The organism is Arthrobacter sp. Soil_N43, from assembly GCF_057655195.1.
The window spans coordinates 1-107,193 of sequence record NZ_JBDGML010000084.1; the positions used below are offsets into that span (position 1 = coordinate 1).

Genomic DNA, 107,193 nt, shown 5'->3' on the forward strand with positions numbered 1-107,193 from the left:
CAGGGGCGGGCGCCGGCTGCACGGGCGCCGGCTGCACTGGCACCGACGGCACGGGCGCCGACGGCGCGGACTCGGGTCCGCTGCCGCGAACGGAATCGCCGGAAGGCCTGCGGGCGCCGGACTGTGGTTCGTCCACGGGCCAGTCGCTGGTGCTGATCCGGGGAGCGGAGACGGGCTCCCGCTCCGCCGTCGGGCGGGTCTCCGCCGCACCCGATGGCGTTGTGGCGGCAGCAGGTTCAGGGGCTTGGCGGCGCGGCTCCGCCGGGGAAGGCGGCTGCTGCTCAGCGGAAACAGGTTCAGGCGCCGCGGCAGCGCGCGGAACCGATGGCACCGCAGATGGCACCGCAGCTGGTGCTGCAACAGGCGCAGGGGGAACGGGGGCTGCGGAAGCAGCGGCGGCGGCGCCGGCCTCGTTCCCCGCGTAGTTCAGTCTGCGCTCCACACGGTCAATACGTGCCGCGATTCCGCGTTCGCTCTGTTCGGAGCTGGGCAGCAGGATGCGGGCGCACAAGAGCTCGAGATGGAGCCGGGGCGAGGTGGCGCCGGTCATCTCGGTGAGCGCAGTGTTGGTGACGTCCGCTGCGCGGGACAGTTCCGCGGCGCCCAGATTGTGCGACTGGCTCTGCATTCTGGCGATCTGGTCGGCGGGCATGCCGCGGAGAATGGATTGGGCGCTCTCCGGCATGGCCTGGACGATGATGAGGTCACGGAAGCGTTCCAGGAGGTCCTCGACGAAGCGGCGAGGATCGTGCCCGGTCTGGATGACGCGGTCCACTGCCCGGAAGACAGTTGCTGAGTCGGAGGCGGCGATCGCCTCGACCACATCGTCCAGGAGCGAGGCGTGGGTGTATCCGAGGAGCGCAACGGCGAGCTCGTAGTCCAGGCCGTTCGGCCCTGCTCCAGCCATGAGTTGGTCCAGTACGGAGAGCGAATCCCTGACGGAACCGCCACCGGCGCGGATGACCAGGGACAGCACTCCGGGCGCCACCGGGACGTTTTCCTGCTTGCAGAGAAGCTCAAGGTATGCCAAGAGCGGCTCCGGGGGAACGAGCCGGAACGGGTAGTGGTGCGTGCGGGAGCGGATGGTCCCGATCACCTTGTCCGGCTCCGTGGTGGCAAAGATGAACTTGATGTGTTCGGGCGGCTCTTCAACGATTTTCAGCAGGGCGTTGAATCCGGCCGACGTGACCATGTGCGCTTCGTCGATGATGAAGATCTTGTAGCGGTCCCGGACCGGGGCATACGTGGCCCGTTCCCGAAGATCCCGGGCATCGTCAACACCGCCGTGGCTGGCGGCGTCAATCTCGATGACGTCGAGGGATCCTGCGCCGCCGCGGGCCAGTTCAATGCAGCTGGGGCACACGCCGCACGGGGTGTCTGTGGGTCCCTTGGCGCAGTTGAGGCAGCGGGCCAGGATGCGGGCCGACGTGGTCTTGCCGCAGCCGCGCGGACCCGAGAACAGGTAGGCGTGGTTCACACGGTTCTTGCGCAGGGCCGTCAAGAGCGGCTCCGTGACATGTTCCTGCCCGATAACGTCCGCGAACGAGTCGGGGCGGTATCTGCGGTAAAGGGCGGTAGTAACAGTCACAGAGAAAACCCTACCAATCGGGGCTGACATAAAAGACCCCCCATGCACCCGCCAGAGCCCGTCTACCCTTGCTACCTTCCGGTCCTGGGGGAGTTCAACAGGATGACGCCACATGAGGGGCCGTCAGATACTTTACCCGAAGTTTCGGTCTGCCCCGAATCGGCCTGGACAGTCCCGATCACCGGGCTACCGGTGCCCGTTCACCGGCCAGCTCATGAACGCGGGTTCCTCGTAGGGGTGGGCCGCCCGCAGTGCCCGCACAACGGCGTCGAGCACTTCATCGGCAACCACGCACTCCACGCGCAGTTCCGCCACCTGCTCGGGCACGCCCACGGCTCCGACAAACGGACGGGAGCCGCTCAAAGGCGTGAAGCGGCCCGAACCGGTCGATGTGAACGAGCAGTGCGAATAGTCGCCCAGCCGTCCGGCGCCGGCGTCCCCGATCGTGGCCAGCACTGCTTCGGCATGGGACTCGGGGACATAGACGACCAGGGCGTGAAGCTGCGACATGACACCATCCTGCCAGCGGGATGCTGTCATGGCGCCGCTCCCTGGCCTGCCAGACTGTGGGTGAATTGACGGCCAAAACGCTCAATTGGGAGATGCAGGAAAGTTCGGGTATTCTAGTATCTGCTTTTGGTTCAGAAGCAGTTGGAGAATTCGCCTAGCGGCCTATGGCGCACGCCTGGAACGCGTGTTGGGTTAACGCCCTCGGGGGTTCAAATCCCCCATTCTCCGCCACCGGAAACCCGGTTCCGATTCTGTCGGAACCGGGTTTTCCTTTTGCCGGTATCCGGCTACGCCAAGCCCAGCCGCCGGAGCCGCTGCCGTGCGGCACGTTCGCTGGGTCCCATCCGGCCCAGCGCGAGGCGTACGACGGCGAGAGTCACCCTGGTTGCCAATCCCACCGGCAGGGGCAGTGGTCCAAGCCGCGCCTTCCGCAGCCCCAGCATCTCGCGGTACCTCGGCTCGAGGCTGAGCACTGCCCCTGCGAAAAGCACGCGGTATCCGGGCAGCAGCCATGGATGCAGCGGAGGATTGCGGATGAAAGCCACGGTTTCGGCAACCCGTTCATCCGCGCGCAAGGCGCCCGCCGCAAACCAGTCGTTCAGTTCCCGTGCCAGCTCGACTTCACGGAGCGGCGGTGAACTGACCCCCATCAGCCGCGCCGCCTGCGCCCATTCGCGGACGTAGGCGTCGGGGCCGCCAGGAATGGGTCCGCCCCATTTCTTGTGCGCCGTGAGGAATGAATCAGTAAACGTGACGTGCACCCACCGGAGCAGGTCCGGATCGTTCGCCGAATAGTCCCGCGTAGCGCCGCTGCCGTCGACGTATTGTCCGCGGACCGCATCGTGAATCCGCAGCACCGAATCCGTCGCAATGCGGGCATCAGCCGTCGAACCGTAGGTCACTGCATGAATCCAGCGTGTTGTCCGGGCAAGACGGCCGAGGGAGTCTTCATGGAATTTGGAGTGTTCATAGACGCCGGCCATAACGCCGGGGTGAAGCGTCTGCATCAGAAGGGAACGGATGCCCGCGACGATGGTGGGCATCCCGTGGTGGACGGTCCAGACGGCTGAGCCAGGCAGGTAGAAGCCCGAGTCATTTCCCTGGGCGAACTTTTCTGCCCATTCGGGCGGCGCAGAAGGGCTGCCTGTCAGTGTCCGTCTGACCTCCGCCTGCCATTCCCTGAGGACATTGCGCATGTTCCATTCTCGCGCACTGAACTGAGAGTGTGACTGCGATTTTGAGGGCCCTCGCCTGCCGGATCTCAGAGGCCGTGCGGAAACGGTCTGGACCCCATTTGTTCGTGCGCGGATTGGGGGGTTAAACCTATAAAGCACAGGGATTCACCCCCCAGTTTTAGGGGTTTCCCGGTGCCTTCCCGTGTGGCCACAATGGAGGACATGCTCGTCGAGACAAGGAGTTGGCGGGTCCTACATCAGGAGAATTCTGTGGCAACTCATGGGGGAAACCAAGGTACAGCCAGGGCGAACGGCCCCGGACGGATCGCTTTGCGGAGCCTGTCTGCGGCAGTTGTCGTAGGCTTCTCCGTCTTCGCGTTCGGGTTCCAATCGCCGGTCAGCCATATCCAGACCCCCGCGGGAGCGCTTGACGAGGCTGCAGTCCGCGTCGTGCCGCCTTCCGGCGTCGTTGGGCCGGCGCTGCTCGATCCGGGCAGCACGTCCGAGGGGCGCACCGTAGCCGGTCCGGCTGCGGCATTGGTTGCCAAAGTACCCTTTGGCCGGACGATCGTGGAGACGAGCTCCAAGGGTGCTATCTCCACTGGCACGGTCAAGCCTCAGTCGCCGGGCGTCGCATCCACTGCCTTGAGGCGGCCGGGTGCAGGTTTCCTGATGGCCCCGCTCGAGGTTTTGTATCCGAGTTCCTCCTTCGGCCTGCGGCATAACCCCCTGACAGGGGAATCCGGTGAGTTCCACTGGGGCCAGGATTTTGCCGCTTCGTGTGGCACGCGTGTCTACGCGGCTGATTCCGGAGTTGTGCGAGCCGCAGGCTGGCATCCGTGGGGCGGCGGCAACAGGGTGGAGATCGACCATGGCAATGGGCTCATCACCACGTACAACCACCTCCAGTCCGTGGCAGTTGCAAAGGGTGACCCAGTCCGTGTCGGTGAGGTCATTGCCCAGGTGGGCACCACAGGATCGTCCACCGGATGCCACCTCCACTTCGAGGTCATCGAGGATGGGGAACACCAGGATCCAGCCAAGTGGACGCTGCTGCCCATCCGGCAGGTCGATAAGCTGCAGCAGGCGGTCATGACCAGCTTTGATCCCGCTGCGGCCAATCTCGCGGGCTGGGCGATCCCCTTCCTTCGCGGGAACACCGGCGACGGCAGCTCTGAGCCCTCCACCTATTACGACGCCCGGCCTTACACCTGGGCTCCCTCCAGCGGCGCCAGCCCCTCGCTGATGCCCAGTTCCACCGCAACTTGGTCTGCCTCAACCCCTCAGGCCAACAGCAGTCCGCTGCAGACCATCGCACCCGAACCGTCGGCCACGTCCAAACCCGCCCCGCCGACGTCGACAAAGCCTGCACCGCCGGCTTCGACGAACCCGACGACCACTGCGCCGACGACGACCGCGCCCCCGACGACCACCACGCCGCCGGCAACCACCACCCCGCCGGCAACGACCACGCCGCCGACAACCACTGAGCCGCCGGCAACAACGGAGCCGCCGGCAACGACCGAGCCGCCGACGACGGAGCCGCCGGTGACGACGGACCCGCCGACCACCGAGCCGCCTACAACGACGCCGGAGCCGGACCCTGCCCCCGCGCCCGAGCCCGAGCCCGAACCGGGTCCGCCTCCTGTTGATCCGACGCCGGAACCGTATTCTGAGCCCGCACCGGCACCGGCACCGGAACCTGCTCCGGCACCTGCCCCGGTGGCCCCGCCCACCGCGATTGTTGTCGAGCCGGCCCCGGCGCCGGCACCGCCTCCCGCCCCGGCGCCCACGCCCACCGCAATTATTGTCGAGCCCGCCCCGGCACCTGCGCCCGCCCCGGCACCCGCTCCCGCACCTGCCCCGGCGCCCGCTCCGGTGCCCGTTCCCTCAGCAACGCCTGAGCCAACGGTTGTTCCAAGCTCAACCCAGGCTCCTGCAACTGCACCTGCAGGAACAGAAACAGCCGTGACGGCGGCCCCCACAACCGCGCCGTAGTACGGCGCGGCGGGGTTCGCCGTCCGGCTGTTCACCAACCGTGAGGAGGTCGAAGGAATGCAGCGGAGTACGTTTCCGTTGTCATTAATGACGACCATGCAACCGGCCAGAGAGCACTATGTGCAGTCCTTCCGACAGATCCGGCTGCCGTCCCAGGACGGAGCCGGGTCCGAGACCGCCGGTTTTGAAGAGCCTTGCGGCACTTCCGCAGCCGGGGACCAGCGGTCCCCGGGCGTCACATTTCCCCTTCATGCCACGGCGAATACCCCTGGCCGAGGACGGAGAATCGTGGGGCGTCCTGCCTCCGCCGTTGTTCCGGTGATCCCGGAACTGCGGCACCCCAACGCGGTCATCGCCTGATGTCCGCCCAGATGAAACGAAAGCGAGGAGCGTTAGCCGGTAAGCGGCAGGCATCGTAATTTTTCAACATGCCAACTTCAGTTTCCCCACAGTTTGCTTTTTATCTGGTTGGATGGAGCGTACTGAGAGGGACACTGGAAGCACCCGCTTCCTAACTACCGCGAAGGCAGCAATGGAGCTCATCGAGGCCGAGCACCCCAGGCCACGTCATTTTCTACTCCACCTGAGCGACCCCCATTTGTTGGGAGGTCCGGACCCCCTTTATGGCGCAGTTGACAGCGAAGCCCGCCTGATTCAGCTCTTCGATGAGGTCCAGGCATCAGGCGCCCGTCCGGAAGCCGTGATTTTCACCGGCGACCTGGCGGACAAGGGAGACCCCGAGGCTTACGCCAAACTCCGCGCGATCGTGGAACCGGCGTGCAGGGATCTCGGCGCCAAAGTCATCTGGGCCATGGGAAACCACGATAACCGCGCGAACTTCCGGGCGGGCCTGCTGGACCAGCCGGGCAATGATGACCCGGTGGACCAAAGCTATTACGTCAATGGCCTGCGGGTCATCACCATGGACACGTCAGTGCCCGGGTTCCATCACGGGGAGCTCAGCAGCGACCAGCTGGACTGGCTGGCCGCACAGCTGGAAACGCCCGCCCCGGACGGCACCATCCTCGCGCTGCACCATCCGCCCGTACCGTCGGTACTGGACCTGTCCGTGCTGGTGGAGCTCCGTGACCAGGCTGCGCTGGAAACCGTGGTTCGCAACTCGGACGTCCGCACCATCCTGGCTGGGCACCTGCACTACTCGACGACGGCGAGCTTCGCCGGTGTCCCGGTGTCGGTCGCCTCTGCCACGTGCTACACCCAGGACCTCAACGTTCCGGTGGGAGGCACGCGCGGCCGTGACGGCGGGCAGGCCTTCAACCTCGTGCACGTCTACGAGCACACCATCGTGCATTCAGTGGTGCCGCTCGGAAGCACGCCGACCGTCGGGGAGTATGTCACCCCCGAGGAAACGGAACGGCGTCTGGCTGCTGCCGGCATCCGCATTCCGGAGCGGGCAAACCGGCCCGTTCTTTCGCGAAATTAGCCATATAAGCCGGAGCCCCCGCAGTCATGACTGCGGGGGCTCCGGCCCATGCGGTGCTACTTCTCCCAAGGCGCCTTGATGGGGAAGTACTTCTCCAGGAAGTCCGTGACCAGCTCGGCCCTTTCGTCGGCGGGAACCTCGGGGAAGCTGCCGTCATTGAGGCAGAAGAAATCCATGTTCCGTTTCGACAGCAGCTTGGGCAGATAGTTAAGCCCGGCGCGGAGTGTGGTGTCCACGTACCTGACCTTGGCCGCGGTCTGGGTGACAGCACGCCCGGTGAGCAGCGCGTAATAGTGGTAGAACGAGTTGGTCACAGAGATGTTGTCCGCAGCGCGGAAGGTGCTGGCAGCAGTCTTGGCAAACTCGCTCGGGAATTCGTCCTCCATCTGGGCCACCACGCTGCGGCGAAGGGGCGCCGCGCTGTGCTCCAGGTGACGGGTGGTGATCCGGCCAAAGCGGTTCCACAGCAGCTTGCGGTTTACCCTGGCGGCATTCTCGAAACCGCTGCGCTCGGCCGCATTCTCCCCGAGGCCGATGCGGGTCTCCGCCTCGATGAACTTGGTGATCCCGCCGGGCGTGAAGAACAGGTCGGGTCCAACGGGGCGTCCGAAGAACATGTCGTCATTGGAGTAGAGGAAGTGCTCCGACAGACCGTCGATGTGGTGCAGCTGGCATTCCACAGCCTGGGAATTATGCGTGGGCAGCACGGAGGGATCGGCGAAGAACTCCTCGCTCCGGACAATCGTCACGGACGGGTGGTCCGCCAGCCACTCCGGCGCGGGGGAGTCCGTGGCGATGAAGATGCGGCGGATCCACGGCGCAAACATGTAGACGGAGCGGAGGGCGTACTTGAGCTCGTTGATCTGCCGGTAGCGCGCTTCGTGGTCGTCGCCCTCGCCGAGGACAGCGTTGGCCTGCCTGGCCCTGCGTGCCGCGATGTACTCCGGGGAACTGCCATCCACCCAGGAGAAGACCAGGTCGATGTCGAAACTGATGTCACTGGCGTGGTCCGCGAACATATTCTCGATGGTGGGCCACGTGTGCCCGTACCGTTCAACCGTTCCACGCACGGCGTCCTGGGACAGCATGGTCCGCCGGGTCAGGGAATTCTCGATCGGCAGGATCACCTCCTCGCCCTCGAAGCTCCAGAGCTCCACCTGCACGCCCGCCGAAGCGCCGAACTCAAAGCCGCCGTTTGGCTCAACCCGGGGCCTGTACAGCCGGAAGATTCTGGCCTGCCGGTTGGTGGAGAGCTCGCCGTCGGCCACGAGCACCGACGTCTTCTTCTTGGCATCCACGGTCATGGAGTAGAAGGGCTCGTTGCGGCACGCCTCCACCAGGGCAGCGCGCAGCTTTTTGCGGTTTTTCCAGTCCAGGGCGATGACCGGGCGGTCGTTGTTGCCGCGGACCAGCAGGTAATCCAAACCGGCCTGCGCCAGCACGTTCCGCAGGAAGAGCAGGTCCTCCACCATGGCCTGGTACGGCGTCCGGTTCTGGTTGATAAGGGCATACCGGCCTGAGGTGCGGACTATGTCGGGGCGGTGTTTGAGGCGCGCAACAGCAGCCGGCGACGTTACTTCCGCAAGTGCGGGGACGTCCTCGGAAGTCTGTCCGCCATAGTAGATGTCATCCTGAACCGTTACGTCTGTAATGGTGATTCTCCGTGCTGCTAGGGGTTGGCTCTTACTTGCATGATAGTCCTGCCGAAAAAACTGCAGGATAATTTGCCGGCGGAGCGGACCGCCCGCAAAGCGGCGGCAGGGGCTCAGCCCACCAGCGCCTCCCGCCACCTGCGGAGAAAAGCCGCACCGGCGTCGTCGTGAATGACCGTAGCATCCAGGCCGAGGTCGGCGGCCGTGAGGATGTCGTATGGCTTGTCCGGCACACCGTCCGCGGGCCGGACATCCACATGCTTGACCGCGTGGTCATTGTGGTGCAGCCAGTCGGCCATTGCGTAGTCCGTGCGGGAATCACCCACCGTCCGCCAGGCCTGCGGCGTGATGCCCTGTGCTGCCAGGAATTCCACCGCACGGCTGGCGCCCAGGTCCTTGCCGAGCCGTACTGATTCGATGTCCGTGGAAATGATGGTGGGGTCCACACGGTAGTCGATCTCGTCGTCGGAGTTGGGTGCGTGGTGGTCCAGGCGGACGACACCCAGGCCGTGCCGCTGCATCAGCTCCATGGCTTCTGCATCGAAGAGCCGCTGCTCGGCGAGGTATTCGCTGTTCGGCACCTCGATGTGCTGTTCGACCGACACCATGGCCCGCTTCGTTTCATCGAAGAACATGTGCGAGGAGTAGTCCTCAGCCACCATCCGCCGGACGTCGTCACCGTAGGCTGCGGGCACGGCCAGTTCACGGTCCACGTGGACCGGACCGGCGCCGGCGGCGGTGTAGCTGAACCAGACGGCGCCCTTTTCGCAAATGGCATGGATCAGTGTGCCGCTCGGCATGCCCGCTGCGATCATCGGCTCCATGACCTGCTGCCGGATGAAGGCGTCGGAGCGGCCCGTGTTGAAGATGACCGGTACCCCGGCTGTCGCAAGGGCCACCAGATCGGCGATGATGCCGGGCTTCACATCACGGGTGACGGGACTGGCCACCGGGCCGTCGACGTCCAGGAGGAGGGCAAGGGCCGGGGCCGACGGCGTGTGGGAGCCAAAGGCGGCAGCGGTGGCATTCGCGGGAGGAGCAGTCATGGCTCCATTCTGTCAGCCGCCGCCCGCGCGGCGCCCCAGGCTGACGCAAGCGCCCCGCATGTGACTCATGGTTACTGTTTGGCTACAACCTCGGTCCGTGACCCGATCCACATTCCCTAGAACAGGCAACGTGCTTAGGCTTGCATCGTGATATTCAAAGCTGTGGGCGAGGGACGCCCTTACCCCGACCATGGTTACAGCACGCCCAAGGACTGGGCCGCGCTGCCGCCACGGCCGGTGCGGCTTGATGAACTGGTGACCACCAAGCGGACCCTGGACCTCGAAGCCCTGCTGGCCGAGGACTCCACCTTTTTCGGCGACCTCTTCCCGCACGTGGTGCAGTACAAGGGAACGCTCTACCTCGAGGACGGTCTCCACCGGGCTGTCCGCACCGCGCTCCACCAGCGCACCGCCATCCACGCCCGGGTGTTGGTGATCGATGGCTAGAAAACCCAAGGACGTCACGGTTCTGCATGGACACCGCGTCATCACTGGTCCTGAGCTCCGTGCCACGTTCGTGCCCGACGACGACGCGGCCGCCCACTCCCGGAAGCTGCGCCGGAAAATCCTGCACGGCGTGGTGCTGTTCATGCTCCTTGGGCTGATTGTTACGGCCGTCATGGGAGCTGTGGCGATCATGAACGGACAAATTAAGTTCCCCGGGACGGAAAACACCGAGGTGCAGGCGTCCGCGTGCCCCGCCACGACCTTCGACTACACGCCGCCCGCCAAGGTCACCGTCAACGTCTTCAACGCCACCACCAGGGCCGGACTGGCAAAGTCAGCAGCCAACGAGTTCAAGGTCCGGAAATTCGCAGTGGGCAGGGTCGGCAACATCGAAACCGGCTACCGCGGCGTTGCCGCCATTGTGTCCGGCGCCGCAGGCCAGGCCGCGGCCTTCGCCGTGCAGCGGAACCTTCCGGGTTCGGACTACTTCCAGGACGCTCGCTCCGATGCCAGCGTTGACGTGATTCTCACCGGCGACTACCGGGGGCTGGCCAAGCCGGAACTGGTGGACCAGACTCCCGGCAAGCTGGAGTGCCCGCGGGAAAGCCGGCGCATTGCAGATGACGGCCAGTGGCCCGTAGTCCCCACCCAGGGCGCCAAAGGCTGACCGCTAACCAGCCGCAGCGGGAGGTTCCGCCAGGCGGACGGGCCGGCCGCCGTCGTCGAACCTCGCACCGGCACCCAACTGGATGAACCGCACTGTCCGGGAGACCCGATCCTCGAGGTCGTCCGTCTCCTCGCTGCTGCGGGCAGCGCTGGACGACAGGGTTCCGTGGATCAGCTGGGCCTGCTGCCGGACGTCCGCCACGGGGAAGTAACCCTGGTCCATGCCTTCGCGCAGGATGTCCTGCAGGAGGTCGCTGAGGCCGCCGACGTGGTCCGCGAGCTTGGCGAAGGACGCAGGGGAGAGCACGGCGCCCATCGCCGGGCCGGGTGGAAGGTGGCGGCGGCTGAGGTCCTCCACCTGGGATCGCACATAGAGCGCCAGCCGGTCCACCGGGTTCTCCAGCAGGTTGAGCGACTCCTTCAGTTCCGCGAGGAAACGCTCCGTTTCAACCAGGGCATAGGAAATGAGCAGCTCTTCGATGTCCGCATAATAGTTGTACACGGCCGTACGCCCGATGCCTGCATGGCGGGCCACATCCGTCATGGTCAGCCCGGGCAGCCCGTGCGTGAAGAGAAGTTCGCCAAAGGCGTTGAGGATGCGGCGCTGGGTCTCGGCGCGCTGTGCAGCATTGCTGGGGGCCGAAATCCGTGGCATACGCACACTTTACCGCGCTCTGTCAGTAAAACCCTGCGTGTCTTGTGCAGGTTTGCGCCGCAGTCGTGCCTCGGGGCGGCGCAGTTGGCCTCCCATAAACGCAGCGTCAGACGGCGCAGCCCGCCGGCCCGCACGCTCCGCCGTCTTGTGCTTCGCCGTCCTCAGTTCCGGGGCCGCCGGCGTTGACCATGGCGAGCGGATGGGTGTCCTGCCAGGCCTGTTCAAGGGCCATGCTGAACGTTGCCGAGGGCTGGGCGCCGGAGAGCCCGAATTTCCGGTCAATCACGAAGAAGGGGACTCCGCTGATGCCCAGCGCGCGTGCTTCGGCAATGTCGTGCCGGACGGCGTCGGCGTACTTGTCGGAGGTGAACAGCTCGGCGACAGCGCCGGCGTCGAGGCCCAGTTCCCCGCCGAGCGCGGTGAGGTAGCCGCGGCTGCCGATGTCCTTGCCGTGTTCGAAGTGATCGCTGAGCAGCCGCTCCTTGGCGGCGTCCTGCTTCCCGTGGGCGGCGGCCAGATGGATCAGCCGGTGGGCGGTGAAGCTGTTGGCGACTACGACGGCGTCGAACCGGTAGTCGAGCCCCTCACCCCTGGCCTGTGCCGCCACGTGGTCAAACATTTGAGAAACCTGTGCGGGGGCCATGCCTTTGCGGGTGCTGAGGTAGTCGAGCTCGGTGCCGTCGTAGTGTTCGGGCAGGGACGGATCCAGCTGGTAGCTGCGCCACTGCACCTCTACCGCATCGCGGTGGGGGAACTCGGCCAGGGCGGCCTCGAAGCGCCGTTTGCCGATGTAGCACCAAGGACACGCGACGTCTGACCAGATTTCAATCTTCATGCCTGCCACAACCTCCACCGGAGCTGGGGCATTCCTCAGCGGCGGTGTCGGTTAGGCCACAGGCAACCGGCAGACTGGCGGTCTTGCCCGGCGGCACCGGGGATCCTATCGTTTGACATAGGTTATGAAGTCAGCCGTCGGATGCTGTTCATCCGAACATTCTCGTGGTTCACCACGAGGCGCCAGGCAGGCGCTTCTACTGTTATGCGGAAGCTCCCTGCCCGTGGGCTGGGAGGCCAGGCATGCGGATAGGACTAATTGCAGGACCCTGGATTCCGGTTCCGCCGCCCGCTTACGGTGGGACCGAGAGGGTGGTGGACAGCCTTGCCCGCGGCTTTGCTGACGCCGGCCACGAGGTGGTGCTGGCTGCTCCGTCGGACAGCGAATGTCCTGTTCCCCGGGTCCCGGACATGCGGCAGGCCGAACCGGCCGAACTGGGATTCACGCTTTCGGAACTGAGTCACGTGATCCGCGCTTACCGGGGCATGCGGGGAGTGGACATCATCCACGACCACACGATGGCCGGCCCGTTGTATCCGCACCGTCCATCCTCGGTGCCGGTGGTGACAACCATCCATTGCCAGCTGACGCCGTCGGCGGTGGACATTTACCGGGCCATCGGCAAGACCGCGAGCATTATCGCCATTTCCCGCGACCAGGTCAGCCAGGCGCCGGACGTTCCGGTTGCCCGGGTCATCCATCACGGGATGGATCTGGCTGCCGTTCCGACTGGTACCGGGCAGGGAGGCTATGCGTGCTTTGTGGGACGAATGTCCCCGGACAAGGGTCCAGCCCAAGCGATTGCTATCGCCCGGAAGGCCGGAGTCCCGCTGCGCCTTGCGGCAAAAATCCGCGAACCCGAGGAAATGCGCTACTTCCGGGAAGTTGTCGAGCCGCTCATGGGGCCCAACGAGGAATTCATTGGTGAGCTGGCGAACGCCGAAAAGTACGCGCTGATGGGCGAGGCCTTCGCCTTCCTGAACCCCATCCAGTGGTCTGAGCCTTTCGGGCTGGTGATGATCGAGGCACTGGCCACGGGGACCCCCGTCATAGGCACTCCCATTGGTGCCGCACCCGAAGTGGTGGATCACGGATCCACCGGCTACCTGGCCTCGCTGGACGAGCTGCCGGCTCTGTTGCTCCGGGCCGGAGAGCTCAGCAGGGCTGCCTGCCGCGCCTCCGTTGCGGAACGGTTCAGCTCGGAACGGATGGTCGAGGACCACCTGGATCTGTTCACCCGGCTGCTTGGGCAGAAGTTGCCTTTCGGGGTTCCCGATCCGGGCACAGTGCATGAGAATCAGATACACGATTCGATGGCGCCGGGTACCTGACGCCGGCCGCGCGCCTGTGCAAGGGAAGGGATCAGCCCATGAACGCCTGGAATGCCGACACGGAGGCGGGCCCATCCGAAGCCGGTGCGGTCACAGTGGTCGAAGGGTCCTCGTTCTGCATCTCCTCCCACAACGGCGACATCATCCCCGGCGGCTCACAAGGGGTCTTCTACCAGGACACACGGGTTATTTCCCGCTGGATGCTCCGGGTCAACGGGTCCCTCCGCGAACCGCTGGGGGCCCAGACGCCCAGGGCTTTCCAGGCCACCTTCATCGGCAGGGCCCGCTGGTCGGACGGCAGGTTCGACAGCCCCCTGGTGGTCCGGCACCAGCGGCACATCGGACCCGGGCTTCGGGATGACATTACCCTCATCAACTACTCGTCTGAGCCGGCCGACTGTGACATCGAACTGAGCGTCGAGGCCGACATGGCGGACCTCTTTGACGTCAAGGGCGGCAGGGCGCCCACCGGTGCCGTTACCCGCAGGTCGGTCCAGGGCGCCGAGCTCCACATCGAAGCAGAGCGCAACGGACAGCGCCGGGGCGTGGCCATCCGCGCAGCGGGGGCCCTGGTCCGCGAGGATGCACTGGCTTTCCGGGTGCAGATTCCGGCCAGGGGACAATGGTCCACCGCCGTCATTGCGGTTCCGCTGATCAATGGGGTGGGGCCGGAGGAGCCCTTTTCCGAGGCCTCGCCTCCGCACCACCGGATGGGCGTCAAGAGGCACCTGGCATGGGAGGAGCATGTGCCGCGGGTGACCGTCATGGACCGGAACGTTCAACATGTGCTGGACCGCAGCCAGAAGGATCTGGGTTCCCTGCGGATATTCGATGATGCCCACCCTGACCGTGCCGCAGTTGCCGCCGGTGCGCCCTGGTTCATGGCGCTCTTCGGCCGGGATTCCCTGCTGTCCGCCTACATGTCGCTGCTGGTCGACCCCAACCTTGCCGCCGGGACGCTGCAGACCCTGGCCGGGATCCAGGGGACAAAGGTAGACCCGGATTCTGAGGAAGAGCCGGGGCGGATCCCCCACGAGGTGAGGTTTGGCATCAACGCCGGCCTTGCGCTGGGCGGCACCGCGTACTACGGCACCGCCGACGCCACCCCGCTGTTTGTCTCCGTCCTCGGGGAGCTCAGCCGGTGGGGGCTCGGCGAGGACATCATTGATTCGCTGCTGCCGCATGCGGATCGTGCCCTGGAATGGATCGAGCACTTCGGGGACCGCGACGGCGACGGCTTTGTGGAGTACCTGAGGCCCAACCCCCACGGACTGCTGAACCAGGGATGGAAGGATTCCTGGGACGGAATCAATTTCGCCGACGGCAGGATGGCCGAGCCACCGATTGCCCTGTGCGAGGTCCAGGGCTACGTGTACGCCGCCTACGTGGGACGTTCCCTGCTGGCCCGCTGGACCGGTGACCAGTCCCTGGAACGCCACTGGGCCGGGCGCGCTGCACGCCTGAAGGCATCCTTCAACGAGCGGTTCTGGATGCCGGACAAGGGGTATTACGCCATCGCCCTGGACAAGGACAAGCGGCAGGTTGACTCGTGCGCGTCCAACATGGGCCACTGTCTCTGGGTCGGGCTGCTCGACGAGGACAAGGCTCCGATGGTCGCGGAACGCCTGATGTCGCCCGAGATGTTCACAGGCTGGGGCATCAGGACGCTGGCCTCGGACATGGGTGCGTACAACCCCGTCAGCTACCACAACGGCTCGGTGTGGCCGCACGACAGCGCGCTCGTGGCCACCGGGCTCATGCGGTACGGCTTCGTGGACGAGGCCAGCCGGATTGCCAGCGGGCTCTTTGCGGCGGCGGCCCACTTTGGCGGGCAGCTTCCGGAGCTGTTCTGCGGGTTTGACCGGAGCGACTTCCCGGAGCCGGTGCCATACCCGACGGCGTGCTCCCCACAGGCGTGGGCGGCCGCGGCACCGGTTCAGCTGGCCCGCATCCTGCTGCGCTTTGACCCCGACTTCACCCGGAACGAAGTCCACCTGGCCCCGATCCTTCCGGACCGGATGGGCGATTTCCGGGCAGATAACGTCCTCCTGGGCCGCTCCAGGATCACCATCCGGGCCCGGGGCAGGGAGGGAAGCGTGGAGGGCTTGCCACCGGCGCTGAAGCTCCGGAGCGACCCCCGCCTGCCGCTTTACAAGGACCTCGCCGACTAGCCGCCCAGCGGCCGCTCCATCACGAAGTCGTGTTCGACAGCGCTTCCCAACCGGAAGGACTTGGTCCCCACCTTCCGGAAGCCTGATTTTTCGTAGAACCGGATCGCCCTGGTGTTCTCACTGTTGACTCCGAGCCACATTCCCCTTGCCCCGGCGGCTGCGGCGGACTCGATGCTGGCGTGCATGAGGTCGGCCGCGGCGCCGAGCCCGTGGTGGCCAGGATGGACGTAGCATTTGCTGAGCTCCGCCGAGGGCAGCGCGGTAAGTGCCGAGGCCACGTCCGGATCCAGGGCGGGCCTGTTCACGAGCAGGCTGTAGCCGCGGAGTCCGCCGCCGGCGTCGATCACCAGCACCGTCACCGCAGGGTCTGCAAGGTATGCGCGGAAGTGGCGCTCGCTGAGCGTGCCGGCAAGGTGGGCCGCGATGTCCTCGGGGGAGGACTCCGGAGGGCACGCCAGCGGAAAGGTGACGGCCGCCAGCTCAGCCAGCGCCCCGGCGTCGTCCGCTGTTGCTTGACGGATGGTGTGGGTCATGGGGCTACTGCTTGAAGGCGGCGTCGAAGCTGGTTTGCGACGCCGGGAAGTCGAACTTCTTGAGCGCGGCGAGGGCTTCGGGGGCGCCGTGGAGGCGGTCCATGCCGGCGTCTTCCCATTCGATGCTGATGGGGCCGGTGTAGCCGATGGCGGTCAGGGCGCGGAAGGAGGATTCCCAGGGAACGTCGCCGCGTCCGGCAGAGACGAAGTCCCAGCCGCGGCGCGGGTCGCCCCAGGGCAGGTGCGAGCCCATCACGGTGTTCCGGCCGGTGGGGCGCAGCTTGGTGTCCTTGCAGTCCACGTGGTAGATCCGGTCCTTGAAGTCCCAGATGAAGGAGACGGGGTCGATGCCCTGCCACATCATGTGCGAGGGGTCCCAGTTGAGCCCGAACGCCTCGCGGTGGCCGATCGCTTCGAGGGTACGGACCGTGGTCCAGTAGTCGTAGGCGATCTCACTCGGATGGACTTCGTGGGCGAAGCGAACGCCGCATTCGTCGAAGACGTCCAGGATGGGGTTCCAGCGGTCGGCGAAGTCCTGGTAGCCGGCCTCGATCACTTTCTCCGGGACGGGCGGGAACATGGCCACGTACTGCCAGATGGAGGAGCCGGTGAACCCGACCACCGTGTCCACGCCCAAGGCTTTGGCGAGCCGGGCGGTGTGCTTCATTTCCTCGGCGGCACGCTGCCGGACGCCCTCGGGATCGCCGTCGCCCCAGACCTTGGAGCCGACGATCGCCTCGTGGCGGAAGTCGATGGGGTCATCGCACACGGCCTGGCCCTTGAGGTGGTTGGAGATGGCCCAGACCTTCAGGTTGTACTTCTCCAGGACCGCGAGCTTGGATTCGACGTAGCCGGGTTCGTCCCAGCGCCAGGCGTCCAGGTGGTCCCCGGACACGGCAATCTCCAGTCCGTCATAGCCCCAACCGGAGGCCAGGCGCGCGACTTCCTCGAAGGGCAGGTCGGCCCACTGGCCGGTAAACAGGGTGTACGGGCGGGGCATGTCAGGCTCCTTCGGCAACGGCGGATGTATGGGTTGAGGTGAGCTGGACAGTGGAGGACTTGGCGTCGGCGGATTCCTCGACTGCCGCCAGGACGCGCTGGACGGCCAGGCCTTCCTCGAACGACGGCGAGGGCGCGCTGCCTTGGCTGAGTGCGAGCAGGAAATCACGGATCTGGTGGGTGAAGGTGTGTTCCCACCCGATGATGTGGCCCTGCGGCCACCATGCGTCCATGTAGGGGTGCTCGGGTTCGTTCACGAGGATGCGCCGGAAACCCTGCTCGCGGACGGGGGCCGTCGCGTCCAGGAAGCCAAGCTCGTTCAGCCCCTCAAGATCGAACAGAACCGTTCCTTTGTCGCCATAGATTTCCAGCCTGAGGGAGTTCTTTTGCCCGGTGGCAACGCGGGAAACTTCCACAGAGGCGACGGCACCGCCGGTGAGTGACAACGTGGCCCAGGCGGCGTCGTCGACCGTCACGTCCTCCGGGCCGTCCGCTCCCGGGCGGCTCGAAACGAACGTGTGCAGGCGCCCGGAAACGTCGGTGACGGCCTCACCGAGCAGGAACATGACCTGGTCGATGGCGTGGGAGGCGATGTCGCCCAGGGCGCCGGAACCCGCAGTGTCCTTGCGCAGCCGCCAGGTCATCGGCGCCTGCGCATCAGTGAGCCAGTCCTGCAGGTACGCGGCACGGACGTGCCGGACCGTGCCCACCCGGCCTTCGGCGATCAGCTCCTTGGCCAGGGCCAACGCCGGGACCCGCCGGTAGTTGAAGCCGACCATCGACTGCACGCCCTTGGCCCGCGCGGACTGGGCCGCCCGCGTCATGGCTTCGGCCTCGGCCACGGTGTTCGCCAGAGGCTTCTCCACCAACACGTGCTTCCCGGCCTCGAGCGCCGCGATGGCAATGTCGGCGTGCATCCAGCCCGGGGCGCAGATGTCCACGATGTCGATGTCATCCCGCTCCAGGACGGAGCGCCAGTCCGTGGCGGACTCGGCCCAGCCGTACTTGGCCGCAGCGTCGGCGACCTGGACGCGATCCCGTCCGACCAGCACCCTCTGCTCGAAAGCCGGGACATCGAAGTAGCTGGCCACGTTCCGCCACGCATTCGAATGGGCCTTGCCCATGAACGCGTAGCCGATCATCGCCACCCCCAGCGGGGAAGACGGGTGCTGGCGGGTGCCGGAGCGCGTTGGCTGCGGTTCTTGCGTTGTCATTGCGCTGTTCCTAGACGGTGGAGGCAGTGGGGTTCCAGTCCTCGGGGAGGGCCGGGGATGGCGGCGCGGAGCTTTCGACGTCGACAAACGTTCCGGAGTCCACGGACTCGGAGATGGCGACCATGGTGTCCAGCACGTGGTAAGCGAGCTGTCCTGTGGCGCGGTGCGGGACGCCCGCGCGGATGGAGCGGGCCATGTCCAGCACGCCCATGCCGCGGCCGTTATCCGGGCCGGTGGCGGGGATGACGGTCCAGTCCTCGTCGCCCGCGCGCCAGAGCCTGACCTCCCCGTGGAAATTGTTGGGGTCCGGCAGGGAGATAGTGGCTTCGGTGCCGGTGATCTCCACGAATCCCATCCGCTCGCGGGGGGATTCGAAGCTGAAGACGCTGTGCGATGACTGGCCGCCTTCGAACTGCGCCATCGCGCTGACATGGGTGGGGACCTCGACGGTGAATTCCTCGCCCAGCCGTGGACCCGAACCGATGACGCGGACCTCCCTGGACTTCGAGCCCATGGCCGCCACCTTGCTGACCGGACCAAATGTTTGGACCAGCGCGGTGAGGTAGTACGGCCCCATGTCGAACAGCGGCCCGGCGCCGTACTGAAACAGGAACGCCGGATTTGGATGCCAGGATTCGGGCCCCGGAGTCTGGAATGTGGTCATCGCCGTCAGCGGAGTCCCGATGTCGCCGCGTTCGATCAGCCGGCGCGCCGTCTGCAGGCCGGCGCCGAGGAAGGTGTCCGGAGCGCAGCCGAGCCGGCGCTCCGCCGCTTCTGCCGCATTAAGGAGTTCCAGGCCGGATTCGCGGTCCAGTGAAAAAGGCTTTTCCGTCCACACGTGTTTTCCCGCGCGGACGGCGGCGGTGGCCACTTCCACGTGGGCGGCGGGGATGGTCAGGTTGACGATGATTTCGACGTCGGGATGGCCCAGTGCCGCGTCCACCCCGCCCCACTCCGCGATGCCGTATTCCCTGGCCCGCGCCGCGGCGGCGTCCTCGGAGAGGTCGGCGATGTAGTGCACCTTCAGGTCGGGGAAGACCGTCAGGTTGTCCAGGTACTGCTTGCTGATGTTGCCTGCGCCGATGACGGCGACGCCCACCGGGCCGCTGCCGCTTGCTGGAGCCTGGGCGGCGCTCATGGACGTATCTGCCCGGTTGCTGCCTTCTGCAGGAACGCCAGGCTCTCGGCGATCCCGTCAAAGATGTCCCCGGAATAGTCGTCAAACTCAACCACCCCGACTTCCAGGGATTTCGCCGCGGCGATGACATCCAGCACTGCCACTTGGCCCTTGCCCGCAGGAAGCTGCGCCTTGGTGTCCGTGGTGAGCGGGCCGTCCTTGATGTGGATGAGCCGCACCCTGTCGCCCAAGCGGGTGAGGATTTCCACGGGATCATGGCCGCCAACGGCGACCCAATACGTGTCGACCTCCAGCACCACTTCAGGGTCCAGCAGCCCGGCGAAGTACTCCAGCGCGGTCTGGCCTTCGATGACGGACTCCAGCTCCCACTGGTGGTTGTGGTAGCCCACCCGGATGCCGTATTCGGCAGCCTTCCTGGCGGCGGCATTCAGCTTCTCAGCGGTGGCGCGGACATCCTCGGCCGACTGCCAGTGCTCGGCCGTTATGTACGGCTCGATCACTGTTTCCATCCCCAGGGCCCGGGCCGCGGCAAAAATCTGGTCCTGGTCCTGGCTGAGCAGGGGCGCGTGGCCGGAGGGGGCCGTCAGGCGGTTGGCCTGCAGCGCCTCCCCAAGTTCCTTGGCGGTCGCCACGAAGTTGTACGGCTCCACTTGGGCGAAACCGATCTCGGCCACTCGCCGGATGGTGCCGGGAAGATCCTCCTCGAGGGGCCCGCGGAGCGTGTAGAGCTGGAGTGAGTAGGTCATGGTTCTCCTAACATCTTGCTGATCGTCCGGGCATCCCAGGACCCGGGGCGGCGTCGGGAGTGGGTCTTTTATGAAGCTACGGCTACTTTTACCGCAAGTCAATCAAAAGTTTGCAGAAGCACTGACATAAGTGGGCCGGCGTGTGCTATTCCTTAACCCATGCAGACATCTCCCGTCCTGGAGCGGCCCTCGGAGGACGCCGGGCTGGGGACCCGTGCCGGCGACCTCTTCCAGCTGCTCCGTGACGGCAAGGCACGGACACGCGCTGAACTGACCGCGGTCACGGGCCTTGCCCGCACCACAGTGGCGGCCAGGATTGATGCCCTGACGGCGGCGGGTTTCGTGGGCCCCGCAGGTGAGGCGGCTTCCTCCGGGGGGCGGCCGCCGTCGCGGTTTGTCTTCAACGCCGGCATGAAGGTGGTATGCGCCGCGGACGTCGGCGCTTCCCACGCTTCCGTTGCCGTCACGGACCTGAACGGGGACATCCTGGCCCGCCACTCGGGCGCCTTGGAAATCTCCGAGGGTCCCGAGGCTGTGCTTGATTGGGTCATCGGGAACTGCAGGTCGCTGCTGCAAGGCATCGGCCGTGCGGACCAAGACGTGGCAGGCGTGGGAATCGGCCTGCCGGGGCCTGTGCAGCACGATACTGGCCGGCCGGTGAAGCCTCCCATCATGCCGGGCTGGGACGGGTTCGATGTGGCCGGCTATGTCCGCGCCGAGCTGGGAACCGAAGTCCTTGTGGATAACGACGTCAACATCATGGCCGTGGGCGAGCGGCATGCCTTCTGGCAGGACCACCGGAATCTGCTTTTCGTGAAGGCCGCCACCGGCATCGGGGCGGGCATCATCAGCAGCGGCCAGCTGCAGCGGGGAGCCGACGGCGCATCGGGGGACCTCGGGCACGTCCGCGTTCCCAGCGGCGAGGACGTCCTGTGCCGCTGCGGCAACCACGGCTGCCTCGAAGCGCTGGCTTCCGGCCCCGCGCTGGCAGCCAAGCTGAGGGCCCACGGAATCGATGCGGTCTCCGGCACGGCCGTGGTGGACCTGGCAGCGAAGGGGGACGTGCAGGCCATTCTCGCGCTGCGACAGGCGGGACGGGACATGGGGGAGGTGCTGGCCATCTGCGTGAATCTCCTCAACCCTTCGGTGATCGTGGTCGGCGGCAGTCTCTCGCGCGCCGGCGACCAGCTCCTGGCCGGTATCCGGGAAACCGTCTACCGCCGGTCCCAGCCGCTGGCCACATCCAAACTCCGCATCGAGCAGTCCAAGGCACCTGTTGATGCTGCCATCTGGGGAGCCAGCCGGATGGTCATTGAGCACGTACTTTCGCCCGAGGCCGTGGAATCAGCCATCAGGCACGCCGCCCTTCACAACACCTAGCGTTTCAAATCGACGAGAAACAAAGGATCCATTCGTGAGTAATCAACAGCCATCACGCCTCCCGGCCACGGCACCCCTGAAAGTTGGGGTCGTGGGCATCGGATGGGCCGGTCAACAGCACATCAAGGCCTACAAGAACATCGACGGTGTGGAGCTCGTGGCCGTGGCCGCCATGGAGGAGGACCTCCTGGCCAGCATCAAGGCCGACTACGGCATCCCGCACACGTTTGCCCGGTGGGAAGACCTGATCGAGCTCGAAGGGCTCGACGCCGTCAGCGTCGCCGTGCCGACGTTCCTGCACGCGCCGATTGCCATCGCCGCGCTTGAGCGCGGGCTGCACGTCCTGAGCGAAAAGCCCCTGGCCCGCAACGGCGACGAGGGCAGGCAGATGGTCGAGGCAGCCCGGGCGGCCGGCCGCGTCCTCGACGTCGCCTTCAACCACCGCCGCCGCGGCGACATCCAGAAGCTGAAGAGCATCATGGACGACGGGGAGCTGGGCCGCCCGTACTACGCCAAGGCCTCCTGGCTCCGCCGGCAGGGCATCCCGATGCTGGGGAGCTGGTTCACCAATCCGGCGCTGGCCGGCGGCGGGCCGCTGGCGGACATCGGCGTCCACGTCCTGGACTACGCGCTGCACCTGCTGGGCGAACCGAAGGTCCTCTCCGTCTCCGCGTCCACACATTCGGAACTCGGCCCCCGCGGCCTCGGCGGAAACGCCCGGTACACCGCGATGCAGGCTGCCCACAAGTTTGAGGTGGAAGACTTCGCCTCTGCCTTCATTCGGCTCGAGGGCGGAGGCACGCTAATCCTCGAGGCAGGCTGGGCGGCGTACCGCGACGAAGACGACCTGATGGACTTCACCGTTTACGGCACCGACGGCGGCGCGGACCTGCGCGCCGTCGGGGCCTCCGACGCCCCCGTCGCAGACCTTCGCATCTTCAAGGAGAAAGACGGCGAAAACGCCGACTACACAGTGGTGGCGGAACCCGGCAGGGCACACCAGGCTGTGGTGGAAGACTTCGTTGAAGCTGTCCGGGGAGGCGAATCCGTCTGGGGCGCCCACGACGGATCACTGGCATTGACCCGTGCCCTGGTGCTCGACGCCTGCTACAAGTCCGCCCTCGAACAGCGCGAAGTGAGGCTCTGACATGCCCGACAAACTGAACATTCTTGTGTGGAACGAAGGTGTCCACGAGGCCCGCAACGAGCCGGAAACCATGGCCGAGATGTACCCCAGCGGCATCCACGGCGCCATCGCGGAGGGACTGAAGGGCTTTTACCCGGATTCAAGCATCACCACGGCCACGCTGGCCGACCCGGAGCACGGGCTCTCGGAGGAAACCCTGGCCGCCACCGACGTCCTCCTCTGGTGGGGGCACGTGGCCCACGACGAGGTCAGCGACGAGGTGGTGGAACGCGTCCAGCGCCACGTCCTGGGCGGCATGGGGCTTGTGGTCCTTCACTCCGGCCACTTCGCCAGGATCTTCACCAAGCTCCTGGGAACCACCTGCTCCCTCAAGTGGCGCAACGACGGCGAGCGTGAACTCGTGTGGACCGTCAAGCCTTCGCATCCGATTGCCGCCGGCGTGGAAAGCCCCATCGTGATCCCGAAGCAGGAGATGTACGGCGAGCTGTTCGACATTCCGGAGCCCGATGACCTGATTTTCATCAGTTCCTTTGAAGGCGGCGAAGTCTTCCGCTCGGGGGTCACCTTCTCCCGCGGCAAGGGCCGGATCTTCTACTTCAGCCCGGGGGACCAGGAGTATCCCGTCTACCACCAGCCCCAGATCCAGCAGGTCATTGCCAACGGAGTCGGATGGGTGGCGCAGCCGGCGCAGTTCCGTGAGGCGCCCGGTGTGGGCAACGCCCAGCGGGACTGGTACCTGTAACGGACGTGCGGAAATGTCCGTCGGACCGGTGGGCAGTCATGCCCGCCGGTCCGCACGTGGTAGCAATGAAGAGATGAAACCGCTTTCCGTCCCTTCAGCCTGTCCGGCAGCCCCATGAGGCGGCTGGGCTCCACGATCCCGAGCAGCTGGATTCTCCTGGCGTGCATAGGGCTTATTGCCCTCAACATGCGGGGACCCTTCGTGGCGGTGGCCCCTGTGGTGGGGCCGATGCAGCAGGACCTCGGCTTCTCGCCGGTGGAGCTGGGCCTCCTCACAGGTATCCCGGTGCTGTGCTTTTCGCTCGCGGCGCCGCTGGCCTCCCTGGCGGCGCGACGGCTGGGAGCGGAGGTGGCCATCACGGTGACCCTCCTGGGGGTTCTGGCGGGCGTGGTCGTCCGGTCCGCCGGCGGCGGAGCCATGGTGATGCTCGGGACCGTAATCCTCGGCGTGGCCATCACCATCGGCAACATCGCGGTGCCACTGATCATCAGGCGGGACTTTTCCTCCCGCCGGCAGGGGACTGCGCTGGGGATCTACACCGCCGCCCTGAACATTGGTTCGTTCCTCACCTCCGTGGTGACGGCGCCCCTGGCCGAAGCCGCCGGATGGCGGCCGGCGCTTGCCGCCAGTGCCTTGTTCGCAGTCGCCGCGATCGCGTTCTGGGTCCCCGCAGCCGGCCGCGGGGCGTACGTCCCCGCCGCCGATGACGGTTCCGGCGGGCCGCCTGCGAGCGGCCGGCCGGCGTCTCCATGGATTACGGTGGGCCTGACAGCCGGTTTCGCCGGACAGGCCATCTCCTACTACGGAGTGACTGCATGGCTGCCGACGCTGCTGTCCGACGAACTCGGCATGGCGCCGGCCGCCGCCGGCGCGGGGTCATCCCTCTTCCAGATCCTGGCGATACTGGGGGGACTGGGAGTTCCGCTGGTGGCGCGGTTCATGAGCACGACGGCGGTTGCCCTCACCTTGGGTGCCATGTGGCTCACCGTTCCCCTCGGGCTGCTGCTGGCGCCGGAGCTGTGGTGGCTCTGGTCCTCACTCGGCGGCGCAGCACAGGGCGGCGGCATCACGGTCATCTTCATCGCCATCATCAAGCTGGCCATGGACCAGGCCTCGGCGGGCCGGATGTCGGCGGTCGTTCAAGGTGTCGGATACTGTTTCGCGGCCGCGGCGCCGACGTTCGTGGGCTACGTCAACAGCGTCACCGGAGGTTGGACCGCGCCCCTGCTGGTGATCCTGGGGTCGGTGCTGGCGTTCATTCTGGGAACAACCCTCTCCGTCCGCAAGGTGCCGAAGCAGCGCTAAGCCGCCAACCGCCGTCGTGCGCCTTAAACACCAAGCGCGAACAGGCAGCTAATGCCCTCAAACCTTTGGTTTGCGGTCATCAGCTGCCTGTTCGCGCTTCATGGGTGGCTCCGTGGCCGGGCTGCCTCCCCGGATTTCGGGGGTGCTGTTGCGAAGGCGTGGCAGCCCGGCGGACGGAAACTTGGGCGGGTTTCTAGGCGGCGACCAGCTCGTCTTCGATGGCTTCGGCCGTGGCGTCGGCACCCTGGCGGGCCTCGTGCAGGTACCTGGCGTAGGCCGGAACCGTCAGGAAGCTGGGGAACTTGTCGCTCAGCGTGACTTCCTCGAAGATGTCGCGGGCGTCGGCGAAGCGGTCGCCGTCGAAGCGCTCCAGCCGGGCGAACTCCTCGTCCAGCATGTCCTCCACCCACTCTTTGGAGATGATTTCGCCGTGGTCCGTGATGGCCCGGGAGTAGATCCACTGCCACAGCTGCGAGCGGGAGATCTCGGCGGTGGCGGCGTCCTCCATCAGGTTATGGATGGCCACTGCGCCGTTGCCCCGGAGCCAGGACTCGATGTAGCGGATTCCCACTTCGATGTTGTTCCGGATGCCCTGCTCCGTGATGGTGCCCGCGGTGGCGGCAACGTTGATGAGGGCGCGGTCATCCGGGATCACGTCTTCGCGCAGGCGGTCCAGCTGGTTCGGCTTGCTGCCGAGGACGCCGTCAAACACTTCGCGGCAGACGGGAACGAGGTCCGGGTGGGCCACCCACGAGCCGTCGAAGCCGTCGGCGGCCTCGCGGGTCTTGTCCGCGCGGACCTTGTCGAAGGCGCTGGCGTTGGCGGCCTCGTCCTTGCGATTCGGAACTGCGGCGGCCATGCCCCCAATAGCCATGGCCCCCCGCTTGTGGCAGGCGCGCACCAGCTGCTCGGTGTAGGCGCGCATGAAGGGCTGGGTCATGGTGACCTGGCCGCGGTCCGGCAGGACGAACCGGGGGCCGCGGGTGCGGAAGTTCTTGATGAGGGAGAAGATGTAGTCCCAGCGGCCCGCGTTCAGGCCCGAGGCGTGGTCCCGCAGTTCGTAGAGGATTTCCTCCATCTCGAAGGCTGCGGTGATGGTTTCGATCAGCACGGTGGCGCGGATGGTGCCCTGCGGGATGCCGAGCAGGTCCTGGGCGAGGATGAAGATGTCGTTCCAGAGCCGGGCTTCGAGGTGGTTCTCGATCTTCGGCAGGTAAAAGTACGGGCCCTTGCCCTGTGCCAGCAGGCGGCGTGCGTTGTGGAAGAAGTACAGGCCGAAGTCCACGATGCCGCCGGCGACCGGGGTGCCGTCGATGAGCATGTGCTTCTCGGGCAGGTGCCAGCCGCGCGGCCGGACCACGATGGTGGGCAGGTCCTCGGCGGCCTTGAGCTTGTATTCCTTGCCCTCCGGGGAGGTGAAGTCGATCCGCCGCTCCAGGGCATCGGTGAGGTTCAGCTGGCCCTTGATCACGTTGCGCCAGGACGGCGTGGAGGAGTCCTCCATGTCCGCGAGCCACACCTTGGCGCCCGAGTTCAGCGCGTTGATGGTCATCTTCTTATCCACGGGTCCGGTGATCTCCACGCGGCGGTCCTCCAGGCCTGGGGCCGGGGGAGCGACGCGCCAGTTGGGATCGTTGCGGACGGACTCGGTCTCGCGGAGGAACCGCGGGTCCTGGCCGCCGGCGATCTGGTCCCGCCGTGCCCTGCGTGCCCGCAGCAGCTCCTCGCGCCGCCCGGCAGTCGCCTTGTGCAGCCTGGCCACAAACGCCAAAGCGTCCGGCGTCAGCACCTCGCCCTGCCGGCAAACGGGCTGGGCGGTCAACGTGATCCCGTTGATGGTGAAGTTGTCTGTGAAGCTGTTCATTTCTGTCTCCTTAAAGACGAAAGGGAAGTTCGACGGCGGCTGGCGGCACGCAGGCGACCGGGGCACTAGGCCGAGGAGCCGGTGTCGCGGCAGTTTGCGCAAAAGGGGCCCTGCGTCCCGGTCGGGCCTCGCTCAGCGAGGTCCAAACCGGGACGTGGGGAATAGCAGGCAGAGCGACGCCGGTCCGAAGGCCGGACGGAACAACCGCCGTCGTAAGTTGCTAGTGGAACTGGCCCTCTTCGGTGGATCCCACGAGAGCGAGGGTGGATGCGTTCGGGTTGAGCGCAGTGGCGATGTCGTCGAAGTAGCCGGTGCCGACTTCGCGCTGGTGCTTGGTTGCGGTGTAGCCGCGGGACTCGGAGGCGAATTCCTTCTCCTGCAGCTCGACGTAGGCGCTCATGCCTTCCCGGGCGTAGCCGTGGGCGAGGTCGAACATCGAGTAGTTCAGGGCGTGGAAGCCGGCCAGGGTGATGAACTGGAAGGTGAAGCCCATGGCGCCGAGTTCGCGCTGGAACTTGGCGATGGTGGCGTCGTCCAGGTGCTTGCGCCAGTTGAACGACGGGGAGCAGTTGTAGGAGAGCATCTGGTCCGGGAACTCGGCCTTGACCGCTTCGGCGAACTTGCGGGCCAGCTCCAGGTCCGGGGTGCCGGTTTCCATCCAGATGAGGTCGGAGTACGGGGCGTAGGCCTTGGCGCGGGCGATGCAGGGTTCGATGCCGTTGCGGACCTTGTAGAAGCCCTCCGGGGTGCGGACCGGCTGTCCGCCTTCGCGGAGGATGAATTCCTGGTCGCGCTCGTCGACGTCGGAGGTGATCAGGGTTGCCGCCTCGGCGTCGGTGCGGGCGATGACCACGGACGGCGTGCCGGCGACGTCGGCCGCCAGGCGGGCCGCGTTCAGGGTCCGGACGTGCTGCTGCGTGGGGATCAGGACCTTGCCGCCGAGGTGGCCGCACTTCTTTTCCGAGGCGAGCTGGTCCTCCCAGTGAACACCGGAGGCGCCGGCCTGGATCATCGACTTCATCAGTTCGTAGGCGTTCAGCGGGCCGCCGAAGCCTGCCTCAGCGTCGGCGACGATCGGCACCAGCCAGTCCTCGACGGTCTGGACGCCCTCGGAGAATTCGATCTGGTCGGCCCGGAGCAGGGCGTTGTTGATGCGGCGGACCACGGTGGGGACCGAGTTGGCCGGGTACAGCGACTGGTCCGGGTAGGTGTGGCCGGAGTTGTTGGCGTCGGCAGCAACCTGCCAGCCCGAGAGGTAGATGGCACGGAGGCCGGCCTTGACCTGCTGCACGGCCTGGTTGCCGGTGAGGGCGCCAAGGGCGTTGGTGTACTTGCCTTCCTTGTGCTCCTCGGTGAGCTGCTTCCACAGCTTTTCCGAGCCGCGGCGGGCCAGCGTGTGCTCTTCGGAGACGCGGCCGCGGAGGCGGACGACATCGGAAGCCGAGTAGTCGCGGGTGACGCCTTCCCAACGCGGGTTGGCAGCCCACTCGAGCTCCAGGGCGGCGGCCTGCGATGCTGTGTCCTGGCCGGACGGCTCCTGGGTGGGCTCAAATGCTGCAGTCATCTTTGTCTCCTTGTATGTGCTCCCCGGGCCATTCCGGGTAGTGGTGCCGGGCTGACCGTCCCTGCGCCTTTGCAGTTCCGGCCAGCTTCCGGAGGGTGTTTCCTTCGTGACTCTTACTTTTCTTTACTTTCCAAGAGCTTTCTAGAGGAAAATGCTGGAAAGAAATGCACTTCTTCCCGTATTCTTCAGAAATGTCGCCTTCAAGCTGGAACAGGGAAGTTTCGCAACCGCCGTCGTCGCCGCCAACGGCGGAACTGGACGTCATCTCGCTGGGACGCCGGGTGCGTCACCTGCGCAAGCAGGCCGGCCTGACGCTCGATGACCTGAGTGCCGCCGTCGGGACCGCACCGAGCCAGCTGAGCCTCATCGAAAATGGCAAGCGGGAACCAAAACTCGGCCTGCTGCAACACTTGGCCGGGGCGCTCAACGTCGGCATTGACCAGCTGCTCGGAGCTGAACCGCCCAGCCGGCGTGCGGGCCTGGAAATCGAGCTCGAACGTTACCAGCGCGGACCCCTCTACGAGTCCCTGAACCTGCCGAAAATCCGCATCAGCTCCCGGTTGCCGATGGATGTCCTGGAGGCCCAGGTGGGGCTGCTGCAGGAACTCGAACGCAAGATGAACGAGCAGGTGGCCACACCGGAAGAGGCACGCCGCGCGAACGGCGAACTGCGAGCCATGATGCGTGAACGGGGAAACTACTTTCCGGAGTACGAGGCCGAGGCCCAGAAGGTACTCAAGGAGGTCGGCTACACCGCCGGCCCACTGAGTCAGCACGTCATCGCAGACATCGCGGCTCACCTCGGATTCACCCTTCACCACGTGGGCGACTTGCCGCATTCCACCCGTTCGGTAACCGACTTGAAAAACCGCAAAATTTACCTGACGCAGAGCGAACGGCAGGACCACGATCCCCGGTCGGTGCTCCTGCAGGCCCTGGGACACTACGTCCTGGGCCATGAAACTCCCCGCAACTACGGCGATTTCCTGGCCCAGCGGGTGGCCACGAACTATTTCGCCGCGGCCCTCCTGCTGCCGGAACAGGCCACCGTGGAATTTCTGCAAAAAGCCAAGGCCGCGAAGGAGATTGCGGTCGAGGACATCCGCGATGCCTTTGCGGTGTCCTACGAGACCGCCGCCCACCGCTTTACCAACCTGGCCACGAAGCACTTGGGCATCACCACGCATTTCCAGAAGACACACCAGAGCGGGATCATCTACAAGGCCTATGAGAACGACGGCGTGAACTTCCCGCAGGACCACACGGGTGCCATCGAGGGGCAGCCTTCCTGCAAGGCCTGGACCTCGCGCGCCGTGTTCGACGTGCCCGACAAGTTCAGCGCCTACAGCCAGTACACGGACACGCCGTCGGGCACGTACTGGTGCACGGCGCGCACGGACCGGTCGGCGAACGGGCAGTTCTCGCTGAGCATCGGGGTTCCATACCAGCACGTGAAGTGGTTCCGCGGGCGGGAGACGACGGCGCGGGCAACGTCCAACTGTCCGGACCCCAACTGCTGCAAGCGGCCGCCGGCCTCGCTGACCTCGGAGTGGGCCGGCAACGCCTGGCCTTCCGCACGGGCCCACTCCCACCTGCTCGCCGCCATGCCGCCGGGTGCCTTCCCCGGGGTGGACGAGACCGAGGTGTACACCTTCCTGCAGGCCCACTCTGGGAGCTGAGGCGACGCTCCCTCACTTTTGGTCGGCTCCTGACCAACGCTCCCTCACTTTTTGTCGGATCCTGAACGACGATCCCGCAGTTCCTGCGGGTTTTCGGCGGACGCTCCTGCAGATTTGGGCGCATTCGCTGTGACGCTCACGCACTGTTGCGGGACGACGGATGACCGTTGCCGGCCCGCTTTCGCGGCAGTCCTTGGGATAAGAACCTCCCGCTGAATAGTCCGTCAAAGAGAATGTGGCGCACTGTTTGGTAGTTTTCCGCGGTACCGGACCACCTGCCCGTATCCATCAGAAAGTGCACGAATTCGTACAGGCAGCCACAGAATAAGACTGCAAATTCGGAATCACGCTCAATCAGCAACCCCACGAGCTCTACCAGATCTTCCGGCTCAATCGCGGTGACAGTGGCGTCGCCATCGATTCTGGCATGAATGGAAAAGAACGCGTTCAGCTGCTTCAGGACGAGAGACACGTCGCAGACTACCGTGTGCTCCCAGTGCCAACACACGAAAGCGGGGATCAGGGAATTCAGTTCCTGAGCGCTTTGAAGCGACGCGAGAGCGGCCGAAGGATTTGAGCCATAAACCGGGTTGCCGACACAGGGCCGACTGCTGATATCGGGCCGAACCGCCCTGCCTGTAGCCGGAGCCTGTAGCCGGAGACGAAGGCCAACTTGGAAGCGCCCCAAGGTGCGCGGACTATATTGGCCCTGTCAGCACATCAACCGATCGCGGGAGCGTGCACCCATGGCCAAGGAACTTGCAAACCAGTTCATCGAACAACTTCAGGCTGCCGGTGTGCAGCGAATCTACGGGATCGTAGGGGACAGCCTCAACCCGATTGTGGATGCCGTGCGCCAGACGGGCGGCGCCTCCAACGGCGGGATCGACTGGATTCATGTCCGGCACGAAGAAGCGGCAGCTTTCGCCGCCGCGGCCGAGGCCCAGCTGACAGGCCGGCTCGCCGTCTGCGCAGGCTCCTGCGGCCCCGGGAACCTGCACCTGATCAACGGGCTGTACGACGCCAACCGCTCGGGCGCGCCGGTCGTGGCCATTGCATCGCACATTTCCAGTAAGCAGATCGGCAGTTCCTACTTCCAGGAGACCCACCCGGACCGGCTCTTCAACGAATGCTCGGTGTACTCCGAACTGATCAGCACAGCGGAACAGGCTCCCCGCGTCATGCACAGCGCCATCCAGCACGCCATCGGACTCGGGGGTGTCGCCGTCGTCACGCTTCCCGGTGACATCGCCGGGCTGGAAGCAACAGCCGTGACGCCGCTTCCTGCGTCGTTCGTGCCCGCGGCCCTGGTCCCGGCGCCGGAAAGTGTCAGGATGTTGGCCGACGCGATCAACTCGGCCGGGAAAGTTGCCATCTTCGCGGGAGCCGGCGTGCAGGGCGCCCACGATGAGGTGCTTGCCTTGGCCGAGCTGATCCGGGCACCGATCGGCCATTCGCTCCGCGGCAAAGACTTCATGCAGTATGACAACCCGTACGACATCGGCATGACGGGCCTGCTGGGCTACGGCGCCGCCGCTGAGGGCATTGAGGACGCGGACCTGCTCATCCTGCTGGGCACCGATTTTCCGTACGACCAGTTCCTTCCGGGCACGCGGACGGCCCAGGTGGACCGCGCCGCGCACAGACTGGGGAGGCGGACCGACGTCGACATCGCCGTCCATGGCGATGTGCTGCCCACGCTCTCGGCGCTGATGCCCATGCTCACACCGAAGAAGAGCCGCCGTTTCCTCGACCAGATGCTCAAGAAGCATGACCGGCTGATGAACAAGGCCGTGGGCGCCTACACCCGGAAGGTGGAGAAGAAGCAGCCCATCCACCCGGAGTACGCCGCCTCCCTGCTGGACCAGGTGGCTGCGGAGGATGCCATCTTCACCGCCGACACCGGGATGTGCAACGTCTGGACTGCGCGGTACATCAACCCGCTGGGCACCCGCCGGCTGATCGGATCGTTCCTGCACGGGTCCATGGCCAACGCCCTGCCGCACGCAATCGGCGCGCAGCTGGCCTATCCCGGGCGCCAGGTGGTTTCGGTCTCGGGCGACGGCGGACTGTCCATGTTGCTGGGCGAGCTCATCACCGTCGCCGCCTACCGTCTGCCGGTAAAAGCAGTGGTGTTCAACAACTCCACACTGGGCATGGTCAAGCTTGAGATGCTGGTTGACGGGCTGCCTGACTTCGGCGTTGATGTTCCCGATGTCAACTACGCGGCCGTGGCCCAGGCTCTCGGCTTTCACTCGGTCCGCGTCACGGATCCGGCCCGTATCGAGGAGGCCTACCGCGAGGCGTTCGCCCACCCGGGACCGGCGCTGGTGGAGCTCATCACCGACCCCAAGGCGCTGTCGATCCCGCCGAAGATCAAGGGGGCGCAGGTCCTGGGCTTTGCCACGGCGATGTCCAAGGTGGTGCTGAACCGTGGCGCCGGCGAGGCGGTGAGCATGGCCCGAAGCAATCTCCGCAACATCCCTCGGGGCTAGCTTCAGGAACAGGCGACGACGGCGCTGCCGCCCGGTTTGGCGGCGGATCCCGGGGCGTCCTACTCTGCGGCGTGCCGCCGCTCCGTCGCCAGCCGCGCCGCCACCTGGCCGATGAGCTCATAGGGAACGGGCTTCCCCAACGGGAACTTCAGCGTGCCCCTGGCGGCCAGGTATGGTGCGATCTCCCGCTCGAACGCATCATCTCCGCGGGGAACAGGATAGACGGAGACGTGGTGTTTCCAGGCTGCGAAGTACACCACGTAGTGCCCGTTGACGGTGATAGTTGGAATGCCGTAGCTGATCATCTCGCCAGCTCCGGGCACGGCCGCATGGGCGCGCGTGCGGATCTCCTGAAGGATCGGCTGCACGTCGGCGGGCTGCGATGCGATGTACTCGTCAACGCTGGTGAAAGGCTGTGCCATCCATCGCTTCTCCGAAACCGGGTTCCGCCGACACCGGGCTTGCTGCGCGTCCGGTGTGTCTTGAGGATACGCCCGGCACGTGCAGGAAGTGAGGGAGCGTTGGGACAAAGGGGGCGAAAGGTGAGGGAGGGTGGGGCCGAGACCGAAACGACAACAAACCGTGACCGGACAGGCCTCGATAGTGTCGGGCCCTGGTGCTTGACTGTGGACAAGCGATTATCCGCTGACTGTCTGAGGACGTAGGACGGCGATGAAAAGGATTCGAGTGGCTAAATTGGTGGCGGCCTCGGCCGTGGCGGCACTGACCGCGTGCTCGGCGCCGCAGCCGGGGCTCCTGAAGGCCGGCGGCGTCGAGCGCCTCTCCGTGGTCCGGTCCTCGTACACAGCCGAGCTGAAGTCCCTCCGGGACTCCGCCCTAACGCTTGGGGAGGCGCTGCTGGCCGACGGCGGTGACGGCGCCAACGGCAACGTGGTGGCCTCGCCGGGCAGCCTGCTGATTGCCCTCGCCATGCTCCGCACGGGGGCGTCGGGCGGGACGGCGGCCGAGATGGACGCGGTCCTGAGGCTACCCGCGGAGCACCGCGATGAAGCCATGAACGCGCTGCTTGCGTCCCTGGAAAAGTTCGACGGCGACCCCGCCTCCGTGGACGAGGCGAACCCGCCGCGAAAGCCGGTAATGCACCCGGCGAACGGGCTGTTTGTGGACACGGGGGTCACCACCGGCGCCGCCTACCTGGACACGCTGGCCCGGCACTACGGCACAGGCGTGTATCCGGTGGACTTCAGTGACGAGGCGGTCACCAAACCAGCCATCGACGCGTGGGTGGACAAGAACACGGGCGGCCGGATCAAGGAGGCTCCGGCAAAGTACGACCGCCGAAACACCTTCAGTCTCCTCAACGCGCTGTATTTCGCCGCTGCGTGGAAAGCCCCGTTCGATCCGAACAACACCTCTGACCTGCCGTTCACCACAGCTGAGGGCAAAGAAGTTGCCGCTCCTGCCATGCACAACATGCTGCAGATGAAGTACGCGGAAGGCCCGGGTTGGCGGGGTGTGGACCTTCCCTACGCCGAGGGGTTCGTGATGCGGCTGGTCCTTCCGGACCCAGGGGCCGGCAAGGGAACGGTGCTGGATGCGGAAACGCTGGTGGCCCTTGCCGGAGCCATGGACTCCGCACCGCTGCAAACGGTCCAGATCCAGCTGCCGCGGTGGGACCACAGATGCAGTTTTGACCTCCGCAAGGTCTTCGAGTCGCTGGGCTTGCGGGAGACCCTCACCACCACCGAGGATTTCAACAACATCCAGCCCGCGATGGCCATCACCCAGGCCGCGCAGGCGGCCAATATCACGGTCGCGGAGAAGGGAACCGTGGCTGCCGCGGTGACGCAGATCAACGGCATGGTCACCAGCGCGCCGCAGCCGGAGCGGACCATCGAATTCGACAGGCCCTTCCATTACCAGGTTATTCACGTCGAAACTGGCCTGCCGCTGTTCATGGGCACCGTTGCGGATCCGCGCTGAGCGCAGCGGCCGCCGTCGAAGCCGCCAAGGGGTTAGCCGTGCAGTGTCCTGTACGCAGCCGCGGCTGCAGGGTGCAGCGGCAGTCCCGCTGTGTTGATGAGCGACTCCGGGCTCAGGAACTGCAGCCCCAGACTGGACCGCGGGATGAGCTCCAGGGCATGGTCCACCAGCAGTTCGATGGTCTTCTTCACTGTGCCGTCATCCAGATCGTTTCGGCACAAGAGCAGGTTGGCCACTCCAATGGTCCACACAGCCGGAGTGCCTTCGTAGCCGCCCTCGGGGATCAGCACCCGGTCGTAGTAGGCCCCGTACCGTGTCCGCATGGCCGGGACCAGTGCAGAGAGGTCGAGGAATGCGAGGCCGGCTTCCTTGTTGGCGGCAGCGATGGCGGCTGTGGGCACGCCTCCGGACCAGAACAGGGCGTCCACCGAACCGCCCTGGAGCGCGTCAAGCCCGTCATTCAGCCCGAGATTCACTACGCTGATGGTTTTCGCGCGGTCACCGGCACCAGGCCGGGCCACGGCACCGGCGCCGGCAGGTGAGGGGGTCAGCCCGGCGGCGTCGATGAGGCGGGGCGTGATCAGCGACGTCCCCGAACCGGGCTGGCCAACCGCCACGGTCCTCCCGGCAAGGCCGGTAAAGTCGCGGATGCCGCTGTTCTTCCGGACGACGCAGTGGACGTAGTTTTCATACACCTTTCCGAGGGCTGCAATTCCGACATCTGACGTGCCCCTGGCTGCCAGTTGCTGAGCCGCCGCGTCCGCGAGTGCGACGGCCAAGGTGGCCTTGCCGGTCAGAAGGTGCTGCAGGTTGTCCAGGCTGCCCCCCGTGGTCAGCGCCACGGCACTGTCCGCTACCCCGTGACGCTGCAGGGACTCTGCAAGCAGCGTTGAAAACTCAAGGTAGAAGCCTCCCGGCTCGCCCCCTGCCACAGTGAGCGTGGCCGGACGGTTCTCCGACGTGCATGCATCAAGGCCAGGCAGCAGTACGCCGGCCAAGCCCGCCGCGAGTCCGGCTTTGAGGACGGTCCTCCGCCGCGGAAGTCCGCGGGCGCCGGTCACGTCAGCCACGCGGATGCTCCTGACCGGGCGAGGCCGGCGAGGATGGAAACTCGAGGCCTGCAATCAGGCCGTGCGGCGGCCGCTCCGCCAGCAGCAGGCGGCCGCCGTTCGCCCCGGCGAGCTTGTCGACGATGGTCATGCCCAGGCCGTTGCCGCGAATTTCCCGATTGCGCGGTGACCGCCAGAACCTGGTGGTGGCCGCGGCCCTTTCGTCCGCCGAGAGTCCGGGGCCGTCGTCGGACACCTCGACGACGGCGGCCCCGGGACGCCTGCGGACGGCAACGGAAATGTGGGCGCCGGGGGCGTATTTGATCGCGTTGTTGAGAAGTTCCCCCACCATCTGGGCGAGTTCGGCGGCGTTGCAGGCCAGCTGCACCGGCGGCTGGGGTGGTCCCTCGAGCAGGATTGTGGCTCCGGCGCGCTGCGCGGCAGGCCCTGCCCGTTCGACTTCTTCCTGCAGCACCGGGTAGGGGTCGATGAGGGCATTGTTCCCGCCGGAAGCGGGGCCAAGAGCGCTGCGTGCGGAATCCTCGAAGGCCCTGTGCTCGGCCGCCGCCAGCTTCAGCACCCCGTCCAGGATCTCCTCCACCCGTTCAAGTTCTGCCAGTACTCCCGCCGCAGCAGCGCGTTCCCTGGTGGTCTGCAGTTCCAGCTGCAGCAAATCGATTCTCAGCCGCAGGGCGCCCACCGGATTGCGCAGCTGATGGGACGTGTCGGCTATCAGCTGGCGTTGGGAATCGATGCTTTCGCTGACGGTCCGCGCCATCGTCGTGAAGGAGCGGCTCAGTTGCCTCAGCTCCGGCGGGCCGTCCTCGGGGAGATGGCTCGTCCGGCCCGTTGCTTCGAGCTCGGTGACCGCCGAGTTCAGGCGATGGACGGGACGCAGGACCCATCGGGTCACGCGCGCCGCTCCCAGGAGGAGCACCGCCCCGAGTGCGGACGCCGCAAGCCCGACGACGAGCCATCTCTCCCGGAGTTTCTGCCGGGCCGCCTCCGTATTGACTTCGAGGACGGCCTCACCAAGGACCTGGCTGGCGCTCCCAAAGGACCGGGAGATCACCTCAGAGCCGGTCCCGAACGGCTGCAGCGGGGTGAGGGTGGTGTCGCTGAGGTTCAGGTTCGCGCTCGCCACGGCGTCCCGGACATCTGCCCGGTCCTCGTTCAGTCCGCCGGAACGCAGGGTGCCCTGCTGGAGCCGGACCAGAATTCCCTCGTCGTAAAGGGCGGAGTACCTGTCCATCTCTCGCTGGAGCTGGGTGGAATCGCCGTCCAGCGCGGCGTCGTAGGCCACCTGCGCGAACCGGTTGAGTGCTGCCACCCGGTTGATCTGGAGCTCTTGGGTGAGCTCCCGGCTCGCGGACGTCAGGATGGCGTTGGAGACGATGATGACCATGAGCACGGACACCAGGCTGAGGACGCCCAGGACACGGAGTTTCACGCAGGATCTGCCTCGATCCGGTAGCCGACGCCGCGGACGTTGATGATGAAACCTGGCAGCTGCAGTTTTGCCCGCAGCCCCGTCAGGTGCACGTCCAGCGACCGCGAGGACGCGAGGAACGCATCCCCCCACAACGCGTCCAGGATCTGTTCCCGGGTGACCACTGAACCTGCATGGCTGGCCAGCAGTGCGAGGAGGTCGAATTCGGTGGCCGTCAAGGGCAGCACGCGGGAACTGAGCGCCGCCACACGCCGGTCGACGTCGATCTCGAGGTCTCCCAGCACAATGCTTTGTTGCCTTGTCCCGCCGGGACGGCCTGCGCGCCGGGTGACAGCCTCGATGCGGGCAAGCAACTCAACGAGTTTGACCGGCTTGACGAGGTAGTCATCGGCCCCGGACCGAAGCCCCAGCACCACACTCCGCTCATCGTCGCGGGCGGTGAGGATCAGGATGGGACAGGGCGTGACCTGGCGAAGCTTCCGCAGCACCTCGAGGCCGTCAATATCCGGAAGCCCCAGGTCCAGCAGGATGACCTCGAACTTTCTGTGGACCAGGAGGGCGTCAGCTCCCCGGGACACCCTGGTGGCCCTGTGGCCTGCGGAGGTGACGGCTGCGTCAAGAGCGCCCGCCATGGCGTCGTCGTCCTCGACGATGAGCACTTCCATGGCTTGGTCCCTTTGTCGCTGGTCGGGCATGCGCGTCAGCGCACGCATCGGTCTGCCCGCTTTGGAGATTACCCCTTCTCCCGCGTTTTTGCGTTGCGCCGGCTGCCGGTCGCACCGCCGGAGCCGGACCTGGGCAGGGCGGGCGGGAAAACCTAAGGAAGTGTTAGGAAATGCCCGTCCACGTTGGTTGTGCCTTGCATCACCAATAGTTTGGATGGGTTCCTCCGCTGATCAGGGGGACTGTCAACGTCGAGGAGGAACCATGAGCAAAGTTGCCGTGGACAGCACGAAAGTACGCCCGGAACGGCCGCGGGTAGCGGCGCCGGCAAGGAAGGTTCAGCGATGAGCACCCAGCAAACCGTGACCCAGAACGAGGCAGCCCAGACCCGCAGGGCCGTGAGCAACATCCTCAAGGGCTCCGCCGGCAACCTCGTGGAGTGGTACGACCTCTACGTCTACACAGTCTTCGCGGCCTACTTCCAGTCCCACTTCTTCAACTCCAAGGACGAGCTCCAGGCCGGCCTCGAGGCGATGGCAGTTTTCTCGACGTCGTTCCTCATGCGCCCCATCGGCAGCTGGTTCTTCGGCCGCTATGCCGACCGTAAAGGCCGCAAGGCAGCCCTGACACTCAGTGTGACCATGATGTCGGCTGGCTCGTTCGCCATTGCGATCCTGCCCACGACCCAGCAGATCGGCGTCTGGGCACTGCTCCTGCTGATCCTCGTGCGCCTGGTCCAGGGCTTCTCCGTGGGCGGCGAATACGGCACCAGCGCCACCTACATGTCGGAGGCCGCCACTTCCAAGCGCCGTGGCTTCTTCTCCAGCTTCCAGTACGTCACCCTGATCGGCGGACAGATGCTGGCCCTGCTGGTCCTCGTCATCCTGCAGAACACCATGGGCAAGGACGTGCTGACGGAGTGGGGCTGGCGCATTCCGTTCGCCATCGGCGGCGTCGCCGCGCTCGTGGTCCTGTGGCTGCGGCGCTCCATGGAAGAGACTGTCTCCGAGGCGCAGGTGGCCGCTGCCAAGGCCCCCGTCGCAGCTGGCGAAGCCCGGCCCGGCACCATGAAGCTGCTGGTCACCCACCACTGGAAGCCGCTGCTGATCTGCATCGGCGTGACTCTCGGCGGTACGGTGGCGTTTTACACGTACACCAACTTCATCCTGAAGTTCATGAACGATACGTCGGGCATCGCCAAGACCGACACCTCCGTCATCAACTTCTGGGCCCTGCTCATCTTCATGCTGCTCCAGCCGGTCTACGGCATGATCTCGGACAAAGTGGGCCGCAAGCCGCTCCTCCTGTGGTTCGGCATCACCGGCGTGCTCTTCACCTGGCCGCTGCTGTCCGCACTCGCCGGTACCAAGGACCCGTTTACCGCGTTCCTGCTCATGATGGGCGGCCTGCTGATCGTGGGTGGCTACACCTCCATCAACGCCCTGGTGAAAGCCGAGCTGTTCCCCGCCTCCATCCGCGCGCTCGGCGTCGGGCTCGGCTATGCCATCGCCAACTCGCTCTTCGGCGGAACCGTCCCGCTGATCGGTGCCGCGTTCCAGAAGGCCGAGCGGGTGGACCTGTTCTTCACCTACGTCACCATCGCAATCGCTATCTCGCTGCTGGTCTACATCTTCGCGCTGAAGAACAAGAAGGCGACGCACCTGGACCGCGAGCAGGGCGACGCCTGGTCCCGGGCGGCCAAGGACGAGGACAAGGACAAGGATCTCGTCAACGCCTAGCGTTGGCGGATAACGCGGACGTACGACGGCGGGCGGCCGGCTCAGCGGTGACCTTCGGGTCCGGGAGCCGGACGCCCGCCGTCGTTGTTAACGCGGCCGCGTACCCGGCACGGCCCCGCGCGCCCGGGGTGAGAGAATGGGGGCGGTTCCCGGCCGGCCAGCCCGGCGGGGTCCGTCCAGTGCTAATACAGCCCGCTGCCGCACCTGTTTCCCGGGGATCATGGCAGCTGAGCGAACCACTATGAATGGAACACCCATGACTTCCGCCCAGACGTTTCCGGCCTCAGCGCCGCCGAAGTTCGCTTCGATCGGCTCGCCTTACTTCGGCATCATGCTCGCGGTCATGGCCGTGGTGCTGATCCTGTCCAACATCGGGGCATCAAAGGGCGTGGCTCTGGGTCCCATCGTCACGGACGGCGGCTTCTTCCTCTTTCCTTTGGCCTACATCCTGGGTGACGTCATCAGCGAGGTGTACGGATTCAAGGTGGCGCGCAAGGCCATCATCACCACGTTTGCGCTGTCCGTCTTCGCCTCGGTCTGCTACTGGATCATCATCGGGCTGCCCGGCTTCGACGACGAGTTCGGCGCATCCAAGCAGGCCGCCCTGGAGGGGGCGCTTGGCCCGGTGCCGCAGATCGTGCTCGCGTCACTGCTCGCGTTCCTCGCAGGCCAGACCATCAACTCCTGGATCCTCGTGAAGATGAAGGCGCGCTCGGGCGAGAAGTCACTCTGGGCCCGCATCATGAGCTCCTCAATGGCCGGTGAGTTTGTGGACACCCTGATCTTCTGCAGCATAGCCGCGTCCGTGATCGGCATCAGCGACTTCGGCACGTTCGTGAACTACGTCGTGGCCGGGTTCCTCTACAAGACGCTCGTTGAATTCCTCTTCGTTCCGGTGACGGCCCTGGTGATCGGCTGGATCAAGAAGCGCGAGCCGAGCTACGGCGCGGTGACCGGGGCGGCGTAGCCGGGCCACCCGCCGAGGTCGCCGGAAAGCTGCGAGTTCGCCGAAAGACTACGGCGAGCTCGCAGGTTTCCGGCGACCTCGCGGTCACGTGCGTGGACGCCCGGCTAAGGCACGGAGCAGGCGGTTCTTGAATTCCGCCTCGTTGAACAGGTCCTTCCATTCGATCCGGATAAAGATCCAGCCTTGCTCCATGAGCGCCTTTTCGCGCCGACGTTCCGCAAAAAGGATCTCGCCGGTTGGCTGGTAGTCGAAGTACTTGGTCTTTCCATCGAATTCGAGCGCGACCTTCTCCTTCTTCCACGCGAAGTCCAGGCGGTGACGTCCGGTCCGGCTTACGACCTCCACCTGCGGCTCTGGCGGCTTGATTCTGAGCCGGAACATCAGGTCCCGGGCCAGCGTTTCGCCGGGGGACTCGGACCGCGGATCGGCCGTTTCGAGGACCCGGCGGAATGTCCGGATTCCGCGGCGCCCATCAAGTGAGTCAGCCATCGCTTGCAGGATTCCCTGGTCCGCTCCGAGGCGCAGGGCATGATCCATGACTATGAGTGCCTGCCGGTAGTTGAGCATCATGGCGCAGTCTGCTGCTGTCCTCTCCAGCGAGGTGGTCCGGAGCCCGCGCACCATGGTCACCTCGTGCTCACCGAAAGGGCGGGTGTGGCACCGGACGTCCCTGCCGTGGCGCTCATTTGATGGACGCACCTGCTGCAGTAGGTGGATGAGGTCGTCCACGTTCCAGAGGTAGAGCTGGTGCAAGCGCGCGGAGGACGTGTGGCTGTACACAAAGCGGCCGGTCGACGTCGTACGCGTTCCGTGAGCGTGCGCGTAGATTAGCTGCCGGCTGCGCACCTCCCGTGACTGGGTGTTCCAAAGGCTGGCGCGGATGTAACACCCGTAGCGGACCCTGACCAGTGCACCGGAGTCCGTCAGAAGCTTGATGGCACGGGCGGTGTACCCCAGGTCGAGGAGTTGCTCAGTGCGCCAGAGGTTGCCCGATGCCGGGAGTTCCGGGGTGCTGTTAGGTGGCATGGGACAAGCTTCAGGTGCCGCAAAAGCTCCCGGAAGATCCCGGCGTCGTTATGTGGACAACACGAGTACGCCGGAAGGCTGCGAGTTCGCCGTAGCCTTCCGGCGCCCCCGGGCGTTTCCGGCGATTTCGACGGGGGCCGACGGCGCCGCCGAAAGGGCCTAGGTGTAGTACCGGCGCAGGGTCTCGGCCTTGAAGTCGAAGAAGGAGCCGTCCTCGATGGCGAGCCGGGCGTCGTCGACCATCTTCACCACAAACCGCTCGTTGTGGATGGAGATGAGCGTGGCGGACAGCATCTCCTTGGCCTTGAAGAGATGGTGGATGTAGGCGCGGGAGTAATTCAGGCAGGCGTAGCAGTCGCAGCCCTCCTGCAGGGGACCGAAGTCGCGCTTGTACTTGGCGCCGGACAGGTTGAACCGCCCATCGGGGGTGTAGAACGCGGAGTTCCGCGCCACCCGTGTGGGGGAGACACAGTCGAAGGTGTCGGCGCCGTTTTCGATGGCCGTGAAGATGTCGTCCGGCTCGGAAATCCCCAGCAGGTGCCGCGGCCTGTTCTCTGGAAGCTCCTCGTTGCACCAGCGGACAATCGTGCCGAGGTTCTCTTTTTCCAGCGCCCCGCCGATCCCGTACCCGTCGAAGGCCATAGCACCCAGGTCCCGGCAGGCCTTCCGGCGCAGGTCCTCGTACTGGGCACCCTGGATCACGCCGAACAGTGCCTGGTACGGCTTGCCTGTCCGGGAGGCGGTCAGACGGAAGTGTTCGTCAAGGCAGCGCACCGCCCACAGCCGCGTCCGCTCCAGCGATTCCACCTGGTAGCCGCGGGAGTTCTGCAGTGTGGTGAGTTCGTCGAAGGCAAACATGATGTCGGCCCCGATCTGGTGCTGGACCTGCATCGAGATCTCGGGCGAGAAGCGGTGGCGGTCCCCGTTGAGGTGGCTTTTGAACCACACGCCGTCGTTGTCCACGTGGGCCAGCCGCTCCTTACCGGCGGCCACGGCGTCATCCGGCAGGGTCTGGTCTGGGGATGGCGCAGTCTTCATGTCGATAACCTTCTTGAAGCCCGAGCCCAGGCTCATCACCTGGAAGCCGCCGGAATCGGTGAAGGTAGGGCCGGGCCAGTTCATGAAGGCTCCCAGCCCGCCGGCCTCGTCGAGGACGTCCGGCCCCGGCTGCAGGTACAGGTGGTAGGCGTTGGCCAGGAGTGCCTGGGCCCCGAGTTCGGCCATGGACTCGGGGAGCACGGACTTCACGGTCGCCTTGGTCCCGACGGCGATGAAGGCCGGCGTCTGGATCTCGCCGTGGGGCGTGGTGATGGTGCCGGTCCGGCCCAGGAATTCGCCGCCGTTGGCGGCGTTCTGTTCAGCGGATGGGCGGCACGTCTCAGTGAGCCGCTTGCCGACGCGGAAGGAAAACTCCGACTGGCGGGCGGGCGGCACTTGTTCAGGATTGGCTGGCACGGTTCAAGTGTGCCAGCTATGCGACCGGAGTCTCAGTGGATGGGCTCCGATGTGGGGTAGTTCTCAGAGCGCCAGTCGTCCCACAAGGTGCGGATGGTCTCCAGGCTGTGGGCGCCCAGATCGTAGGTCGAGATGATCACCATTGACCCGCCGTCGGGCCGGACCTCCGGAATGACGGGCTGGTCCGCCACGATCAGCAGGCCATCGCCGTGCTCGGCGTAACTGTGCACGGTCAGCCCGACCTGGTGGTTCGATTTGTACCAGACCTTGCCGGAGATCTCCTCGCCGGTGGCGAGGGTCAGGGAATAGTCCTCGCCGCGTTTCGGCACCTCCTGGAGCCCGAGTTTTTCGATGGCTGAGCCCCCGGTTCCCGGAACCGAGAAGAACATGGTGTGGCGCTTACCGTGCGGATGCCGCTCCAGCGCGAACCTGAGCTGCTGCAGGAACGTGAGCCAGCCCTGGGTGATGTCCTCGTCCCAGGCCGCCCACTCAGAGTTGTGGTCCAGCGCTGCCCGGGTGACGCTGACCTCGGTTCCGGTGGGCACAGGCTTCAGCGTGAACACGTCGCCGCCGTCCACTGTCAGGGAGGTGTGGTCAGGGCTCTCGACCACCGTGCTGTTGAAGTAGATCTCGTTGACTTCCGCGGCCAGGTCGTCGGCCTGCCAGCCATGCCATTGGGCAACTTTGGCCGGTTCCCGCAGCATCGTCCAAACCTGCGGCGCGTCGGAGTTGATCACAACGCTCAGATTGTTCGTCATGGCCCGAATTTACAACTTCGGCACAGCCGCGGCTAGAGCAAACCCGCAATCCGCACCATGCCTTTGCCGGCCGCGGCGCCCCTATCCGCGGACCGACTCCAGTTCGTTGGCGATCCGCCGTTCCAGCTCGCCGGCGCTGATGGTCTGCGATCCGCCGTGCGCACGCAGGAAGAGCAGCGACTCCAGGCGCAGCAGGCGCCACTCACGCTCGGCCTCGGCGTTGGAGTTGTCCATGGACCGGAAGATCTCTTTGTCGTACAGGTTGGGCTCGTTCAGGGACCGCTGGCGCACCCGCGCCTGCATGCGGGCCTTGAACGGGTCCGTCTCCTGGTTGTCGGGCGCCCGGAGCAGCTTCTCGTAGACGGCGGCCCGCTCCTTCTGGCCGGTCTGGCGGCAGATGTACGTGGACAGCGCGAGCGATGCCTCCACCGATGACCACCGGCCCGGGTTTCCGTCGAAGGGCAGCACGTTCAGGAGGTCCGCGACGGCGAGCGCGCCGTCCGCGTCCTTGAGCATGACGAACAGTTCGTGGGCGAGGTCGCTGAGGTCCTTCAGGCAGCTGCCGGATTTCGTGTTGATGCCCTTGACCAGCTTGTCGGCCAGCAGCAGCACGCCGACGGAATCCGGATGTGCCTCCGCCACGGCTTCGACCACGGATTCCGGAGTCCCGGAAGGCTCCGGAATGAGGGCCAGGTCCTCTGCGCTCGGCCCGACAATCGCGGGCGTTGAGGCCGGCAGGGGAGGAACGACGACGGCGGCAGGGGCCGCGGGCAGCGCGGCCGCCCCGCCGTGGTTCCCGACCACCTGAAGCGGGGTGGCGGCGTCGGACTCCCTGGCCGTGTCCGGACCGGTTCCGTCTGTGGCAGCGCCACGGACGTCCGGCTGGTCGCGAACGGCGTCACCGTCCGGAGCGGCCCCCGCTGCCTCGATTCGGACGGAGGAGCCGGCGGCAATCCGCAGCATGCCGCCCCCGGTCAGGGTTGCGAGCACGATGGCGGGAGCGCCGAAGTCGTCGTTTTCAATCTCCACGGAGTGGACTTCGGCCGACCGGAGGCCGTCCGGCAAAAGAAGGTGGTCGCCCGTCTGCAGAGACCCCGCCTGCTGTTCGCGGTAGGGCTGGGCAGCTGGTACGTGGTTCATCGGGAGTCCTTAAGTTCTCTTGCGGTCCGCCCAACAGTCTACTAAGGAGGCAGTGCGAAGTCGGGGAGGCGGCGGCCTCAGGGCCCCGTCAGCCGCCGACGCCGGCGAACGCCAGGGCCTGGCGCACGAGCGCCCCGCGGCCGCCGCTGAACTCAAGCTGTACGTCTTCGCTCAGTACTTCGTGCGGAGTCATCCAGGTCAGTTCCAGGGCGTCCTGGCGCGGATCGCATTCGCCCGTGACGGGGATGATGTAGGCCAGCGAGACGGCGTGCTGGCGGTCGTCGGTGAAGCCTGTCTGGGACGGCGCGGGGAAATACTCGGCTACCGTGAAGGGCACCGGGCTGATGGGCAGCTGCGGGAAAGCGAGCGGGCCAAGGTCCTTCTCCATGTGGCGCAGGAGCGCGGCGCGGATGGTTTCGCGGTAGAGCACACGTCCGGACACGAGGGAACGCACCATGGTGCCGTCGGCATCCGCCTGCAGGAGCGTGCCCACCTCGTTCACGAACCCCAGCGGGTCGAGCCGGACCGGCACGGCCTCGACGTAAACCATGGGGAGCCGGCCACGGGCCTCGAAGAGGTCCTCGTCGGAGAGCCAGCCAGGATTGGGGTCGGGGGTGCGCACGTTCATAGTTAAGTTCTACCCCATCACCGTGCATCCGGCCGCCGACGCGTGGGATCTCCGCTCTGAGCGGAGTCAGTGCCGCGTGGAAACCCAGAGCGCCGGAGCGTCGGAGCCTGCCGCGTCGGGGTTGGCCAGGTGCAGCGTCCGCCCGAAGGCCTCTTCCGTCATGCTGACCGCGTGGCCCGCGGCGGCCAGCCGCTCCCGCAGCGCGGACAGGTCGCCGTCGTACTCAAAGCCGAAGCCCGACCGGGCTGGGCCGCTACCGGGACGCACCATCAGCACGCCGCCGTTCTTCGCCGTAAAATCCGCGGTTTCATCGTCATCCGGGACCGGGCGGGGCCGGGCGCCGATGCTCCTGAGTGTCTCGGCCGCCGCGGTGGTGTCTTCGGTGAACCAGACCGCGACGACCGACAGCCCCAGATCCGCGTCGGCGCATTGTGCGAAGTGTGCGGCTTTGTCCGCCAGGAAGCTGAAACCGTCCCTGCCCGTGATTCTGCAGGAGTCGCCGATATCCGCCGGTATCAGCTGGGCAGGGGTGCTTCCCGACTCCAGCCCTGCCAGATTGGTGCGGCGGGCGAACTCCTCCAGATCGCCCACCTCGACGCCGAAGGACGAGGTGCCGTCGTTCTCGGCGCCGGCGGGAACATGCTGGAGCGCAAGCCGGCCAGACGCGGCGTCGAATTCCCGCCAGGTGTCGTCGTGAAGGGTTTTGATCATTCCCAGGTCGGTGAGGAGCCGCTCCCACTGTTCCAGGCGTGAGGTGAAATGGATGGGGCGGACACGCAGCATTGGATCTCCCGGGGTGAGTCTGACGAAGAATTGTTGGTGACATGGCCATGATGCCACGCCTTGAATAAGGAGTCCCGTGGAGCAAAATGGTGCCATGGCCACTGAACTCGAGGAACTTCTGCTGAAGGACGCAGCCGAATGGCGCACCTGGCTGGAAGAGCACCATGCCGCCAGTCCGGGAGTGTGGCTGGTGCTGCACAAGAAGGGCGGCAACGCCACTGAACTGGACTACGAAGCGGCCTTGCAGGAGGCCCTGTGCTTCGGCTGGATCGACGGCCAGGCAAGAAAGCGCGACGACGAGAGCTCCTTCCAGCGGATGACCCGACGGGGGCCCAAGAGCGTCTGGTCGGCACGGAACGTGGACCGTATCGAAAAGCTCGAAGCGGCCGGGAGAATGACCGACGCCGGCCGGGCAGCCGTCGACGCCGCCAAAGCGGACGGCCGCTGGGAAGCGGCATATTCGGGCCCGGCCACCGCCGAAGTGCCAGAGGACCTCGCGGCTGCCATTGCCGCGGTTCCCGAGGCGCAGGCCATGTTTGACGTCCTCAGCTCGGTCAACCGCTTCGCCCTGATTTACCGCACCAACTCGGTCAAGCAGGCCTCCACCCGGGCACGGAAAATCGCCGGTTTCGTGGAGATGCTGGCCCGCGGTGAGGCGCCCTACCCGCAGAAGAAGCGTCCGGCAGGCCAAGCAATTAACCCTTGACCTCTCCGAGAGGGGCCTGCTAGACCTAAATTGTCGTTCCGCCGGATGCTTTTCCGCCGGTCGACTTCAGGATCCTGGTCATCGCGGACCAGATTGAAAACACCATCCCCGGCAGAATGGCCTGCGCTCTGCGCCCAGCGGTGCAGGCTCACGCACGGGATCACGCCGGCAGTCCAGACGCCGGACGTTCGCTTATTGCTGCACCTTTTGAGGAACCATCATGCCCTCAGCGAGTTCCACCCTGCCCGGAAACAGGCGTTTCCGGTTTCTGACGGTCGCCGGGACGACCGTCACACTGGTTTTTGCCACGTTGCTCGGCGCCCCGGCCGCCAGCGCGAACATTCCGGCGGATCCGCCCTCCAGTGAAGTGCTTCCACCGCCCACACCCGGATTCGCCTTCCCCACCCCGCACTCCCAGGAGGCGCACGAGCCGGAGGACAAGTTCACCGCGAAGTGGACCCGTGCCGACGCGCGGCAGATCATGGCCCAAAGCGACGCCACTGTGGAAACCGGCGAAAACTCCATGAGCCCGGCCGTGACCATGCCCGAGATTCCGCGGGACTTCCCGGAAATGAACGACAAGGTCTGGGTGTGGGACACCTGGTCGCTGACCGACGCGGAAGCCAACCAGTTGAGCTACAAAGGCTGGGACGTCATCTTCGCACTCGTCGCTGACCGGAATGGCGGCTACACCTTCGACCAGCGCCACTGGAATGCCCGCATCGGCTACTTCTACCGCAAGACCAACGCCGACCCGTTCAACGACCAGTGGATCTACGGCGGCCACGTGTTCCCTGACGGACAGTCAATCGGCAACACGGAATGGTCCGGCTCCACCAGGCTGGTGGCCCGCAACCGGGTCCAGGTGTTCTATACGGCAACCACCTTCACCGACAGGGACGAACGCAACCGCGGCCGTGGCGGCGCACCGCCTGACGCTGCCATCGCCACGGCCTTGGGCAACATCAGCGCAGACAGCACGGGCGTTCGCTTTGGCAACTTCCAGCACACGAAACTGCTCGAGCCCGACGGCGTGATGTACCAGACCAAGGAACAGAACCCGGGCTTCGCCTTCCGCGACCCGTTCACGTTCGAGGACCCGGCCCATCCGGGCAAGACCTTCATGGTCTTCGAGGGCAACACGGGCGGCAAGAAGGGTGACTACCGCTGCAAGGCCGAGGATCTTGGCTACCGCGCCGGCGACCCGTACGCCGAAACCGTCACACAGGTGAACAACTCCGGCGCCTACAACCAGACCGCCAACGTGGGACTGGCCGTGGCGGACAACGCCGCGCTCACCAGGTGGCACTTCCTGCCCCCGATCCTGTCCGCGAACTGCGTCAACGACCAGACCGAGCGCCCGCAGATCTTCATCCAGGAGGAAAAGGGCGAGACCAAGTACTATTTGTTCACCATCAGCCACCAGTTCACCTATGCGGCCGGCATGCGCGGTCCGGACGGCGTCTACGGCTTCGTGGGCAACGGCATCCGCTCCGACTACCAGCCGATGAACAACAGCGGCCTGGTCCTGGGCTCCCCGACGGACCTGAACCTGCCCTCGGAACAGCCGGAAGCCCCGACCCCCAACCAGAACGGCCGCCAGTTCCAGGCCTACTCGCACTACGTGCAGCCCAAGGGCCTGGTGCAGTCGTTCATCGACAACGTGGACGGGCGGCGCGGCGGAAGCCTCTCACCGACCGTGAAGATCAACTTCCGCAACGGTGTGTCGGAAGTCGACCGGACCTTCGGCCTGAACGGCCTTGGGCCCTTCGGGTACCTGCCCACGAACGTCCACAAGTAACAACCTCTGAATTAGGGAGACGAGGCCAGTGACCGCGCTCCCGGAATCCCCGGGGATGCGGCAGCGGTAAAATTGAATCTGGCCAGTGAGCGCCGGCAGCAGCCCCGCGGCCCTGCCGGCGCTTCACCATTCTCCGACGATCGGCGGACATGCAGCGTTATTCCCTACGAAAACTCGGCCCCCGTGCGAGCTGGATCGCGGTGGCCGCCGTTCTGGCTGCCGTGCTGGCCGTGGCAGCGGCGCTAGCAGTGGGGAGCGGACCAGAAGGCGGCGCGCCGCGGGAAACGACGCCGGCGCCGGCCGGGCCCAGCTTCAGCCGCCCCGAGGGGGCATCGCAGTTCCGGCCGGCCTACCACCTCACGCCGGAGAAGGAATGGATGAACGACCCGCAGCGGCCGTTCCTGCTGGACGGCGTCTGGCATTACTACTACCTCTACAACGCCGACCACCCGGAGGGGAACGGCACGGAGTGGTTCCACGTCACCAGCACCGACCTGGTGCACTGGAAAGACGAGGGGGTGGCCATCGAGAAATTCAAGAACGGCCTGGGAGATATTGAAACCGGCAGCGCGGTGGTGGACACCGAGAACACGGCCGGCTTCGGCAAGGACGCCGTCATCGCCGTGATGACGCAGCAGGACAAGGGCGTGCAGAGGCAATCCCTGTTCTACTCGACGGACAAGGGCTTCAGTTTCAAGCCTTACGAGCGCAACCCCGTTATGGACAACCCCGGAGCAGAACACTGGCGGGACCCGAAGATCATCCGCGATGAGGCCAACGGGCAGTGGGTCATGGCCCTGGCAGAGGGCGAGAAGATCGGTTTTTACACCTCGCGCGATCTCAAGGACTGGCGGTATGTCTCGGCCTTTGAGCGCCGGGGGCTGGGAATCCTCGAATGCCCGGACCTGTTCCAGCTGGACGTGGACGGCGATCCCGCCAAGCGCACCTGGGTCCTCGCCGCGAGCGCCAACGGCTCCGAGGAAGGCCGGACCACCGGCGTCGCCTACTGGACGGGAAACTGGGACGGGACCTCTTTCACGCCTGCTGACGATCGGCACCAGTGGCTCGACGCCGGATCGGACTTTTACGCGGCCGTCACCTGGGATGATCCCCGGCTTCCGGAAAACCAGCGGATGGCGTCCCGCCATGCCATCGGCTGGATGAACAACTGGGACTACGCGCGCAAGCTGCCCACCGCTGACTGGCAGGGCGGCGCCGATTCGATAGTGCGGGACATCCGCCTCAAGACACTCCACGGCAGGCCGTCGCTGGTGTCCACTCCCGGCAAGGGCCTGTCGGTTCTGGAAGGTGCCGCCCAGACCGTCACGGGCCGGCGCGTCACGGAAGACGGCGCGGGGGAGCTTCCAGTGCCCGGAAGCGGGGCGTACCGGCTGGACGTGACCCTCGAAAGAGGTCCGGACGACGACGCGTCCGAAGCCCAGCTCCGGTTCGGGAGCGGCTCGGCGGACTTCGCCACGGTCGGCTACGACTTCGAAGAGGGGAACGCGTTCGTGACGCGCTCGGCCGTGGTCCCGGGAGCGGAATCGCTCGGCCCCGTTTTCACCGACCGGCGCTCAGCCTCGAGTCCGCCGCGCGGCGGATCGGCACCCGGCCGGGGGACCGTGGAGCTTACTGTGTTCGTGGACTATTCCTCCGTCGAGGTCTTCGTCAACGGCGGCGAGCAGACCCTGACCTCGCTGGTCTTCCCGCGGGAGGGCCAGCACACGGTCACCGCCGCCACGGCAGGCGGCAGCGCAACACTGAAATCGTTCAAGTACACACCGCTGGCCACGGCCGGCTAGGCAGACGGCCCGTCGCCGTTGACCGGAAATGCGACTGCCTCGCCCACGACGCGCAGGCAAAGTTCCATGCCCGGCTGGGCGATGGAGGCGTTCCAGTGCCGGATGGTGATCACTTCCCCGCCGCCGGGGTAACGGTGGTCCGGCATCGCTCCGGCGAGCTTCGGGGGCACGGCCAGCTTCAGCCGGACGGTGGTCTCGGGCCCGAAGTAGTCGGTGTCCACCACCACTCCGCGGATGTTCCCGTCCTCGGCAATCCGGATCTGCTCGGGACGCAGCATCAGCTGCACGCGGCCCTGGGCCGGAGGGCGGCGCACGGGGATGCCGCCCAGCGAACACGTGGCCAGTGAGCCTTCCATCCATGCGTCGAGGATGACGGCGTCGCCCAGGAATTCGGCGGTGGCCCGGTCCGCAGGTCGCGTATAGACCACAAACGGATTGCCGATCTGCGCGAGCTTGCCGCCACGCATCACGGCCACCTGGTCGGCGAAGGACAGGGCCTCCGCCTGGTCGTGGGTCACGAGGATCGTGGTCACGCCGGCCTCGTTCAGCACTTTCGCCACGGCGCGGCGCGTTGCCACCCGAAGGCCGGCATCGAGGGCGGAAAACGGCTCATCCAGCAGCATAAGTTCGGGCTCACGGGCCAGGGCACGGGCCAGGGCCACCCGCTGCTGCTGGCCGCCGGACAGCTGGTGCGGCCGCCGCTTGGCCATGGCGGTGTCCAGGGAGACCATTTCCAGCAGTTCGGCAACCTTGGCCGCAATGGCCCGCCGCCCGCCGTCGAGCTTTGAGGCGCTGAGCCCAAATGCGATGTTCTGCCCCACCGTCAGGTGCGGGAACAGGGCACCGTCCTGGGCCACATACCCGACGTGCCGTTTGTGCGCCGGTTTCCACACGCCGTCGCCGGCGACAGGGGACCCGTTCAGCAAGATGCTGCCGGTGCCGGGATGCTCGAACCCGGCGACCAGGCGCAGCAGAGTGGTCTTGCCGGAACCGGACGGCCCCACGATGGCGGTGGTGCCGCCCCTGGCCACCGACAGATTGACGCCCTTCAGGACTGCCTGGGAACCGAAGTTTTTGGTGACGTCCTGGATCACCAGGTGGCTGTTGGTGGTGGGAGCCACGGACGGCGAGATCCGCGGTTCCGGAACCCTGGAAGGCGATTGTTCGGTCACTGTCCCGCTACTTTCTTGGACTGCTGGAAGAGCAAATACGTCATGGGTGCTGAGATGACGATCATCAGCAGGGCGTAGGGCGCCGCGCCGGCATAGTCGATTTCGCTGCTCTTGGTCCAGAATTCCGTGGCGAGCGTGCGGGTGCCGTTGGGAGAGAGGAGCAGCGTTGCGGTGAGCTCGTTGACAATGGCCAGGAAGACCAGGGCTGCACCGCCTGCGGCGGCCGGGGCCGTCAGCCGCAGCGTGACACGGATGAAGGCCAGCAGCGGCGGCGTTCCCAGCGCCTGGGCTGCCTCGTCCAGTTCCTTGGGTGCCTGGGCCAGCCCGGCCCGGATGTTCACCAGGGCCCGGGGGAGGAACAGCAGCACATAGGCGGCGATCAGCACGCCGGCCGTCTGGTACATCTCGGGCACCAGCCGGATGCTGACGGTCACGAACGCCAGCCCCACGACAATTCCCGGCATGGAACTGGTGATGTAGTTCGACAGCTCCAGGGCCTTGCTGAACCAGCCGGGATGGCGCACGGCAAGGTAGGCCATGGGGAAGGCCACCACCGTGGTCACCAGGGCGCCGCCCAGTCCGTAGCCGAGGGTCTGCAGGAGTGCGGGGAGGAACTCGTCAGCCGCCCAGATCTCGGCACCGCCGGCCATGATCCACCGCAGCACGAAGGCCAGCGGAAGCCCGAAGGCCAGCGCTGTGAGCGCCGCAAGGAACAGCTGCGCGGGCACCTGGTAAGCGTGCAGGGGCAGCCGGAGTGCCTTGGCCTGGGCGCCCGACCCCACTTTTGCGTAGCGGGCGGTGCCGCGGCTCCGGACCTCGGCCAGCAGCAGGAGGAGGCAGAAAAACACGAGAACGCTGGCCAGCATGTTCCCGGCGGTGCCGTTGAAGGTGGACTGGTACTGCACCATGATGGCCGTGGTGAAGGTGTCGAAGCGGATCATGGCGAACGCACCGTATTCAGCCAGCAGGTGCAGCGCCACGAGGAGGGCGCCGCCGGTCATCGCGATCCGCAGCTGCGGCAGGACAACGCGGAAGAACGCCCGCCAGGCGCCCAGCCCCAGGGACGCGGCGGACTGTTCGATGGCGGGATCCAGCCGGCCCAGCGTAGCCGCTGCGGGGATGTACACAAGCGGAAAATAGGAGAGCGTGGCGATCAGGACGCCGGAGAACAGGCCCTGCAGGGACGGAACGGCCGACACCCAGGCGTAGCTGTTCACGAAGGCAGGGATGGCCAGCGGTGCGGCCAGCAGCACAGCCCAGACCTTGTGCCCCCGCAGCGTGGTCCGCTCCACGAGCCAGGCTCCGCCGACACCGAGGACCAGGCACAGCGGCACCGTGAACACCGTGAGCAGCACCGTATTGAGGAGCAGTTCCCCCACACGCTCGCGGAAAATAAGCGCGGCGGCTGTCTCCCAGCCGGTCGCCACGGTCATGAAGACGACGTAGCCGAGCGGGATGAGCGAAAACAGGGCGATCAGCACCGCCAGGACGGCGACCGCAGAAACGCCGAAAGGCGGGCGGGGGCGCTTGCCCCGGCCCGCCGTCGTCGTGCCTCCGGAAACCTCCGGTGCCGATACCTGCGTGGTCACAGAATTACAGCAGTCCTGCCTTGGTCATCAGCTCGGTGACCTTTGCGGAGTTCAGCTTGGCCGGGTCCACTGCCGGAGCCTGGAGTTCCTTGACCGGAACCAGCTTTTCGTTGGCCGGGACGCCGGAGGCGATGGCGTACTCGAAGGACGTGCCCTTCTGCAGCACTTCCTGGCCCTTCTTGCCGGTGATGAACTTGAGGAAGGCCTGGGCCTTGTCAGCGTTCTTGGAGGACTTCAGCACGCCGCCGCCGGAAACGGAAACGAAGGCGCCCGGGTCCTGGTTCTTGAAGTAGTATGGCGTGACGTTCTTGGAGTTCTCGCCGGTCTTGGCCTGGTCGCCGTAGTAGTAGTAGTGGTAGATGAGGGCGGCGTCGACCTCGCCGGCGTTGACGGCCTTCATGGCGGTGCTGTTGCCCTTGTAGGCCGTGAAGTTCTCCTTCATGCCCTTGAGCCACGCCGCGGTTGCCGCTTCGCCCTTGAGTTCGAGCAGGGCGGACACGATGGCCTGGAAGTCGGCGCCGCTGGGGGATGCGGCCCATTTGCCCTTCCACTCGGGCTTGGCCAGATCCAGCATGGACTTGGGCAGCTTGTCGGCCGTCAGCTTGGCCTTGTCATAGACGAGGACCGTGGAGCGGGCCGCGATGCCGGTCCACTTGCCCGTGGTCGGGCGGAATTCGGCGGGAACCTGGGCGATGGTGTCCTTGTTGACGTCGGCGAACAGACCGGCGTTCTCCACCTGCGCCATTGCGGGGGAGTTCTCGGTCAGGAAAACATCGGCGGGGGAGGCTGCGCCCTCCTGCACAATCTGGTTGGACATCTCGGTGTCCGAGCCCTGGCGGAGGGTGACCTTGATGCCGGTTTCCGCGGTGAACGCGTCGGCCCATTCCTTGGTGAGGCTCTCGTGCTGGGCGTTGTAGACCGTGATCTCACCGTTTGTCGCCTCTGCGGAGGCGCTTCCGGCGGGGGCGGGGGAGCCGCCGCAGGCAGCCAGTCCCAGTGCTGCGGTGGCGGCGAGTGCGATGCCGGCCAGTGCGTTCTTGCGGATCTTCATGGGGGCTTCTTTCTGAAAACGTCAGTCGGACCGGGGTCCTGGTGAGCAGGGGAAGTTAGGCGATGCTCACTTCGAAAACTGTAGGTTAGCCATACCTAACGGGCAACGCATTCGGCGCTTTAAGTGATCAGTATCACATCAATTACGGAAGTGTTGCATGACGTAATTCGGCGGCGACCTGCCGGCGGCCTAGGGGGTGGCTGCCGGTGCGGGCGGCGGGGTGGCTGCCGCGGACGCTGCGGCTTCCAGCACCATCCAAGCCTGGAGCTGGGTGGAAAGCTCGACGGCGGCGCCCGGCGGATAGGTTTCGCCGGCCGCCCGCTGTGGATCGTGGGAAAAGATCAGCCGGCCCGCTCCGCCATGCCTGGCCAAGGCCTCCCCGGGGGCCACTGCCCTGCGGCCCGCCCACAGGGCCGCGGCGGTGTCGGTGACCATCCGGGCGGCAGTGGCGCGGGTGGCCCCGGGCAGGCGTCCGTCCCGTGCGGCCTGGGCAAGGTAGCGCGTGAGGATTCCGGTGAAGAGCCCGCCGTCGCCCATTCCCTCGCAGCGGAGGACGGCGCCGGTCCCAACGCCGCCAGCCAGCGTCAGGTGCCGCGACACCGCATCCACCACCGCGGCGGCGCGCTCCAGGTTTTTGGTGCCGCCGAGTTCCAGGAGGGCGCCGAGGACCGGGCCCTGGTTATAGGTGTAGACGGCGTTCTCGAGGACGGTTTCGCCGGCCGGGCTGATCCGGAGCCCGTCCAGGTAGAGCCCGCGGCCGGCATCGAAGAGCTTGGCATCGAGCCAGTCCAGGAGTGCCTGTGCCCTTGCCGGGTTCCCTGTGCGGGCGTAGTAGAGCGCCACCGGGGCCGTTGCCGGCGTGTTCTTGAAGTCCCGTTTCGTGCTCCAGAACGTGCCGCCGCCAAGGTCGTCCGTGGAGGCTGAGTCGAACTGGAGCGTCAGGCTCCTGCGGATGCGCGCACTGCGGCGGCGGCTTGGCCGGCGGCTTTCCTCCGCCAGGGTTTCGAGCCGGAGGGTGGACAAGGCCAGCCAGGCCATGTCGTCGTAATAGCTGTTGACGAAGGTCAGGAAATTGCGCAGCCGGATGCCGGTGACCAGGCGGGAGGCGAGCTGGCCGGCGCTGGGGCGGTGTTCGCCGTCGAACCGGCCCGGGGGCTGGTTCGCCGTGCCCAGTTCCCGGCGGCCGGTATCGACGAGGCAGTCGACGTAGTGGGCCTGCCACCAGTAATGCCATGGGCCGATCAGTCGGCTGAAGCGGCCCGAGGGGCGGGAAACCGCGCCGATGTGGGTCCCGGGCAGGAAAAAGAGCCGCTGGCCGAACACCCGGGTGACCGAACGGGCGGCCTCGGTGGCGCGGACGGCCCAGTCGGCCGGTGTGGCCGGGGTCTCCGGGGTCTCCGGGGTCTCCGGGGATCCTGGGGGCTCCGCGGTCCCCGGGTTCCCGGAGCGGGGCAAGTCCTCGGGGGGCGCTGACGCGTCGGGCTGGCTCATCCCGCCAGCCTAGCGAATCGCGGGAAGGGTGCGCGTGACCCGGCTTTCAGTTAACATTCACTAACTAATGTTCACGCCGGTTGCCGGTTTCCGCATCAAGGAGGATGTATGGACATCAAGGGTTCTGTGGCGCTGGTGACGGGCGGGGCGTCCGGACTGGGCGCCGCGACTGCCCGGCGGCTGTTCGACGCCGGCGCCTCCGTGGTGCTCGCGGACCTCGGCTCTTCGGCCGGCGCGGCTTTCGCCGATGAGCTGAACTCCGGTGGCGCTGCCGGCTCGGAGGCAGGCTCGGAAACCGGCCCCGCGAACACTGCGGTCTTCGTTCCCACGGACGTCACCAGCGAGCACGGGGTGCAGGCCGCCGTCGATGCCGCAACTGCGCTGGGTCCGCTGCGGATCGTGGTCAACTGCGCCGGCATCGCCACCCCCGGCAAGGTGCTGGGCCGCGACGGCGTCCTGCCGCTGGAGACCTTCAACCGCGTCATCCAGGTCAACCTGGTGGGCACGTTCAACGTGATCCGCCTGGCCGCCGCCGCCATGGCAGCCACAGAGCCCACGGCCACCGAACTGGGAGGGGAGGAGCGCGGCGTCATCATCAACACGGCTTCCGTTGCCGCGTTCGACGGCCAGATCGGCCAGCCGGCCTACGCGGCCTCGAAGGGCGCCGTGGCGGCCATGACCCTGCCGCTGGCCCGTGAGTTGGCCCGTTCGCTGATCCGTGTGGTCACCATCGCGCCCGGGATCTTCGAGACACCCATGATGGCCGGCCTGCCGCCCGAGGCCCAGGATTCCCTCGGCAGGCAGGTGCCCCATCCGTCCAGACTGGGCCGGCCCGCCGAGTACGCCAATCTCGCGGCGCACATCGTGGACAACGCGATGCTGAACGGCGAAACCATCCGCCTCGACGGTGCTATCCGGATGGGCCCGAAATGACGCGCGTCACCGGTGTTGAAGCTGGCGGCGCGGCCGCCGTCGAAACACTGCCCACTGCCGACTTCTTCGACTACGAGTCCATGCTCAGCGTCCCCGAACAGCGGAAACTCCACGAGCTGCGGGAGTTCCTGGCTGCGGAGGTCACCCCGTACGCGGCGGAGTGGTGGAACAGGGCTGAGTTCCCGGCGCACATCCTGCCGAAGCTCGCGGCCCTGGAGCTGAGCACCCCTGCCCAGCGCGGCTACAGCCACCTTTTTGCCGGACTGGTGATCGCCGAAATAACCCGCGTGGACACCTCGATCGCCACCTTTTTCCTGGTCCACCACGACCTCTTCGTCGAGGCGCTCTACGAGTTCGGTTCGGACGACCAGCGGGACCGGCTGCTGGACGATGCCTCCAACCTGCGCACCACGGGCGCCTTCGCGCTCACCGAACCCGAGCACGGCTCCGACGTTGCCGGCGGCATGGAAACACGGGCCCGCCGGGTATCGAGTCACAGCGGAGCAGCCGACGACGGCGGCGACTGCTGGGTGCTGAACGGCGCCAAACGCTGGATCGGCAACGGGACGTTCTGCGACTACATGCTGGTATGGGCACGCGACGAAGCCGACGGCGCGGTCCGCGGGTTCATCGTGGACGCCTCCCTGCCGGGTGTGACCCGCAGCCGGATCGAAAACAAGATCGCGCTGCGGACCGTGCAGAACGCCGACATCGTGTTTGATGGCGTCCGGGTGCGCGAGGCGGACCGGTTTGCGACGATCAGCAGCTTCGAGGACACGAACAAACTGCTCCGCGGCTCGCGCATCATGGTGGCGTGGCAGGCCGTGGGGCAGCAGCTGGCGGCCTTCGACGTCGCCCGGCGGTACGCCGTCGAACGGCAGCAGTTCGGACGGCCGCTGGCAAAGTTCCAGCTCATTCAGCAGCAGCTCGTCGCCATGCTGGGCAACGCCGTGGCGAGCATGGGCATGATGGTGCGGATCGCCCAGCTGCAGGACAGTGACGCTGCGGACATGGCCCAGGTGGCCCTCGCCAAGTCATATACGTCGGCGAGGATGCGGGAGACGGTGGCCATGGGCAGGTCTCTCCTCGGTGGCAACGGGATCGTCACGGACTTCCGGATGGCCAAAATCTTCGCCGACGCCGAGGCGATCTACACCTACGAGGGCTCGTATGAAATCAACACCCTCATCGTGGGCCGCGCCGTCACCGGGGTGTCCGCGATCGTCTGACCCTCCCTCGTGCGGTTCGAAGCGCGAACGGACACTTACGGCCCCGCGCGAACGGGCACTTGTGGCCCCTTTCCTGCCCGCGTTCGCGCTGGGGCTGGGGGCTTAAGTGTCCGTTCGCGCTCAGGGGTTGGGCTGTTTTTCGCCGGCTTCGATCCTGGCGTCGAGGCTGTTGTTCTTAACGGGCATCGGGCAGGTGCCATAGGGGGTGAAGGCACTGGGATAGTTGATGGCGCGGTTGAAGTCCAGAACCACGGTCCCGTCGGGCCTGGGCCGTGCCGTGGACACCTTGCGCCACTCGTCCGTGCTCTCGCCATTGGTTTCGTCGTGGAACGTGACAGTCAGGGCGCCCAGCTTCTCCTCCTCGGCGTGAAGCCGGTACTCGTGGTCCTTCCCGGGGAGCCGGAACACCAGCTCGCCGACGCTCCGGTGCACGCCGTCCACCAGCGGGTTCGCGGTCGCAATCGGAACGTCCTCCGGCTCGGCAAACGCCTCAAACCGTGCCTCAACCACCAGGTCCGGGCGGTAATCAAAGGCGGGCACGCCGTCGAACTCGGTGAAAACCGGAGACTGCGAATCCCGGGTGCGGATGGCGTACTTGCCGGCACGCATGGCCAGCTCCACCACCACCTGGCGGCCGTCCGGGCCGCCGAACTGGACCCACATCAATGACTCCTCATCGGCGAGCTCGGCCGTAATGATCCCATCCACCGGGTCCCCGGTCTCCACGAGCGTGAGCCCGTCGGCCGCCTCAGCGGCAAGGGCCGCCGTCGTGCCGTCGGTTGACCAGAGGCCGGGGACGAGGTCGACGGCGGAGGGCTGGCTTTCCAGCCACTGGAACGAGGTGAGCGTGAGCCAGCCGTGCTCTGCGGCGAGCGCGGCATTGCGGTTGTTGCGGAAGCGGTGCCAGCGCTGCAGCTGGGCATCGGGTGCTGTGCTCATGGTTCCTCCAGGGTAGACGGCTGCCTGTACAACCGCAGGCAAACACACTTCATTCCGCCCCTCCATTCCGTGCAGGGGGTGCGGCTGGAGGCCCGGAGGGAGGGGGCCCCATACCGGGCCCGGATGCCTGGTTCAAGGCGGTAACAGCATCTGAGACATATTCCCGGCCCCGGCGCGCTGCGGGTAACATGCCATAGGAACAAGTAAGCCGGCTCACAGTATCCAGCGCAGTGTACGAGCCAAGTCCGAACCCTCGAAAGATAGTTTCCATGGCTGACACTGCAATGAATTCAGAAACAGATCTCGCCGCCGAACTCCGTGCGGATGTGCGCCGCGTTTCCACCCTGCTGGGCGAATCGCTGGTCCGCCAGCACGGCCCCGAACTCCTGGACCTCGTGGAGCAGGTGCGCCTGCTGACCAAGGAATCGAAGGAGGCCGCCCGCGGCGGCGCGGATGCCACCGGTCCGTGGAGCGCGCACGACGTCGTTGCCCAGGTCCGCGAGCTTCTCGCCTCCCTGCCGCTTGAACAGGCCACCGACCTGGTCCGTGCCTTTGCGTTCTACTTCCACCTCGCCAACGCCGCCGAACAGGTCCACCGGGTCCGCGGCCTGCGCACGCGGCAGGAAAAGGACGGCTGGCTGGCCAAGGCCGTGGCGGATATAGCCGGCCAGGCGGGCCCGGCGGTGCTGCAGGAAGTCGTGAACGAACTGGACGTGCGTCCCGTCTTCACCGCACACCCCACCGAGGCCTCCCGGCGCTCCGTGCTGGACAAGATCCGCAAGCTCTCCGACGTGCTGGCCGAACCCACCGGGGAGGGCACCACGGCCCGGCGGCGGCAGGACCGCCAGCTGTCCGAAATGATCGACCAGATGTGGCAGACGGACGAGCTCCGCCAGGTCCGGCCCACTCCGGTGGATGAGGCCCGCAACGCCATCTACTACCTCAACAGCATCCTCACCGACGCGCTGCCCGAGATGCTCACGGACCTGTCCGGGCTGCTGGGCGAGCACGGCGTCACGCTTCCCGCGCACAAGGCCCCGATCAAGTTCGGTTCGTGGATCGGCGGCGACCGTGACGGCAACCCCAACGTGACCGCGGCCGTGACCCGCGAGATCCTCCAGCTGCAGAACCAGAACGCGGTGCGGATCGGCATCGCCCTGATTGACGAGCTCATTTCCATCCTGTCCAACTCCACAGCCCTCGCAGGTGCGGACCAGGCACTGCTCGAGTCGATCGACGCCGACCTGGCCAAACTGCCCGGCCTGGACCGGCGAATCCTCGAACTCAACGCCCAGGAGCCCTACCGGCTCAAGCTCACCTGCATCAAGGCCAAGCTCATCAACACGGGCAAGCGGGTGTCCGCCGGCTCGCCCCACCAGCCCGGCCGCGATTACACCTCCACGGAGGAACTCATCAGCGAGCTTGAAGTGCTTGAACTCTCGCTGCGCAACCACTCGGCGTCCCTGGTGGCGGACGGTGCGCTGGCCCGCGTCCGGCGTGCCATCGCCTCCTTCGGCCTGCACCTGGCCACGCTCGACATCCGCGAGCACGCCGACCACCACCATGACGCCGTCGGCCAGCTCATGGACCGCCTGGGCGGGCCCGGCATCCAGTACGCCGAACTGACGCGCGAACAGCGGCTGGAAGTGTTGAGCGCCGAGTTGGCCTCGCGCCGTCCGCTGTCCGGCCACCCGATTAAGCTCGACGGCGTCGCTGACGGCACGTACGACGTCTTCCGCGAGATCCGGCGCGCCCTGCGCACATACGGTCCCGACGTCATCGAGACGTACATCATCTCCATGACCCGCGGCGCCGACGACGTCCTGGCCGCGGCCGTCCTGGCCCGCGAGGCCGGCCTGGTCAGCCTCTTCGGCGAGGCCCCGTATGCGAAGATCGGCTTCGCGCCGCTGCTCGAAACCGTTGAGGAACTGCGCGCCTCCGCGGAGATCGTGGACCAGTTGCTGTCCGATTCCTCCTACCGGGAGCTCGTCCGGCTGCGCGGCGACATTCAGGAGGTCATGCTCGGCTACTCGGACTCAAACAAGGAGTCCGGCGTGATCACCAGCCAGTGGGAGATCCACAAGACCCAGCAGAAGCTGCGTGACATCGCCGCCAAGCATGGCGTCCGCGTCCGGCTGTTCCACGGCCGCGGCGGATCCGTCGGACGCGGCGGCGGGCCCACCTACGACGCCATCATGGCCCAGCCCCACGGCGTCCTCGAGGGTGAAATCAAGTTCACCGAACAGGGCGAGGTCATCTCCGACAAGTACTCGCTGCCGGAGCTGGCCCGCGAGAACCTGGAGCTCTCCCTCGCTGCCGTGATGCAGGGGTCGGCCCTGCACCGCACACCGCGCAACTCCGATGACCAGCGGGAGCGCTACGGAGATGTCATGGACACCATCTCCGATGCCGCGTTTGACCGCTACCGCAGCCTCATCGACCACCCTGACCTGCCCGCCTACTTCATGGCGTCCACTCCTGTGGAGCAGCTGGGTTCCCTGAACATCGGCTCCCGCCCCTCCAAGCGCCCGGACTCCGGAGCCGGCCTGGGCGGGCTGCGCGCCATCCCGTGGGTGTTCGGCTGGACGCAGTCGCGCCAGATCGTCCCGGGCTGGTTCGGCGTGGGATCCGGCCTAAGGGCCGCGCGCGAGGCCGGTCACTCCGCCCAGCTCGTTGAGATGATGGACCGCTGGCACTTCTTCCGTTCGGTGCTCTCCAACGTCGAGATGACCCTGGCCAAGACGGACCTGGACATCGCGGGCTACTACGTGGACACCCTGGTCCCCAAGGAGCTCCACCACCTCTTCCACGCCATCCGCGAGGAGTACGCGCTGACCGTGACGGAGATCCAGAACCTCACCGGCGAGCACGTGCTGCTGGACGCCCAGCCGACTCTGAAGCGCTCGCTGGAAATCCGGGACCAGTACCTCGACCCGATCAGCTACCTGCAGGTGGAGCTCCTCCGCCGTGTGCGCACCGAGTCGGCGGAGGGCAAGAGCATCTCCGGCGCCGAGATCGACGACCGGCTCCAGCGCGCCATGCTGATCACGGTCAACGGCGTCGCGGCAGGCCTGCGCAACACCGGGTAGCGCCCAGACGCTCCCTCACCTTTCGCCGGGATTCCCCAGACGCTCCCTCACCTTTCGCCGGTTGAGGGAGCGGGGCGAGGCGTGCACAGAATTCCCGTGCCCGCAGTCTACTCATGCGTCCTGTCCTGCAGCCGCCTGCAGTTCCGGGACCGCCTGCCCTGCCGGCGCGACCAGCGGGATGGACTGCACCGGCGTCGCCTCTGCCCGGGCTGGAGGTGCCGGGGCTGCTGGCAGCGGTGCGGGCTGCCCGGATTCAGTCGGGATGGCGACAGACAATACTCCGGCCCGAGCCAGCAGCGGAAGCGGATCCAGGTGCAGCCCCTTGTCCTCAAGGCAGGCCCCGCCGCGGTGCACATCAAAGTGGCCGCGGCAGGTGGGGCAGCGGAGGACGCTCCCGCCGGCCCGCTCGGCAGCGGCCTCCAGGACTGCGCCGGCCATGGAGCCGGAGCAGCGCGGGCAGTGGTCGCGGTACGCGTAGACATCCTGTCCGGCGCGGCAGGCCAGCAGCGGGTAGCCGCCAATCAGGAACCCCGCGACATCGCCGGATTCGAGGCCGGCGATTTCCGGAACCGGTACCCAGATGCCGCCGGTCATGTCGTGCCAGGCCGCTGCGGGTGTTGCGTCCGCAGGACTGATCGCCCGGACAGGAAGTGAGTCCACGGGAATGAGGTCCGGCAGTCCGGGCTGTTTTTCCACTTCAACAACGTCGATGGCGGTGACCTCCGGTGCTACTGCTTTGATGGCCTCCTCCACGGCGACTTTCAGCGGCGTGGACGACGGCGGGGCGTCAGGGTCGGTGTAGAGCTTGAGCCGCACTACGCCGTCCGTGCTAGTGCCCTCCAGCTCCACGTCGCCGCCCTGGGAGCCGAGATAGGGCCGGATCCGGTCCAGCGCCGCGGCCACGCGGGCTTCCAACGAGCGCGGGTACAGCCCGTGGACCAGCAGGAGGGCAGACACGAGGTCATCCGCCGTCAGCGCCTCCAGTGTGGCTTCATCGAGCTTCCCCTGGCGATGCAGGATTTCCAGGATCCGTCGCAGCGCCGATCCGTAAAGCTCCGCTATTTGCCGGACCAGATCCTCGGCGCCGCCACGGGCGGCCGCGTCGTCAGTGCCCCAAGCCCGGAGGAAACCGCGGATCCAGTCGCCGCTCTGCAGCGGCCGGTCTTCGCCCGACATGGCCTACCTGCCCGTCAGGTTGTGGGTGGGGGAGTGGGCTTCTTCCGCCTTGCGGGCAGTTTCAGCAGGCATCATTGCCTCTTTCAGTGGCCCTTGTGGGGCCGGTGTCCTCTTGTTAGCGATCCGGGTAAGGTGCCGGATCGGTTTGTGCCCTTATGAAATGCGGATGCTGGCTTCATCGCCGCAGCCGCACGTTGTATGCCAGAGTTCTATGGCACCTCCGAGGACTTCAGCCTGGGTTTTTGGCCGGGGAATTCGACGTCGGCGCCGCCGCAGCCGTGGAACCGGGACAGGGCGATGCCGACGTTGAGTGCAGTGGCCGGCCGTTCGCCTGTGGTGTTCGGAACGGCGCCAACAAGGCCCTGCGTGACAGAGAGTTCGTGCATGATCGCGCCCCTTTTTGCCAACATAGGCTCGCCCCGGACAAAACGCAACTGGCCATTTTCACGGCCGCCTTCGGCGGAGCGCGAACGGGCAGTTGTGGCCCCTTGGAGCCGGTTTGAGGGGCATTAACTGCCCGTTCGCGCTCATCGTCCGCATGCGCGGTGCCGCTAGGGTGGTGTCCATGCCGTCGTTCCAGACCAGACTGAAGATCACCGGGTTGAAGCCCGGCAACCCTCCCGAAGCCGTCATGGCCGCCGCCGTCGAAGCCCTCGGCACACGCCATCACGTGGAAGCAAACCAGCTGGAACTGGCCGGCGGTGTGCCGCAGCTGAACCTCCGGTTCCTCGTGGAGCCCACCGAATTCAGCGGTGAGAACCGCCAGGCGCATGCGTCCGCCGCCATGATGCGCGACGCCGTCGAACGCGTTGCGGTGACCGGCTCGCTTTTGGTGCTCCGCCGCAGTCGCGGCCGGTGGGCGCCCGTCTGACCTTTCGGGCTGCTGTTAGGGGGCGGGCTCGCCCGGCTCGTCGACCGGGGACCGGCTGCCGCGGCGCCGGGTGGCGATGACTCCGACGACGGCGCCGATCACCAGGCCGGCAGCCACTCCGATAAGTGAGCTGGCCCAGAAGGGCAGCCGGGTGGCCGAGCCCGTGAAGTAGCCGAGCCCGACAAGCCACGTGGCCCAGAGGACTGCACCCAGCCCCGCGCAGAGGTTGAAGCCTCCCGAGGAGACGTCGGCTATGCCGGCCGCTGCGGAGGTGGCGAGCCTGCCGCCGGGAATGAACCTGGCCCCGATGATGGTGCCGTAGGTGGAGGACCGCCCCGCCTTGGCGATGGCCTCGTGGATGCCGCGGTGCACTTTCCTGCCCCACCGCCAGCGGTCCAGCACATGGCTGAGCCGCCGCTTGAACAGCTGGAAGACCACGACGTCGCCCGCCCAGGAGGCCGACGCCGCCAGGAGGCCGATCAGGAACAGGTTGGCCCGGCCCTCGGCGGAGAGCGCCCCGCCGGTGATGACAACCATCTCGGAGGGGACGGGCGGGAAGATGGCGTCGCCGAGTACCGCCGGAACGATCCAGAAGTAGATCGCGGTCCCCCAGGTTTCCGCGTTGCCGAAGTCCATTCGCACAAGGTACCGCACTTATCGCCGGCAGGGGATCCTGGGGTCTTCGTCCGAACGGGCAGCGGTGCCACACTGGCTGCATGCGGATTGAAATTGTTCAGGGCGACATCACAGCGCGGCCTGTGGAAGCGATCGTCAACGCAGCGAATTCCTCGTTGCTGGGTGGCGGCGGCGTGGACGGTGCGATCCACCGGGCGGCCGGACCGGAACTGCTGGAGGCCTGCCGCGAGTTGCGCGCGACGAAGCTGCAGGACGGCCTCGCGGTGGGTGCGGCCGTTGCCACGCCGGGGTTCCGGCTGCAGGCGAAGTGGGTGATCCACACCGTTGGACCGAACCGCCACGCCGGCCAGACCAACCCGGCGCTGCTTGCCTCGTGTTTCACCGAAGGCCTGCGGATAGCCGACGGTCTCGGGGCACGGTCCATGGCGTTTCCGGCCGTCAGTGCGGGCGTGTACGGCTGGGATGCCCGCAAGGTGGCGCAGCTGGGGATCGAAGCGGTGCGGGCGTACTCCGGCCGTCCGCTGGAGGGCGAAAAGCCAAGGGTGGAGCTCGTGGAATTCGTGCTGTTCAGCGAGGAGACCGCCGGGATTTTCCGGCAGGCCCTGGAAGAGTCCGGCGGAGGCCCTGGCCGGCCCGGGTAAGGAGCCTGCCTCGCCCGGACCCGCACGCTGTGCTGCTCACGCTGTGCTGCTAGGGGGCTTCGCTCAGTTCGAGCCGGCTCCGGTACTCCACGGGCCTACCGGTGATCGGATCAACGAAACGGATCCCCCGGGCGAGGAGCTGAAGCGGCTTGGTGTAGTCGTCCGGTGCCTTGTCCAGGAGCTCAGGGTAGAAGGCGTCGTGCAGGATGCCCAGGCCCAGGGATGCCATGTGCACCCGCAGCTGGTGGGTCTTGCCCGAGTGAGGCTCCAGCCGGTAGAGGCCGCGCCGCTGGGTCAAACCAGAGGCGCGGCGACCGCCGTCGGCAGTTCCGGCGTCGAACGTCTTCAGCAGATCAATTCGTGTCTCGGCATTCGGCTCGCCATCGATGACCTCGGCGAGCAGGTAGCTGCGGGACTTGGTCATCCGGTTCCGGACCACCACGGGGAAGTCGACGGCGGGGTGCCCGGCAGCAGGCTCAGCGGCGGCCACGCACTCATATTCCTTCTGGACCTGGCGTTTCTCGAAGAGCACCTGGTAGCTGCCGCGCGTCTCCGGGTTGGTGGAGAGGAGCAGGATGCCGGCGGTCATGCGGTCCAGCCGGTGCATGGGGATCAGGTCCGGGAGGCCCAGCTGGTTCCGCAGCCGCACCAGGGCCGACTCCTGGATATACGTTCCGCCGGGAGTGGTGGGAAGGAAGTGGGGTTTATCCACCACGAGGATGTGATCGTCCTGGTGGAGGATGTTCAGTTCAACGGGCAGCCGGGTCTCGGGCGGGAGGGTGCGGTAGTACCAGATGAAGGTGTGGTCCTCGAGCCTTGTCCGGCGGTCCAGGGGGACACCGCCTTCGCCCACGATCTCGCCGGCGTCGAACCGGTCCTCGATGCCCTGCGGGTCGATGTGGCCCCAGCGGTGCATCATGTAGTCCATCGCGGTGGTCCATGGCCCCTCGTCCGGCAGGCGCAGGCGGGTTGCGTTCACGCCGTCGCGTACGGGGAGGGGGGATTGCATCACCGGTCCATTCTACTTTGTGCTCCTGCCTGGGCCGTTCCGGCGTTGAGTTCGCCGGAACCCTGCCCGGTCGCCGGAACCTTCCGGCGAATTCGACCCGTTCCGGCGAATTCACCTCCGGGCGGTGACCCGGCAGGGCGCGTCAGGAGGCCCAGCCGCGGCTGATCGCGTCCAGCGCCGAGGCGTAGACCGCCGGCCAGTCGGTGTCGGGCGGCCCGACCTGCGCCAACTCGAGGCTCACGAGGCCGTGAACCTGCCCCCAGATTGCAGAGGAAACCACCTCCACGGGAGCCACCCTTAACGTGCCGGCTGCCTGCGCAGAGGCGACGGTTTCAATCAGCGGCGTCATTGCGTCTGCCGCCGCGTCGGGGCTGGGCCGGCAGTCGGCGTAGGCCGCCAGGGCGCCGCCGAACATCAGCCGGTACAGCGCCCGATGCTCCAGTGCCCAGGCGCGGTAGGCGGTGCCGAGCGCGTGCAGGCCGCCCGGTGCCGCGGCCACCTGCGAGTCGCGGAACGAGCGGAAGCCGTCGTCGACCACCGCCGTCAGCAGCTGGGATTTTCCGCCGAACAGCGAATAGACGGCACTGGTGGATGTCTGCGCCGCGGACGCGACATCGCGCAGCGTGACCCGTGCGGGCCCTTCCCTGTCCACGAGGTCCGCCGCGGCACCCAGGAGCTGTTCTCTGAGCGAATCGTTGTGCACTACGGGTCTTGCCATGTTGCCTATTGTTTCATAACCTTGTTTTGTAACAATGTTATGGAACAACGTTATGAAACCCGTCTAAAAGCATCAAGGAGCTGTCATGGCGCAGAACGTATTCCCGGGCCGCTACACCGCTGACCCGGGGCGGGAGTCGGTGACCGTATTCCTGATCGGCATGCGTGCGAACCGCTGGTGGAAGGTCGGAACGGTCGCCAAGGCGGCTGCGGCGATGCCCAGGATGCTCCGGTACCTGGCCGGAAGCCCGTCGTCGGGCCTGCTGGGGTACGAGCAGTGGTTCGGGCGCACCACCGTCCTGCTCAGCTACTGGGAGAGTCCCGAACACCTGCGCAAGTTTGCGGCGGACAGGGAGTCCCCGCACCTGGAGCCTTGGCGCCGCTTTATGAAGGAGCTCGCCGGAACCGGCGACGTCGGCGTGTGGCACGAGACATACCAAGTGCCGGCCGGCGGGATCGAGGTGGTCTACAACGGGATGCCGCTCTTTGGCCTGGCCAAGGCAACGGCGCATGTGCCCATCGGTCCCGGAACCAATACTGCGAAGCAGCGCATGGGCCGCCCTGCCGGGCACGCTGCGGCTGGCCCGGCCGGAATTCGCTAGCCGCGCAGGCGCCGGGGGCGGACGGCGACTCAGCCCAGCGGGCGCGTCTCGCTGGGAGCCGGAGCCTCAGGCGATGGCCACGGCCGGGGATTCCCTGAGTGTCCTGCGCAATTGCGGGGCGGCGTCCAGCCGGTCCTGGGCCGAGCGCAGTGCCAGGACCGCCTGCTCCAGTTTGTCCGGGGGCAGGGTGAAGGGCACGCGGAGGTGGTGCTCAAAGACGCCGCCCACCCCGAAGCGCGGTCCGGCGGCGAGCCGGATGCCGTAGTCGGGCGCGATGACAGTGAGCGCTGTGCTGCTGGCGGAGGGCAGCCGGCACCAGACGGCCAGGCCGCCCGCGGGCCGTTCCGCCTGCCACTCCGGCAGGTGGGCGGCGATCAGATCCAGCAGTGCCGTCCGGCTCTCCCTGAGTGCGGCCCGACGTGCCGGCAGGGGCTCGTCCAGGGCCCGGACCAGGTGGGCCGCGGCCAGCTGTTCCACCACCGGGCCGCCCAGGTCCATCGTGGTCCTGGCCCCGGCAAAGCGCTGGATCAGGCTTTCGGAGGCCCGGATCCAGCCTGTGCGGAGTCCCGCCCAGTGTGATTTGCTCAGCGATCCGATGGAAACCACTGCCGGGCTGAAGGCCGCCAGCGGCGCCGCGGTTCCGCCGTCGAGGTTCAATTCCCGAAGAGTCTCATCCGCCACCAGCACCGTGCCCGAAGCGGCGGCGGCGCGGACCAGCCGGCGGCGCTGGGCATCGGGCATGAGCCGTCCGGTGGGGTTGTGGAAGTCGGGGACCATGTACGCCAGCTTGGGCCGCTGCTGCATCAGGGCAGTCTCCACCGCGTCCAGGTCCCACCCGGTTTCCGGCGCCGGAGGCAGCGCCACCGGGACCATCCGGCAGCCCTGTGCCCGGATGGCGTCGAGGGCGTTTGGGTACGTGGGTTGCTCCACCAGCACCTTGTCCTGCTTGCCGGCCATCGCCCGCAGCACGATGTTCAGGGCGTGCTGCGCACCCGAGGTCACCAAAATCTGGCCCGGCGCCGTGGGCACCCCGACGGCGGAGTAGCGGGCTGCGATGGCCTCCCGGAGCGAGGGGACGCCAAGCGCGTCATAGCCGAATCCAGGCAAAAGGGCAGGCAGCTCGGTCAGGGCGGAGGCAAAGGCCCGGTGCACGACTTCGCCGCTGGCGGGGAGGGAGGCATAGGCGAGATCGATGACGCCCTCGGGAACAGCGAGGCCGGGAGCGCCCGAGAGATCGGCGCCCACCTCCCCGCCGGGCCCCGCGCCGGTGGGTTGGTCGGAGCTGCGCGGAAGGCAGGTGCGGCCGCGGGTGCCCTGGCCACTGCTCAGGAATCCTTGCTCGCGCAGGCTTGCGTAGGCGGCGGTCACGGTGGTCCGGCTGACGGCCAGGGTATCGGATAGGGTCCGCTCGCTCGGGAGAGCGGTTCCCAGCGGGATGCGGCCGTCCAGCACGAGAAGGCGGACGACGTCGGCCAGTTCCCGGTAGGCGGGCGACGCGCCAACGTGCCAGCTGCCCAGGAGGCGTGCCAGTGCTGCGGGGCTGAGGGAACCGGACATAAGGCCAGTATCTCAAACTGGCCATGGAAAACAAGGCCAGTCGTGACTCAGGATGGGTGAATGATGACTCGCAGACTGCTCCAGCTCTTTACCGGCCTTGCCATGTACGGCGTCTCGTTGGCCATGTTCATCCGTGCCGGACTGGGCCTCGATCCTTGGGACGTGTTCCATCAGGGGGTTGCCGGCAGGACGGGTCTGAGCATCGGTGCGGTGGTGATCATCGTCAGCTTCCTGGTGCTGCTGCTGTGGATTCCGCTGAAGCAGTGGCCCGGATTCGGCACCCTGTGCAACGCCGTGCTGGTGGGTGTGTTCGCCGATATCGGACTTGCCCTGATCCCCGCCTTTTCGCAGGTGGGCGGCCAGATCGCCCTGCTCGCCGGGGCCGTCCTGCTCAACGGCATCGCGTCGGCCTGCTACATCGGTGCGCGGTTTGGTCCGGGTGCCCGCGACGGCCTCATGACCGGCTTGGCCCGCCGCACGGGATGGTCGGTGCGCGTCTCCAGGACTCTCATCGAAGTGGTGGTTCTTGGCGCGGGCTGGCTGCTTGGCGGATCCGTTGGCGTGGGCACCGTGGTGTATGCGCTGGCTATCGGGCCGCTGGTGCAACTCCTGTTGCCGTACTTCATGGTCCCGACCGCCGTCGCGGCGGTTCAGGCGGACGCAGCCTCCGGGGCGGAGCCGGGGGTAAAGGCGGAGCCGACGGACGAAAAGGAGCCGGCAGGCTCCGTGGGAGGGTCCGAGGCGCCCGTCCCCGCGGCCTGATGACACGGAAGCCCTCGTGAGGCACGGAACCCTCCGGCGGCACGCCCCTTGCCCATCCCCATCGGTGGGGAGGCCGGGTCAGGCGTCGCCGGCTCCCAGGAGGGGCTGGCATTTCGGGCAGAAGTAAATGTCGCGCTCCTCGGTGACCAGCTCCGGCGTCCCCGCAGCCGGCGTGCCCATAACCGGTAGGCCAGTGGCCGGCGCGGCCACACCCTCCCCGCCGGACGTCGAGATGGAGGCCGGGGACGCCCTGGGCGGAAAAGCCCTGCGCGGCACAGGCTTGCCCAGCACGCCGTGGCGGATGGGGGTCCGGCAGCGGAGGCATGGCTGGTGCTCCCGGCGGTAGACCCAGTACCCGGGGCGGCCGGCCGCCCTGCCCACCGGCGTCCCGCGCGCATTGAGCAGGGTTGTGCGGCGGCCGGGGCCGAGGTTGGCTTCGAGCAGCTGCTTGGCATCGGCGAACAAGGCGGGCAGATCCGCCACGGCCGAGACTGGCGAGGCGGGGTGGATTCCCGAAAGGAAGCAGGCCTCGCAGCGGTAGATGTTGCCGATTCCGGCAAGGTTGCGCTGGTCCAGCAATGCCACGCCGATCGGAACGTCCGGTGCGGAAGCCACGCGCCGCTCCGCCTCGGCCGGATCCCAGTCCGGGCCCAGGAGGTCCGGCCCCAGGTACCCCACAGCTTTGTCCTCCTCGGAGGTCTTGATGACATCAAGGAGCCCGAGGGAGAAGCCGACGGCGTCTGCCACCGGTGTTCGCAGCACACACCGGGCAGTGAAGCCCGGTTTACGCCATCGTCCGCCGGGCGGGTAGACCTGCCAGCTGCCCTCCATCTTGAGGTGCGAATGGATGGTCAGCCGTTCATCGTCCGGACCGACCAGCCGCATGAGCAGGTGTTTGCCTCGCGGGACCACCTCCTGCACTGTCCAGCCCCGGAGATTCAGCGTGGCGAAGCGCGGCACGCGGAAGTCCGAGGCTGTCAGCTTTTGGCCGGCGAGGGCGCCGTGGAGCTGCTGGGCGGCACGCCAGACCGAATCACCCTCAGGCACGGATTCTCAGTCCCTTCGGGGTGGAGTAGGCGCCGGCCGCCGTCAAAGCCGCCGCGGCGGGAGTGTCCAGGATGCCGTGGCCGTTGACCTTTTCCATGACGAGCTTGTCTACGGCGCCGCGCTTCACGACGTCGACAAGCGCCGCCCCGGCCGCGGCCAGCACCGCATCGTCCTCCGTAAATACCAGGAGTGTCTTGCCGCCGCGTTCCACATACAGCGCCAGGGCGCCGTCGACCAGCACCACCAGAGCCCCTGCCTTGCGGCCGGGACGGTGGCCGCTGCCGGCCTCGACACTCAGGGCCGGCCAGGGCAGCGCGGCCCCGTAGGGGTTGGCAGGGTCCGTGGCGGCGAGGGCCAAAGCTGCGGGTTCCGGTTTGGCAAGCTGCGTGTCCTCGGAATATGAGCGCAGGCGGTCTACCGTGGCCGGAACGGCGAACTGGGCCGCACCGAGATGCTCGATGAAGTAGCCGCGGCGGCAGCGTCCGGCCTCCTCCAGCCTGGCCAGCACCTTGTACATGAGCCCGAAGCCGCCCAGGATGTTTTCTGCCATGACGGAGCCGCGGGTGACCACACCGTACCTGTCGAGCAGCAGTTCCGCGGTGGCGCGGGCGTGAACGGTGGCGTCGAGCTCAGGGGAGGGGAGGGCCGACCACCGTCCCGCTGCCAGCGGCGGCGTGGGGGCCTGTCCGGTGACCTGGCCGTACCGCCCGCCGGAAAGCCCCGGCGAGCCCAGCAGGCCCGTTCCATGCGAGCGCCCCAGCCTGCTCATCCGCGGGGCCCGTGCACGGGGCGGCCGCGCTACCTGGCGGTGGGCCGTGTGCCCGCCGGCGATGAGGGCGCGGACGGGTGCGAACGTATCACCGGTCACGAGGCCCGCCCAGACCAGGTCCCACAGTGCGGACACCACTTCCTGATCGCCGAGCACGGCATCCATCCCGCCCGCAATGTCAGTCAGCTGCCGGAAAAAGTAACCGCCGCCGGCCGTCTGCAGGTGGTCCAGCAGCCGCCGCTGGGCATCCCCGGGCTCGAAGTCGATGGCGGGATTCAGCGTCAGCTCCGCCGATTCTGCCAGATGCAGGCTGATCCAGCCGTCGTTGCCGGGCAGGGAGCCTGCACCGGACCAGAGGACCTCGCCGGCCGCCATGAGTTCGTCCAGCATCGCGGGCTGGTAGTTCGACACGCGGCTGGCCAGCACAAGCGGTTCCCAGGCCGACGCCGGTACCGGAACGCCGGAGAGCTGGTCGATGGCAGTGACGATTCCGTCCAGCCCGCGCAGCGCCGGTTGACCGCCACGGGTTCCCGGCGAGCGCACGTTCTGCCAGGCGGGAAGGAACCGCCCGTATGCAGTGCCATCCACGGGCTCCACTTCCGCGCGCAGCGCGGCCAGCGAACGACGCCGGAGCTTGCGGAGCACTTCGGCGTCGCACCATTCACTGCCGGCCGGGGCAACAATGACCGCTGATGTGCGCGGTGCGTCGCCTGGGGACGGTGTCTCGGCGGCGCTCGCGCCCCCGGTCTCCTCAGCCGTGTCGGCGGCGCTGCCGCCCTGCCCCGGCGATTCGGCACCTTGGTCCGTAACCGGTTCTACGTGGGGCCGGAACTCGCCCTCCACAACGCGGCCATCCGCGGCGAGCCGCTTCAGTGCAGTACCGACGACGGCGACCCCAAGTCCCAGCCTCGCCGCGGCTTCCGTGGCCGTGAACGGACCGTGCGTCCGCGCGTAGCGGGAGACGAGGTCACCGAGGGGATCCGCCACTGGCTCGATGAACGCCAGGGGCACGCCCATGGGGAGGGGAACCCCGATGGCGTCGCGCAGCCTGGCGGCGTCTTCCACCGCAGCGAAGCGCTCGACGCCGCCGATGTTCACCCTGATGGCGCGGTTGGCCCGCTGGAGTGCGGCGAGGTGGGAGGCGGCGTCCGCGACGAGGGTTTCGTCCGGCGCCGTTTCGGCAGGCTTGGTGTCGACGGGCCCGCTTTCGACAGGCTCAACCAACGGTGCGGCGGTTTCGACAGACTCAAGCAGCAGGGCAGGCTCACCCGGCGCCTCAAGCCTGGCGGCCACTTCATCCGGCGACAGCGGGCCCAGCAGCCGCAGCAGGTCGGCGACGCCCTCCATGCCGCGCACCCGGCGGTCCGGGGCGAGCCGCTGCAGTTCGCGCTCGGTCGCTTCAATAACCCTGGCATCCAGCAGTTCCCGCAGTTCCACCCGGCCCAGGAGCTCATTGAGGAGCGTGGAATCCAGTGCCAGGGCGGCCGCCCGGCGCTCTGCCAGCGGCGAGTCACCTTCATAGAGGAATTGCGCCACGTACCCGAACAGCAGCGACTTGGCGAATGGCGACGGCTGTTGCGTGGTGGTCTCCACGATGCGCAGTTCGCGGCGTTCTACGGAGCTGGCGATTTCCTTCAATGCCGGCAGGTCATAGACATCCTGGAGGCACTCCCGAACGGTTTCCAGCACGATCGGAAAGGACGGATACTTCCGCGCGACATCCAGCAACTGGGCCGACCGCTGCCGCTGCTGCCACAGCGGCTGCCGCTTGCCCGGGGTCTGCCGCGGCAGCAGCAGGGCACGGGCTGCGCACTCGCGGAAGCGGGAGGCGAACAGGGCGCTGCCGCCCACCTCGGCCGTGACGATCTGCTCCAGTTCCTCGGGGTCGAACAGAAACAGCTCGGCGCCGGGAGGTTCGTCCTCCATCATGGGCACGCGCAGCACGATGCCGTCGTCTGCTGCCATGGCAGAGCCGTCCAGGCCGTAGCGCTGGTGGAGGCGCTGGCCCACGGCAAGTGCCCACGGCGCGTGGACCGGCATGCCGAACGGGCTGTGGAGAATGACCCGCCAGTCGCCGAGTTCGTCGTGGAAGCGTTCCACCACCAGCGTGGTGTCGCTGGGCACCACCTCGGTGGCAAGCTTCTGCTCATTGAGGTACTGCAGCAGGTTGTTGGCGGCGAAGTCGTCAAGGCCGCTGGCCTTGCAGCGTTCGGTGGCAGGGCCGACGTCGGACGCGGACAGTTCCCGGACGAACGCGCCAAGGGCGCGGCCGAGGTCAACGGGCCGCCCCAAGGAGTCGCCCTTCCAGAACGGGAGTTTGCCGGGCTGTCCGAAGGCGGGGGAGACCAGCACGCGGTCGTGCGTGATGTCCTCGATCTTCCAGCTCGTGGCACCGAGGGCGAAGATATCGCCAACCCGGGATTCGTAGACCATCTCCTCGTCAAGCTCGCCGACGCGTCGGCCGCCCTTTGCGGGCGAGGCCGTGCCGGAAACCTTGCCGGCGGCGTCCCCGCCAGGTGAGGACGATCCCTCCGCTTCGGTGCCGATGATATAGACGCCGAACAGCCCACGGTCGGGAATGGTGCCTCCGGACGTGACGGCGAGGCGCTGCGCGCCTGGCCTGCCCTCGATGGTCCCTTCATTCCGGTCCCAGATGATGCGGGGACGGAGTTCGGCGAATTCGTCGGACGGGTAGCGCCCGGCCAGCAGGTCCAGGGTGGCCTCGAAGGCGGAGCGCGGGAGGGTGGCGAACGGGGCCGAGCGCCGCACGGTGGCAAACCATTCCTCCACATCGATCCTGCCCAGGGCCGTGGCGGCAACGGTCTGCTGGGCCAGGATGTCCAAGGGGTTGGCCGGAACGCTGAGCCGTTCGATCTTGCCGGCCAGCATGCGCTCCACGGTGATGGCGGTGTGGACGAGATCGGCACGGTGCTTGGGAAAGAGATAGCCCTGCGAGATCTCGCCCACCTGGTGCCCCGCGCGCCCCACGCGCTGCAGCCCGCTGGCCACGGACGGGGGCGACTCCACCTGGACCACAAGGTCCACGGCGCCCATGTCGATGCCGAGCTCCAATGAGGACGTCGCCACGACGCAGCGCAGCCGTCCGGATTTCAGATCGTCCTCGATGAGGGCCCTCTGGTCCTTGGAGACGGAGCCATGGTGGGCCCTGGCCAACAGCGGTTCGGCGCCCGAGGTGCTACCGGCCTGCGCCATCATGTGGGCGGGTGTGGCCGTGGAGGTCTGGAGAGGGCCGGGCATGGCCGGTGCCGGCTCCTCCCAGCCGCCCCCGACAGCCAGGAGCTGCCGTTCGGCATGGATTTCGTTCAGCCTCGCAGTCAGCCGCTCAGCGAGCCTCCGGGAGTTGGCAAAGACGATGGTGGACTGGTTGGCCAGCACCAGGTCCACGATCTTCTCCTCCACATGCGGCCAGATGGAGGCCTGGGGCTGCAGCCCCGAGGCCGGACCTGAATCGAAGGCCCCGGCCGCGCCCTGGAGATCAGACATGTCCTCCACAGGGACGGACACGGTGAGGTCCCAGTTCTTGCGGGAAGGCGGGGCCACGATCTCGACCGGAGCGGAGCCAGCCAGGAACTGCGCTACCAGCTCACGCGGCTCCACCGTGGCGGACAGCCCGATCCGCTGTGCCGGTTTGGGCAGCAGCGCATCAAGCCGCTCCAGGGAGACGGCGAGGTGGGCGCCGCGCTTGGTGCCGGCCACGGCATGGACTTCGTCCACGATGATGGTGTCCACCTCGCTGAGGGTTTCCCGCGCCCGGGAGGTCAGCATGAGGAACAGCGATTCGGGCGTGGTGATGAGGATGTCCGGCGGGTTGCTGAGCAGGGCACGGCGCTCGGACGCCGGCGTGTCCCCGGACCGGACGCCCACGGTGATCAGCGGCGCCGGCAGATCCAGCCGCTTGGCCGTCTGGGTGATGCCGATGAGGGGTGAGCGGAGGTTGCGTTCGACGTCGACGCCAAGCGCCTTGAGCGGCGATATGTACAGGACTCGGGTTTTCCGCTTTGGCCGCTTTGCCCCGGAAGCCGGCACGCCGGAAGCCGCGGCGCCGGAATGCAGCAGCCTGTCCAGCGCCCACAGAAAGGCGGCGAGCGTCTTTCCCGAACCGGTGGGGGCGACAACCAGGGCGTGAGAACCGGAGGAGATGGCGTTCCAGGCACCGCGCTGGGCGGGGGTCGGTTCGGAGAAGGCGCCCAGGAACCACTCCCTGGTGGGCCGGCTGAACTGGCCCATGGAGTCCACCGAAGATGTGCCGCCGGATGTGCCGGCGGGCCCCTGCGACTGCATGCCTCCATCATGCCCTAAGGCTCCGACAGTATTCCGCAGTCGGCGGGACAGCCGCCGTCGCCGGACCTTCCGCCGTCGTTGGTCTTCCGCCGTCGGACCGTCAGCCGTCTTTCAGCCCGGACTCCGCCGCAGGCTGGAGGTCGCGTGTGGCCGGTCCTTCGAGCAGCGTGCCGTCGCTGCTGAAACGCGAACCGTGCAGGGGGCAGTCCCAGGATTTCTCGTTGTCGTTCCAGTGCACGATGCCGCCGAGATGCGTGCAGACGGCCGACAAGGAACAAGTCGTGCCGTTCACGGTGGACGTTGCCACGGGTCTGCGGCCGCGAAGGGCAACGCTGCCCGTCCCTTCCGCTGGCGCGGGGCCCTCCTGGGGCAGCTTCTGGAGCCCGGCCCGTGCCCAGTCCTTCGCGAGGGTAGCGGCCACGCCGGCGTTGAGCGTGACGGCGGACGCGGCACCCTGCGGGGCCGTCACACGGCGGTGGATGGTCTTGGCCCACTCCAAATTGCCGCCGAGGATGTCCGCTGCGATGCCGAGGGACGCCGCCACAGCATTGGTCATTCCCCATTTGTTGTACCCGGTGGCGAAGAAAATCCGGCCACGTCCGCGGGGGAGTTTCCCGAAGAAGGGCATGAGATTGGTGGACTGGTAGTCCTGGGCAGACCAGGTGTGCGTCACGGTGGCACCAGGGAAGTGCGAGTGTGCCCAGGCCAGCAGTTCGTCCAGGTGCGCCTGCTCCGACCCCGCCCGTCCCACGGGATGGCCGTTACCGCCCACCAGCAGCAGGCGCCGGCCGTTGGCAGGATAGTCGCGCAGCGACCTGACGGGGTGCTCCACGGACAGATACATGCCGTCCGGAGGTTCCGTGGAGTCTGCCAGTTCCATCGCTGCGGCATAGGAGCGGTTGGGTTTGAGCTTGGCGAAGTACAGGCCGCGGTTCAGGATCGGCGTGCCAGTGGCGACCACCACGGAATTGGCGCGCACCGCCCCATGGTCCGTCTCGACCGTGGACGGGGCGGTACCGCGGACGTTCAGGACCCGGACGCCGGTGACGACGGTGCCGCCGTGCGAGCGCACGTCCTTGGCCAGGGCGAGGACGGCATCCATGGGATTGATCTGCGCCTGTCCGCGGAGCCGCACCGCACCGTGGACCGGAAAGGGCAGCCCGGGGTTCCGCAGGTAGTCCACCTCGACGCCCGCGGCCAACGCCACGGCGAGTTCCTTGCGCAGGATTCCGGCGCCCTGCGGCGTGGTGGCGTACGTATAAGCGTCACGCTCCTGATAGGGGAGGTTGCTGGATTCAAGGTACCGCAGTAGCCAGGCCTGCCCCTCGCGGTTGGCGGCCACGTAAGCATCGACCATTCTGGCGGGGTACTGGCGCCGGAGGGCGGAGAGGACAGTCCCCTGCAGCAGGGTGACCTTGGCGGTGGTGTTGCCGGTGGTCACAGCGCCTGGGCTCCTGGCTTCGAGCACCAGGACATTCTGTCCCGAGCGTGACAGCAGGAGCGCGGTGACCAGTCCGGTGAGGCCCGCGCCGACGACAACAGTGTCGTACGTTTCCCCGTGGCGGAAGTCGTCTCCGCTGAAAGTATCGGTACGGTCCAACCAGAGCGACGTCATGGAAATCAACCTGCCTTCAACCGTAGCCACATCGCGGAGCACTCGTGCCGCGGGCCCTGCCAGGCGGGTGAGGCCCACGACGTAATCGCAAGTGTACTTATGAAATTGGGGCGGAGGAACAGCGCAGTCACCAGCCCCTGGGCAGGACCGTGCGGAAGCGATGCAGCCGGGAGCGGCAGGACTAACTGGGCTGGAACGCCCCGATGGTGAGGAGTTCGATGGAGGCGTTGCTGCAGGCGTCCGAAGGTCTGGCCACGAACAGCGATGCGGTGTCCTCGGGCGGGTAGATCCGGAAACCGGCCGCCTGAGCCAGGACACAGTCCGGGTAGTTGCGGGCCTGAGTGTAGCGCAGCTCGGCAGAACCCGACTTTCCGGGGGCCAGCAGGACATCGCTCACGGGTGTGGCCGCGTCCCGCCGGGCCGGCGCGCCGATCGGCTGGCCGCCGGCACCGTTGGTCAGTGATACTCCGGGGAAGCCCTTGAGGTGGCAGGCCGCGGTGCCGCTGTTGGTCAGGATCAGCCGCATGTAGACGCTGCCGGCCGCGCCGCCGCCGGTGGCGTCCGTGCTGGCTTTCAGCGCCGACGACTTGCACAGCTGCGCGCCGGCGGCCGTGGAACCTGGCGCTGGCGCCGCGCTGCTCGGGGCCGGCGTGGAAGGCGTCGAGGCGGACGGCGAGGCAGCAGGGGAGGACGACGGCGGCTCCGACGTTGCGGAGGCCCCTGGGCTTGCGCTGCTGCTTGCCTCAGCCGGTTCCGTACTCTGCTCCGGGCTCGACTGGCTGGACGGCTGGCTCGGCCCGCAGGCCGTGAGCAAGAGCGCCAGTGCGGCAGCCGCCGTCGTGCCTGTCAGTCCGGTGGGGATTCGCTGAAGCCTCATAGATCTAACCTTGCGGCACACCCCGCCGGAGTCAACGAAGGCAGGACCGCGTGGCGGATTTGGTGCCCCGATTGTGACCTCCGGGCCGTGACGGGGTCACGGCGTGCCCTAATTCGGAGGATCCCGTGCCTGCTGAGAATGATGCAACGATAAATCTTAGGTCGCCCGAAAAAAGGCTGGGACAAGGGCCAAAAATCAATGGATAAGCTCATTTTCCTATGTCAGAATGAGCGTGGTCTCACTTGCCCGTGAATTGGTTAATCAATTCGGATAAGAAAATAGCTCTCCGTCTGGCCGCGTCTGCTCCATCACCTGCGCAGCCAGCCACGTCCCCGGATGATCGGGGGCGTGCAGGGTTGAGGGAGGCAACTCGGCACTCATCCGCAGCAACGCCGCTGCGGGTGAACCCTGAATAGGCGCATCAGTAATTGGAACCGGCCGTAGTGCCCGTTCCGATGGCGATGGGGGCTGAGGATATGACCGGTTGGCTTGTCCGCTGGAGTCTTAAGTTTCGTTTGATCGTTTTGGCCGCTGCGGCCGGCATTTTAGGGCTTGGGTTGACCAGCCTGCCGTCCATGCCAGTGGATAATCTTCCCGAATTTTCTCCACCGCATGTGGAAATTCAAACCGAGGCGCTGGGCCTGTCCGCCGTAGAAGTCGAACAGCTCATCACCTCACCCATGGAGGCGGACCTGCTGAACGGGGTCGCGTGGCTTGATGAGATCCGTTCCGTTTCCGTTCCGGGCCTGTCCTCCATTGAGATGGTCTTCGAGCCGGGAACGGACATATTGCGTGCCCGGCAGTTGGTGGCTGAACGGCTGACCCAGGCGTTCGCCCTGCCGAATGTCTCGACGCCGCCGGTGCTGATGCAGCCACTGTCCTCGACAAGCCGGGTGATGATGGTCCAGATGACCTCCGAGGAGGTTTCGCCAATCGATATGTCGGTGCTGGCCCGCTGGGACATCAAACCCGCACTCATGGGTGTTCCAGGAGTGGCAAACGTTTCCATCTTCGGCCAGCGCGAGCAGCAACTCCAGGTCCAGGTCGACCCCGCTAAGCTCCGGGCCCAAAATGTGACCCTGAACCAGGTCGTGGAGACTGCCGGCAACGCCGTGTGGGTTTCGCCGCTTAGCTTCCTTGAGGCATCAACTCCGGGCACCGGCGGGTTCCTGGAATCCGCTAACCAGAGGATCGGCATCCAGCACGTACTTCCGATCAGGACTCCCGAGGACCTTGGAAAGGTCAGTGTTGAGGGGGCGGCAAACAAGTCGCTGAAGTTGTCCGATGTGACGACCTTGGTCGAGGATCACCAGCCCCTGATCGGCGACGCCGTCACCGGAAAGACTCCGGGGCTGCTGCTGGTGATTGAGAAATTCCCGGACACCAGCGTTGCGGACGTAACCAAGGGCGTTGAAGAAATCCTCGACGGTCTGCGTCCCGGTCTGACAGGCATCACGGTCGATTCCACCGTCTTCCGTCCGGCATCGTTCCTTGAATCCGCTGCGAGCGGGCTTGGCGTCGCATTGCTGGTGAGTCTCCTAGTGGTGACAGCCGCGATCGGGCTGGCATTCCGGTCCTGGCGGTATGCAGTGCTGGCGTTCGTGGCGATTTCCGTGGCTGCGACGGCTGCCGCGCTGGTGCTGCAATTCCAGGGCGCGATATTGAATACGATGGCGTTCGCCGGCCTGATCCTGGCACTGATCGTCATCATCGGCGACGTCATCATGGACCTGCACAGTTTCCGAAGGGACGCCGCAGACGACAAAGTGTCCCAGGGTGCTCTGCTGGCCCATGGGCTGCAGCGTTCGCGGGTACCTGTACTCTTTGCAGGCCTTGTCGCGTTGTTGGCCCTGGCGCCGGCCTTGTTCGTTCCCGGCGTGGACGGGGCCTTCTTCAAGCCCCTGGTGTTGTCCTATCTGCTGGCCACTGCTGTGGCAATGCTGGTAGCCCTGACGGTGACGCCGGCACTGGCGAGCCTGCTGTTGCGCGGCCGCCAGCGGCCGCGGCGGACTGCGCCGCTGGTCCAGAAGATGGGACAGCGCTACCGCAGGTCAGCGGGAGCCTTCGCCAAGACCGGGGCCGTTCTGGTTGCATCCGCCGCCGCAGTGCTGGCCATTGTGGCCGTGGCGCTGGTGCCCGGACTCACCAAGGAACTGCCGATCGTGGGCTCCGTTCCAGACCGCACTCTCTTGGTTGAGTGGGAAGCGGCGGCAGGAACGGGACCGGACGTCATGAACCGGCTGATGACAAAAGCCGGTGAGGAGCTCAGCACTGTAGAAGGAGTGGCGAAAGTGGGCGGCCATGTAGGCCGTGCCGTCACCTCGGACCAGTCCTCCAACGTGAGCGCCGGCGAACTCTGGGTCACCATGAAAGAGGGTGCTAATGCCGCTAACGTCCGGAACGATGTCCAGGAGATCGTGGCGGGCTACCCCGGCCTGACCGCCAATGTCACCACGTATCCTGAGCAGCAGGTCGCCGCGGCCAAGGCACTTGACAACCGCCAGTTCCGGGTCCGCGTGTACGGTGTGGACCTGGCCATCCTGCGGGAAAAGGCAGAGGAAATCCGCGGCATCCTGTCGCGCACGGGCGGGATTGTCAATCCGACCGTGGAAGCCACCGCCGAACAACCCGTCGCCGAGATCGAGGTAGATCTCGTGAAGGCTCAACAGGCAGGCGTCAAGCCCGGCGATGTGCGGCGTGCCGCGGCCACTGTCCTGCAGGGCATCGAAGTCGGCTACATGTTCGAGCAGCAGAAGGTGTTCCAGGTTGTCGTTAAGGGCACGGCGGAGACACGCCACAGCCTGACCACTGTCCAGAACATGCTGGTGGACAAGCCCGAAGGCGGCCAGGTACGTCTCGGTGACGTTGCAACTGTGAGGCTGAGCCCCAACCAGACGGTCATCCACCACGACGACACGTCCAGGCGCCTGGATGTTGTGGCTGACATTCAAGGCCGTAACCTCGCTGACGTCAGCGCAGAGATCCAGTCGGCGATTAAGGGAATGCAGTTCCCCATCGAATACCACGCGGAGATTCCCAAGCAGTACGGCGAACAGCAGGCTGCCGGCTCGCTGATCTGGTGGCTGGCACTGGCTGCGGCGGCGGGCATCCTGGTGCTGCTGCTGACGGTGCTCGGCAGCTGGCGGCTCGCAGCGCTGGTATTTGTGCTCCTGCCGGTGGCGTTGGCAGGAGGCGTCATCGCCGCCTGGCTTACGGGCGGCTTCGGATCCCTGTACGTCCTGGTGGCCCTGGCGGCCGTACTGGCCTTCGCAGTCAGAGACGCCGTCATGTTGATGGGGACCTATCAGTCCCTGCAACAACAGGTGCCAACGGAAGCACCGGGAGTGCTGATGAAACAAGCGGCTTCGGAACGTCTGCAGCCGACGGTGTTGTCGGTGGTCATAACCGGTCTGGCGTTGCTGCCGTTGGTGCTGCTCGGCGGGTCTGTCGGCTCTGGCGTGCTGCTGCCGCTGGCGCTGATCGTGTGGGGCGGCCTGATCACGTCGGCCCTGCTCACCCTGTATGTCCTGCCAGTCCTCTTCCTCCGCTTCGGTCCGGCCGCCAACACGGACTGGGGAAGCTCATTGGTGATTAACAACGGACCGGTTCTGCCGGAGAGGTCGGAATTGTCATGAAAAGCAATAGTGGTTTTGGGGGCTGGCGTTCTGTTCTGGTGCTTGCCTTCGCAGCGTCAGTGGGCCTCTCCGGATGTGCGGCAGTCAAACCCGCTGCTACGCCCACCGGGGAGGCAGCGTCCACCATGGAGAAGGTCGGCCCGGATCTGAACAAGTTGACGCTGACGGACAAGGCAGTGGAAAGGCTGGGGGTGACCACGGCGAAGGTCACCAAGGGCACCGGCAGCGCCCTGGAAATGCCGTACGGGGCGTTGGTCTACGATGGCGCCGGTAAGACCTGGGTGTACACCAATCCGGAGCCGCGTACGTACATCCGGGCTGCGGTGACGGTGGACCGGATCACCGACAACAAGGTCCAGCTCCGGTCCGGCCCGCCAGCAGGAACGGATGTTGTGACCATGGGGGCCGCTGAACTGTTCGGCGCCGAATTCGGTACGAAGGGGCACTGACATGCGCCGGATCGTCGGGTTCAGCCTGAAATTCCGCGCCTTGGTGGTGGCCATCGCGGTGGCAATGATGGCGTTCGGCGGCGTCCAGCTCAGCACGGCATCGGTGGACGTCTTTCCCGAGTTTGCGCCGCCGAAGGTCGAAATCCAGACCATCGCCATTGGCCTCACCGCTGCCGAGGTGGAGCAGTTGGTGACAGTTCCGCTTGAGGACGCCCTCAACGGCGTCGAGGGATTGGACGAAATTCGCTCCAAATCCGTGGAACAGTTGTCCTCGATCGTGCTGATCTTCGCCCCGGGGGCGGACCTGCTCAAGGCCCGCCAGTTGGTCTCGGAGCGCATCGCCAACGTCACTCCGTCGTTGCCCACCTGGGCGTCGCCGCCGATGATGCTGCAGCCGCTTTCGTCCACGAGCCGCGTCATGAAGATTGGCCTGACGTCGGATGAACGTTCGCTGATGGAAATGTCCATGATCACCTACTGGAAGATCCGCGCCCACCTGCTGCGTGTCCCGGGTGTCGCCAACATCGCCATCTGGGGTGAGCGCCTGCAAATGCTCCAGGTGCAGGCCGTGCCAGAGAAGTTGAAGGCCCACGACGTCACGCTGAACCAGGTCATGGATGTTACCGCCAATGCCCTGGACGCCGGCCTGCTGCAATACACGCCCGGGGCCGTCATCGGCACCGGCGGCCACATCGAGACGCCGAACCAGCGGCTCAGCATCCAGCACGTGCTACCCATCACCACACCCGCGGATCTTGCGGAGATCACCATCGAGGAGAAGAACGGGAAGCCGCTCCGCCTGGGCGACGTGGCCAACGTGGTTGAAGACCACCAGCCTCTCATTGGCGACGCCGTGATCAACCAGGGTCCTGGGCTGATGCTCATCGTTGAGAAACTTCCCTGGGGCAACACCCTGGAAGTCACCAAGGGTGTAGAGGCAGCGCTGAAGCAGATGGAACCGGGACTCAGTGGCATCACCATTGATACGGAGATTTTCCGCCCGGCAACCTTCATCGAGGAGTCCCTCAACAACCTCAGCCGCGCGCTGCTGCTGGGCTGCATCCTCGTGGTGATGGTACTGGGGGCGTTTCTCTTCCAGTGGCGGACGGCACTCATCAGCCTGATTGCCATCCCGCTCTCGCTCGTGACGGCCGCGTCCGTCCTCTATCTCACCGGTACTGCCGTGAACACCATGGTCTTGGCGGGGCTGGTGATCGCCGTCGGGGTGGTGGTGGATGACGCCATCATCGACATCGAAAACATCATCCGAAGACTCAGGCAACACCGGGCGGAGGGCGGAACCCGCTCCACCGCCTCGGTGGTGCTGGAAGCTTCCCTGGAGGTCCGCGGACCGATCGTCTACGCCACGCTGATCATCATCGCAGCCGCTGTGCCGATCTTCTTCCTGCAGGGACTCACGGGTGCTTTCTTCAGACCGCTGGCCATTTCGTACACCCTTGCGGTGCTGGCATCAATGGCTGTGGCCTTGACGGTGACCCCTGCCCTGGCGCTGATATTCATGCGTAAGGTTCCGTTGAAGGAGCAGGAGCCGCCCTTGGTCCGGGTGCTCAAGCGTGGCTACCACCGGATCCTGAGCAAAACGGTCCGGCGTCCGGCGGCAGGTTACGCGACCTTCGGCGCCATGGCGGCCATCGGTGTCATCACGGCACCGCTGCTGGGGCAGTCCCTGCTGCCTGACTTCAAGGAGCGCGACTTCCTGATGCACTGGCTGACCCAGCCGGGCACATCGGTCCAGGAGGAATATCGCATTAGTCAGAAGGCCTGCGCCGAGCTCATGACCATCCCGGGCGTCCGGAACTGCGGCGCCCATATCGGCCAGGCCTTCAATGCCGATGAAGTGGTGGGGGTGTATTTCGGTGAGAACTGGATCAGCATCGACCCTGCAGTGGACTATGACAAAACGTTGGCCGCAGTCCACGAAGTTGTCGAAGGTTATCCCGGTATTGTTCGCGACGTTCAAACCTACCTCAAGGAGAGGATCCGCGAGGTTTTGACGGGCGGCAGCACCGCCGTCGTCGTCCGGCTCTATGGGGACGACTTGGCCCTCCTGCGTTCGAAGGCCGCCGAGATCCAGGCGATCTTTGACGGGACCGAGGGTGCCATCGACGTCCACACGGCCCTGCAAAAGGACATTCCGCAGATCAATGTCGAGGTCGACTTGGAAAAGGCCCAAAGCTACGGGCTGAAGCCGGGCGATGTCAGGCGGGCCGCGGCAACGTTGGTGGCCGGTGAAGAAGTCGGTGACGTTTACCGTGGCGGTAAGGCCTATGACGTCCAGGTCTGGAGTCCGCCAGAGGTCCGCTCCGATCTCACCGCCATCAGGAACCTCCCGATTGATACCCCAGGCGGGCAGAAAATTCTGCTTTCGGATGTGGCAAGTGTTCAGATCAAGCCGACCCCGAATGTCATCCAGCGCGATGCACACTCCAGGCGGATAGATATAGAAGCCAACGTGAAGGAAGGCGCGCTGGGCCCGGTGGTTGCGGCGATGGAGGAAGGACTCAAGAAAGTGGAGTTGCCCCCGGGCTTCCGTACGCAAATCCTGGGTGAGTTCCAGGAACGCCAAGCGGCAACCAACACGCTGCTGACCCTCGCCATTGGGGCACTGGCCGTGATTTACCTGCTCTTGCAGGTAGCTTTTGCGAGCTGGCGGCTGGCCACGCTGGTCATCCTCACGCTGCCGATCGCCCTCGTGGGCGGCGTGTTCGCCGCCTTCCTGGGAGGGGGCGTGCTGTCACTGGGCTCGATCGTGGGCTTCCTGACAGTCATGGGCATCGCAGCCAGGAACGGGATCCTGCTCATCAACCACTGCCAGCACCTGGAGAAGTATGAGGGCATGAAGTTTGGCCCCGAGCTCGTGCTGCGCGGTGCAGGGGAGCGGCTCTCGCCGATCCTGATGACCACGCTCGCCACGGGGCTGGCCCTCGTTCCGCTGGTGGTCCTGGGTGCAATTCCGGGACACGAGATCGAGCATCCCATGGCGCTCGTGATCCTCGGCGGGCTGGTGACGTCCACGCTGCTTAACCTCTTCGTGGTGCCGTCGCTCTACCTGAGGTTCGCCAAGTCCCGGAAGGAGCGGAATGAGGCGCCGCCCCAGCCCGAGCTGGTCAACGCGTAAGTAACACCCAACAGTAACTAGGCCACCCGCCGCCCACGCCCCGCCCACCGCGGGAACGTGGGCGGCGGTGGCGCGGGTACGGTGTGCGGATCCGTGTGGGCACGCCGGCGGCGCAGCTCCAGGGCGAGGCTTTCCTGCCCCCGTGCCATGGCCCAGCGGTGGTTGGCCGCGAATGCCGGCTTCAGCAGCCAGCTCAGGCGCCGGAGCAGTGGCTTGCTGGCGCTGACCTTCCAGTCATACGTGACGACGGTTTCCGGGCCGTCCTGTTCAAAAACCCAGGTGCCTGTGCCGTCGAGATCCCCGGTAGCCCTGATGGCGAAGCCCCTGCTGGTGATGGGCGCGGTGACGGTCAACGTCCAGCGCAGTGTGTAGGGCAGCCATCCCTTGGTGTGGAGCCTGGCCATGCGTCCGGTGCCATCCTCCCTGCCCGCGTGGATGGGTTCCACCGACAGGTAGACCGATGGCCACCAGTCCGGCAGTGTGGCAGCCTCGCCGAGGATGGCCGCCACCTCGTCCGGGGTTCCGGCCACACGCCACACGGTGCGGAACTCGTAGTCGGTGCTGCTGGTGCGCCGCGAATCCACAGGGCCTCCTCAGGGGTTACGGTCTGACGTCCATTCAAGCGTCGTTGGCCGCCGGGCTCAATGCCTGCGGCCCCCTAAGGCGTGGCTGTGGACGGCGCCCTGTACTGGCTTAACACCCCGCCATAGACTGCTGAGGTAAGTCGCTCTCTATCGCAAGGAGAAGTCATGAACTACGCAGGGACCGGCAACGAGAAGACTGTCGCGGCCACCGATCTCAACAGGGCCCACGTGGGGCTGACTGTCAGCTTCCAGCCCGACGACGGCACCCTGGTGTTTGGCCGCATCGGCGCCATTGTGCGCAAGGACACCGGAGTGACGATCGCACTGGAAGGGGTGGATGGCACGGGCGGACTGCAGACAAACTACACCGTGTCCCCGACCCAGAATGTGTACGTCCAGCCGGACATGCTGACCAACACCGAGTCCACCATTAAGGACCTGTTTGGCAAGGTGCAGGAGAACCTGCGGGGCCACAAGGGGGACCAGAGGCCGGACGCCATGTAGCAAGCGGGTGACCTTAAGGGGTCGGGCACGGATGTTGCCTATATCGCGATTCTCGTGGTTCTATCTAGGTAGAAAATTTATCTAGATACGGGGGGAGCGGCGATGGACATCGACGAATGGCCTGCAAGCGATCAGGCGTGGGCGAGGCGGTACCGCTTGGCCATGACAGGCAAGCATGTCCCCGCCCTTTCACTCGTGGAGCGGGAACAAGATCTGCTCGACGCGATCCGTGAGGCGGGCATGCCGGCGGCTGAGCTGTTCGGTGATGCCAAAACACTCGCGACTGAAGATGCCGCTGAGCTCGTGACTATGGACGAGATGGTACGAGCCTCAATGGGAGGAGGACCGAAGCCAGCGCTGCGGGAAATTGCAGGCACCTGGGTGGGTATTGGTGCCGTCGCGGTGCTGATCATGGTCCTGCGTGACGGCTGGATCGTGGACCTGGATGTCTCCCATGTTCTTGTGGCCGCTAGTGTGGCTGTCGCGTTCCTGGGCTGGAACGTAGGGCTTGCGCTTTTCACCGCTGGGCGATCGGGCTCGGCGATCGGTGCACTGATCGCTGTCGGCACGGTCGTTGTCGCCGGTATCGCCTCCGCAGCGAATCTCGGCCCCGGGCACATGGCGGCCACTGATGTGCCTGTTCTCCTCCTGGCGCCGGTGATGCTTGGGCCGGGCATCGTCGTACTTTTGGTTTTGAGTCGAATGCCGCAGCACGATCTGCGAAGCACTTGGGATGACGGCGCGTGGTTGCGCCGTTTCAGGGGCGGTCTGCGGTCTCGTCTGATGCCGCCCAAAACAGCACGAGGTCACGTTGCTGAAGTCGAGCAGGCCCTGGAATGGGCGGGCACCACGGCCTACACGGAATTCGGGCACCCGTTGTCATTCGCGCGTGAACTGGCAGCAGCTGACCGAGCCACGCGGGCACGACAGCGGTGGGCGGTCACGACTGTCAGTACGGGCGGTCCGCTGCTGATTGCTGCGCTCATCCTCACGAACCAAAGCTGGGGGATGTTGACGGTGCCTGTCGCGGTAGGTTTCGTTCTGTCCGCCGTCATCGCGTTCAGCGTGGGGTGGAACGACCAACCGCAGATGATGAAGCGATGACTCTCCCGGCCTGGCAGCGGGCTTCATTGCCGATGCTCATCCTCAAAGTGCTTGCCGTTGCTCCCCGGCACGGGTACGGCATCTCCCAAGCCCTCGTGTCAGTAGGACTCCAACCCATTAAGGGTGCTCAGCTCTACCCCGCACTCGTGCGGCTCGAAGACGAGGGAGCGATCCTGGCCCAATGGGAACAGGGCGGATCCGGGCCCGCGCGGAAGGTCTACGAACTAACCCCCGCAGGGCGTCAACAGCTGGAGGACCTGCGCATGCAATGGGAGATGTTCATGCGTGCAGTCGAATCCCTCAACAGCGAACCATCAGGCCAGCACCGTAAATGAGAAGTCCGCCCGCACATCAGCATGTCCGCACCAACAATTGGGGATCCTTGTCAGCCACACCAGCCAGTGAGATGCACTCTCCTGCACATCGAACGGTGCCCGTGACACTCGGGCAGGCAGCCTGGGCGCTGATGTTCGTCGCCATCTACATCGCGCTAGTCGCCGGCGTGATCCTCGCACTCGGACTGCCAGGCATCGTCGACTTCACCCTCGAATCACTCCTTCTCGTCCTGCTCACCACTATTACCGCAGCCGCGATCCTCGCCGTCTACATCCACCTTTTCCGCCGGAACAGCCTCACGCCAGCGGACCTCGGATTCCGACGGTTCACACTTGGAATGTTCCACCTGCTCTGGCAGATACCTGCCGCCATCATCGCTTGCGCCATCCTGCAGGGCCTGTCCCTCGCGCTGCTCGCCCTTACCGGCATAGATGCGGCAAGCGCAGAAGCTGCTGACGACCCCCTCAAGGACCTCGCAGGCCTACCGGTTTCCATCGCTGTCAGCGCAGTGCTCATCATCGCCGTCCTCACGCCATTGTGGGAAGAAGTCCTGTTCAGAGGTGCGTTTCTCGACGGCCTCTCCAGGTGTCTCCGGCCAACCGTGGCGGTCATCCTCTCCGCAGCCCTCTTCGCCGCCGTCCACATCGTCCCATTGGCCTTCCCCTACCTCTTCGCACTGGGCATCGCACTGGCCCTCCTCCGACGCTTTCACCAGAACATCTGGGCCCCGATACTCCTCCACGCAGCCAACAATGCCCTCGTCGTGCTCCTGGCCTTCATCCTCGCCGGACCCGCCAGATAGCAGCTGGAAATTCTCGAGCGGACGATTCAGCGACTCATTGTGAGGTCGGACCCTATGAGGTTCCCTCCGGGATTCGTGTGTATATCTTATTGCGGAGGTTGATATATGAGTCCTATACTTGATCTGAATCCGCCGGAGGATCGATCGTCAACTCGATGAGGAGTGGAACAGTATGCAGCAACTCGCGCACCGGCTCGAACGTCTGGGCACCGAAACTGCCTTCAGCGTCGCCCAAGCCGCGGCCGCCTGGAAAGCGAAGGGGAACCTCGTGTTCCCGTTCCATCTAGGCGACATCAACATCCCGACAGCCCCGCATATCGTCGAGGCGATGAATCGGGCCATTGCCGACGGCTATACGGGCTATTGCCCCGGCCCCGGCATCCCGCAGCTGCGCGAGGCGCTCGCAGACGATCTCGGGGCCCGCCGGGGTATCGAGTTCTCCCCCGACAATGTCGTGGTGATGACCGGCGGCAAGCCCGTCATCACGAAGTTCCTGCAGGCGGTCATGAACCCCGGACAGGAAGTGCTCTATCCGAATCCCGGCTTCCCGATTTACGAATCGCAGATTGAGTACCTCGGTGGCACGGCCGTGCCCTACCGCTACCTGCCCACGAGCCAGGGCTTCGCGATCGACCTCGACCAGGTGCGGGCATCGATCACGCCAAATACTGTCGCAATCATCTACAACGACCTGCAGAACCCCATCTCGGCCGAGTCGACAGCGGCCGAGCGTGAGGCCATCGCACAGCTCGCCCAGGAGCACGATCTCTGGGTGCTCTCCGACGAGGCCTACTTCGAGACGCGCTACGAGGGGGTCTCGAGCTCGATCGCGTCGCTTCCCGGCATGGCGGAGCGTACCGTCATCCTCTACACATTCAGCAAGAAGTTCGCCATGACCGGCTCACGCCTGGGCTGCGCCGTCGCCCCGCTCGAGATCGCCAAAATTCTCAGCACACTCAACACCAACGATGAGTCGTGCACGACGCACTACGTGCAGTGGGCCGGCATCGAAGCACTCCGTGGCACCCAGGAACCCGTACAGCAGATGCTGGACATCCTGCGCGAGCGCCGGGACGCCGCATGCGAACTCGTGAATGACATCTCCGGCATGCATGTCGCCGTGCCGCAGTCGACGTTCTACCTGTTCCCCGACGTCACCGAGGCCATGGAGCGCATGGGCTACACGGCAGTCGGCGATTTTGCCACCGCAGCCCTGTACGAAACCGGCGTCTCCTTCTGCACACGTGAGCACTTCGGCCGACGCCAGCCCGGCGAAGAGCGCCAGTACATCCGGCTCGCCTACTCGGGCATCGACGTCGCCGACATCCGCGACGGCCTCGGCCGCCTGCGCAAGTGGATCGAGACGGCATGAGCCGGGTCGTCGTCACGGGACGTGTACCCGAAGCCGCACTCGAGAAGCTGCGCGCCGAGCACGAAGTCGATGCCTGGCAGGGTCCGGAATCGATTGGCCGCGAGGAGCTCCTGCGCCGAGTAGCCGGCGCCGACGCCGTCGTGAGCCTGCTCACCGAACGCATCGACGCTGAGCTGCTCGGCGCCGCGGGGCCGCAGCTGAAGGTGGTCGCGAACGTCGCCGTGGGCTACGACAACATCGATGTGCCAGCCTGCACCGAACGGGGCATCGTGGCCGCCAACACCCCCGGCGTGCTCACGGACGCCACGGCCGACATCGCAATGGGCCTCATCCTCATGTCGACCCGCCGGCTCGGCGAAGGGGAACGGCTCATCCGCTCCGGCCAGGCCTGGAAGTGGGGCATGTTCTTCCTGCTCGGCAGCAGCCTGCAGGGCAAGACCCTCGGCGTCGTCGGCATGGGCGGCATCGGCCAGGCGACAGCCAGGCGGGCCAAGGCCTTCGGCATGGACATCGTCTACCAGTCGCGCAGTGAGATCGACCCCGCCATCGCCGCTGAGCTGGGCGCCCGGCGGGTCGACCTGGACGAGTTGCTGGCCGTCTCCGACGTCGTCTCGCTGCACTGCCCCTACGGGCCTGCCACGCACCACCTGATCGGCGCCGAACAACTCGCGGCGATGAAGAGCTCGGCGTACCTCGTCAATACTGCGCGCGGACCGATCGTCGACGAGGAGGCGCTCGCGTCTGCGCTTCGCGAGGGACGGATCGCGGGCGCTGGGCTCGACGTCTATGAGCACGAGCCCCGTGTGCACCCCGAGTTGCTTGAGCTCGAGAACGTGGTGCTGCTGCCCCACCTGGGCTCCGCCACAGTGGAGACGCGTACCGCGATGGCGATGCTCGCCGCCGACAACGCCCTCGCCGTGCTCAGCGGCGAAGGACCGCCCGCACCCATCAACTAGCGGCAAAACCGGCGCCCATGTGGCGCGTATCCGCCAGGTCCACACGAACCAGAGTACGAGCCCCGTCCAGAAGGACGGGGCTCGTACTTGTTCCCAGGAGGCCTTGTATGGGCGATTCGAGGCGCAAATGGCCACATCTTCAAAGACGGGGAAGGAGGGCCTGAACAGGGCTGGGCGTAGGGTGGAAGTCGGACGAAAGGAGCACTTCATGAAGAAAATCCTCATGGTATTGACCAGCGTTTCCGAGATCGGCGATACCGGAGAGAAGACCGGGTACAACGTGGCTGAGGCTGCGCATCCCTGGAAGGTCTTCAAGGATTCCGGGCATTTCGTCGACTTCGCGTCCATCCAGGGAGGCCAGCCCCCACGCGACGAGGTGGACGTGGATGATCCCATCCAGGTTGCCTTCACGGAGGACGAGACCACGCGCGCCGGTCTATACAACACTGCCCGCGTCGACGTCGTTGATCCGGACCAGTACGACGCCGTCTACCTCGTGGGAGGCCACGGCACCATGTGGGACTTCCCGGACAGCGAGGGCCTGCAGAACCTGGTAGCCAGCGTCTACAACGCGGGCGGCGTGGTGGGTGCTGTCTGCCACGGGCCGGCCGGATTGCTGAACGTCGAGTTGGCCAACGGATTTCGGCTAGTCGAGGGCAGGAAGGTCGCTGCCTTCACCAACGACGAGGAGGTTGCCGCAGGGAAGGACAAGGTCATCCCGTTCTTCTTGGCAGACCGGCTTGAGGAACAGGGCGCGACCCACGTCTCCACTGGCGTCTTTGAAGAGAAAGTCGTGGTGGACGACCGGCTGGTAACCGGCCAGAACCCGGCATCAGCGGCCGGCGTCGCCAAGGAGATGGAGAAGCTCCTGGCAGAGGTCATCCACAAGGAAAAAGCCGAGGAACAGCACGATGCGGAGGCTCTGCGCGCCGAGAAGGACGCCGAAAAGAACGCCAAGAAGGATGCCGCGGCAGCGGAGCACTAACACCAACAGCGCGCTGAAAGCACAGAGCCCCGCGAGATTTCTGTTACCGCTGCCTTACTGCGGGGCGAATTTCGCGGGCAAAGCAAAAGGCCCCTGCTTCCCTCAACAAAGGGAAGCAGGGGCCCCGCTATTTGGCGGTGACGGTGGGATTTGAACCCACGTTGGCTTTGACACCAAACAACATTTCGAGTGTTGCACCTTCGGCCGCTCGGACACGTCACCAACCTGACTAGGGTACCGGAGCAAGGCCCGCATCCCCAAAACGGCGGCTGCGGACCTGCCGCCCGCGCGCAGATACGCGCACACAGACAGGCCACGCCGGGCGTCCTCTTCCGCCCGCAGGCGGCCGGGCACTAGATTCATAAGCAAGATGACTACCTCTCCGCAGCACGCAGAAGCAACCGCATACTGGACCATCGGCCCTGAGCAGGGTGAACTGCGCGCCGAGGAGCTCCGCCGTCCGGGCGAAGACGAGGCGCTGGTCAGGACCCTCTATTCGGGAATCAGCAAAGGCACCGAACTTGTGGTGCACCATGCCGCCGTTCCGCCGTGCGTCGCGGAGCAGATGCGGGCCCCGCACCAGGAGGGCTCGTTTCCCTCTCCCGTGAAGTTCGGCTACCTCTCCGTCGGAGTCGTGGAGGAGGGGCCGGACGACTGGCCCGGCCAGACGGTCTTCTGCCTCCACCCGCACCAGGACCGGTACGTCGTCCCGGTCTCCGCGCTGACCCGCATTCCCGACGGCGTCCCGCCCCGCCGGGCGGTGCTCACCGGCACCGTGGAGACGGCCGTCAACGCGCTGTGGGAGGCGGGACCGAGGCTGGGCGACCGCATCGCGGTGATCGGCGCAGGACTGGTGGGCGGCATGGTGGCAACGCTGCTCCGCACCTTCCCGCTCGCGCGCCTCCAGCTGGTGGACCTCGATCCGGGACGCAAGGAACTCGCCGACGCTTTGGGCGTGGACTTTGCCCACCCGGACGACGCCCTGCCGGACTGCGACATCGTCTTCCACTGCTCCGCTTCCGAGGGAGGGCTGGAGCGCAGCCTGAAGCTCGTGGGCGACGAAGGCGAAATCATCGAGATGTCCTGGTATGCGGACCGGAAGGTCGCCCTGGCACTGGGGGAGGACTTCCACGCCCGCAGGCTCTCCATCCGTGCCAGCCAAGTGGGTACCGTGGCCAGGGCGCGGCGCCACCGCCGCACCAATGCCCAGCGCCTCGAGACCGCGGCGTCACTGCTGACAGACCCCGTCTTCGACGCCTTCCTCACCGGCACGTCCGCGTTCACGGAACTGCCCGGCGTCGTCGAGCGGCTGTCGGAAGGCACGCTGGAGGCGCTGTGCCATGTCATCGAATACCCTGCAGCCACCGAATACCCCACAACAGAAACCACGAGGTAACCAGTGTTCAGCCTGACCGTCCGCCGCCACTTCATGATTGCCCACAGCCTGCCCCGGGAGGCGTTCGGGCCCGCGCAGGCACTGCACGGGGCGACATTCGTGGCAGAGGTGACCTTCCGCCGTCGTGCGCTCAACGAGGACGCCATCGTCCTGGACATCGGCGCCGCGGGCACCATCATCGAAAAGGTGCTCGCCGGGCTCAACTACCGCAACCTGGACGAACACCCCGACTTCGACGGCAAGCTGAGCACCACCGAAGCCCTGGCGCAGTACATCGCCGACGCGGTGGCGGCGCAGATCCGTGACGACGTGGACGGCCGAGAGCTGTCCGGCCTGGACGTCACGCTGCGGGAAAACCCGGACGCCTGGGCCACCTACACCCTCGACTTCGAATAGCAGCCCCCCATGCAGCCCCGCCCAGCCGCCGTCCGCCTGCTCGTTCCCGGCAACATCCTCCACAGCTCCGGCGGGAACGTCTACAACGCATCCCTGGTGCGCGGACTCGCCCAATTGGGCGTCAGCGCCACCGTGGAACGGGTGGACGGTAACTGGCCGGTGGGCAGCAGTGAGGACCGACGGCGGTTCGCCCGCGTCCTGGGGGAGGGTGCCGCCGCCCACGACGCGGGGTCCGCGGCGGGCGGCACGGTCACCATAGTGGACGGGCTCATCGCTTCCGGAGCCCCGGAGGCCCTGGAAGCCGCGGCAGCGGCCGGGCAGCCGCCGTGGATCCTGCTGCACATGGTCCTGCTCGACCACCCGCAGCTGGAGATCCGCGCCCTCAGCGCCGCCGCCGGCGTGATCTGCACCAGCGGCTCCGTCGCCGCCGAGATCACCCGCCGCCATGGCACCGGCAACGTGCACGTGGCGCTCCCCGGAACGGACATGGGGGAGCCGGCCGAAGGATCGGACCCGCCGCATCTCGTCTCCGTGGCGGCCCTGCTGCCCAACAAGGACCAGCTGATCGTCCTGGGTGCCCTGTCACGGCTGCAGGACCTGCCGTGGACGGCGGCCCTGGTCGGTTCCGACGAGGCCGACCCTGGCTACGCGCGGGAGGTCAGGGCGGCGCTGCAGGAGTCCGGCCTGGAGGGCCGCGTGCGCCTCGCCGGCGAGCTGAAGGGGCAGGCACTGGAGAATGAATGGCACGCCGCGGACCTGAGCCTGCTCGTCTCCAAAGTGGAGGCCTTCGGGATGGCGGTCACCGAATCGCTGGCGCGGGGCGTGCCGGTGGTGGTGCGTGCCGGCACGGGTGCGGTGGAGGCACTGAATCTCGGCGCACAGCACGGGACCACGCCGGAAGGCGACGAATCCGCCCTGCCGGGGGCCGTCGTCGTCCTTGACTCGGACCCGGCCCCGCTCGCCGAAACGCTGCGGAGCTGGCTCACCTCGCCGGAGCGGCAGGCCGCGTGGCGCCGGGCGGCGCTCGCCGGCAGGGAACGGCTGCCGGGCTGGGATGCGACCGCCCGGTGCGTGCTGGACGTCATAGGCGGAGCTACACCGCAGCCCGGGCATTCCTGGCTCCGGGATGCCGGTGGACAATGAGCGCATGACTACCCACGTCTCGACCCCTGACAGCGTCGGCGCCGACGGCCCCCAGGCTGAACGGCTCACGCCCGGGCTGCTCCGTGCGTGGGCTTGGCACAAACAGGGGCTGGACGGCAGCCTCGCCGGCGCCACGTCCGAAGAGGTGCTCGCCCGCGCCGGGTGGGCGCGCTCGGTGGGCGGCGCCAACCCGTACCTCACGCTCTTTGCGCGGGCCGGCATCCGCCGCGACCAAGTGGACCAGGACGTGCTGGACCTGAAGATCCATGAGCTTCCCACGGCGCGGGGCTGCGCCTACGTCCTGGGCCGGGAAGACTTCGCCTGGGCACTGAGCCTGGGCAGGAACGCCGAGGAGGCCTTCAGGGTCCTGGCCCGGCTGGGCGTGGACCGCGGCGAGATCACCCTGCTCGAGGAACAGATCCTGCACGTGCTCTCTGAAGCCGAAGGCCCCATGGACCCCAAGCAACTCAGGGACGAACTGGGTGAATCCGTCCGGAGCCTTGGCGAGGAGGGCAGGAAAAAAGGCGCGTCCACCACCTTGCCCACGGCCCTGGGACTGCTGCAGGCGGACGGCCGGATCCGCCGGGTTCCCGTCAACGGCCGCCTGGACCAGCAGCGCTACACCTACACCCCCTGGGGATTGCCGCGCAGCACGCTCGGCCCCGAGGACGCCCGGGCGGAGCTGATCCGCCGCTACCTGGGCTGGACCGGCGGCGCCACCCTTGGGCAGTCCCAGTGGTTCAGCGGCTTCACCGTCGCCCAGAGCAAAGCGGCGCTGGCCGCCACCGGCGCCGTCGAGGTTCCCACCTTAAGTGGCGGGCCCCTGTGGATGCTGCCCGACGACGTCGACCGCCTCAGCCGGTTCACGGCGCCGGAGAAGGAGCAGATCCAACTGCTGGCAGGAACTGACTCCCTCGTGCTGCAGCGGCGGAACTCTGCTGACCTGTTCGCCGAGGCAGACAAAGGCCGGAAGGTGCTGAATTCCACGCTGGCGCTGCAGGCGGACCTCCCGGACCACCCCATCCTGGACCGCGGACGCATCATCGGGCTGTGGCAGTACGATCCCGGCAAGGCGCGGATCGCGCACTGGCTCTTCGACGGCCCCACGCCGGCTGTTGCACGCCGCATCGCTGAGGTGGAGGCCTGGATCCAGGAGGACCTCGGTGATTTCCGCTCCTACAGCCTGGACTCGCCGGCGTCCCGGCAGGAGAGGGTCGACGCGCTGGACGCTGCCGGCGGCCGCGGTTAGGGAGGCTTACAGGGTTTAGGGGCTCACAGGCGCGTCGCACCCCGGTGGGCGGCGAAGAATTCCCGCAGTACGGCACCGCATTCCTCTTCCTGGACGCCCCCGTAGACCTCAACCCAATGGTTGAGGCGGCGCTCACGGAGGATGTCGAATACGGAGCCCGCTGCCCCCGCCTTCTCATCCCAGGCACCGAACACCACGCGGTGAATCCTCGCCAGCACGATCGCACCTGCACACATGGCACAGGGTTCCAGTGTCACCACCAGGGTGCAGTCCTCGAGCCGCCAGCCGTCGCCGCGGCCGCCCTGGCGCACAGACCGCTCGCGGAGCCGGGCGGCAGCCTCCCGGATGGCGACGACTTCGGCGTGGGCGGTGGGGTCACCCAGCGCCTCCCGTTCGTTCCGTCCGGATCCCAGCACCGCGCCGTCGGGACCGATGACGACGGCGCCGATGGGCACATCCTCGGTGGCCAGCGCCCGCCGGGCTTCTTCGAGGGCAAGGCCCATCCATTCGAGGTGTTGCGGATCTGCCGGTGCCATGGCTCAATGATAGTTTCGAAGGGTACTTAGCTTCGGACAGCGCGTGGCCGGGAGAGAAAATGAAATCCCTGAATGATCGGTTTGGCCGGTGGCTCGGCCCGTACGCGGCGCTGTGGATCACGCTCATAGTGGGCGGCTTCCTGGTGATCACCATGGCGCTGCTCGGAGCCGAGGTCTACCAGAGCGTTGTGGCCAAGGATGGCGTTGCCGGCCTGGACCAGCCTGCCCTTGAGATGGCCAAGCAATACCGAAATCCCGGCCTGGATGCTGCCGTCACGGCGTTCACCAACATCGGCGGCGGCATCGGCATGCCCATTCTGGCGAGCATCCTCGTCGCCTGGCTGACCTATGTCAGCCGCAGCTGGCGGCCGCTCATCCTGGTGGGCGGCGCGGCGGCGGTATCAATCACCGCCACGACTGTGAGCAAGACGCTCATGGGGCGGGTCCGTCCGGACCACATTGACGCCGTTCCGCCCTTCGAGTTTTCGCCGTCTTTTCCGAGCGGACACACCCTCAACACGACGGTGGTGATCGGCGTCGTGGTGTACCTGATGTGCCTGCAAACGCAGAAAAACCTGATCCGTGCGTCCGTCATCACGGTGGGTGTGTTGTTCATCATCGCGATGGGCCTGAGCCGGGTGTTCCTGGGGCACCACTGGATGACGGATGTGATGGCGGCGTGGCTGCTGGGGTTCGCGTGGGTGGGCATTGTGATCATGGCCCACAGGCTGTTCCACGTCATCCGGCGCCGTGAGCATGCAGGTCCGGCGCCGACCTTCGAGCACCCGGCCCATCTGTCGGACAAAGCGTCTTCCGACGTAGGTACAGGCGACCCGGAGAACGGCCGCGGCGGTGCTGCCGCAGGTGGCGGAAGCCGCGGCGGGGAGCCCTCCTCCGGGTGATAGTTTTGACCCATGCGAACTCTCGTCGTGGACCACCCGCTGGTCGCCCACAAGCTCACCGTCCTGCGGGATAAGAACACACCGTCACCGGTCTTCCGTCAACTGACCGAGGAGCTCGTCACCCTCCTCGCCTATGAGGCAACCCGCGACGTCCGCACCGAGCCTGTCACCATTGAGACCCCCGTTTCCTCCACGGTGGGCACAGCATTCACCAAGCCCACACCCCTCGTTGTCCCGATCCTGCGGGCCGGCCTGGGCATGCTCGAAGGGATGACCAAGCTGGTCCCCACGGCCGAGGTCGGATTCCTTGGCATGGCCCGCGACGAGGAAACCCTGGACATCATCACCTACGCCGAGCGGCTCCCGGAAAACCTCACGGACCGGCAGATCTTCGTTCTGGACCCGATGCTCGCCACCGGCGGCACGCTGCGGGAGGCCATCAAGTTCCTCTTCAGGCGCGGGGCTTCCGATGTCACGTGCATCTGCCTGCTGGCCGCCCCGGAGGGCCTGGCCAAACTTGAGGAAGAGCTGTCCGACGCCAACGTCACCATCGTGCTGGCCTCGATTGACGAGAAACTGAACGAGAAGTCCTACATCGTTCCCGGGCTGGGCGACGCGGGCGACCGGCTGTACGGCATCGCCCACTGACTCAGGCCACCTGCCCCGGACCCTTCCTTATCATTCCGCCCGCGGGTTAGCCTGTGCACCATGGACTGGAAACTTGAACTCGTCTTCGTCCCGGTGTCCGACGTGGACCGCGCCAAGGACTTCTACGTCAACAAGGTCGGCTTCAATGCCGATTACGACGAGAGGCCCATGGACGGCATCCGTTTCGTCCAGCTGACCCCTCCGGGCTCCGGCTGCTCGATTGCCATCGGCGAAGGCCTCAACGACGCCCCGCCGGGCACCGCACCCAGCCTCCAGCTCGTGGTCAGCGACATCCACGCAGCCCACGACCAGCTGAAGGCCAACGGCGTGGACGTCAGCGACGTGGACGTGCAGGACTGGGGCCACTTCGTCTACTTCGCCGATCCCGACGGCAACAAGTGGGCCGTGCAATACATGGCCAGCAGGCCCAACGGCTGAGCGGCAGACGTCCCGCTGCCCCGCCGTGAGGCAGGATGGATGCATGAACTTTCCTGCCGAATCCGTCTCCACTGCCCTGGTCGCCCGTGCCGCCCTCTTTGACATGGACGGCACACTGGTTGATTCCACGGCGGTGGTGGAGCAGGTGTGGGGTGAGTTTGCCGAGCGGTACGGTCTCGACATCGCAGAGATCCTGCGGACTTCGCACGGCGTTCAGGCAGGGGACACCGTGCGGCGGTTTGCCCCCGCCGGTGCGGATGTTGTGGCACTCACCGCCGAACTCGGCGCAATGGAGCGGGTCCGGACCGAAGGCATCGTCGCGTTGCCGGGGGCTGCCGAACTCCTGCGGGCCCTGCCCGGCGATGCGGTGGCACTGGTGACCTCAGCGGACCGAATACTGGCAGATGTCCGCATGGGTGCGGCGGGCCTGCCCATGCCGGCCACTGCCGTCACGGCGGACCTTGTCACCCGCGGCAAACCGCATCCCGAGGGATACCTGCGCGCCGCCGAGCTGCTGGGCGTGGAACCTGCGGATGCCGTGGTCTTCGAGGACGCGCCAGCCGGGATCGCGGCCGGCCTGGCTGCCGGAATCCGGACCGTGGCGGTGGGCCCGAATACCGGGGTGGTGCCCGACGGCGTGCTGCACATCCCGGACTACTCCGCGGTGTCAGCCTCGGTGGAAGCCGGCCCGGACGGCCGACCCGTCATTTCTTTCTTGCTCTGACGCATTTCGCTCTGGCGCGTTTCTGCACCACTTTCCCGCCTGCAGCAGGGCGCACCGATGCCGAAGGGCCCGGGATCACGGGGATCCAGGGCCCTTCGGAAATTCAAAGCGGTGCAGATATGCGCGGCGAACCGCCTCCGCCACCGCCATGGAGAGCTGGCTGGCGGCTTAGTACCAGTTGTTGGCGTAGTGGAAGTTCAGTGCAGCGCAGGGGGAGCCGTAGCGCTCCTCGATGTAGTCAAGGCCCCAGTTGATCTGCGTGCGGTAGTTGGTGCGGTAGTCAGCTCCGGCACTCGCCATTTTCTCGGCAGGCAGGGACTGCACCACGCCATAGGCTCCGCTGCTGGGGTTCGTCGCGGTGGTGCGCCACTCGGACTCCTTGGTCCAGAGTTTCTTCAGGCATTGCATCTGGTCTGCCGCCCAGCCGTGCGAGGACAGCTTGCTGGCGGCGTAGGCCTGCGCGCCGGCCGGGTCGTCCACTGCTACAGGCGCTGCAGGCTTGGGGGCCGCGGCTTTGGCCGGGGCAACCTTGGCCGGGGCAACAGCCTTTGCGGCGGCCGCAGCCTTGGGCTGCGCGGCAGCGGGCTTGGCAGCCGCGGGCTTTGGGGCGGCCTTCGGAGCAGCCTTGGGCGTCGGCTTGGCCACCGACTGGGGTGCCACCGGGGCAGCCGTCGGGGCAGGCAAAGCGGAGATCAGCGTCTTGTCGAAGTTGAGCTTCTGCCCAGCGTCGGCGGCGGCAGGGGCCGCTTCGGACGTTGCCTGGGGAGTGGCCTGCTCGGCAGCCTGGCCGGCCGCGCCGACGCCGATAAGGACGGCGCAGGCGGTGGCGACAACGGCTGCGCGGCGGCCGAACGACGGGATGTCTGCAGTGAGACGGGCCCAGGCTGATGCGGGCTGTGCGGGTTCGGCGCGGTGGCGTGAAATCTTCTGCCGGGACTTGGGATCGCGATCAGGGCGTGGTTGTACCTTGAAATCAGACATGGTGGATTGCCTCTCAACACCTGCGGAGTTAGCTGTCGGGTTCGGATGAGGTCATCCGGCCGCACGGAAATTCACGTGTCGGCTTCACCCCAAGGGCTGATGCGGATTGCCCGGGACTCTGGTTCCCCCGCCTCTGCCTGGTCAAGCGGAATCCGGGAAGCGGCAGAGCTGGGCGTCCATCCGGATATGCGGCCCAGATGATGGCCGCACGCTATCGACCGTACAGGAGGCCAACGCTTAAGTCACATTTAGGTAACGGACATCACGACGACGGCGCGTCGCCTTGTGCGGCAGGCCGCACGGGCAGGCGTACGGTGAATTCGGTCCGCCCGGGCCGCGACGCCACGGCCACTGTGCCCCCGTGGGCTTCGATGATGGACTGGACGATCGAAAGGCCCAGCCCGCTGGTTCCCTCGGCCGATGCCTGGTCCACTGGACTTCCTCCGGCCGGGACGGCTCCGGCCGGCACCCGGACCGTGCGGGACGCGTCTGCGCGGGCGAAGCGCGCGAAAACCCGGTCCACGAACTCCGGCGGGATGCCCGCGCCGTCGTCAGTCACGGTGATTGCCGCAGTGCCGTCCGCTGCCCTCGCGACTCCGGTGGCCACCGTGGTGCCCGGACCAGTATGCTTGCGCGCATTCGACAGCAGGTTGACCAGCACCTGGTGCAGCTGGGCGGCGTCGCCGCGCACCACCACCGGCTCGTCCGGGAGTTCCAGGTGCCAGGTGCGGTCCGGAGCCATGACTTTTTCATCACTCAGGGTCTCGATCACCAGCTGGGTCAGGTCCACGTCACCGAGTTTGAGCGGTTGGCCCTCGTCGAGCCGGGCGAGCAGCAGCAGATCCTCCACCAGCGTGGTCATCCGCTCGGACTGGCTCTGCACCCGGGCGAGGGACCGCTGGCCGTCCGGGGTGAGGGTCTCGGTCATGCGCATCAGCTCGGTGTACCCGCGGATGGCGGTGAGCGGCGTGCGGAGTTCGTGGGAAGCGTCCGCCACGAACTGGCGGACCTTCATTTCGTTCTCCTGCCGGGCCTCCAGCGCGTTGGACACGTTGTCCAGCATGAGGTTGAGGGCGTACCCCACGCTGCCCACTTCGGTTCCGGGATGGGAGTTCGACGGCGGGACGCGGACTGCCAGTGCCACTTCGCCGGCGTCGAGGGGCAGGCGTGAAACCTGCGTGGCAACCTCGGAAAGCTGTTCTAGCGGCTTCATGGTGCGGCGGATGATCACCGTTCCGGCCAGGCCGATCAGCACAAGGCCCCCCAGCGACACAATGCTGATGGTCCAGATGAGGGACGTCAGGGTGTTCTGCTTGTCGGCCAGGGGGAGGCCCGTGACGATGACATCCCCGTAGGGCGCCTGGTCGGCGACCAGGCGGTAGTCGCCGGTGGACAGCGTCCGGTCGGCCGGGGCCCCGTTGGGGGTCAGGCTCAGGAGAACCTGGTTGTCGGCTGCAGAAACCGCGGCACGGGTGCCCTCCTTGGTGAGGACGCCCGCGCTCCACACCTGTCCGTTTTCTATCCGGCCCACGAGCGTTCCGGGTCCCTGGCCCTTGGCGTCCAAAGGATCGGGCCTGTTCCCCTGTTGCCCGAGGGGCGGCCGGCCGAAGACGCGGGCACGGTCTGATGCGCCCGTGAGCCGTTCATCCAGCTGGCGGGTGAGGAAGGAGTTCATGGAGGCATAGCTGAACAGTCCGACCACGGCGCAGATGGCCACCAGCAGGGCCATGGCCACGAGGACCAGGCGGGTGCGGAGGTGCCAGGTCCCTGGATTCAGCCAGCGGCGCCTTTGGCTCCGGGAGGCGCCGGTCAGCTTCATCACGGCTAGTCCGCCGGTTTGATGACGTAGCCCGCGCCGCGGACCGTGTGGATCATGGGCGGGTGCACGGCGTCCACCTTTTTGCGCAGGTACGAAATATAGAGCTCCACGATGTTGGCCTGGCCGCCGAAGTCGTAATTCCACACACGGTCCAGGATCTGCGCTTTGCTCACCACCCGCTTGGGGTTTTCCATGAGGTAGCGCAGCAGCTCGAACTGCGTGGCCGTGAGCTGGAGGTCGTCCCCGGCCCGGGTGACTTCGCGGGTGTCCAGGTTCAGGACCAAGTCTCCCACCACTAGTTCGGCGGTATCCATGGCGGCGACCCCCGAGCGCTGCACCAAGCGGTGAAGCCGCAGCAGGACTTCCTCCATGCTGAAGGGCTTGGTCACGTAGTCGTCCCCGCCGGCGGCGAGGCCCACGATGCGGTCCTGCACGGCATCCTTGGCCGTGAGGAACAGCGCGGGCACCTCCGGCGCGAACGACCGGATCCTGCCGAGGAGCTCAACGCCGTCGAACCCGGGGAGCATCACGTCGAGGACCAGGACGTCCGGTCGGAACTCCTTTGCGAGCTTGACCGCCTCAGGGCCGTCGGCCGCCACCGCGACGGACCAGCCCGCCATCCGAAGGCCCATGCTCATGAGCTCGGAGAGGCTGGGCTCGTCATCCACCACGAGGGCACGGATGGGGGAGCCGTCCGGGTGGGTGAGCTGCGGGAGGTTGTTAGTCATGGAGTGCGAAGTGGCCATGGAACAACTGTCCGTTCTGCTGGTTAGCCGGTGCTTTCAGCTTCCTGTGCGCTGGCTGTGAATCCCAGCCTAGCGAGCCGGACACGACAGCACAGGGTCCTGAGGTGCGGAAAGCCGTTGTCTTGGTCCGCTTGACCGGACGGGGCAAGAGTGCGTCGGCGAAGAATTTCAACTCCGGGCCGCGTCATAGCTGGACAATCGCCGATTCACTGGCGCGGAATTCCGGCGTCGTTGATCCCGCTGAATAATCATCGCGAAATCAGGGCTTCGGCGCAGATAATTCGGAAAAATGGTCTTCCTGAACGTTCGTTCTGGAAAAATATGTGGGAAACCAAGGCTCTCCAGAATTGTGATTTGTCCCACAATGACGCATTTAATCTCACCATGTGGACCAGGGGGCCCATTGTTACTTGCAAGTTTTCATTGTTACGTTGCACACTTTCAAATGTGAACAAGAACTCAACAGCAACTGCAGCCGCAGAATATTGGCCCAGCACACCCGCTGCTGCCGACATGCGCTGTTGTCGAATGCACGCCTAACTTTCTACCCCACAAAGTTTTTAGGCATTCGCCCCCCAGCCCAGCGTCGGGCGCCCTCCCCAGAACCCATTGCGGGGAATCAAGCATTCGAGCCGCGATGACGGCCATTCACATTGAGGTAAGCATTCATGTCAGTTGCATCTGGATACGTCCACATCTCCGTACGTAACGCCAACAAGCCTGGCCAAGCGTCCGGCCACCGCCAGGGTTTTGGCGCCCGCCCCGCATTCCCCGCAGGCCAGGGCACTGCCGTCCCCGCGCCGGGTTACGCGCCCCAGGGATACAACCCCAATTCTTACGGCCAGCTGCGCGCTGTCCCGGCTGAGGAAGCCGCGCCGCTGACCGCTCCCACGCCTGTGGTGGCCCCGGCGCACGGCGCCACCGTCCGGCCGGTGCAGAACGACAATGTGGCACGCGGTTTTGTCCTGTACATGGGCATCGACGAGGAGACCGCCGCAGCTGCAGGCACCTCCATTGCCAAGCTCGCCCAGGAGATCCGGGCTTACGCCCAGTCGCTGGTTACCGGCGCGGAGAGCTACGCCGCCGTCGCGGTGGCGCCGGCCAGTGCGCCCGGTTCCGCGCTCGACGTCGTCCGCTCCACCTTTGGTGACCCGACGGTGAATTCCCGGCAGCGCACCGAAACCACCCGGCTCCAGCCGGCCCAGGACCCCCGCCCGTCCGGCGTCCTGATCGACCTCGCCCGCCGCGAAGTACACCTCGACGGCGAATCCCTGAACCTGACGTTCAAAGAGTTCGAGCTTCTTAACTACCTCGTCGAAAACGGCACCCGCACCGTGGGCCGCGATGAGCTCCTCGAAGGCCTGTGGCGCAACGCCGAGGAGGTGCCCAACGAGCGCACCATCGACGTGCACATCCGCCGCCTCCGCTCCAAGCTGGGCCGCCTAGCCAACACCGTGCGCACCGTCCGCGGCCAGGGCTACCGGTTCTACGAGCACCCCGAGGTTGTCGTCTGGGCTGCCCCGGAATACTCGATCTAGCTTCCTTTGCGCCAAAGCGCCCGCTCCTCACTGAGGGGCGGGCGTTTTCGCTTGTGTTCCCGGGCCATTTGTTTGCGCCCTGTTGACTTTTCCTGCTGCGGCGTAGGCTCGGACCGTCCGTCCGACTACGAGGAGGAAGACCATGTCCGTCGCACGCATCACCACCTTGAGCGCCAACTCCAAAACCTCTTTTGACGACGCCATCAAGGAAGGCATTGCCCGCGCCAACAAGACACTGCGCGGTGTCTCCGGCGCCTGGGTCAAGGAACAGAAAGTCGAAATCACCGACGGTCAAGTGGTCGCATGGCATGTGGTGCTGGAAGTGACGTTCGTCCTGGACGACTGAGCGGGACACTGCCCGGCCGGCCCGCTGGCCGGGTAGTAGGGTGAGTGCATGAGTGGGCACCACAAGAAGCGGCTGGTCATCATGCGACATGCCAAGGCCGATTGGCCCGGCGGCATCGCGGACCACGACCGGCCGCTGGAAGAGCGCGGCCATCGCGAGGCTCCGTTGGCGGGCAAATGGCTGGTCAAGCACAACATCGTCCCCGACTTCATCCTGTGCTCGAGTGCCCTGCGGACCAGGCAAACCTGCACCTGGGTGTGCAGCGAGCTGGGCGACAAAGCTCCGACGCCGAAACTTGAGGACGGGCTCTACGGCGCTTCCGCGCTTCGCATGCTGTCGGTGATCAACCACGTCCCGGACACTGTCACCACGCTGATGGTGATTTCCCACATGCCCGGGGTGCAGGACCTCGCCATGCACCTCGCGTCCCGCGATTCGAACCACGACGCCTACATGGATGCCGCCACGCGCTTTCCCACCAGCGGACTGACCGTCCTCGAAACCGAAAAATCGTGGGCGGAGCTGGACGGCCAGGACGCGCGAATAACCCACTTCAAGGTTCCGCGCGCACATTAGCAGCTCAGCCGCGCGGGGTACTCTTAACCTAGCGTCGTCTAGGGGGAAGGGCCCGCCATGCGCGATTCTGGTTGGATGCAGTGGCGGGCGTATGGCCGGCGGTGCGCGGCCGCCGTCGTAGTTCTTGCTTTGTTCCTGGCCGGTGCTCCGGCAGCCCAGGCAGCGCCGTCAGGCGAGCAGTTGTCGACGAGTGTTGTGACCACTCCGAGCCACCCCTGGGTCCTGGTCAATAAATCCCGGCCACTGAACCCGCTGCAGTTCGTTCCGCCGGACTTGGTGTCATGGAACGGTACCGGGCACGTTCTGCGGCGCGGCGTCTCCACGGCGGCAAACCAGCTCTTCACCGGAGCGCGTGCTGCGGGGCATTCACTGGAGGTTGTGAGCGGCTACAGGTCCTATGCCACCCAGCGTGACCTGTACAACTACTACGTCCAGATCTACGGCCAGGCGTACGCGGACCAGATCTCTGCCCGTCCCGGCTACAGCGAGCACCAGACCGGCCTGGCCATGGACGTGGGGAACGTCGGCGGCGGCTGCGGGCTGACGGCCTGCTTCGGGGACACCCCGGGTGGACGCTGGGTGGCGGCCAACGCGCACCGCTACGGGTTCATTGTGCGGTACCCGCAGGGCTATACCCACATCACGGGGTACACGTACGAGCCGTGGCACCTCCGCTACGTGGGGGTTGCGCTGGCCGTCGACATGAAGAGCCGGGCCATCCCCACGATGGAGCAGTACTTCTCGCTCAGGCCCACCATCAGGAGCGCTGCCGATGTGCTGGCCGCCGATCCCGGCGGGGCGCTCTGGAACTATCCTGCCAACGGCCGCGGCGGTTTCGGCGCGCGCGTGAAGATCGGCAGTTCCGGATGGACGGGCATGAAATCCGGCTTCGTCGCGGACTGGAACGCCGACGGAATCAACGACATCGTCGCCCAATGGAACACCGGCAGGCTGACGGTCTACCGCGGCAAGGGCTCCGGCGGATTCCTCAGCCCCATCATCGTGGGAACCAACGGCTGGCAGACCATGAACATCACGGTGGGCAGGTGGCATAACGGGCACCGCTTTCCGGGAGTTGTGGGGTATGGAGCGGACGGCACCATGGTCTACTACCCGAACCCCGGCGGCGGTGCACTGGGCGCCCCGCAGCGCATCGGTTTCGGCTTCCAGGGAATGAAGCTGGCCATGGCGGACTTCGACAACGACCGCAGGCAGGACCTGCTGGTCACGAGGTCAACGGGCGAACTCCTGCTGTACAGGTCGGACGGCGCGGCCAGGTTCGTGCCGGAGCCGAGGAGGAAGCTGGCGAACGGCTGGAATGCCATCGCACAGTCCCATGCCTCGTTCGGGTTCCTGGGCTCGGGGACGCGCGGGCTTACGGCGAAGGCCGCCGACGGGCGGCTGTTCCATTACAGCCTCGGCACCAATCAGTTCACCGGCGGCCGGCAGGTGGGCAGCGGATGGGGCCCCTACAGCATCTTCCGCTGACCCGATCGGCGGCGGGGCCTTCTGGTCAGGTTTTGATCAGGTTCTGGGTCAGCGGCGTGCGGCCGGCTGGCGCGGCGACGCCGGGCGGCCGG

At 66.4% G+C, this 107,193-nt stretch carries 93 protein-coding genes, 2 tRNA genes, 1 other RNA gene, 1 pseudogene and 1 riboswitch; of the genes and pseudogenes, 49 read left to right on the forward strand and 48 right to left on the reverse strand.

Going from position 1 to position 107,193, the window contains the following annotated elements; genetic code table 11:
- From AC3A3W_RS09465 to AC3A3W_RS09475, 3 genes are all read right to left on the reverse strand, one after another.
- A partial coding sequence (locus AC3A3W_RS09465; RefSeq protein WP_487442225.1) for a DNA polymerase III subunit gamma and tau occupies nucleotides 1-1,618 on the reverse strand: 1,618 nt, incomplete at its 3' end.
- Nucleotides 1,617-1,713, reverse strand: an RNA gene (gene ffs / locus AC3A3W_RS09470) — signal recognition particle sRNA small type. The genes ffs and AC3A3W_RS09465, both read right to left, overlap by 2 nt.
- 61 nt (nucleotides 1,714-1,774) lie before the next feature.
- Complete coding sequence (locus AC3A3W_RS09475) at nucleotides 1,775-2,098, reverse strand: hypothetical protein (RefSeq protein WP_487442227.1); 324 nt, start codon at nucleotides 2,096-2,098, stop codon at nucleotides 1,775-1,777.
- A 143-nt stretch (nucleotides 2,099-2,241) separates the two neighbouring features.
- Between AC3A3W_RS09475 and AC3A3W_RS09480 the strand changes: the two genes are divergently transcribed.
- Nucleotides 2,242-2,329 (forward strand) — tRNA-Ser (locus AC3A3W_RS09480).
- Nucleotides 2,330-2,385: 56 nt separating this feature from the next.
- Here the strand turns inward: AC3A3W_RS09480 and AC3A3W_RS09485 are convergent.
- Complete coding sequence (locus AC3A3W_RS09485) at nucleotides 2,386-3,294, reverse strand: oxygenase MpaB family protein (RefSeq protein ID WP_487442229.1); 909 nt, start codon at nucleotides 3,292-3,294, stop codon at nucleotides 2,386-2,388.
- A 651-nt stretch (nucleotides 3,295-3,945) separates the two neighbouring features.
- Here AC3A3W_RS09485 and AC3A3W_RS09490 point away from each other — a divergent pair.
- Nucleotides 3,946-4,299, forward strand: a pseudogene (locus tag AC3A3W_RS09490) (M23 family metallopeptidase); the annotation flags it as partial.
- A 257-nt stretch (nucleotides 4,300-4,556) separates the two neighbouring features.
- Here the strand turns inward: AC3A3W_RS09490 and AC3A3W_RS09495 are convergent.
- Entirely contained in the window at nucleotides 4,557-5,369 is an 813-nt protein-coding gene (locus tag AC3A3W_RS09495) for a hypothetical protein (RefSeq protein ID WP_487442386.1), read from the reverse strand.
- On the opposite strand from AC3A3W_RS09495, the gene AC3A3W_RS09500 reads away from it, so the two are divergent.
- Nucleotides 5,368-5,631: a hypothetical protein gene (locus tag AC3A3W_RS09500; RefSeq protein ID WP_487442231.1), complete on the forward strand. Its 264-nt coding sequence runs from the start codon at nucleotides 5,368-5,370 to the stop codon at nucleotides 5,629-5,631. The genes AC3A3W_RS09495 and AC3A3W_RS09500 overlap by 2 nt on opposite strands.
- 172 nt (nucleotides 5,632-5,803) lie before the next feature.
- A complete protein-coding gene (locus AC3A3W_RS09505; RefSeq protein ID WP_487442233.1) occupies nucleotides 5,804-6,715 on the forward strand; it encodes a phosphodiesterase in 912 nt (303 codons plus the stop codon).
- Nucleotides 6,716-6,771: 56 nt separating this feature from the next.
- Here AC3A3W_RS09505 and AC3A3W_RS09510 read toward each other — a convergent pair whose 3' ends face one another.
- On the reverse strand, nucleotides 6,772-8,187 hold the full coding sequence (locus AC3A3W_RS09510) for a stealth conserved region 3 domain-containing protein (protein WP_487442236.1): 1,416 nt from the start codon (nucleotides 8,185-8,187) through the stop codon (nucleotides 6,772-6,774).
- A gap of 293 nt (nucleotides 8,188-8,480) precedes the next feature.
- Nucleotides 8,481-9,413 (reverse strand): hypothetical protein, encoded by a 933-nt coding sequence (locus AC3A3W_RS09515; RefSeq protein WP_487442238.1) that lies wholly within the window; start codon nucleotides 9,411-9,413, stop codon nucleotides 8,481-8,483.
- A 147-nt stretch (nucleotides 9,414-9,560) separates the two neighbouring features.
- Here AC3A3W_RS09515 and AC3A3W_RS09520 point away from each other — a divergent pair, with 147 nt between their 5' ends.
- Together AC3A3W_RS09520 and AC3A3W_RS09525 are read left to right on the forward strand one after the other, a co-directional pair.
- Entirely contained in the window at nucleotides 9,561-9,860 is a 300-nt protein-coding gene (locus tag AC3A3W_RS09520; RefSeq protein ID WP_205651433.1) for a type II toxin-antitoxin system VapB family antitoxin, read from the forward strand.
- A complete protein-coding gene (locus AC3A3W_RS09525) occupies nucleotides 9,853-10,527 on the forward strand; it encodes a LytR C-terminal domain-containing protein (protein WP_487442240.1) in 675 nt (224 codons plus the stop codon). The genes AC3A3W_RS09520 and AC3A3W_RS09525 overlap by 8 nt, the downstream gene beginning before the upstream one ends.
- Before the next feature lie 3 nt (nucleotides 10,528-10,530).
- Here AC3A3W_RS09525 and AC3A3W_RS09530 read toward each other — a convergent pair whose 3' ends face one another.
- Nucleotides 10,531-11,181 carry a TetR/AcrR family transcriptional regulator gene (locus tag AC3A3W_RS09530; protein WP_487442241.1) on the reverse strand — a complete coding sequence of 217 codons (651 nt, stop codon included), beginning with the start codon at nucleotides 11,179-11,181 and terminating at the stop codon, nucleotides 10,531-10,533.
- Between the two features lie 106 nt (nucleotides 11,182-11,287).
- A complete protein-coding gene (locus AC3A3W_RS09535; protein WP_487442244.1) occupies nucleotides 11,288-12,016 on the reverse strand; it encodes a DsbA family oxidoreductase in 729 nt (242 codons plus the stop codon).
- Between the two features lie 242 nt (nucleotides 12,017-12,258).
- Between AC3A3W_RS09535 and AC3A3W_RS09540 the strand changes: the two genes are divergently transcribed.
- Both AC3A3W_RS09540 and AC3A3W_RS09545 read left to right on the forward strand, forming a co-directional pair.
- On the forward strand, nucleotides 12,259-13,347 hold the full coding sequence (locus AC3A3W_RS09540) for a glycosyltransferase family 4 protein (protein WP_487442246.1): 1,089 nt from the start codon (nucleotides 12,259-12,261) through the stop codon (nucleotides 13,345-13,347).
- A gap of 38 nt (nucleotides 13,348-13,385) precedes the next feature.
- Nucleotides 13,386-15,518, forward strand: a complete 2,133-nt coding sequence (locus AC3A3W_RS09545) for an amylo-alpha-1,6-glucosidase (protein ID WP_487442248.1) — start codon at nucleotides 13,386-13,388, stop codon at nucleotides 15,516-15,518.
- On the opposite strand, the gene AC3A3W_RS09550 is transcribed toward AC3A3W_RS09545, so the two are convergent.
- The 5 genes from AC3A3W_RS09550 to AC3A3W_RS09570 are packed head-to-tail and all read right to left on the reverse strand — an operon-like array spanning nucleotide 15,515 to nucleotide 20,148.
- The gene (locus AC3A3W_RS09550) at nucleotides 15,515-16,051 is read right to left on the reverse strand and encodes an N-acetyltransferase family protein (protein WP_487442250.1); all 537 of its coding nucleotides are present in this window, start codon (nucleotides 16,049-16,051) and stop codon (nucleotides 15,515-15,517) included. The two genes, AC3A3W_RS09545 and AC3A3W_RS09550, sit on opposite strands and share 4 nt — an antisense overlap.
- A 4-nt stretch (nucleotides 16,052-16,055) precedes the next feature.
- A complete protein-coding gene (locus AC3A3W_RS09555) occupies nucleotides 16,056-17,051 on the reverse strand; it encodes a sugar phosphate isomerase/epimerase family protein (protein ID WP_487442252.1) in 996 nt (331 codons plus the stop codon).
- 1 nt (nucleotide 17,052) lies between these two features.
- Complete coding sequence (locus AC3A3W_RS09560; protein ID WP_487442254.1) at nucleotides 17,053-18,264, reverse strand: Gfo/Idh/MocA family protein; 1,212 nt, start codon at nucleotides 18,262-18,264, stop codon at nucleotides 17,053-17,055.
- A gap of 10 nt (nucleotides 18,265-18,274) precedes the next feature.
- Complete coding sequence (locus tag AC3A3W_RS09565) at nucleotides 18,275-19,402, reverse strand: Gfo/Idh/MocA family protein (protein WP_487442256.1); 1,128 nt, start codon at nucleotides 19,400-19,402, stop codon at nucleotides 18,275-18,277.
- The gene (locus AC3A3W_RS09570) at nucleotides 19,399-20,148 is read right to left on the reverse strand and encodes a sugar phosphate isomerase/epimerase family protein (protein ID WP_487442258.1); all 750 of its coding nucleotides are present in this window, start codon (nucleotides 20,146-20,148) and stop codon (nucleotides 19,399-19,401) included. Before AC3A3W_RS09570 ends, AC3A3W_RS09565 begins: the two co-directional genes overlap by 4 nt.
- A 159-nt stretch (nucleotides 20,149-20,307) precedes the next feature.
- Between AC3A3W_RS09570 and AC3A3W_RS09575 the strand changes: the two genes are divergently transcribed.
- From AC3A3W_RS09575 to AC3A3W_RS09590, 4 genes are all read left to right on the forward strand, one after another.
- The gene (locus AC3A3W_RS09575; protein ID WP_487442259.1) at nucleotides 20,308-21,528 is read left to right on the forward strand and encodes an ROK family protein; all 1,221 of its coding nucleotides are present in this window, start codon (nucleotides 20,308-20,310) and stop codon (nucleotides 21,526-21,528) included.
- 34 nt (nucleotides 21,529-21,562) lie between these two features.
- Nucleotides 21,563-22,675, forward strand: a complete 1,113-nt coding sequence (locus tag AC3A3W_RS09580) for a Gfo/Idh/MocA family protein (protein WP_487442261.1) — start codon at nucleotides 21,563-21,565, stop codon at nucleotides 22,673-22,675.
- A gap of 1 nt (nucleotide 22,676) precedes the next feature.
- A complete protein-coding gene (locus tag AC3A3W_RS09585; RefSeq protein ID WP_487442263.1) occupies nucleotides 22,677-23,417 on the forward strand; it encodes a ThuA domain-containing protein in 741 nt (246 codons plus the stop codon).
- Between the two features lie 114 nt (nucleotides 23,418-23,531).
- Entirely contained in the window at nucleotides 23,532-24,722 is a 1,191-nt protein-coding gene (locus AC3A3W_RS09590) for an MFS transporter (RefSeq protein WP_487442264.1), read from the forward strand.
- A gap of 193 nt (nucleotides 24,723-24,915) precedes the next feature.
- On the opposite strand, the gene aceB is transcribed toward AC3A3W_RS09590, so the two are convergent.
- Nucleotides 24,916-26,586, reverse strand: a complete 1,671-nt coding sequence (gene aceB / locus AC3A3W_RS09595) for a malate synthase A (protein ID WP_487442266.1) — start codon at nucleotides 26,584-26,586, stop codon at nucleotides 24,916-24,918.
- A 220-nt stretch (nucleotides 26,587-26,806) separates the two neighbouring features.
- The gene (gene aceA, locus AC3A3W_RS09600) at nucleotides 26,807-28,150 is read right to left on the reverse strand and encodes an isocitrate lyase (RefSeq protein WP_487442268.1); all 1,344 of its coding nucleotides are present in this window, start codon (nucleotides 28,148-28,150) and stop codon (nucleotides 26,807-26,809) included.
- 164 nt (nucleotides 28,151-28,314) lie between these two features.
- Here aceA and AC3A3W_RS09605 point away from each other — a divergent pair, with 164 nt between their 5' ends.
- Nucleotides 28,315-29,829, forward strand: coding sequence for a helix-turn-helix domain-containing protein (locus AC3A3W_RS09605; RefSeq protein ID WP_487442270.1), 1,515 nt, complete (start codon nucleotides 28,315-28,317; stop codon nucleotides 29,827-29,829).
- Nucleotides 29,830-29,965: 136 nt separating this feature from the next.
- Here AC3A3W_RS09605 and AC3A3W_RS09610 read toward each other — a convergent pair whose 3' ends face one another.
- Complete coding sequence (locus AC3A3W_RS09610) at nucleotides 29,966-30,301, reverse strand: hypothetical protein (protein WP_487442271.1); 336 nt, start codon at nucleotides 30,299-30,301, stop codon at nucleotides 29,966-29,968.
- A 274-nt stretch (nucleotides 30,302-30,575) separates the two neighbouring features.
- On the opposite strand from AC3A3W_RS09610, the gene AC3A3W_RS09615 reads away from it, so the two are divergent.
- Nucleotides 30,576-32,324 carry a pyruvate dehydrogenase gene (locus AC3A3W_RS09615; protein WP_487442273.1) on the forward strand — a complete coding sequence of 583 codons (1,749 nt, stop codon included), beginning with the start codon at nucleotides 30,576-30,578 and terminating at the stop codon, nucleotides 32,322-32,324.
- A gap of 59 nt (nucleotides 32,325-32,383) precedes the next feature.
- Here the strand turns inward: AC3A3W_RS09615 and AC3A3W_RS09620 are convergent, their stop codons facing one another.
- Nucleotides 32,384-32,746 (reverse strand): iron chaperone, encoded by a 363-nt coding sequence (locus tag AC3A3W_RS09620; RefSeq protein ID WP_487442275.1) that lies wholly within the window; start codon nucleotides 32,744-32,746, stop codon nucleotides 32,384-32,386.
- A gap of 250 nt (nucleotides 32,747-32,996) precedes the next feature.
- On the opposite strand from AC3A3W_RS09620, the gene AC3A3W_RS09625 reads away from it, so the two are divergent.
- Entirely contained in the window at nucleotides 32,997-34,268 is a 1,272-nt protein-coding gene (locus AC3A3W_RS09625) for a serpin family protein (protein WP_487442277.1), read from the forward strand.
- A 32-nt stretch (nucleotides 34,269-34,300) separates the two neighbouring features.
- On the opposite strand, the gene AC3A3W_RS09630 is transcribed toward AC3A3W_RS09625, so the two are convergent.
- From AC3A3W_RS09630 to AC3A3W_RS09640, 3 genes are read right to left on the reverse strand one after another with little or no spacing between them, the layout of a single operon-like run.
- Nucleotides 34,301-35,338 carry a TAXI family TRAP transporter solute-binding subunit gene (locus AC3A3W_RS09630; RefSeq protein ID WP_487442279.1) on the reverse strand — a complete coding sequence of 346 codons (1,038 nt, stop codon included), beginning with the start codon at nucleotides 35,336-35,338 and terminating at the stop codon, nucleotides 34,301-34,303.
- Nucleotides 35,331-36,767 (reverse strand): sensor histidine kinase, encoded by a 1,437-nt coding sequence (locus AC3A3W_RS09635; protein WP_487442281.1) that lies wholly within the window; start codon nucleotides 36,765-36,767, stop codon nucleotides 35,331-35,333. Before AC3A3W_RS09635 ends, AC3A3W_RS09630 begins: the two co-directional genes overlap by 8 nt.
- A complete protein-coding gene (locus tag AC3A3W_RS09640) occupies nucleotides 36,764-37,432 on the reverse strand; it encodes a response regulator transcription factor (RefSeq protein ID WP_487442283.1) in 669 nt (222 codons plus the stop codon). Before AC3A3W_RS09640 ends, AC3A3W_RS09635 begins: the two co-directional genes overlap by 4 nt.
- A gap of 342 nt (nucleotides 37,433-37,774) precedes the next feature.
- Between AC3A3W_RS09640 and AC3A3W_RS09645 the strand changes: the two genes are divergently transcribed.
- On the forward strand, nucleotides 37,775-39,169 hold the full coding sequence (locus tag AC3A3W_RS09645) for an MFS transporter (RefSeq protein ID WP_487442285.1): 1,395 nt from the start codon (nucleotides 37,775-37,777) through the stop codon (nucleotides 39,167-39,169).
- 256 nt (nucleotides 39,170-39,425) lie between these two features.
- Nucleotides 39,426-40,136: a queuosine precursor transporter gene (locus tag AC3A3W_RS09650; protein ID WP_487442287.1), complete on the forward strand. Its 711-nt coding sequence runs from the start codon at nucleotides 39,426-39,428 to the stop codon at nucleotides 40,134-40,136.
- Between the two features lie 84 nt (nucleotides 40,137-40,220).
- Here the strand turns inward: AC3A3W_RS09650 and AC3A3W_RS09655 are convergent, their stop codons facing one another.
- The 6 genes from AC3A3W_RS09655 to AC3A3W_RS09680 all read right to left on the reverse strand — a co-directional run bounded on the left by AC3A3W_RS09655 (nucleotide 40,221) and on the right by AC3A3W_RS09680 (nucleotide 45,926).
- Nucleotides 40,221-41,162, reverse strand: a complete 942-nt coding sequence (locus AC3A3W_RS09655) for a type IV toxin-antitoxin system AbiEi family antitoxin domain-containing protein (RefSeq protein WP_487442289.1) — start codon at nucleotides 41,160-41,162, stop codon at nucleotides 40,221-40,223.
- A 159-nt stretch (nucleotides 41,163-41,321) separates the two neighbouring features.
- On the reverse strand, nucleotides 41,322-42,617 hold the full coding sequence (gene tgt, locus AC3A3W_RS09660) for a tRNA guanosine(34) transglycosylase Tgt (protein WP_487442290.1): 1,296 nt from the start codon (nucleotides 42,615-42,617) through the stop codon (nucleotides 41,322-41,324).
- Between the two features lie 32 nt (nucleotides 42,618-42,649).
- A complete protein-coding gene (locus AC3A3W_RS09665; RefSeq protein WP_487442292.1) occupies nucleotides 42,650-43,375 on the reverse strand; it encodes an SRPBCC family protein in 726 nt (241 codons plus the stop codon).
- A gap of 81 nt (nucleotides 43,376-43,456) precedes the next feature.
- On the reverse strand, nucleotides 43,457-44,515 hold the full coding sequence (locus tag AC3A3W_RS09670) for a DUF6707 family protein (RefSeq protein ID WP_487442294.1): 1,059 nt from the start codon (nucleotides 44,513-44,515) through the stop codon (nucleotides 43,457-43,459).
- Between the two features lie 88 nt (nucleotides 44,516-44,603).
- Complete coding sequence (locus AC3A3W_RS09675; protein ID WP_487442296.1) at nucleotides 44,604-45,143, reverse strand: NUDIX hydrolase family protein; 540 nt, start codon at nucleotides 45,141-45,143, stop codon at nucleotides 44,604-44,606.
- 66 nt (nucleotides 45,144-45,209) lie between these two features.
- Nucleotides 45,210-45,926 (reverse strand): VOC family protein, encoded by a 717-nt coding sequence (locus tag AC3A3W_RS09680; RefSeq protein ID WP_487442298.1) that lies wholly within the window; start codon nucleotides 45,924-45,926, stop codon nucleotides 45,210-45,212.
- A gap of 94 nt (nucleotides 45,927-46,020) precedes the next feature.
- Between AC3A3W_RS09680 and AC3A3W_RS09685 the strand changes: the two genes are divergently transcribed.
- The 3 genes from AC3A3W_RS09685 (at nucleotide 46,021) to AC3A3W_RS09695 (ending at nucleotide 50,235) form a co-directional block, all read left to right on the forward strand.
- Entirely contained in the window at nucleotides 46,021-46,632 is a 612-nt protein-coding gene (locus tag AC3A3W_RS09685) for a YdeI/OmpD-associated family protein (RefSeq protein WP_487442300.1), read from the forward strand.
- A 220-nt stretch (nucleotides 46,633-46,852) separates the two neighbouring features.
- Nucleotides 46,853-48,433 carry a glycoside hydrolase family 68 protein gene (locus AC3A3W_RS09690; protein ID WP_487442302.1) on the forward strand — a complete coding sequence of 527 codons (1,581 nt, stop codon included), beginning with the start codon at nucleotides 46,853-46,855 and terminating at the stop codon, nucleotides 48,431-48,433.
- 149 nt (nucleotides 48,434-48,582) lie between these two features.
- Nucleotides 48,583-50,235 (forward strand): glycoside hydrolase family 32 protein, encoded by a 1,653-nt coding sequence (locus AC3A3W_RS09695; RefSeq protein ID WP_487442304.1) that lies wholly within the window; start codon nucleotides 48,583-48,585, stop codon nucleotides 50,233-50,235.
- Here AC3A3W_RS09695 and AC3A3W_RS09700 read toward each other — a convergent pair.
- From AC3A3W_RS09700 to AC3A3W_RS09715, 4 genes are all read right to left on the reverse strand, one after another.
- Complete coding sequence (locus tag AC3A3W_RS09700) at nucleotides 50,232-51,407, reverse strand: ABC transporter ATP-binding protein (RefSeq protein WP_487442305.1); 1,176 nt, start codon at nucleotides 51,405-51,407, stop codon at nucleotides 50,232-50,234. The genes AC3A3W_RS09695 and AC3A3W_RS09700 overlap by 4 nt on opposite strands.
- The gene (locus AC3A3W_RS09705) at nucleotides 51,404-52,996 is read right to left on the reverse strand and encodes an ABC transporter permease (RefSeq protein WP_487442307.1); all 1,593 of its coding nucleotides are present in this window, start codon (nucleotides 52,994-52,996) and stop codon (nucleotides 51,404-51,406) included. Before AC3A3W_RS09705 ends, AC3A3W_RS09700 begins: the two co-directional genes overlap by 4 nt.
- Nucleotides 52,997-53,000: 4 nt before the next feature.
- Nucleotides 53,001-54,047, reverse strand: coding sequence for an iron ABC transporter substrate-binding protein (locus tag AC3A3W_RS09710; RefSeq protein WP_487442309.1), 1,047 nt, complete (start codon nucleotides 54,045-54,047; stop codon nucleotides 53,001-53,003).
- A gap of 189 nt (nucleotides 54,048-54,236) precedes the next feature.
- Nucleotides 54,237-55,538 (reverse strand): glycoside hydrolase family 76 protein, encoded by a 1,302-nt coding sequence (locus tag AC3A3W_RS09715; protein WP_487442311.1) that lies wholly within the window; start codon nucleotides 55,536-55,538, stop codon nucleotides 54,237-54,239.
- 108 nt (nucleotides 55,539-55,646) lie between these two features.
- Here AC3A3W_RS09715 and AC3A3W_RS09720 point away from each other — a divergent pair, with 108 nt between their 5' ends.
- Both AC3A3W_RS09720 and AC3A3W_RS09725 read left to right on the forward strand, forming a co-directional pair.
- Nucleotides 55,647-56,471 (forward strand): SDR family NAD(P)-dependent oxidoreductase, encoded by an 825-nt coding sequence (locus tag AC3A3W_RS09720; RefSeq protein ID WP_487442313.1) that lies wholly within the window; start codon nucleotides 55,647-55,649, stop codon nucleotides 56,469-56,471.
- The gene (locus tag AC3A3W_RS09725) at nucleotides 56,468-57,700 is read left to right on the forward strand and encodes an acyl-CoA dehydrogenase family protein (protein ID WP_487442314.1); all 1,233 of its coding nucleotides are present in this window, start codon (nucleotides 56,468-56,470) and stop codon (nucleotides 57,698-57,700) included. Before AC3A3W_RS09720 ends, AC3A3W_RS09725 begins: the two co-directional genes overlap by 4 nt.
- A gap of 120 nt (nucleotides 57,701-57,820) precedes the next feature.
- Here AC3A3W_RS09725 and AC3A3W_RS09730 read toward each other — a convergent pair whose 3' ends face one another.
- Nucleotides 57,821-58,639: a DUF1684 domain-containing protein gene (locus tag AC3A3W_RS09730; RefSeq protein ID WP_487442315.1), complete on the reverse strand. Its 819-nt coding sequence runs from the start codon at nucleotides 58,637-58,639 to the stop codon at nucleotides 57,821-57,823.
- A gap of 269 nt (nucleotides 58,640-58,908) precedes the next feature.
- On the opposite strand from AC3A3W_RS09730, the gene ppc reads away from it, so the two are divergent.
- Nucleotides 58,909-61,728, forward strand: coding sequence for a phosphoenolpyruvate carboxylase (gene ppc / locus AC3A3W_RS09735; RefSeq protein ID WP_487442316.1), 2,820 nt, complete (start codon nucleotides 58,909-58,911; stop codon nucleotides 61,726-61,728).
- Nucleotides 61,729-61,839: 111 nt separating this feature from the next.
- On the opposite strand, the gene AC3A3W_RS09740 is transcribed toward ppc, so the two are convergent.
- On the reverse strand, nucleotides 61,840-62,904 hold the full coding sequence (locus tag AC3A3W_RS09740; protein WP_487442318.1) for a NifU family protein: 1,065 nt from the start codon (nucleotides 62,902-62,904) through the stop codon (nucleotides 61,840-61,842).
- 209 nt (nucleotides 62,905-63,113) lie between these two features.
- A complete protein-coding gene (locus AC3A3W_RS09745) occupies nucleotides 63,114-63,290 on the reverse strand; it encodes a hypothetical protein (protein ID WP_487442319.1) in 177 nt (58 codons plus the stop codon).
- Nucleotides 63,291-63,469: 179 nt separating this feature from the next.
- On the opposite strand from AC3A3W_RS09745, the gene AC3A3W_RS09750 reads away from it, so the two are divergent.
- Nucleotides 63,470-63,775 carry a hypothetical protein gene (locus AC3A3W_RS09750; protein ID WP_487442382.1) on the forward strand — a complete coding sequence of 102 codons (306 nt, stop codon included), beginning with the start codon at nucleotides 63,470-63,472 and terminating at the stop codon, nucleotides 63,773-63,775.
- Between the two features lie 15 nt (nucleotides 63,776-63,790).
- On the opposite strand, the gene AC3A3W_RS09755 is transcribed toward AC3A3W_RS09750, so the two are convergent.
- On the reverse strand, nucleotides 63,791-64,411 hold the full coding sequence (locus AC3A3W_RS09755) for a DedA family protein (RefSeq protein ID WP_487442321.1): 621 nt from the start codon (nucleotides 64,409-64,411) through the stop codon (nucleotides 63,791-63,793).
- Nucleotides 64,412-64,491: 80 nt separating this feature from the next.
- Between AC3A3W_RS09755 and AC3A3W_RS09760 the strand changes: the two genes are divergently transcribed.
- Nucleotides 64,492-65,052, forward strand: a complete 561-nt coding sequence (locus AC3A3W_RS09760) for an O-acetyl-ADP-ribose deacetylase (protein ID WP_487442323.1) — start codon at nucleotides 64,492-64,494, stop codon at nucleotides 65,050-65,052.
- 49 nt (nucleotides 65,053-65,101) lie between these two features.
- Here AC3A3W_RS09760 and AC3A3W_RS09765 read toward each other — a convergent pair whose 3' ends face one another.
- Both AC3A3W_RS09765 and AC3A3W_RS09770 read right to left on the reverse strand, forming a co-directional pair.
- On the reverse strand, nucleotides 65,102-66,061 hold the full coding sequence (locus AC3A3W_RS09765) for an RluA family pseudouridine synthase (protein ID WP_487442383.1): 960 nt from the start codon (nucleotides 66,059-66,061) through the stop codon (nucleotides 65,102-65,104).
- A 142-nt stretch (nucleotides 66,062-66,203) separates the two neighbouring features.
- Nucleotides 66,204-66,779: a TetR/AcrR family transcriptional regulator gene (locus AC3A3W_RS09770; RefSeq protein ID WP_487442324.1), complete on the reverse strand. Its 576-nt coding sequence runs from the start codon at nucleotides 66,777-66,779 to the stop codon at nucleotides 66,204-66,206.
- Nucleotides 66,780-66,864: 85 nt separating this feature from the next.
- Between AC3A3W_RS09770 and AC3A3W_RS09775 the strand changes: the two genes are divergently transcribed.
- On the forward strand, nucleotides 66,865-67,380 hold the full coding sequence (locus AC3A3W_RS09775) for a DUF4188 domain-containing protein (protein ID WP_487442325.1): 516 nt from the start codon (nucleotides 66,865-66,867) through the stop codon (nucleotides 67,378-67,380).
- A 66-nt stretch (nucleotides 67,381-67,446) separates the two neighbouring features.
- Here AC3A3W_RS09775 and yczR read toward each other — a convergent pair whose 3' ends face one another.
- On the reverse strand, nucleotides 67,447-68,937 hold the full coding sequence (gene yczR / locus AC3A3W_RS09780; RefSeq protein ID WP_487442327.1) for a MocR-like transcription factor YczR: 1,491 nt from the start codon (nucleotides 68,935-68,937) through the stop codon (nucleotides 67,447-67,449).
- Nucleotides 68,938-68,997: 60 nt separating this feature from the next.
- On the opposite strand from yczR, the gene yczE reads away from it, so the two are divergent.
- Nucleotides 68,998-69,699 (forward strand): membrane protein YczE, encoded by a 702-nt coding sequence (gene yczE / locus AC3A3W_RS09785; protein WP_487442329.1) that lies wholly within the window; start codon nucleotides 68,998-69,000, stop codon nucleotides 69,697-69,699.
- 78 nt (nucleotides 69,700-69,777) lie between these two features.
- On the opposite strand, the gene AC3A3W_RS09790 is transcribed toward yczE, so the two are convergent.
- From AC3A3W_RS09790 to AC3A3W_RS09805, 4 genes are all read right to left on the reverse strand, one after another.
- Nucleotides 69,778-70,746, reverse strand: a complete 969-nt coding sequence (locus AC3A3W_RS09790; protein WP_487442330.1) for a DNA-formamidopyrimidine glycosylase family protein — start codon at nucleotides 70,744-70,746, stop codon at nucleotides 69,778-69,780.
- Nucleotides 70,739-75,817 carry an Lhr family helicase gene (locus AC3A3W_RS09795; RefSeq protein ID WP_487442332.1) on the reverse strand — a complete coding sequence of 1,693 codons (5,079 nt, stop codon included), beginning with the start codon at nucleotides 75,815-75,817 and terminating at the stop codon, nucleotides 70,739-70,741. Before AC3A3W_RS09795 ends, AC3A3W_RS09790 begins: the two co-directional genes overlap by 8 nt.
- 100 nt (nucleotides 75,818-75,917) lie before the next feature.
- Nucleotides 75,918-77,432 carry an FAD-dependent oxidoreductase gene (locus tag AC3A3W_RS09800; RefSeq protein WP_487442334.1) on the reverse strand — a complete coding sequence of 505 codons (1,515 nt, stop codon included), beginning with the start codon at nucleotides 77,430-77,432 and terminating at the stop codon, nucleotides 75,918-75,920.
- Nucleotides 77,433-77,613: 181 nt separating this feature from the next.
- Complete coding sequence (locus tag AC3A3W_RS09805) at nucleotides 77,614-78,309, reverse strand: DUF4232 domain-containing protein (protein ID WP_487442336.1); 696 nt, start codon at nucleotides 78,307-78,309, stop codon at nucleotides 77,614-77,616.
- Nucleotides 78,310-78,785: 476 nt separating this feature from the next.
- Here AC3A3W_RS09805 and AC3A3W_RS09810 point away from each other — a divergent pair, with 476 nt between their 5' ends.
- From AC3A3W_RS09810 to AC3A3W_RS09820, 3 genes are read left to right on the forward strand one after another with little or no spacing between them, the layout of a single operon-like run.
- Nucleotides 78,786-81,944, forward strand: a complete 3,159-nt coding sequence (locus tag AC3A3W_RS09810) for an efflux RND transporter permease subunit (RefSeq protein ID WP_487442338.1) — start codon at nucleotides 78,786-78,788, stop codon at nucleotides 81,942-81,944.
- Nucleotides 81,941-82,393 carry a hypothetical protein gene (locus AC3A3W_RS09815; RefSeq protein ID WP_487442340.1) on the forward strand — a complete coding sequence of 151 codons (453 nt, stop codon included), beginning with the start codon at nucleotides 81,941-81,943 and terminating at the stop codon, nucleotides 82,391-82,393. Before AC3A3W_RS09810 ends, AC3A3W_RS09815 begins: the two co-directional genes overlap by 4 nt.
- Nucleotide 82,394: 1 nt before the next feature.
- Nucleotides 82,395-85,532 (forward strand): efflux RND transporter permease subunit, encoded by a 3,138-nt coding sequence (locus tag AC3A3W_RS09820; protein WP_487442342.1) that lies wholly within the window; start codon nucleotides 82,395-82,397, stop codon nucleotides 85,530-85,532.
- Nucleotides 85,533-85,549: 17 nt separating this feature from the next.
- Here the strand turns inward: AC3A3W_RS09820 and AC3A3W_RS09825 are convergent, their stop codons facing one another.
- On the reverse strand, nucleotides 85,550-86,116 hold the full coding sequence (locus AC3A3W_RS09825) for an SRPBCC family protein (RefSeq protein ID WP_487442343.1): 567 nt from the start codon (nucleotides 86,114-86,116) through the stop codon (nucleotides 85,550-85,552).
- 165 nt (nucleotides 86,117-86,281) lie between these two features.
- Here AC3A3W_RS09825 and AC3A3W_RS09830 point away from each other — a divergent pair, with 165 nt between their 5' ends.
- From AC3A3W_RS09830 to AC3A3W_RS09860, 7 genes are all read left to right on the forward strand, one after another.
- The gene (locus AC3A3W_RS09830) at nucleotides 86,282-86,620 is read left to right on the forward strand and encodes a hypothetical protein (RefSeq protein ID WP_487442345.1); all 339 of its coding nucleotides are present in this window, start codon (nucleotides 86,282-86,284) and stop codon (nucleotides 86,618-86,620) included.
- 102 nt (nucleotides 86,621-86,722) lie between these two features.
- Entirely contained in the window at nucleotides 86,723-87,724 is a 1,002-nt protein-coding gene (locus AC3A3W_RS09835; RefSeq protein WP_487442346.1) for a hypothetical protein, read from the forward strand.
- Nucleotides 87,721-88,059, forward strand: coding sequence for a PadR family transcriptional regulator (locus AC3A3W_RS09840; protein WP_487442348.1), 339 nt, complete (start codon nucleotides 87,721-87,723; stop codon nucleotides 88,057-88,059). Before AC3A3W_RS09835 ends, AC3A3W_RS09840 begins: the two co-directional genes overlap by 4 nt.
- Before the next feature lie 101 nt (nucleotides 88,060-88,160).
- On the forward strand, nucleotides 88,161-88,862 hold the full coding sequence (locus AC3A3W_RS09845) for a CPBP family intramembrane glutamic endopeptidase (protein WP_487442350.1): 702 nt from the start codon (nucleotides 88,161-88,163) through the stop codon (nucleotides 88,860-88,862).
- 172 nt (nucleotides 88,863-89,034) lie between these two features.
- Nucleotides 89,035-90,234, forward strand: a complete 1,200-nt coding sequence (locus AC3A3W_RS09850) for a pyridoxal phosphate-dependent aminotransferase (RefSeq protein ID WP_487442351.1) — start codon at nucleotides 89,035-89,037, stop codon at nucleotides 90,232-90,234.
- The gene (locus AC3A3W_RS09855) at nucleotides 90,231-91,190 is read left to right on the forward strand and encodes a 2-hydroxyacid dehydrogenase (protein ID WP_487442353.1); all 960 of its coding nucleotides are present in this window, start codon (nucleotides 90,231-90,233) and stop codon (nucleotides 91,188-91,190) included. Before AC3A3W_RS09850 ends, AC3A3W_RS09855 begins: the two co-directional genes overlap by 4 nt.
- A 208-nt stretch (nucleotides 91,191-91,398) precedes the next feature.
- Entirely contained in the window at nucleotides 91,399-92,175 is a 777-nt protein-coding gene (locus AC3A3W_RS09860) for a type 1 glutamine amidotransferase domain-containing protein (RefSeq protein WP_487442355.1), read from the forward strand.
- Between the two features lie 132 nt (nucleotides 92,176-92,307).
- Here AC3A3W_RS09860 and AC3A3W_RS09865 read toward each other — a convergent pair.
- Nucleotides 92,308-92,397: transfer RNA gene (locus AC3A3W_RS09865), tRNA-Ser, on the reverse strand.
- Between the two features lie 148 nt (nucleotides 92,398-92,545).
- On the opposite strand from AC3A3W_RS09865, the gene AC3A3W_RS09870 reads away from it, so the two are divergent.
- The 4 genes from AC3A3W_RS09870 to AC3A3W_RS09885 are packed head-to-tail and all read left to right on the forward strand — an operon-like array spanning nucleotide 92,546 to nucleotide 96,359.
- Nucleotides 92,546-93,571, forward strand: coding sequence for a zinc-dependent alcohol dehydrogenase (locus AC3A3W_RS09870; protein ID WP_487442357.1), 1,026 nt, complete (start codon nucleotides 92,546-92,548; stop codon nucleotides 93,569-93,571).
- Nucleotides 93,572-93,574: 3 nt separating this feature from the next.
- Complete coding sequence (locus tag AC3A3W_RS09875; RefSeq protein WP_487442359.1) at nucleotides 93,575-93,967, forward strand: 6-pyruvoyl trahydropterin synthase family protein; 393 nt, start codon at nucleotides 93,575-93,577, stop codon at nucleotides 93,965-93,967.
- A 9-nt stretch (nucleotides 93,968-93,976) separates the two neighbouring features.
- Nucleotides 93,977-95,110: a glycosyltransferase family 4 protein gene (locus AC3A3W_RS09880; RefSeq protein ID WP_487442361.1), complete on the forward strand. Its 1,134-nt coding sequence runs from the start codon at nucleotides 93,977-93,979 to the stop codon at nucleotides 95,108-95,110.
- Nucleotides 95,111-95,114: 4 nt separating this feature from the next.
- A complete protein-coding gene (locus tag AC3A3W_RS09885) occupies nucleotides 95,115-96,359 on the forward strand; it encodes a DNA glycosylase AlkZ-like family protein (protein WP_487442363.1) in 1,245 nt (414 codons plus the stop codon).
- A gap of 23 nt (nucleotides 96,360-96,382) precedes the next feature.
- On the opposite strand, the gene AC3A3W_RS09890 is transcribed toward AC3A3W_RS09885, so the two are convergent.
- A complete protein-coding gene (locus AC3A3W_RS09890; protein WP_487442365.1) occupies nucleotides 96,383-96,895 on the reverse strand; it encodes a nucleoside deaminase in 513 nt (170 codons plus the stop codon).
- Nucleotides 96,896-96,954: 59 nt separating this feature from the next.
- Between AC3A3W_RS09890 and AC3A3W_RS09895 the strand changes: the two genes are divergently transcribed.
- From AC3A3W_RS09895 to AC3A3W_RS09910, 4 genes are read left to right on the forward strand one after another with little or no spacing between them, the layout of a single operon-like run.
- A complete protein-coding gene (locus AC3A3W_RS09895; RefSeq protein ID WP_487442367.1) occupies nucleotides 96,955-97,797 on the forward strand; it encodes a phosphatase PAP2 family protein in 843 nt (280 codons plus the stop codon).
- Between the two features lie 12 nt (nucleotides 97,798-97,809).
- Entirely contained in the window at nucleotides 97,810-98,445 is a 636-nt protein-coding gene (upp, locus tag AC3A3W_RS09900) for a uracil phosphoribosyltransferase (RefSeq protein WP_487442369.1), read from the forward strand.
- A 60-nt stretch (nucleotides 98,446-98,505) separates the two neighbouring features.
- On the forward strand, nucleotides 98,506-98,883 hold the full coding sequence (locus AC3A3W_RS09905; protein WP_487442371.1) for a VOC family protein: 378 nt from the start codon (nucleotides 98,506-98,508) through the stop codon (nucleotides 98,881-98,883).
- A gap of 43 nt (nucleotides 98,884-98,926) precedes the next feature.
- Complete coding sequence (locus tag AC3A3W_RS09910) at nucleotides 98,927-99,607, forward strand: HAD-IA family hydrolase (protein WP_487442373.1); 681 nt, start codon at nucleotides 98,927-98,929, stop codon at nucleotides 99,605-99,607.
- 168 nt (nucleotides 99,608-99,775) lie between these two features.
- On the opposite strand, the gene AC3A3W_RS09915 is transcribed toward AC3A3W_RS09910, so the two are convergent.
- The 3 genes from AC3A3W_RS09915 to AC3A3W_RS09925 form a co-directional block, all read right to left on the reverse strand.
- Nucleotides 99,776-100,588: an aggregation-promoting factor C-terminal-like domain-containing protein gene (locus tag AC3A3W_RS09915; RefSeq protein WP_487442374.1), complete on the reverse strand. Its 813-nt coding sequence runs from the start codon at nucleotides 100,586-100,588 to the stop codon at nucleotides 99,776-99,778.
- Between the two features lie 5 nt (nucleotides 100,589-100,593).
- Nucleotides 100,594-100,756, reverse strand: a riboswitch (cyclic di-AMP (ydaO/yuaA leader).
- Nucleotides 100,757-100,850: 94 nt separating this feature from the next.
- A complete protein-coding gene (locus AC3A3W_RS09920) occupies nucleotides 100,851-102,407 on the reverse strand; it encodes a HAMP domain-containing sensor histidine kinase (protein WP_487442384.1) in 1,557 nt (518 codons plus the stop codon).
- Nucleotides 102,408-102,412: 5 nt separating this feature from the next.
- Complete coding sequence (locus AC3A3W_RS09925; RefSeq protein ID WP_487442376.1) at nucleotides 102,413-103,153, reverse strand: response regulator transcription factor; 741 nt, start codon at nucleotides 103,151-103,153, stop codon at nucleotides 102,413-102,415.
- 668 nt (nucleotides 103,154-103,821) lie between these two features.
- Here AC3A3W_RS09925 and AC3A3W_RS09930 point away from each other — a divergent pair.
- The 4 genes from AC3A3W_RS09930 to AC3A3W_RS09945 all read left to right on the forward strand — a co-directional run bounded on the left by AC3A3W_RS09930 (nucleotide 103,822) and on the right by AC3A3W_RS09945 (nucleotide 107,101).
- The gene (locus AC3A3W_RS09930) at nucleotides 103,822-104,691 is read left to right on the forward strand and encodes a winged helix-turn-helix domain-containing protein (protein WP_205654128.1); all 870 of its coding nucleotides are present in this window, start codon (nucleotides 103,822-103,824) and stop codon (nucleotides 104,689-104,691) included.
- Between the two features lie 142 nt (nucleotides 104,692-104,833).
- Nucleotides 104,834-105,037: a dodecin family protein gene (locus tag AC3A3W_RS09935; RefSeq protein WP_400579948.1), complete on the forward strand. Its 204-nt coding sequence runs from the start codon at nucleotides 104,834-104,836 to the stop codon at nucleotides 105,035-105,037.
- Nucleotides 105,038-105,085: 48 nt separating this feature from the next.
- Nucleotides 105,086-105,613: a SixA phosphatase family protein gene (locus AC3A3W_RS09940; RefSeq protein WP_487442379.1), complete on the forward strand. Its 528-nt coding sequence runs from the start codon at nucleotides 105,086-105,088 to the stop codon at nucleotides 105,611-105,613.
- Between the two features lie 57 nt (nucleotides 105,614-105,670).
- Nucleotides 105,671-107,101, forward strand: coding sequence for a D-alanyl-D-alanine carboxypeptidase family protein (locus AC3A3W_RS09945; RefSeq protein ID WP_487442380.1), 1,431 nt, complete (start codon nucleotides 105,671-105,673; stop codon nucleotides 107,099-107,101).
- Nucleotides 107,102-107,193 lie beyond the last annotated feature (92 nt).

Bases quoted from the DNA above. Each gene is read 5' to 3' on its own strand.
- AC3A3W_RS09475 (WP_487442227.1), bottom strand. From the start codon at position 2,098: ATGTCGCAGCTTCACGCCCTGGTCGTCTATGTCCCCGAGTCCCATGCC.
- AC3A3W_RS09485 (WP_487442229.1), bottom strand. From the start codon at position 3,294: ATGCGCAATGTCCTCAGGGAATGGCAGGCGGAGGTCAGACGGACACTG.
- AC3A3W_RS09500 (WP_487442231.1), top strand. From the start codon at position 5,368: ATGCAACCGGCCAGAGAGCACTATGTGCAGTCCTTCCGACAGATCCGG.
- AC3A3W_RS09495 (WP_487442386.1), bottom strand. From the start codon at position 5,369: ATGGTCGTCATTAATGACAACGGAAACGTACTCCGCTGCATTCCTTCG.
- AC3A3W_RS09505 (WP_487442233.1), top strand. From the start codon at position 5,804: ATGGAGCTCATCGAGGCCGAGCACCCCAGGCCACGTCATTTTCTACTC.
- AC3A3W_RS09510 (WP_487442236.1), bottom strand. From the start codon at position 8,187: ATGGTGGAGGACCTGCTCTTCCTGCGGAACGTGCTGGCGCAGGCCGGT.
- AC3A3W_RS09515 (WP_487442238.1), bottom strand. From the start codon at position 9,413: ATGACTGCTCCTCCCGCGAATGCCACCGCTGCCGCCTTTGGCTCCCAC.
- AC3A3W_RS09525 (WP_487442240.1), top strand. From the start codon at position 9,853: ATGGCTAGAAAACCCAAGGACGTCACGGTTCTGCATGGACACCGCGTC.
- AC3A3W_RS09530 (WP_487442241.1), bottom strand. From the start codon at position 11,181: ATGCCACGGATTTCGGCCCCCAGCAATGCTGCACAGCGCGCCGAGACC.
- AC3A3W_RS09535 (WP_487442244.1), bottom strand. From the start codon at position 12,016: ATGAAGATTGAAATCTGGTCAGACGTCGCGTGTCCTTGGTGCTACATC.
- AC3A3W_RS09540 (WP_487442246.1), top strand. From the start codon at position 12,259: ATGCGGATAGGACTAATTGCAGGACCCTGGATTCCGGTTCCGCCGCCC.
- AC3A3W_RS09545 (WP_487442248.1), top strand. From the start codon at position 13,386: ATGAACGCCTGGAATGCCGACACGGAGGCGGGCCCATCCGAAGCCGGT.
- AC3A3W_RS09550 (WP_487442250.1), bottom strand. From the start codon at position 16,051: ATGACCCACACCATCCGTCAAGCAACAGCGGACGACGCCGGGGCGCTG.
- AC3A3W_RS09555 (WP_487442252.1), bottom strand. From the start codon at position 17,051: ATGCCCCGCCCGTACACCCTGTTTACCGGCCAGTGGGCCGACCTGCCC.
- AC3A3W_RS09560 (WP_487442254.1), bottom strand. From the start codon at position 18,264: ATGACAACGCAAGAACCGCAGCCAACGCGCTCCGGCACCCGCCAGCAC.
- AC3A3W_RS09565 (WP_487442256.1), bottom strand. From the start codon at position 19,402: ATGAGCGCCGCCCAGGCTCCAGCAAGCGGCAGCGGCCCGGTGGGCGTC.
- AC3A3W_RS09570 (WP_487442258.1), bottom strand. From the start codon at position 20,148: ATGACCTACTCACTCCAGCTCTACACGCTCCGCGGGCCCCTCGAGGAG.
- AC3A3W_RS09575 (WP_487442259.1), top strand. From the start codon at position 20,308: ATGCAGACATCTCCCGTCCTGGAGCGGCCCTCGGAGGACGCCGGGCTG.
- AC3A3W_RS09585 (WP_487442263.1), top strand. From the start codon at position 22,677: ATGCCCGACAAACTGAACATTCTTGTGTGGAACGAAGGTGTCCACGAG.
- AC3A3W_RS09590 (WP_487442264.1), top strand. From the start codon at position 23,532: ATGAGGCGGCTGGGCTCCACGATCCCGAGCAGCTGGATTCTCCTGGCG.
- aceB (WP_487442266.1), bottom strand. From the start codon at position 26,586: ATGAACAGCTTCACAGACAACTTCACCATCAACGGGATCACGTTGACC.
- aceA (WP_487442268.1), bottom strand. From the start codon at position 28,150: ATGACTGCAGCATTTGAGCCCACCCAGGAGCCGTCCGGCCAGGACACA.
- AC3A3W_RS09605 (WP_487442270.1), top strand. From the start codon at position 28,315: ATGCACTTCTTCCCGTATTCTTCAGAAATGTCGCCTTCAAGCTGGAAC.
- AC3A3W_RS09615 (WP_487442273.1), top strand. From the start codon at position 30,576: ATGGCCAAGGAACTTGCAAACCAGTTCATCGAACAACTTCAGGCTGCC.
- AC3A3W_RS09620 (WP_487442275.1), bottom strand. From the start codon at position 32,746: ATGGCACAGCCTTTCACCAGCGTTGACGAGTACATCGCATCGCAGCCC.
- AC3A3W_RS09625 (WP_487442277.1), top strand. From the start codon at position 32,997: ATGAAAAGGATTCGAGTGGCTAAATTGGTGGCGGCCTCGGCCGTGGCG.
- AC3A3W_RS09640 (WP_487442283.1), bottom strand. From the start codon at position 37,432: ATGGAAGTGCTCATCGTCGAGGACGACGACGCCATGGCGGGCGCTCTT.
- AC3A3W_RS09645 (WP_487442285.1), top strand. From the start codon at position 37,775: ATGAGCACCCAGCAAACCGTGACCCAGAACGAGGCAGCCCAGACCCGC.
- AC3A3W_RS09650 (WP_487442287.1), top strand. From the start codon at position 39,426: ATGACTTCCGCCCAGACGTTTCCGGCCTCAGCGCCGCCGAAGTTCGCT.
- AC3A3W_RS09655 (WP_487442289.1), bottom strand. From the start codon at position 41,162: ATGCCACCTAACAGCACCCCGGAACTCCCGGCATCGGGCAACCTCTGG.
- AC3A3W_RS09665 (WP_487442292.1), bottom strand. From the start codon at position 43,375: ATGACGAACAATCTGAGCGTTGTGATCAACTCCGACGCGCCGCAGGTT.
- AC3A3W_RS09670 (WP_487442294.1), bottom strand. From the start codon at position 44,515: ATGAACCACGTACCAGCTGCCCAGCCCTACCGCGAACAGCAGGCGGGG.
- AC3A3W_RS09675 (WP_487442296.1), bottom strand. From the start codon at position 45,143: ATGAACGTGCGCACCCCCGACCCCAATCCTGGCTGGCTCTCCGACGAG.
- AC3A3W_RS09680 (WP_487442298.1), bottom strand. From the start codon at position 45,926: ATGCTGCGTGTCCGCCCCATCCATTTCACCTCACGCCTGGAACAGTGG.
- AC3A3W_RS09685 (WP_487442300.1), top strand. From the start codon at position 46,021: ATGGCCACTGAACTCGAGGAACTTCTGCTGAAGGACGCAGCCGAATGG.
- AC3A3W_RS09690 (WP_487442302.1), top strand. From the start codon at position 46,853: ATGCCCTCAGCGAGTTCCACCCTGCCCGGAAACAGGCGTTTCCGGTTT.
- AC3A3W_RS09695 (WP_487442304.1), top strand. From the start codon at position 48,583: ATGCAGCGTTATTCCCTACGAAAACTCGGCCCCCGTGCGAGCTGGATC.
- AC3A3W_RS09710 (WP_487442309.1), bottom strand. From the start codon at position 54,047: ATGAAGATCCGCAAGAACGCACTGGCCGGCATCGCACTCGCCGCCACC.
- AC3A3W_RS09715 (WP_487442311.1), bottom strand. From the start codon at position 55,538: ATGAGCCAGCCCGACGCGTCAGCGCCCCCCGAGGACTTGCCCCGCTCC.
- AC3A3W_RS09720 (WP_487442313.1), top strand. From the start codon at position 55,647: ATGGACATCAAGGGTTCTGTGGCGCTGGTGACGGGCGGGGCGTCCGGA.
- AC3A3W_RS09725 (WP_487442314.1), top strand. From the start codon at position 56,468: ATGACGCGCGTCACCGGTGTTGAAGCTGGCGGCGCGGCCGCCGTCGAA.
- AC3A3W_RS09730 (WP_487442315.1), bottom strand. From the start codon at position 58,639: ATGAGCACAGCACCCGATGCCCAGCTGCAGCGCTGGCACCGCTTCCGC.
- ppc (WP_487442316.1), top strand. From the start codon at position 58,909: ATGGCTGACACTGCAATGAATTCAGAAACAGATCTCGCCGCCGAACTC.
- AC3A3W_RS09740 (WP_487442318.1), bottom strand. From the start codon at position 62,904: ATGTCGGGCGAAGACCGGCCGCTGCAGAGCGGCGACTGGATCCGCGGT.
- AC3A3W_RS09745 (WP_487442319.1), bottom strand. From the start codon at position 63,290: ATGCACGAACTCTCTGTCACGCAGGGCCTTGTTGGCGCCGTTCCGAAC.
- AC3A3W_RS09750 (WP_487442382.1), top strand. From the start codon at position 63,470: ATGCCGTCGTTCCAGACCAGACTGAAGATCACCGGGTTGAAGCCCGGC.
- AC3A3W_RS09755 (WP_487442321.1), bottom strand. From the start codon at position 64,411: ATGGACTTCGGCAACGCGGAAACCTGGGGGACCGCGATCTACTTCTGG.
- AC3A3W_RS09760 (WP_487442323.1), top strand. From the start codon at position 64,492: ATGCGGATTGAAATTGTTCAGGGCGACATCACAGCGCGGCCTGTGGAA.
- AC3A3W_RS09765 (WP_487442383.1), bottom strand. From the start codon at position 66,061: ATGCAATCCCCCCTCCCCGTACGCGACGGCGTGAACGCAACCCGCCTG.
- AC3A3W_RS09770 (WP_487442324.1), bottom strand. From the start codon at position 66,779: ATGGCAAGACCCGTAGTGCACAACGATTCGCTCAGAGAACAGCTCCTG.
- AC3A3W_RS09775 (WP_487442325.1), top strand. From the start codon at position 66,865: ATGGCGCAGAACGTATTCCCGGGCCGCTACACCGCTGACCCGGGGCGG.
- yczR (WP_487442327.1), bottom strand. From the start codon at position 68,937: ATGTCCGGTTCCCTCAGCCCCGCAGCACTGGCACGCCTCCTGGGCAGC.
- yczE (WP_487442329.1), top strand. From the start codon at position 68,998: ATGATGACTCGCAGACTGCTCCAGCTCTTTACCGGCCTTGCCATGTAC.
- AC3A3W_RS09795 (WP_487442332.1), bottom strand. From the start codon at position 75,817: ATGCAGTCGCAGGGGCCCGCCGGCACATCCGGCGGCACATCTTCGGTG.
- AC3A3W_RS09800 (WP_487442334.1), bottom strand. From the start codon at position 77,432: ATGACGTCGCTCTGGTTGGACCGTACCGATACTTTCAGCGGAGACGAC.
- AC3A3W_RS09805 (WP_487442336.1), bottom strand. From the start codon at position 78,309: ATGAGGCTTCAGCGAATCCCCACCGGACTGACAGGCACGACGGCGGCT.
- AC3A3W_RS09810 (WP_487442338.1), top strand. From the start codon at position 78,786: ATGACCGGTTGGCTTGTCCGCTGGAGTCTTAAGTTTCGTTTGATCGTT.
- AC3A3W_RS09815 (WP_487442340.1), top strand. From the start codon at position 81,941: ATGAAAAGCAATAGTGGTTTTGGGGGCTGGCGTTCTGTTCTGGTGCTT.
- AC3A3W_RS09820 (WP_487442342.1), top strand. From the start codon at position 82,395: ATGCGCCGGATCGTCGGGTTCAGCCTGAAATTCCGCGCCTTGGTGGTG.
- AC3A3W_RS09830 (WP_487442345.1), top strand. From the start codon at position 86,282: ATGAACTACGCAGGGACCGGCAACGAGAAGACTGTCGCGGCCACCGAT.
- AC3A3W_RS09835 (WP_487442346.1), top strand. From the start codon at position 86,723: ATGGACATCGACGAATGGCCTGCAAGCGATCAGGCGTGGGCGAGGCGG.
- AC3A3W_RS09840 (WP_487442348.1), top strand. From the start codon at position 87,721: ATGACTCTCCCGGCCTGGCAGCGGGCTTCATTGCCGATGCTCATCCTC.
- AC3A3W_RS09850 (WP_487442351.1), top strand. From the start codon at position 89,035: ATGCAGCAACTCGCGCACCGGCTCGAACGTCTGGGCACCGAAACTGCC.
- AC3A3W_RS09855 (WP_487442353.1), top strand. From the start codon at position 90,231: ATGAGCCGGGTCGTCGTCACGGGACGTGTACCCGAAGCCGCACTCGAG.
- AC3A3W_RS09860 (WP_487442355.1), top strand. From the start codon at position 91,399: ATGAAGAAAATCCTCATGGTATTGACCAGCGTTTCCGAGATCGGCGAT.
- AC3A3W_RS09870 (WP_487442357.1), top strand. From the start codon at position 92,546: ATGACTACCTCTCCGCAGCACGCAGAAGCAACCGCATACTGGACCATC.
- AC3A3W_RS09880 (WP_487442361.1), top strand. From the start codon at position 93,977: ATGCAGCCCCGCCCAGCCGCCGTCCGCCTGCTCGTTCCCGGCAACATC.
- AC3A3W_RS09885 (WP_487442363.1), top strand. From the start codon at position 95,115: ATGACTACCCACGTCTCGACCCCTGACAGCGTCGGCGCCGACGGCCCC.
- AC3A3W_RS09890 (WP_487442365.1), bottom strand. From the start codon at position 96,895: ATGGCACCGGCAGATCCGCAACACCTCGAATGGATGGGCCTTGCCCTC.
- AC3A3W_RS09895 (WP_487442367.1), top strand. From the start codon at position 96,955: ATGAAATCCCTGAATGATCGGTTTGGCCGGTGGCTCGGCCCGTACGCG.
- upp (WP_487442369.1), top strand. From the start codon at position 97,810: ATGCGAACTCTCGTCGTGGACCACCCGCTGGTCGCCCACAAGCTCACC.
- AC3A3W_RS09905 (WP_487442371.1), top strand. From the start codon at position 98,506: ATGGACTGGAAACTTGAACTCGTCTTCGTCCCGGTGTCCGACGTGGAC.
- AC3A3W_RS09910 (WP_487442373.1), top strand. From the start codon at position 98,927: ATGAACTTTCCTGCCGAATCCGTCTCCACTGCCCTGGTCGCCCGTGCC.
- AC3A3W_RS09915 (WP_487442374.1), bottom strand. From the start codon at position 100,588: ATGTCTGATTTCAAGGTACAACCACGCCCTGATCGCGATCCCAAGTCC.
- AC3A3W_RS09920 (WP_487442384.1), bottom strand. From the start codon at position 102,407: ATGAAGCTGACCGGCGCCTCCCGGAGCCAAAGGCGCCGCTGGCTGAAT.
- AC3A3W_RS09925 (WP_487442376.1), bottom strand. From the start codon at position 103,153: ATGGCCACTTCGCACTCCATGACTAACAACCTCCCGCAGCTCACCCAC.
- AC3A3W_RS09930 (WP_205654128.1), top strand. From the start codon at position 103,822: ATGTCAGTTGCATCTGGATACGTCCACATCTCCGTACGTAACGCCAAC.
- AC3A3W_RS09935 (WP_400579948.1), top strand. From the start codon at position 104,834: ATGTCCGTCGCACGCATCACCACCTTGAGCGCCAACTCCAAAACCTCT.
- AC3A3W_RS09940 (WP_487442379.1), top strand. From the start codon at position 105,086: ATGAGTGGGCACCACAAGAAGCGGCTGGTCATCATGCGACATGCCAAG.
- AC3A3W_RS09945 (WP_487442380.1), top strand. From the start codon at position 105,671: ATGCGCGATTCTGGTTGGATGCAGTGGCGGGCGTATGGCCGGCGGTGC.